The organism is Paraburkholderia caffeinitolerans (assembly GCF_902859945.1).
Classification (GTDB): Bacteria; Pseudomonadota; Gammaproteobacteria; order Burkholderiales; family Burkholderiaceae; genus Paraburkholderia; species Paraburkholderia caffeinitolerans.
In genome coordinates this window covers 1-113,438 of record NZ_CADIKL010000011.1, presented here as the reverse complement: position 1 = coordinate 113,438, position 113,438 = coordinate 1, and the positions used below count along the sequence as shown (strand labels likewise).

The window sequence follows — 113,438 nt, the reverse complement described above, 5'->3', positions numbered from 1 at the left end:
GCGGCCAGCACGGGTCGATCGGAGTAGCTGAACAGCACGCTGTCCGCTTCGGCGTCGAGTCGCACGGGCTGCCAGGAGGGTGCAACGAAAACGTCATGCGGCTCGAACGCAAATTGCGCGTCGCCGATGTGCGCGACGCCGCGTCCTTCCACCACGCAATAGACCGTCGAATCGGTGCTGCGATACGTCCTGCCCTTGAAGCCTTGCGGCAGGAACTGCATGAAAGTGGCCATCGTCGGCATCGGCCAACCGCCTGTCGCCGGATTCACGTAGCGCAATTTCACGCCGTCCCAAGCGTCGAGTTCGCCGTTGCGGTAGAGCGTGTCGAGCGCCTCGCGGCTGCGCGCATACGGGTAGCTGAAAATCGGCGAGGTTGGATCGCTGGCCGTGTGCCGCACCGGCAGCATGTTGTGGCCATAGCGCGCGAGGCTGTCGCCTTCGGGGCGCGTGAGCGGCTGGGTCGCTTCGGGATAGCTTTCGGCGAAGCCCGCATCGAGTTGCGCGAGCAGCGGAATGTCGAGCCCGTCGAGCCAGATCACCGGCTCGCCGCCTTCCTCCGTCGACGGGTTGCCGTGGTCATGCCACGTCCACGAAGGCGTGATGATGAAGTCGCCCGGATGCATCGTGGTGCGCTCGCCATCGACGGCCGTCCATGCGCTGTTGCCTTCGACGATGAAGCGCAGCGCGGACTGCGTGTGGCGATGGCTCGGCGCGATCTCGCCGGGCAGGATCAGTTGCAGTCCCGCATAGAGATTCGGCGTGACCGACGACTTGCCGGGCAGCCCCGGATTCTCCATGACGAGTACGCGGCGCACGGCTTCCTCGGCGCTGATGAGCGCGCCTGCCTGCATCACGAGATCGCGAATCTGCGCGTACTTCCAGATCGCGGGCACGGCGCGCGGCTGCGGCGATTTCGGCACGAGGTTGTGCAGCGACTCCCACAGCGGAGCAAGCTGCTCGCGCGCGATGCGCTGATAGTACGCGGCGCGGTTGGCGTCGATGGGGGACTCTGTCGACATGCTGTTCGTCTCCGGTATTGTGAATGTTGTAAGTGGACCGGCGTGGTCAGGCCGCTTACGTCGCGGCGGCGTCCACGCAGACCATGACGTCGCCGTTCTCGACGCGCACGTCGAAACGCGCGACGTCGCAAGTCAGCGGCTCGCATAACGCGGTGCCGGTGCGCACGTCAAAGCGCCCCTGATGCAGCGGACATTCGATCTCGTGACCTTCGAGGAAGCCGTCGCTGAGACGCGCGCGGCCGTGCGTGCACAGGTCGGCGGTCGCGTAGACGCAGTCGCCAACGCGGTAGAGCGCGAGTTCGGTACCGGCCGCCTCGGCGGCGCAGACGTCGTCCTGCGGTAGCGTGGCCAGTTCGGCCACCTTGATCCAGTGGGTTGTCATGGCCGCTCCTCAGATCGGGTAGATGATGGAGTTCGGGATCATCTCGCTGTCGAACACGCAGATGCGCGATTCGAACAGCAGTTGCTCGGGTTCGCAGCGAATCGTGTCGATGTAGCGGCCGACGTTGTACACGCTCGTCAACCCGTCAGGCTTGGTGCGAAACACCGCGTAGTTCGCTTCGGCCGTGATGCGCGTGCCGTCGAACGTATGCACGCGCGGCACGCCGACCACATGGCGCTGATAGTACGGGTCGTGAAAGATCGTTTCGGTCACGCCGTAAATGCGGTCCTTAAGCATTCCTCTACTTTCAAACGATAGCGTCGCGAGCGGATAGCCGCTGTCGTAGTTCTCGCGCGATTGCAGGCGGTACGTGCAGTCTTCGGTGAAGAATGCGGGCCACTTGTCGAGTGCGCCGTTGTCGAGGGCCGCGGCATAGTCCGCGTAGAGGGCGAGAAGCCGGGTATAGGTATCGAAGTCGAGCATCTCAAAGCTCCATCACGTGACGCCAGTATTCGTACATGCCGCGAATCAACGTTTCGGTAACCATATGATCGGTGTCGCCGATCTCGCGGCCGCCTAGTTCGGCGAGGGTCTGGTAGTCGGGTTTCTGATCGAAGCCTTCCTGCGAGAACTCGATCACCTCGCCGTCGTCGGCGGACACGAAGCCGGCCGGGCCGAACAGGTTTGCCTGGCGCAGGCGGCGGCGCGTCATCTCGGGCGTGTCGTCCTCGAAGCCGAAGTGCGTCCAGATGAAGTCGAACGAATCGGGCCCGTTGGGCTGGATATGGCGCGTCGAAACCGAGTTCACCTGCTGCTGGATGATGACGCTCGGAAACAGCGTCATCATGACGGCGGTCGGCTCGCCCCACCACGGCTCGTGCACTACATCGAGAAAGCGGTCGTCGTTCAGCGTCATGTTCTCGTGAAAGCTCGTCACGCCGCTCGTGACCGCGCCCTTGCCGCCGGTGCCACGCGTCGAGATCATCGCGGCGTGACGGTGGCGCGCGTCCATCTTGAGCTGCGATTTGTTGTCGGCGCGCCAGAGGCCGAACGTGACGAACCAGGTATGCAGCAGGCCCGGGTGATACGGGTCCTTGATGTTCTCCTGCATCAGCTTCCAGTTGCCCGGAATGCGCTGGCGGCTGTAGCCGAGGATGTGCAGCTTGCGGCCGTTGAACACGCGGTCGAAATAAGCGAGGATGGTCGGACCGAGGTAGTCTTCCAGCGGCTCCACGTCGTGATCGAACGACGCGAAGATCACGCCGTTGCGCACCGCGACCTTCAGCTTCGTCAGGCCGTGCTGCTTCGGATCGAAGTCGGCGGGCATGCCGCCATTGACCTTGCCGTCCTGCTTGACGCCGCGCCGGAACGGCACGCCGGTCAGGTTGCCCTTCAGGTCGTAATTCCACTGATGGTACGGGCAGGTGAAGTCGCTGCGATTGCCTGACTTCTCGCGGCAGAACTTCACGCCGCGATGCGCGCAGACGTTTTCGACGACATGAATTTCACTATCGGCCGCGCGCGTGACGATCACCGAGCGTTCGCCGACGACCGTGCGGCGGAAATCGCCCGCGTGCGGAATTTCGGCTTCGAGCCCGACGTAGCACCAGTGGCCCGAATAAAAGAGCCGCTCCAGTTCCTTGCGATAGACGTCGGGATCGGTATAGGCCCAGAACGGAATGCGGCTCGACCCGTCGTCGCGCCATGTCCGTTTGTGGAAGGTGAGGGGGGATTCGTTCATCCTCTGTCTCCTGGATGGGGATGGTGATGGCGGTGCGCGTGAGGCGCCTTCAGGCGCTCTGCGTGTGGAACGCGTCCGCGTAAATGCGTGCGGGTTCGATGCCCTTCGCTTGCAGCAGCGCGGATGCGGCGTCGGTCATCGCCGGCGATCCGGCCACGTAGGCACGCCAGCCGCCGAGGTCGGGCCAGTCGTGCGCGACGGCATCCGTGGCCGGGCCGCAGCGCCAGCCCGCGTGCGCAGTGCCGGTCGCGACTACCACATGCACGTGCAGGTCCGGGTGCTGCGCACGCAATGCTTCGAGCGTGTCGAGTCCGTAGACGTCGTTCGCCGCGCGCATCCCGACATAGACGTGCAGCGGATTGCGCATCCCGGCTTCGAGCGTGCCGCGCACGATCGAGAGGATCGGCGCGAGCCCGGTGCCGCCCGCGATGCAGAGCATCGGCCCGGTGTGCGTGCGACGCAGATACGCGGTGCCGCGCGGGCCGCTCACGCGCACCGTGTCGCCGATGCGCAGTTGCGACGCCACATACGATGTGACATGCCCGCCCGGCACGATGCGCACATGAAATTCGAGTTCGTCCGCCGGGCCGATGTTGGCCATCGAGTACGAGCGCACGTGCTGCGGCGTGAATTGCAGCGACGCGTATTGCCCCGGCGAAAACGCCAGCGGCTTGTTGAGCGCGAGGCGCAGGCGCTTGACGTCGTGCGTGAGATCGTCGAGCGCGATCACGGTGCCTTTGAGCAGCTTCGCGGGATGCGTGACGATCTCATCGACTTCGGGCAACTCGATCGTGCAGTCGCTGGACACGACGCTCCGGCACGCCAGCACGGATTCGCCCGCGCCGGCCTCGCGTACCGCGTCGCCGCTTTGCGTGCGCACCGTGCCCGCGACGACGGTGCAGCGGCAGGTCGCGCATTGCCCGGCCATGCAGCTATACGAAACCGGCACTTCGCGCGCGAGCAGCGCGTCCAGCAGGTTCGCGCCGGCTTCGAGATCGAGCCGCAGATTGTGCGGCAGCAGCGTCACGTTCATGGTCGTTGGGGGTTGCGATAGTTGGCGCCATCATGCAGTAACGCTTAACATTGATAAATAGAAAGTCGGGAATACGGCTAATCACTGTTGGTGATATTGGAGAGACCATGGACATTCACGACCTCGACCTGAATCTGCTCGTGGTCTTCGACGTGCTGCTGCGCGAGCGGCGCGTGGCGGCGGCGGCGCGCGAACTCGGCATCTCGCAGCCGGGCGTGAGCAACGCGCTCAACCGGATGCGCCGCGTATTCAGCGACGAACTGTTCTTGCGCACGCCGAACGGCATGGTGCCGACGCCGCTGGCCGAAAGCCTGGCCGAGCCGGTAAGCGACGCGCTCGGCCGCATTCGCGCGATGCTGAACAAGCCGACTGGGTTCGATCCGGCGCAGAGCGCGCGCAGCTTCACGATAGCGATGACTGATATCGGCGAGATTTACTTTCTGCCGCAACTGATGAAGTGGCTTTCCGCGACGGCGCCGGGCGTGACGGTCAGCACCGTGCGCGACACGGCGATCAATCTGCGCGAGGAGATGGAAACGGGGCGGGTGGATCTGGCGCTCGGCTTTTTACCGGACCTGCAGGCCGGATTTTTTCAGCAGCGCCTGTTCCGGCAACGCTATGTGTGCCTCTACCGCCGGGGCCATCCGGCGGCCGGCGCGGACGGCCTTACGCTCAAGGCCTTTCGCGCGGCCGAGCACATTTCGGTGGTGGCGGCGGGCACGGGCCACGGTCTTGTCGACGAGATGATCCAGCGCGCAGGCGTCACCCGCAACGTGCGGATGCGTGTGCCGCATTTTGTGGCGGTGGGCCACATCGTGCAGCAGACCGACTTGATCGCGGTGGTCCCCGAGGCCTACGCCATGCGCACGCTCGAACCGTTCGGGCTCGCTTGCGCGCCGTGTCCGGTGAAGATTCCCGACATCGTCATCAACATGCTGTGGCACGGCAAAAACCATCGCGACACCGGCAACCGGTGGCTGCGCGAGCACCTGTTCGAAGAATTTTCGCGGTAAGGGAGACGCCCGTGAATCTCAACACGATGGACCTCAATCTGCTGGTCGTGTTCGACGCGCTGCTGCGCACGCGCAGCACGACGCTCGCCGCGCAGGAATTGCACCTCACGCAATCGGCCATCAGCAATGCGCTCAAGCGGTTGCGCACGGCCTTCGACGATCCGCTGTTCGTCAAGAGCGCGCGCGGCATGGTGCCGACCGCCTACGCGCTCGACATGGCGAGGCCCGTGCTCGACGGGCTGAACCTGATTCGCTCGGCAGTCACGTCGCGCGCGAGCTTCGATCCGGCGGCGTCGGATCGCACCTTTCGCATCTATGTAAACGAACTGGGGCAGATGGTGGCGATGCCGCGCCTGCTGGCGGCGCTGGCGGAGGAGGCGCCCGGTGTCAAGCTGATGACCGTCGATCTCGCGCCCGGCGAAGCGCAGGCCGCGATGGAGGCTGGCGAACTCGACGTGGCCTTCGGCCAGTTGATCGGCTTTCGCAGCGGCTTTCAGCATCAGCATCTGTTCAGCGAGCGCTACGTGGCGCTGCTGAGCCAGTCGCATCGCCATATCCAGGGCCAGTTGACGCTCCGAGACTTCTTCGACGCGAACCACATCGTGTACCGGCCTTCGGTGGGCAGTCATGCCGTGTTCGAGGACACGGTCGATCGCCTGTTCGAAGCGCATGGCGAGCGGCGCAAGGTCGCCGTGCGCCTTGCGTATTCCCTGGGTATCGCCGCGATGATCGAGGCCACCGACCTGCTCGTGTGCGTGCCGAGCCTGCTCGCGAGCGCGCTCGCGCAGGCCGGCAATCTGCAGATTCTGCCGCTGCCGTTCGAGTCGCCGGTATTTCATATCTCGCTGCTCTGGCACGAGCGCAGCGACGCCGACGGCGGACATCAATGGTTGCGCACCCTGTTTCGCAGGCTGTTCGAAAGCGGCGTGGCGCGCGGAGCGTAAGCATCGCGGGCGCTTATTCACGGCGTAAATAACGCGGATTCACATAATTCGTTAGATTGCGCGCGGGTCATTGCTTATATTTTCGCAACCGGATGCGTCGCCCCCGATGCGGAGCCGGAGAGCGAAGGAGACACGCAATGACCCTATTCCCTACCGTGCACGGCTGCCGTGCACGCATCACGGCCCGGTGCGCGCGATGAGCGGCCCCATGGCGGGCCGCCTATCGCCCGAGGCCGTCGAACAACACGGCGACGCACTGTACGCCGCGCTGCGCCGCGCCGAAGCGGTGGAGCCGCTGACCGCGCGCGAGCCCACGATGACGATCGAAGACGCCTACCGCATCCAGCAGCGCATGATCGCGTTGCGCACGACGCGCGACGGCGAACGCGTGATCGGCAAAAAGATCGGCGTGACGAGCGAGGCGGTGATGAACATGCTCAACGTGAGGCAGCCCGACTTCGGCTGCCTGACCACGGCGATGTCGTTCAGTAACGGCTCGACGCTCGATCTGCGCACGCTGATCGCGCCGAAGGCGGAAGGCGAGATCGCGTTCCGGCTCGGCCGTGATCTGTGCGGCCCCGGTGTCACCGCCGCTGACGTGCTGGCGGCCACCGAAGCCGTGCTGCCGTGCTTCGAGATCGTCGATTCGCGGATTCGAAACTGGCAGATCCGTATCGAGGATACCGTCGCCGACAATGCGTCGTCGGGCGCATTCGTGCTTGGCGACGAAGCTGTCGATCCGCGCGGCCTCGACCTTGCGGCCGTCGAGATGAACCTCACGAAGAACGGCGCAACCGTCGTGACCGGCAATGGCGCGGCCGCACTCGGCCATCCCGCCAACGCGGTGGCGTGGCTGGCGAACACGCTCGGCCAGTTCGGCATCAAACTCGCGGCCGGCGAAGTGATCCTGTCGGGCTCGCTCGGGGCGATGGTGACGGTCCATGCAGGCGACACGCTAGGCATGACGCTGACCGGGATCGGCAGCGCGACGGTGAGCTTCGCCTGACATTGGCGTGGCCGGAATCGTGAATCATTGGCGCACCGCGCCAATCAATTAGTTATCCATATTAGATGGCGGAAATCCGGTCGCGGACACCGCGCAAACAACACTCGTAATGGCAAGGAGGCAACACCGTGGCATCGGTTTCGAACCTGGGGTATCTGGTTCTGGGCGTCAGCGATCTTGACGCATGGGAACATTTCGCGGTCGACATCATCGGCTTGCAGGCCGGTCAGCGCGTCGCGGGCGAGTCGCTGGCGCTGCGCATGGACGATTACGCACAACGCTTGCTGCTTGAAAAGAACGACGCCGATGACCTGCTCGCGGCGGGCTGGGAATTCGACACGGACGAGCAACTCGACGCCTTCGTCGCGCACGCCGCCGCGGCGGGCGTGAAAGTTGACGAGGCGGATGCGGCGTTGACGAAGCGTCGGCGCGTCGGCCGTCTTTTCACCTGCCTCGATCCCGATGGCGTCGCGCACGAGTTCTTCACGCGCGCCGAACGCGCGCCGGCGCACGACATGTTCCGCTCGAAGGTGCTGAAGAGCCGTTTCAACACGGGCCGCCTTGGCGTCGGGCATTTCGTGGCCGTGCCGAAGTCGGTGGAACGCACGGACGCGTTTTGCAAGCAGGTGCTCGGGCTGAAGGTGAGCGACTACGCGCGCGGCGAGATGGCGCCGGGCGTGGTGCTCGAAATCGCCTTCTTCCACGCGCTCACGGGCCGTCATCATTCGATGGCGACGGCGAAGGTGCCGTTTCCGTTCAAAAAGCGCATTCATCACATTCTCGTCGAAGCGATCGACCCCAATGACGTCGGGCTCGCGTATGACCGCTGCACGCGCGCGAACGTGCCGGTGGCGATGGAGCTCGGCCACCACCCGAACGACCAGATGTTCTCGTTCTATGTCCAGACGCCTTCGGGCTTCGCGCTCGAATTCGGTTCGGGCGGCGTAGTGGTCGACGACGATAACTGGGAAGTTCGTCAGTATGCCGAACTGAGCGACTGGGGGCACCGTCATCATCCGCCGGCGCGTCACGAGCCGCGCGCAGGCGAATAAGCCTCACCTCGCCGCGCGGCGAACCATGCCGCGCGGCGCTTCATGTATGCAACAAGGAGGGACATCATGTCCGAGCTGACCGAATCGTCCACTAGCCGGTTCGCCACGATCAACGCAACCGGCCTTGAAAATTTCAAGCTCCATTACAACGACGCGGGCGCGGGTGAGGCCATCGTGATGCTGCACGGCGGCGGTCCCGGCGCGAGCGGCTGGAGCAACTACTACCGCAATATCGGGCCGCTTGTCGAGGCGGGCTTTCGGGTAATCCTGATGGATTGCCCAGGTTTCAACAAGTCGGGCGAGGTCGTGCCGGACGTGCCGCGCGGGCTCGTCAACGCACGCGCCGCGCGCGGGCTGCTCGACGAGCTTGGTATCGAGCGCGCGCATCTGGTCGGCAATTCGCTGGGCGGCACGTCCGCGCTGAACTTCGCGCTCGAGTTCCCGGAGCGGCTCGACCGCATGGTGCTGATGGGGCCGGGCGGTCTCGGCCCGAGCCTCATGCAGCCGAATCCGACCGAAGGCATCAAGCGGATGTTCAAGCTCTACCACGAGCCGACCTACGAGAACTTCTCGGCGATGCTCGACGTGTTCGTGTTCAATCCCGCCGCGATCACCGAGGAACTGCGCGTCGGGCGCTGGAACAACATCGAGGCGAACCTCACGCATCTGAAGAACTTCGTCGCCGGCAATGAGAAGGCGCCGGTTTCAACGTGGGATGTGTCGGCGCGCTTCGGCGAGATCGGGCATAAAACGCTCGTGACGTGGGGCCGCGACGACCGCTTCGTGCCGATCGACCACGGGCTGAAGTTGCTGCACGGTCTGCGCGACGCGCAGTTACATGTGTTCTCGAAGTGCGGCCACTGGGCGCAATGGGAACATGCCGAAGGCTTTAACGCGCTCGTCGCGGCGTTTCTGAAGGGCGGCGCGTAAGCGCTGCGCCGGGACCGGCGTGCGCCGGTCCGGCACGCCGTTTGATCGTAAAGCAGGGCCGAGGTTCGCATAATAAGTAATCAGGATAACTATATTGTGGAGACATGCGGATGGAAGCGGCAAGGACAGCAGGATGGCTCGTCGTGGCGGCTGCCGCCACGGTGTCGGGCATGGCGCAGGCGCAGGGATCGGTGACGCTGTACGGCGTGGTCGATGCGGGATTTCAGTACGTCAGCAGGACCGCGAACGCACAAGGGCAGAATGCCGGCCGTACGTTTGCCATGACGGATGGCGGCGCGGGGCCTTCGGTGTTCGGCCTGCGCGGCGCGGAGGATCTGGGCGGCGGCCTCAAGGCGATTTTCGGCCTCGAAAGCGGCATTAGCCTCGCGAACGGCGGGTTCAACAACTCGAACGGCAACTTCTTCGGCCGTCAGGCCTGGGTCGGACTCACAGGGCCGTTCGGCAGCGTCAAGGCGGGCGAGCAGTTTTCGCCGTTCTTCCTGACGCTGTTCGATTCCGATCCGCGCGGCTTCTCGTCGTTCGGCAGCGGCATCGTGCCGTATGGCGACAACGTCTTTCTGACCGGCGCGGTCAATGCGCGCGCCGTGTCCTATAGCTCGCCGAAGATCGCGGGATTCGAAGGCAGCGTGCTGTTCGCGCCGGGCGGCGTCGCCGGGGACTTTCAGGCCGGACGGCAATGGGGCGCCTCGCTCAAGTACGACAACGGCACCGTGATGGTCAACGCGGCCGTCTACGACGGCAACCCGGACGGCCAGCCCACGCCGGTGCCGACCGGCGTGGCGTTCTGGGGCCGCACGCTCGGCTTCGCGTACCGCTTCCAGTCGCTGACCGTGAAAGCCTCGTTCGTGAACTACAAGGTCGCGGGCGCGTTCAACAGCAACGTCTATGGCGGCGGCGTCGATTACACCGGCTTCGCGCAGTTCGATCTGAACGGCGGCGTGTGGTACACGAGCGACCGCAACGACACGTCCAACCATTCGCTGATGGGCGCGGCCGGCGTGAACTATCTGTTGTCGAAGCGCACGACGCTGTATGGCCAGTTTGCCGTGGTCAATAACCACGGCGCGATGAACACCGGCTTTTCCGTGTCGATGCCGCAAATCCTGACCGGCGTATCCGGGACGACCTTCGGCGCGAATCTGGGCATTCGCCATGTGTTCTGAGTCGCCACATTAACCATTTGATTGAACCCGCACCGGCGCAAGCCGTCACGACGCGAGCGCCGCGAGGCGCCGCCGCCGGCGCACCCTATCGAGGAGTAGAAGCAATGGGCGCATCGCTGTCCAAGGTGGAAACAGAAGTGCTGATCGTCGGCGCGGGGCCGGCCGGGTCGGCCGCCGCCGCGCTGCTGGCGACCTATGGCGTCAGCACCATCATGCTGAACAAGTACGGCGGCGTCTCGAACACGCCGCGCGCGCACATCACGAATCAGCGCGCCGTGGAAGTGTTCCGGGATCTCGGGCTGGAAGCGGAGTTGCTGCAGCGCGCGACGCCGCAGCATCTGATGGGCGAGCACGTCTACGCGACGAGCCTGGCCGGGCGCGAACTCGGGCGGCTGCGCACGTGGTACACGCATCCGCATTTCAAGGCCGAGCACGATCTGGCGAGTCCTAGCCCGGTGTGCGACGTGCCGCAGGACATCCTTGAACCGATTCTTGTGAACGCGGCCGCATCGCGCGGTTCTTCGGTGCGCTTCAACACCGAGCTGCTCAGTTTCGAACAGGACGACGACGGCGTGAGCGCGCATGTGCGCGACCGTTTGAGCGGCCACGAATACGACATCCGCTGCCAGTACATGATCGGCGCGGACGGTGCGAATTCGCTCGTGATGAAACAGCTTGGCTTGCCGCTGGAAGGGCAGATGGGGCTGGGCGGATCGATCAACGTCGTGTTCGAGGCCGATCTCACGCGCTTCTGCGCGCACCGTCCCGGCGACATGTACTGGTTCGTGCAACCCGGCGTGGGCATGGGCGGCAACGGCATCGGCGTGCTGCGCATGGTGAAGCCGTGGACCCGCTGGGTTGGCGTATGGGGGTATGACGTGAACGCGGGCAAGCCGCAACTGGACCACGCCGACGGCGAGCGCATCGCGCACCAGTTGATCGGCGACGACAGCGTGCCGGTGCGGGTCGAATCGGTTTCGACGTGGACCGTCAACGACGTGTACGCCACCGACAACATGCAGGGCCGCGTCATCTGCGTTGGCGACGCGGTGCATCGCCATCCGCCGATGAACGGTCTCGGCTCGAACACTTCGATCCAGGACAGCTACAACCTTTGCTGGAAGCTGCTGCTCGTGTTGCGCGGCAAGGCCTCGCGCGCGCTGCTCGACACCTATCGCGACGAACGCGTGCCGGTGGGCCGCCAGGTGGTCAAGCGCGCGAACAAGAGCATCGGGCTCATGCCGCCGATCTTCGCCGCACTGCAACTGCCAACTACGCCCGACGAAAATTCGATGCAGGTCGTGCTCGACGCCCTCGACGCGCCAACGCCCGCAGCAGGCGAGCGCCGCCGTGCGTTCGACACCGCGCTGCAGGCGACGATCATGTGTTTCAACACGCATGGCGTGGAGCTGAACCAGCACTACGATTCGCCGGCGGTGGCGGGCGACGGGACGCCCGAGCCGGCCGCGCCGCGCGACGAGGAGGTGTACTACCACGCGACCACGCGCCCGGGCCGCCACATGCCGCACATCTGGGTCACCCGCGATCAGCAGCGTGTTTCGACCTTCGACCTCTGCGGCAAGGGCCAGTTTACGTTGCTCGTCGGCGTGCGCGGCGGCGCATGGCGCGAAGCGGCGCGGCGCGCGACGCAGCGGTTCGGCGTGCCCGTGCGGGTCCATTCGATCGGTCGCGGCTGCGACTACGAGGACAGCTACAACGACTACCGCACTCAATCGGAAGTCGAGGAGGACGGCGCGATTCTCGTGCGGCCGGATCACATGGTGGGCTGGCGGGCGGTCGATGGCTCGGGCGATCCGGGCGCGGCGCTGGAAGCGGCGCTTGCGCGGATTCTGGGGCTCGGCGAAGAGCAAAACGGCGACGGAGAACCGGGCGCGTCCGCGCAAGGCGTCGTCAGCGTTTGAGTGACATAGGGCAGCCGGTCGCGCTCATGCGCGATCGCGCGGCCTGTTATGCCCGTTGACGGGCACGAAAGCATTTACTATCATTATGCAGGAGTAAATATTGCATATTGACAGTAAATGAGGCCGGTCCTACACTGCGGTTACTGCCGGGAACGGGTGGAATCCGCCCGTGTGCCGGCTGCAATCCGTTAGAGAGGACACATGGCAACAGGGGACAAACTCAAGGCCGCCATCATCGGCTCCGGCAACATCGGCACGGACCTGATGATCAAGATCATGCGTAACAGCAAGCATCTGGAAATGGCAGCGATGGTCGGTATCGACCCGAACTCGGATGGTCTCGCGCGCGCCGCGCGCCTTGGCGTGGCGACCACGCACGAAGGCGTAGAAGGTCTGACGCGTCTGCCCGTGTTCAATGACATCGACTTCGTGTTCGACGCCACTTCGGCGGGCGCGCACATCAAGAACGACGCGCTGCTGCGCAAGCTCAATCCGTCGATCCGCGTGATCGACCTCACGCCCGCCGCGATCGGCCCATACTGCGTGCCGGTCGTGAACCTCGACGCACACATCGACGCGCCCAACGTGAACATGGTCACGTGCGGCGGCCAGGCGACGATTCCGATCGTCGCGGCCGTGTCGCGCGTCGCGAAGGTGCATTACGCGGAGATCGTCGCGTCGATCAGCAGCAAGTCGGCGGGACCGGGCACGCGTGCGAACATCGACGAATTCACCGAGACGACCTCGAAGGCCATCGAAGTGGTCGGCGGTGCGGCGAAGGGCAAGGCGATCATCGTGCTGAATCCGGCGGAGCCGCCGGTGATGATGCGCGACACCGTCTACACGCTGTCCGAACTCGCGGACCGCGAGAAGGTCGAGCAGTCGATCGAAGAAACGGTCGCGAAAGTGAACGCGTATGTGCCGGGCTATCGCCTCAAGCAGAAAGTGCAGTTCGACGAAATCCCCGCGAACGCGCCGTTGAACATTCCGGGCCTCGGCAAATTCAGCGGCCTGAAGACTTCGGTATTCCTCGAAGTAGAAGGCGCCGCGCACTATCTGCCCGCGTATGCAGGCAATCTCGACATCATGACGTCCGCGGCCCTGGCCACGGCCGAGCGTATGGCACAAACGCTTTTGAGCGTGCAAGGCGCGTAAGGAGAGCACCGACATGAGCAAGAAACTCTATATCTCCGACGTGACGCTGCGCGACGGCAGCCATGCGATCCGCCATCAGTACTCGATCCAGAACGTGCAGGACATCGCGCGCGCGCTGGACAAAGCCAGGGTCGATTCGATCGAAGTCGCGCACGGCGACGGCCTGCAAGGGTCGAGCTTCAACTACGGCTTCGGCGCGCATAGCGACCTCGAATGGATCGAGGCCGTGGCCGACGTCGTGAAGCACGCGAAGATCGCGACGCTGCTGCTGCCGGGCATCGGCACGATTCACGACCTGAAGGCGGCGTACAACGCCGGCGCGCGCATCGTGCGCGTCGCCACGCACTGCACGGAAGCCGACATCTCGAAGCAGCACATCGAATATGCGCGCGAACTGGGCATGGACACCGTGGGCTTCCTGATGATGAGCCACATGACCACGCCGGAAAATCTCGCCGTCGAAGCGAAGAAGATGGAAAGCTACGGCGCGACCTGCATCTATGTCGTGGACTCGGGCGGCGCGCTGACGATGAACGACGTGCGCGACCGGTTCCGCGCCGTCAAGGCCGTGCTCAAGCCGGAAACGCACACGGGCATGCACGCGCACCACAATCTGTCGCTGGGCGTGGCGAACTCGATCGTCGCGGTGGAAGAAGGTTGCGACCGCATCGATGCATCGCTCGCGGGCATGGGCGCGGGCGCGGGCAATGCGCCGCTCGAAGTGTTCATCGGCGCAGCGGAGCGCATGGGCTGGAACCACGGCACCGATCTCTACACGCTGATGGACGCCGCCGACGATATCGTGCGTCCGCTGCAGGATCGTCCGGTGCGCGTGGACCGCGAGACGCTCGCGCTCGGGTATGCGGGCGTGTATTCGAGCTTCCTGCGTCACTCGGAAGTGGCCGCGAAGAAGTACGACCTGAAGACGGTGGACATTCTTGTCGAACTGGGCCGTCGCCGCATGGTCGGTGGCCAGGAAGACATGATCGTGGACGTGGCGCTCGATTTGAAGAATCGCGCAACAGTAAAAGCGTAGCAACGCCTCTCGTGTGACGATCACGCCGCGCCATCTCGCGCGGCGTGATCGTTTGCGCTCCCACGGCGGTCCTCCGGGTAAAATGGCAGTCCATCAAGCCGCGCCATCCCAGTCTGACTTTAGCCATGCCGCCCCGCCTCGAACGCCAGAACGAATCCACTCGACGCCCGAATGCGAGCCAGACGCTCGTGCGCGGCCTCGAGATTGTCCAGAGCGTCGCCGCGGGCGCCGTCTCGCTGCCCGAGATCGCGCAGCGCACCGGCCTGTCGCAGAGCACCGCGCATCGGCTCGCCACCGCGCTGGTCGAAGCGCGCTATCTGCAGCACGAACCGCGCCGCGGTTATGGCCTCGGCAGCAAGCTGATCGAACTGGGCTTTCAGGCGCACCGCGAGTCGAATCTGCTGGTCACCGCGCGTCCTCACCTCGAACAGCTTGCCACGCAGACGCTCGATACGGTGCATCTCGCCGCATTCGTCGACGACGAAGTTGTCTATCTCGACAAGCTGCCGGGCCAGCGTCCAATTGAAGTGAGTTCGTTCATCGGCGGCCGCAATCCCGTTACGACGACGGGCGTGGGCAAGGCGCTGATCCTCGATCGCGGCGAGGACGAATGGTGCCGGATTCGCGCGCAGGAAGCGCAAGCGGGCCGCAACGTCCCGACGGAAGCGGCATGGCTCGAACTGATGCGGTCCTACGCCGCGCGCGGAAGCGCGTTCGATCTCGGGGAAGCTGAGCCGTCGATCCGCTGCGTGGCGGTTCCCGTGCGCGACGCGACGGCGCGCATTGTGGCGGCCATCAGCGTCACGAGCGTGGTGCAGTACATGGCGCCCGAGCGCATGGAAGCGCTTGTGCCTGTCCTGAAGGCGCAGGCGGATGCGTTCAGCGCACAACTGGGCTGGCGCCCGCGCTGAAACGACAAACCGCTTGCACGCACGGCCTTCGGCGATGGAGAAGCTCTTTCGTCGACGTAAGCACCCGTTGGGCAAGAGCTGGTGCATGGACGAAACGGACATCAAGATCAACGGCCAATGGCGATACCTGTACCGGGCCGTGGACACGGACGGCCACACGGTTGATTTCCTGCTGCGCGCCCATCGTGACATGGTCGCGGCGCGCCGGTACTTCGAGAAGGCGATCAAACGCCGGACGCGACCTATGGTGGCCTTCAAGGATTTCCGATGTGCTCGCATTCTGCTCGGAGGCATCGAGTTGAATCATTGCATCCGCAAAGGCCAATTCAATCTTGCGACGCTCGGCCTCAACGATGCCATCGCGTCCGCTGTCTGGTCTGCTGTCCTGTCTGTTTGATAGGAAACCTCCCTTTATCAACAATCCTTTTCGGATCGTCTATTTGCACCAGATCCGGTTCAGCACTTCGGTAAGTAAGAGCCAGGAAGCGTCAGCATTGCGGGTTGGGGGAGTGGTCGGGGCAGAGCTATCCGAACGCTGAACCGCTTCCGCGCTACACCGCGTCAGTGGCCGCCACGTGGCGGGGCGGAAGGGCATGAGCCGAGCCCTGCTGTTGGATGGCGTGCGAATTAGTCATGTGCACAATCGCGCGGCGCCAAAGCCGTTTTAGCACTCGCCAATCGACTGGAGGGTGTTTTCCCCTAGTCGAAATCCGTTGCAGTCGAAAATCGGCTGTTCTACGATTCGATCAAATAAATATTCAATGTGAAAATTTATTTAAAGGTGAGTTCAGGAGGGACAGACCTGCCGCGCGAGCGGGATTGCAATGCGGCACAGGCTTAGCGCCGCCGATGGAAGGTTGCGACCTCACGCGTGGCGGTTTCGTACACGCGTTCCATTTGTTCGAGGCAGGCCGTGGCGGCGGCGGCGGCTGACTGGATACCTGAAGTCGCCTCGGCCATCTTGAGCAGCACGCTGCGGCGCAGCGCTGCATAGTCTTCACATACACGCGCGCCTTCCGATGTTGTGGAGTAGTACACGCCAGTGCGCGCTGTGCCGTTTTTTTCGATCAGCCCGGACTTGATCAGCTTACGTAGTTCGTACTGCATATTAGCGACGTCTTGCCGGTTAGTCATGTGGAGCAGATCGCGAACGGTCTTGGGCCGTTCGTGCATGTAAATGACGTGCATCAGTGCGTTTTCCTGTCCGCTCAGCGCGGCACCCGTGACCGCAGCCATGCATTCGGACTGCCAGCGCGAAAATGACTGGTCGAGTCGCATGACGGCGTATTCGAGGTCGGTGATTTCGACGCTGAAATCGTCCCTGGCGAGGTGCCAACGATGTTCGGCAGTAGCGGAGTTTTTCGGGGTTATGCGTGATTTTTCGGTCATTGCGGAATCGCGCGGTTGCGGCCTGCGCCGTGGACTGGGTTTGGGAAGGCAGGGCCGCCACGAGGCAGCCCGCCGTGTAGACAAATTTTACTGTGACAGGATTGATATGAGACGAATTCTGAACACCAAAGATTTCATTCTCGGCACATTCGCGACGAACTGCTCGGGCGGGATGTCGGTGACGAAGATCGGCGAGCGTTGGGACAACTCCTGGGAGAACAACGAGAAACTCGCGGTGATGCTGGACGAAGCCGGCATCGATTTCATGCTGCCCATCGCGCGCTGGATCGGCTACGGCGGCGAGACGGACTTCCACGGCTCGGTGCTGGAAACGATGACGTGGGCGGCCGGCTTGCTCGCGAAGACACGCAACCTCACAGTCTTCGCGACCATCCACACGGCGGCCAACCACCCCGCAGTCGTGGCCAAGCAGATCGCGACGCTCGACCAGATCGGCGCGGGCCGCGCCGGCCTGAATATCGTGGCTGGCTGGAACCGCCCCGAATATGAGGCGCTCGGATTGCCGCTCGCGGCGGGCCACGACAAGCGCTATGCGTACGCGCAGGAGTGGTTCGATGTGGTGCAGAAGATCTGGACTCACGAAGGCCCGTTCAACTGGGAAGGCGAGAACTTCCAGTTGAAGAACATCTACGGCTTGCCGCGCCCGTGGAACGGCGAACGTCCGCCTATCCTGAACGCAGCGGGCTCTGGCGAGGGGCGCGATTTCGCGATCGGCAACGCGAATTTCCTGTTCACGCCGGCAATCGACCTCGAGCGCTCGTGCACGGAAGTCGCGGAACTCAAGCAGAAAGCCACCGCAGCGAACAAGGCAGTGAACGTATTGACGTTCTCGCACGTGGTCTGCCGCCCGACCGAAGTGGAGGCGCGCCAGTATCTCCAGTACTTCGCTCAGGACAATGCAGACTGGGGCGCTGTTGACAACCTCGTGGCGCTGCAGTTCGCGAATGCGCACTCGTTCCCGCACGATCTGCTCGCGCTGATCCGCGACCGCATGGCGGCCGGGCACGGCGGCTTTCCGCTCGTCGGGACGCCGCAGCAGGTTGCCGCGGGCCTGATTTCGCTTGCGGAAGCCGGATTCAAAGGCACGACGCTGTCGTTCGTCGACTATGTCAAGGAGTTCCCGTACTTCCGCGACACGGTGCTGCCGATCCTGGAGGCACACGGGTTGCGCAGCCCGCGTGAGACGCACCGTGCGGCCTGACATCGTGAACGACACTCCGGCGCTGAGCAAGCGCTTCGTGCAGGCCATGCGCGGTTTTGCGGGCGCGGTTTGCGTTGTGACAGTCGCGGACGGTCAGGAGCGCAGCGGCTTTACGGCGACCTCGGTGTCCTCGTTTTCAGCAGAACCGCCCGTGGTGGTGGCCTCGCTGAAGGCGGCCAGTTCGTCGGCGGAACTGCTTGCGCGGACGCGACGCTTCGGCGTGAACCTGCTGCGCACTGAGCATCGCGCAATTGCCGAGCGCTTTACGGGCTTTCGTGGCGAGCAGGGCGCCGCGCGCTACGGCGATGACGAGTGGGTGCAGATGACACCGGACGGCGCACCGCTCCTTGCGGACAGCGTTGTCGCCATGGACTGCGAGGCAGAGGAGTTGCTCGTGCGCCACGGGCATATTCTCGTGATCGGCCGCGTGCGTGCGCTTGCGCGCGACGAGTTCGCGCCAAGCCCGCTTGTCTACTGGCAAGGGCAGTACACAGCGCTAGCCGAAACGCTCGCAGCAGCACGCTGAGGCAGCCGCCTGCACGTTGGGACGGTTGTGTCGCGATAATAGAAGTAAGGCGTGCGAACTCCAATTTGATTGGAATGGAAGGCGGCTTTGATCTGGCATCGCCAGGGTGGCGACGGACGCCTAGTCAGGTCACTTGGAGAAGTGGCGGAACCGCGATACGGTGGTATCCACGCAAACGAAAAGCAATGGAACGGTTACAGTAGGGCGATTGAGGCGTATTTTCGAGTCCCGCTCTGGCACCAAGATCTGTTCCGGCATCTTCCGCCGGAATCCTGAAACCCGCGTTGGCGTTAAGCCGCGCGGGTTTTTTGTTTCTGGGGTGGTCCGGGTTTGAACATGGATAGCCGGTATGGCTGATTTGCGACGGCGCGAACGCACCGTGGCGGGAGCGGCGCGCCTGTGGTGACGAGCGCCGCGTTGATGCATGCGGACGGCGCGGCGCCATCGCTGCCGTGGATACTGCTTGGCGTTCACTCGTCGACCGTCGACATGGGAGCACGCGATAGAGATCTCGATGAGAGCCTGGGTCTGAACCACGCGTGGTACGCCGACGTTCTGTTGACGTTAGCGCCCAATTAGTCGGGGGGAGCGCGAACCCGGTTGCACTGGCGGGCAAATCCTGTACGGGCGGGAGGGTAGGATCAGGGGCTAGCTTGCGCTACTGGACGCCAGTTTCGTATCGGCCACGAGGCGGCGTATGACGTTCGCAGCGGCTGCGCGGTTTCGTCCTTCGAGTACTTGCGCCAGTAACTCCATGAATACGGTGAGATCGTTGCTTCCGTACCGACCACAAAATTCCCTCACGACGTCGAGGACCGCGGCCCGCTCACTGGTGACGGACAGGGTGCTGGCAATGTATGAACCGCCACGCGCGAGTTCGGCCATATAAAGCTGGCGACATGCGGCGCTAGCCACCCGCCTCGAATTTCCTTTCTTCATTTCCATTGTTCGCCCCCTTTCCTCTGATCGCTGTGTCCGGGCGTGGGCGCGGACTGTGTGTGAGCGAATCGTTCATCCTGATCTTTCGGGTAGAAGGACAGGCATCAGGCCGGTACAGTGTCCCCTGCTGTCGCGATCGGCGCAGAAGTGCTCGCGTTTGGGGTGATGGCGGACGCACTCGCATCACGTCAGGCACGGTCATGCCAGGTGCCGTCCGAACGTTCAACTGGAGGGGGCGTCATGCCAGGCTTACGGTTGATTCGCTGCGCGGTACGCTTATTCCTTATCCGATCATCGGACAAGCTGTTTCGCAACGCGTACGTACCATTCATGCGGGTTATCGGGGTGAGCGATACGTTCGCGATTGTGCCGCTAGTCTTGCTGAGTGGAGCGATGAGATGAGGCGCCCCTCATGACTCTGCCAGGAGTACCCACAAGAAGCGGGTTATTTCTTTTTTTCTGGCTTGCTGGTTGCAGTGGTTTTCGACGGTGTCGGCCACGCCCCCGCTACATCAGGAGACAGCAATTTTTTGGGTTGCTTGGGCTTCTTTGCCTCGCGGTTACCACGCAGTTGACTCTTTGCCATCATATTTCTCCTGTTTATTCAGTCGCGCGAGCAGCTGCATGTCACCATTCTCGGCTTATCGGGGTGCATTGTCGCGATTTATTTTGCAAGGAGACAACGTGACTGGATTGATCCAGTACCGCCGGACACGCATCACTCCAGAGTCGATACGTGGCCTGCGCGGGAACTAGTTGCTGGTACAGACGTATCGCCACTTGCTGGCGTTGACATCGAGGCGGGCGTCATTATCACGGCGCCGCTGGGCTCGCTCGTTGTCCGCCCTCTCCAGGGCAGCGGCGCGCGCCTTCTGCGTACTGGCGAAGTCACTCGGACTGGTGGGTGAAGCTGAGTACACTTTGGTTCGTCCGCGCATGTTGACTCCATAAGAATTTAAAAAGAGAGCTCCAATTGCGAGCTTACGTCGGCACACGTTACGGCGCGCCGAATGTCGGGCCGTCCTCACGGCGCAACCCACGTTTCGTGCTCCTGAAGATCACGGAGTGTCGCCGGGTCTGATTACTCGTTGAAATCGGCACGGTCCGGCCAATTTTCGGAGAAACGTTTCAACCGTCCGGCAAGCAGAATTAATGCAGGGCGAACGCCAACTGGACGGCGCAAGATGTTAATCGCCCCAAACTGCTGTCGGGACCGTCATATTGCGCCTCGGGAAGCCGTGTTGGCTGAAGGACTCGCACGACGTCGATGCGGAGCCGCTGGCGACAAACACACCGACCGTTATGAGCGTGCGCGCTTTACTGCAGAAAAGCAAGGGCAATCGCAATCGCTAACAGGTGACTTTCTGAGGAGCACTGCTCAGCGCCTGCGTACGGGGCGTTTCGGACTGATGGCGCGGCGGCATCCTGAAAATTGTGACAAGCACCGGCTCGCCATTCTCTGATTGCGGAAATTCGGATTCTTGTGGCTCCAATCCTTTTGAACGATATCGTCGCAATCTACCTGATTGTCATCGTGCTCTTTTTCCGCAGCCGTATTCGCTGAATCAGGCCGCGGCTGTGTTGCGCGTTCAACGGCCACGAAGGTGCCTCGGGTGTGTGGTATGTGTGCCCGTCCAGGCAGTAAGCGCAATTACGATAGTTGAATATTGCGCTCCGCACGTATTGCGGTGCTGGAAGACGAACCAGGTGGTGGGTAGACGCGTGATGACCAATATGCACGGCCGCTTTCTGTGGAATATACGGAGTGCAAATCAATACAAAAAATCGATGTTCGGCCGACACGACTCTCTATGCGGTAAACGGGGCAGAGCAATGGGTTGGCGCCCGCCTTGGGGAAGGCCTGATGCCGAAATGCGATTGGCCCCGGGTGTCGATCCAGTCGTGTCCCCAATGATCTGAAAAGCCCAGGGCTTCCTTTTCGGTGGGGAAATAGCCGGGCGAATAAAACTCGTAACGCGAACGTTTTTAGCGATCGCACGCGTGTGTAAGTGTGAGGTTCGAAGAAAGGCAACCGTCAGGAAGACGGTGAGCCGAGGGCCTGACCGCGTAACCGCGGTAGCGCCTGGCTCCAGGATTTTGCACTTTGGGCTTGTTGAAGCGGCTGGAGCCAGTCATCTCGCCGGAGAGACTGGCCGAACGGGATGCGGGGCATCGACGGCGGGCGGCTGGCGGCTTCGCCAACGTGCCACGAGATGACCAGTGAATCCTGTTCGGGAGAGAGCGTCGCCTGTGCCGCCATCGTGGCGGCACAGGCGCAGATGACTTACAGCGGGGTGATGTTGGATGCCTGCATGCCCTTGGGGCCGCGCTTCGTTTCGTAGCTGACCTTCTGGCCTTCTGCGAGGGTCTTGAAGCCGTCGCCGCGAATTTCCGAGAAATGTGCGAACAGATCATCGCCACCCGCGTCGGGCGTGATAAATCCAAAACCCTTGCTGTCGTTAAACCACTTTACGGTACCGGTGTCCATGGAATTCTCCTGAAAATGAACAGATGTAGGTGCGCTCCCGAAGAACGCGGAGAGAAAGGATCAAGGAGGGAGAGGACAGCGAATACCGCAGCGTGCGGTGAATGATGAGCATCAATCGCGCTTCTTGAAGACTTCAGCGGACCACGTTACCCAGGATTGCGTTCAAAGTCAAGATATCTCCGTTTGAGGCTGCCGCCGGAGGGTCGCCCTGTCCGCATTGCCCGCTTGTGGGCCGGATGCTCGCGCACACGCAGGGTGGGACGTCGGGCGTCCGTGCTGGTGCGTCGTTTCCGCCCTTTCCCGCCCCTTCCGCCCGTGTCGCCACCTGTGCTGCCAGGTCGATATTCGTATTGCACGTTGCGTCACATGACGACGTCCGGTATTATTTAGGATTCCCCCATTCTGCGCTCCGGATCCCGCCGGGGCGTCCCAGCCTCGTTTGTCCGAGCGTCATTTCACGATTCCGTTTGCACCCCGACAGTCAACTTGATCTGCCGTCCTGCCTGCGACGATCGTCAGCCAACCTGTCGAGGAGAACGTATTGGCAAATCCAGTTCGTGACGATTTAGCATCCCCCGTGATCGCGATTGCACCAAAGGCCAGCCGCCACGCGGCAAAGGGAAAGCCCCGCGCCGTCGAAGTGCCGCGAGACATAGAGGCAATCGCACGACAGGATGAAGAGCGACAACGCCAGATGCGCGCACTGATCACGCTTGGCCGCGAGCGCGGTTATCTCACGCACGTGGACATCAACGATCACCTGGCAGACGACTTTGCGCAGACTGTCGCGATGGAAGCGATTGTCAGCACGTTCAGCGACATGGGCGTGGCGGTGTACGAGCAAGCGCCGGACGCGGCGACGCTCCTGTTGAGCGGCGCCGCGTCCGCCGTGGCATCCGACGATCAGGCGGTCGAGGAAGCGGAAGCCACACTGTCGACCATCGATTCCGAATACGGCCGCACGACAGACCCGGTGCGGATGTACATGCGAGAGATGGGAGCCAGAGAGCTGCTGACCCGAGCCGGCGAAGTCGAGATCGCGAAACGCATCGAGTGCGGCATGCAGGACATGATTCAGGCGATTGCCGCATGTCCGTTGGTCGTGGCCACCATTCTTGCCGATGTAGACCGCGTCATTGCCGGAGACCTGCGTATCGATGAACTGGTCGCTGGCGTCGGCGACGACGTGAGCGGGAACGCAAGGACGCTGGACTCCGAAGAAAATGAAGCGGAACCATCCGTATGCGGCGATGACCCGGATGGTGACGAAGCTGGAGCGGACGCCGGCGATCCCGAGGCAGCGCACGCAGCGCGTCTGGAGCAGCTCACGAACGACAGTCTCGCAGTCTTCGCTCGTGTGCGGGCACTCTTCGAGCAGATGCCGAATGCGCCTGCTAGCGGGAACCCAGGACCCGTAGTCGATGCGCGAGTGCGCGTGGAGGTCCAGCGCGAACTGACGTCGATCCGCTTTACGCCGAAAATCATTGATCGCCTGTGTGCCAGCGTGCAGGAACAGGTTACGGAGGTTCGTGCGATCGAGCGCAGTATCCTCGAGATCGCGGTTGGCCGCTGCGGTATGCCTCGCGAGTCGTTTGTCGAGTCGTTCCCGGGCCACGAGACCGACCCTCAATGGGCGAGCCGCGTGGCAGCTAATTCATGCCAGTTTGGCGCGGCGCTCGAGCGACATCTGCCTGCCATTCAGGCCGGGCAGCAGAAACTCACCGACATCGAAGCGAGGGTTTCGCTGCCGCTGCAGCAACTCAAGGAGATCAACCGCGCAATGGGCGCCGCGGAGTTGAGAATGCGGCAAGCCAGGCGGGAGATGATCGAAGCGAATCTTCGTCTCGTCATTGCAATCGCCAAGAAATATGTGAATCGCGGCTTGCCGTTCCTGGATCTCATCCAGGAAGGCAATATCGGTCTGATGAAGGCGGTGGACAAGTTCGAATACCGCCGTGGCTGGAAGTTTTCGACGTATGCCACATGGTGGGTCCGGCAGGCTGTCGGGCGTGCGATTGCCGATCAAGGGCGAACCATTCGCCTCCCGGTGCACGTGATCGAGATGATCAACAAGCTGAACCGCATGTCTCGCGAAATCAAGCAACAGACGGGACAGAGTGCGCATCCCGCTTTCCTTGCCACGCGTATGGAGATGTCTGAGGATAAAGTGCGAGGCCTCCTCAGGGCCGCGAGGCAACCCGTGTCGCTTGAAACTCCGGTGGGCGACGATGCGGACGCGACGCTCGGAGACATGATTGAAGATGTCGCCGCGGGCTCACCGGCCGAGGCAGCGATTCATGCGAACATGTGCGCCGCAATCGATGCGGCCCTGGACGGACTTCCGCCCCGGGAGGCCAAGATCCTGCGGATGCGTTTCGGGCTCGATACGACCACCGGCCACACGCTTGGCGAGGTAGGCAAGCAGTTCAACGTGACCCGGGAGCGGATCCGCCAGATCGAGAGCCAGGCGATGCGCACACTGAGGGATCCCGGTAACGCTGACAAGTTGAGGCCCTTTCTTGAGCGGTGAATCCAGTTTCATTGGTCAACCCGCTCCTGTTCAAACTTCCGTTCTCCCTCTGAGCGGGCTTCGCGTTTAGCGTAGGTTTGAATTCACGAGGGTAGGTCTACGCTCCCCCTACGCTGATCGTTTCAGGGTATAGTGAGTCGTCCCCCGTGGAGTGAGCAAAATGCCGGCACAGCAGCTTCTTCTCTACAAGGGGTATGAACTTCATCCCCTCGTCTTCGCCCGCACATTCAGTCGGTTTGACGGACATTCCCGTTACGCCGAAGGGTATGACATTGCGGTACGCATATCTCGCCCTGGGGCGATAGCAACCTCCGCCGAAAGCCGTGTTTTCAGGCTGGACCGAACCCACGCGCTCACCGACTTCGGCACGGCAAGGCGTGCCGCCTGGCAGCAGGGAAAGGACATTATCGACGGAAAGGTGAGCGGGGCTTCGGTCGCGGACATGTGAAAGTGCTGCTGGCGTGGCATCCGCTGATTTTGTCAAGTAGACGCATCGGCCGGCCGCAGCGGCGCGCGAAACTGTGCGCCTCCATTCTTCCGAACGGGTACCGCCTCCATGCAAAGTGATCGCGACGCGATTCCGCACTACCTCGTTTTACGCGCTGGCTGTGCACCGTATGTTCTGAATGCTAACCGCCATGTTCTGCGCCGTGAGGCAAGCCTTCTCCTGCGCGCGTTCGCGAGAACCCGCGGCACGCCGACCTCAATCGCGGACGACGCGTGGAACGATTTTTCGGGCCTGGAATCCGTTTCGATCGTTGAGCGCATGGACATGCGGGCCTACGCACTGGTTCAAGGGATTGAGAGCGAACATCAGCTCCGGCTACTGTCCGCTCTCTGACTGCATCAACTCGCGCATCCATTGCGGGTGGTGAGTTCATCCACTAATGCGTACGTTTGCCGGTCCACGATTCCCGGGGCGGTTCATCCTTCCACGAGTGACTTCGTTATTAAATCGGCCAGTCGAATCTACTTGCGGCTGGATACATCGGCCTGCGCGTAATGATCGTGCTGGCGCGCGATTTTTTCTTTGGCGGCCTGCAGGCTTTCCATGTAGTAGTAATCCATCGGGTTGTATCCGGCGCGCTCGAGTTCCTTGAGTTCGTTGCGAACCTGTGCGCGCGTCAGCGGTTGGGCTTCCTGAGCAAAAGCGAGGGCCGGTGCTGCGAGGGCCGATGCAATGACAATGGCTTGAATCAGGGCTTTCATGACGATCACCTCCGGAATATTGGGCAAGGCGACTTGTGTTTCAGTCGTTGAGCGAAGCTTAGGAGCGAACCGCAACGCAATAAATGCCCGCCATCCCAATTCAATATTCCGTCTTGAACAACAGTGCTTGAACGGCTGTGCCGCGCGCACTATTTCGTTCGCGACAAAAGCGCATTGTTTGCGCCCCGCTTCCTCGTCATGGCAGCGCGGCTTACAGTCGTTTCACCACAACGACGAATATGCCTTCCCACCCATGTCCGACGATCGACACACTCCCGATCCCGAATACGAGATCACGCGCGAGCGCCTGGCGCGAGGCACGTTGCTTCAAGCGTTGCGCGCGGATCCGCCGCCCGGTATGACGGTTCGAAGCGACGCGGAACTCGAACGCACCTTGGAAGCCACGCTCGAGCATCATGAACGCGGACGCGATCTCCACGTCTTCGGCTACGGTTCGTTGATGTGGAATCCGGCGCTCGATTTCGCCGGTACGTCTGTCGCGCGAATCGACGGCTGGCATCGGGCGTTCTGCCTGCGGCTAGTGGCTGCGCGTGGCACGCCCGAGCAACCCGGCGCAATGCTCGCGCTCGACCGCGGCGGCCTGTGTGATGGCGTGCTGTACCGAATCGACGCCGCCAAGGTCGAATCGGAATTGCGATTGCTATGGCGTCGCGAAATGCTGTCCGATTCGTACGAACCGGAATGGATCACGGCGAAGTCTGGCAACCAGTCGATTCGCGCGCTCACGTTCGTCGTCAACCGCTTGCATAGCCGCTACCTCGGCGGATACTCGCTTGAGCGGGTCGCGCATCTGATCCGTACAGGCCGTGGCCCGCTTGGCACTTCGCAGGACTATTTCGACTCGACCGTGCAAGCGCTAGAGCGCTTCGGTCTGTATGACGCCGGCATCGAGCGACTCCTGTGCAAGATCCGCGACGCCGAAATTAACGGCGTTTGAGATACTCGTCGCGCTCGAACAATTCGATAACCCAGTCGATGAAAACGCGCACTTTGGCACTCAGGTAGCGATTGGGCGCATAGATCACATAAATCGGATTAGGGCGGGGCTGCCATTCTTCGAGTATCGGCACGAGGGTGCCTGCTGCGACCGCGTCGCGCACCGAATAGGATGGCGCCTGAATGATGCCGAGGCTCGCGTGCCCCGCTGCGAGGTAGGCGTTCGTATCGTTCACGACAAGCCGATGATCGAGCGCGAGATCGTTTCTCTTGCCGTCGTCCGAAAACTGGAATGGCAGCGAGCGGCCGCCGCGAGACGGGATCATGCCGAGCGTCGGCAGATCGCGCAATTGCTCCGGCGAGGCGGGCGTGCCGTGCGCCGCGAGGAGTGCGGGCGTCGCGCAGGTCGTGAAGCCGAAGCTGCCGATCTGCCGCGCAACCAGCGACTGCTCGTCGACCTCTCCCGCGCGTATCGCACAGTCAATGCCTTCGGCGATCAGGTCGGTGCGCCGGTTGCCGATATCGAGTTCGATCTCGACATCGGGGTAGGCGTCGTAGAAGCCGGCGAGCGCGGGCATGAGCACCAGCGTGCCGATTGCGGCGGCCGTATCCACGCGAATCTTGCCGGACGGCTTCGCGCGGGCGTGGGTCGTCGACGATTCGATTTCGGCGAGGTCGGCGAGCAGGCGCACGACGCGTTCGTAATAGATCGCCCCTTCCGGCGTGACCGTCACCGAGCGCGTGGTGCGATGCAGCAGGCGAACCTGGAGGTCTTCTTCGAGCTTCTGGATCAGCCGCGTCAGCGTCGCATTCGGCATGTCGAGCGTATCGGCGGCCTTCGTGAAGGTGCCCGCTTCCACGACGCGGACGAAGGCGGTCATCGCAGCGATGCGGTCCATGGCGCGCCACTCCCGTAGAGAGATGAGTTGCCATTAAACCGCAATCCACCGGCCTGTGGGTCGCAGCGGGGTGACAGCGGGTAGTTAGCGCCCGTTGAAGTCCATCGCCGGGCGCGGCCGCCCTTCGTTGAGCGCATCGACCGCCGAGCGGATGCCGCGTCTTGCGTCGTCGGTTTCGAACAGCGGCATGGCGATGCCGGACATGGCTCTATCCGCGACCGCAACGCCGCCTTCCGCCCAGATGCGCAACAGTGCCTTGTGCGCCGCATAAGCGCGAGTGGGGCCGGCAGCGGCCTTACGCGCGAAGTCGGACGCTTGCGCCATGAGTTCCTCATCGGCCACGACGCGATTGACGACGCCGTAGCGTTCCATCGTCGTCGCGGGGACTTTCTCGGATGTGAGCGCCCACTCGGATGCGCGCGCGTGCCCCGCGCGTTCCGCGACCCGATAAATGCCGCCGAGCACGGTGACGATCCCGAGCGTTTGCTCCGGATGCCCGAACCGCGCGGATTCGGCCGCGAAGATCACGTCGGCCCGCAAGGCGAGCTCGAAGCCGCCGCCGAAGCACAGCCCCTGAACCGCCGCGATGACCGGTATCGGCAGATTCTCGAAGCGGTTGAACACGGACAGGTAGTGCTCGAAACGGGCCTGCAGTTCACGCAGGCTCGCGTCCGGCCAGGTCATGATGTCCCCGCCGAACGAGAAGTTTTCTCCAACGCTGCGCAAGAGCACCGCGCGCGCGTCGCTGCGCTCGATTGCGGTGACGGCGTCGGCGAGTTCGTTGATCATCTGATCGTCGATGCGGTTTTGCGGAGGGCGGTCGATGATGATCGTCGCGAGTCCGTTGTCGAAATGGACAGTAAGATGGGACATGGAAATATCCTTGTTCGTAATCCTGAGTGTTATGCGAGATGCTGACGGAACCACGCGATCGCGGCCTCGCTTGCACGCGAGAATTGCGACAAATATGGGTCGAAATGGCCGCCTTCGATCGTCACAAGTTGCTTCGGCTGCAGTGCGCGTTCGTAGGCCGCGAGTTCGAGATCGGTCAGCGTGATCGCGTCGCGCGTTGCGACCACCATCAGCAGCGGTGTCGGCGAGACGCGTGCGATCCAGTGCCCCGGTTCGTACATGCGTGCGGCGCGCGTCGAGCGCACGGTCACGTCGTTTTGCCACGCGCCTTCGGGCAGCGGTTGCAGATAGAAGTCGATCGCGTCCTTCGCGCGATACGAGGCAGGCACCGCCGGGTCGGCGCTGACGATGGCCTGGCGGCGGGGCGGTTCGCCGCGCAGTTGAGCACGTTCGTCGGCGGAGAACGCTTCCTCGATTGCAGCGACCTGATCCGGCGGAATACGGCGCAGCCCTTGTTCGTAGCCGCTGATGGTCGGCACCTGGGCCACGACGCAACGCAAGCGCCGGTCCGTCGCGCCAAGCACGATTGCATGGCCGCCCGCATAGCTCGTTCCCCACAGACCGATGCGCGCCGAATCGACGTATTCGAGACTTTCGAGGAAGCTGATCGCGCGCCGCCAATCGGCAATCTGGCGCCACGGGTCGATGTCGTGACGCGGCAAGCCCTCGCTTGCGCCGAAGCCGCGATGGTCGTGCAGCAGCACCACGAAGCCGGCTTCGGCGAACGCGCTCGCGAACGGTTCGAGCCCGTGCTGCTTGATGCCGGCGTAGCCGTGTGCCATCGTGATGGCCGGGTGGCGTCCTTCGCCGGGCGGCGTGAACAGCCAGCCGCGCAACTTGATGCCGCCATCGACTTCGAACTCCACGTCGGTGCGATTGATCATTTTCGATCTCCTGGATGGGCGCGAGTTACGCGCCCGAATAGAAAAAACTTGCGTCGATCTGCCCGTTCAGGCGACGCGCAAGCTCTGCCGAGAATTTGAGCGCGCCGCCGAGAGGGCGATGGTGGATCGCGATATGAACGATCTTGCCAGCGGGGTTTTTCGTGAGCACGGTGACGCCGCGCATGCGTTCGCCGCCGAAGGCCAGGACTTCCCACTCGAGATAATCGCGCGAGTCTTTGCGCGCTTCATGCGTGAAGGCGAGCGCCTCATAGATCTTGCTTGCCGTGGTCATGATGGCTTTCACCCGCTCGATGCCCGCGACTGGCCTTGCGAGCACGCTGGCTTCGAGCACGACTTCCGGCGCGAACGCATCGCTGAACGTGTCCTCGGACTTCTGCTCGAATGCGCGCGTCCATCCCTGTGGTGTAACCGATGTCGATTCGACGTTCGCGAGAAACGATTGGAGCGCATGCACGACCGCAACCGCTTGCTCGACATGCGGCCAGTGGCCCGCGCGTTCGATCGATACGACCTCGGGCGATGCAAAGCGCGGTGTCACGCCCGATGCAATCAGATCGGCATTGATGAACGCGTCGCCTTCGCCGCGCATGATCAGCACGGGGCCGCGATAGCGGGCGGGCTCCGGACCCTCCGGATGACCCTCGTTCCACAGATCGGCGAATGTGCCCACCGCTGCGGGAGCGACGCGGTCCCCGAGCTGGCCGAGGCGTTCGAGTTGTGCGTCGTCGAGGTTCGCCGCCAGGCTGCGGCGCAGTTCGCGCTGCGCAGCCGGATTGCCGCCGGCCGCGTGGAATGCACGGATCACGTCGGGCGGCAGGCCGGCGCCGCGTAGCGGCACGGGCGTCAGCAGCACGAGGCCGCGCACCTGCTCGCCGAGCCGCGCCGCAACAAGCTCGGCGATCTGCGCACCCATGCTGTGCCCGACGAGCACGACCGGACGCCGCGGACCCGATAGCGCGCGTACCTGAGTCGCGACATCGTCTGCGAAACGCTCGAGGCTATACGGACCGGGTTCGCTTGCGCGCGCCCCCATCCCCGGAAGATCGACGCACAGCGCGTTGCTGGCGCGCGCGCCAAGCTCGCTGACGACGTCGTCCCACGCATCGGCGCCGTCGAGAAAACCGTGGATGAATACGAGCACGGGTTGGGTCGAATGAGTCGAATTCATGCTGCTCTCCTGCTGGGTCAAATGGCTGGGCGCGTAGCGCCGGAAGCCGACCAGTTCTTCGCGTCGATGGGGGAATATCCGTCTTCGAGGCCGTCGAGTCGCCCCATGCGTTTGTTCTGCAGTTTCGCGAGCACTTGCGGATCGAGCGGTGTCGTGAACGCGTTTTGGGTGACCGTATATTCGGCGGCGAGGCGGCCGACCGCCTGCAGCGCGGCGGTGTCGATGCGGCCCCGGTCGAGATAGAGATCGTCGCGAATCTGGAAACGCAGGACTTCACCAAAGATCACGTGATCGTGGTGGTCGCCAATCGGAATGATCCGCTCGAGCCGGCATTCGAACGCGATGGGCGCAGCCTTCACGCGAGGAGGTCGGACCGTGAGCGAAGGTGCTTTTTCAAGGCCGACGGCGTCGAACTCGTCGACATCGGAAGGGAATTCGAATGCGCTGCGATGCAGCGCGTCGGCGAGTTCGAGGTTCGGAATATTGACGACGAATTCGCCGGTGTCGCGGATGTTGACGAAGGTGTCCTTGAGCGTGACGCCATCGGAGCGCGGCTGCATCGAGAGCGACACCATCGGCGGCTTGCGTCCGACCACGGTGAAGAACGAGATGGGAGCGAGATTCGCGACGCCGTCGCGGGAAACGGTGCTGACCCACGCAATCGCACGCGGCAGAATCGAGCCGATCAGTAACTTGTAATTCGCGGCGGCGTCTTGAGTGGAAGGGTCGACGATCATGACGTTGGTTCCTTGAGAGATGCCGGATAAGCGTCATCCGGGTTTGATGCAACTGTAGAAAACGTCACGCGGCGGAGTAAGAGGGCAACGACGAATGCGGCATTCATGATTGAACAATAATCGGCATTATTGATTCGAATGAAAAACCGCTTTGATCCGGCGCCGCTTGGGTAGCAACGAGCGCATTGCTAGACTGGACACAACATGAAGCGCCTGTTTGTGGCGGCTTCGCTTGAACCCCGAACGGAAACGGGCGGGAACACAAGGCGGAGGCAGGGATGAATGCGACCGGTATCGATCGGACTTCTTATCAAGGCGTTGTGCCGGATGCGCCGGCGCAAAGCATCCGTCACGTCTGGGAAGCGAACGACGGAACGTCGGTGCTCCTGCGCGCCATCGAATGCGGCGATCTGGAGATCGAACGCGGCTTCGTCAATCGGCTGTCGAAACAGAGCCGCTACATGCGGCTGATGTCGGGGCGAGTGCCGACCGAGGGCGAGTTGTATCGTTGGACCCATATCGATCGCCAGCGCGAAGGCGCGGTAATCGCAACGATTTTGGCCGATGGTTGCGAGCAGCTAATCGGCGTCGCGCGCTATGCGATGAACGAAGATGAATTCGATATTGCCGAATGCGCGATCGTGATCGACGACGCATGGCACCGGCAGGGACTGGGCTATTCGCTGATGTCGAGCCTTGTCGACCTTGCCGCGCGCTCGGGCGTGAAGCGGCTGCTCGGCACCATGTTGAGCGAGAACGGCGCGATGAGCGGTCTCGCACGCAAGCTCGGATTCAAACTGTCCCGCGATCGGGAAATGGCGTTCGTGACGAATCTGCTGCTCGATCTGGATACTCGATACCACGCGGTGCAATAGCCTTCGTGCGATTTCCTTGGGGCACCGATCAATTAGTCATGCCTGGTTGATGCGCCGCCACAATATTTGCTGCATAGCCGCATATTCTGTCGAAAGGCGCGTGTCAGGGATTTCACCAAGTTTGCGTGCGGCGGCTGCCGTGCGACTCTATGTCTCAGTGCCATTCCCTATGGAGGTAGGCATGCAAGGCGAGACGCTCAAGAATGAAAGGGCCGCTGTTTTTCTGAACCGGTCAGCGTTGTGTCTGCTGATATTGCCAGTTGCGTGCCTGGTTTGGGCGCTCCAGGCGTACCCTCCACAAGATGCGTATTGGCTTAGCTTCGTCTTTGCCACCTTCGTTTGGCCGTTCGCCGGGATTCTTTTTATCGTCTCGGCAGGTTTCCATACCGGCACGCCCGGTCAGCAGCCGAAAAAGCGTGCCGGATGGCGCGCGGCGCATGGGCATTAATTTAGGGCCTGTTATTGGTGTGAGCAGGTCCTGGCCCCTTGGGGCGCACTTTCGCGCCCCTCGAGCCAGATCCTTTCCCTCCCTGCGGGGTTGCTGAATTGCGAGCAACGCCCCGGTTTTTGCGAATGACCCGCCCCATTTCATCGGGCGGGCTTTTGCCATGCGCTTTCAGCATACGCACGTGGCAGCACTCGCAGCGCGGCGATTAGATCAACGCGAATGGGCACTTCGCGCGAAATTTTCGCCAGAGCCGTCTGCGGAGATAACGCTGCTTCGTATCGATTCCGTGCCGGTAACCGAACGCGAAAACCCATTTCACGAATGCAGGAAAGACGCAGATCGCGTACATGAGCAGCACGCTGGCGAATAGCAGAAAGTAGACAGGCTGCCCCTCTGTGATGAGGTAGATGCAGACGCCGACGACCGTGCAAAAGATCGAAGCTCCTGCTTTTGCGGACAGAATCTCAAGCAAATACATGTAACCGAGCACGCCCTTCGGCGAATTGAGCCACATGTGCGGGGGGAACGCATCGGGGATCTCGTTGGTGTCCATCGGGCGCATCATGAGCTCGATGCAATGCCGTCGTTGCGCGCGGCCGCGAATTCCCGCCGCCAGCAACGTTGCAATGACGGCGGGCGCCAGAGCGACAAGCGTCGTGATGAGCGCCACCTTGATCGAAAGCGATTCGTGTACCGCCTGGTTATTCATGCGATAGGCAATATCGAGCGGGATGAACCACGTTCCCCGGCCATCGAAATGAAGCAGCAGGGCCGTCGCGAGCGATCCTGCTCCGAGTAGGCCAAGCTTCTTTTTTCCAGGTTTCCACCAGGCTATCGTGCCCATATTCGTATGGCCTTTCTTGTTGTCGTCATAAGATGATTCTCGCAAATCGCCTGTCTTTAACGGCGGTTGCGTATCGAAATTTAGGGTTCGCCTGTATAGGCGGCGATTTTGTGTATCTTGCATCACGCCACCGGGGCCGTAGAATTCTGGGGATTTTCCACTGCTCCGAATTATCTGGAATGCATTGATGCAGGCGTTCTCCCATGACGAACCATTTGATTCACAGCGTTGAGAGCGAGGCCCGAAACCCGAAGCGGTTGCGCTTCGGCATCGTGCTGCTGCCCAATTTCACCTTGACGGCATTCTCCGGCTTTGTGGACCTCCTGCGCCTCGCAAGCGACGAGGGCGATATGAGCCGGCCCGTGCGCTGCTCGTGGACCATCGTGGGAGAAAATCTCGTGCCCGTGCGCGCGAGTTGCGGGATTCAGATCACGCCGTGGTCGACCTTCGGCGAGGCTGAGGAATTCGATTACGTGGTGATCGTGGGCGGGCTGCTGCATTCGGGACCCTCGGCCAGCGGTGCGACGCTCGCCTTTATCCGCGCCATGGCCGACACGCCGGCCACCCTCGTGGGCGTTTGCACGGGTGCGTTCGCGTTGGTGCGCGCCGGCGTGATGAGCGGCTATCGGGTTTGCGTAAGCTGGTTTCACTACTGGGATTTCGTCGAGCGCTTCCCGCATGTGGACGAGCACGAAATCGTTGCCGACCGGCTGTTCGTGATCGACCGGCGGCGCATTACGTGCTCGGGCGGCCGTGCGTCGATCGACGTGGCGGCGGCCATCCTGTTGCGCCACGTGGAGGCCACGATCGTGCGCAAGGCGCTGCGTATTCTGCTGGTGGACGATGCGCAGAAAGGCAACGCGCCCCAGCCACATCCACCGGGCCTTGAGCCTGCCACGCATCCCAAGGTCCGGCGCGCCATTTTGCTGATGGAGCAGCATATCGGCCAGCCGCTGAGCTTGCCGGATCTTGCGAGCCGGCTCGAAGTATCGGTTCGGCAACTCGAACGGCTGTTCACTACGGAGACGGGCCGCTCTCCTGGCGCCTATGCGAGGCAGATCCGCCTACGCATGGCCTCGTGGTTGTTGACGAGTTCGGACCGCACGGTGGCCGATATTGCATCGTCATGCGGATTCTCCGATGCTTCGCACCTGGGCCGCGAGTTTCGCAAAGAGTTTGGCGAATCGCCCAACGAATATCGAACCACGCGGCTGCCGGACGCGCATGACCTGTCGCCGGTGCTGCCTGAGGTACATTGATTTCGCTGGCGAGCATTGGCCGGAATAGGTCCGCTTCGGCCCGCCAAACGGAGAGACTCCCCCGCATGCCATCGTCGGCTGGAAAATACCGCAGCGTTGTGCCGGTCCGTGTGGGTCGGTGTCTAGTGGTTCTTTTCACGCTCACGTGTGCAGCATCGGCTGCTGCCCAATCCGTTCGGGACATCATCGGGGCGGCGCGTCTTGGTTCGGGCTATGCGCAAATGCTCAATCTGGTCGCGACGCCGGACATCAGCTCCGCGCATCTCGACGTTTCGGACGGCGACACTCCGCAATCGCTCAACGTCACCCGCGTTCCCTACGAGGGGAATCTGGTCACGTTTTCAGATCGGAACAGTCTGGGTTGGCGGGTTTCAGGCGGCTACTTTCGTGACAAGGGGGAACTCACTGGCGACGCGCTGAACGGGGCGGCGGGCAGCATCACAAGCAAGTGGTCGGCGTTCAGTGCGACCGGCGGCCTGTTCCTGGAAAGCAAACTGGGTTATGGGCTTACCTTCGAGCCGGGCCTGGACGTTAGTGTGGCCAGGCTGCTCAATGACACTTCGTATGCTGGCGCGGCCACCAGTCTGCAACCGGCTCTCGATGGGCCGCTCTTCAATTGGCACGAGAATGCCTGGCTGATTACGCCGAACGCGGCGCTCGAATGGTCGGCGAATCTGGCGCCGGAACGCACCTTGACCGTGCGTGGGCATGTCGCGTGGTCGTGGATTTCGAGTTTCGGCGAGTCCGATCCGCTATTGCGATTCAGGGAAACGGCCGGGTCGTGGTCGATTCAGTCGACTTATTCGGCGCCGACCGGCGCGCGGCTATTTGCGCGCCCGTTGAATTACGTGGTCAATGCCGGTTACGGTGGATTCTTCGGGCCCAATCACGACGCGCTTGGGTTCTCGACAGTGGCAAACATTGGCGGCGGATTCGAACTTCCGCTTTCGAGCAGTGACGCACAGTCGAAGCGCGTGCGCGCGGGCGCAGCCTGGCTATTCGGTCCTCATGTCCATGGGTGGACGGTGAGTCTGGGTTTGACGTATTGATACGCCCACTTCTGCGCTGTATCCCCTAAAATTCGAGGGCATGCTGCAACAAGGAGTGGACATGAACAGGGACAGAGCCGAGCACATTCTTCTCGAAGCCGATTCGGTTGCCGAACTGGTGCTGGGTGGCTTCGATATGACGATTGATTCTTCGGAAGGACGCGCGCTGTACGAGCGCGCATTTACCGCTTACGTCCGCAGCGAGATTGGCGATTTGCCGATGGCGTCGCTATATGACCTGCTGAAGGGTTCGACGGGAACCTTGCCGTCGTAGTAGTGCAGGCGCTGTCCGGCGAGCCCGCTTCCTGCGTGCTCGCCGTCCGCGTTCACACTGGCGATTTCACGCCGCCGCTTCGGACTCCATCCGCTCGAGATAGCGCAGCAGTTTGCTCACCATCATGACGACCGTGAGCGCGAGGATCACGAAGAACACCGCAAGCGGCGCGAGCACGTGCACGGAAACGAAGCCGGCCAGCCCCATCATCGCCGAAGACACGAGCAACAGCGCGCATCCGAGTATCGCGCTCGTCAAGCCCGCAATGTGCGGAAACAGCGAATTGCCCTTGGCCATCAGCGTGGGATACATCGCACCCGCGCACAAACCCATCACGAGCACCGGCGCCGCGAGCGTCCAGACCTGCAGGCCCACCGTCAGCGAGAGCAGCAGCATCGTGATCGCCGCGCCCGCCATCACGCGCGAGCCAAACCGCAGCCGCCACTCGGGGCTCGGCAGGTTCGGGCCGTGCAGCCGGTTCGACAGGCCGCCGAGGAAATACATCATGCCGATGCCGAGCGCGAGATAGCCGAAATAGGTCGGCGGCTTGTGCAGCGTGTTCAGCACCATGAACGGCCCGACGATATTGAACACCAGCAGGATGCTGTAGCACAGCCCCTGCGCGAGAAAGCAGCTCTGGAACACCGGGCTCGCGAGCACCTTCCCCGCATTCGCCATGAGCGTGCGCGGCTCCAGATGCACGGGCTGCGGCAGCGTCTCGCGATAGCGCCAAAGCACCGCCCACATGCCGAGCGAATAGAGGAGCAGGAACACGAGGCAGGCCTGCCAGCCGAACCACGTTTGCAGGTGCGCGCCTATCACCGGCGCGACAATGGGCGCGAGCCCCCACGTGATCGACATATAGGTGTACACGTGCATCAGCGCCTTGCCGCTGAACGAGTCGGTGATGATGGCCTTGGCGAGCAGGTTGGTCGTGGCGATGCCGATGCCCTGCAGGCAGCGGGCCAGCACGAAGGTCTCCAGATTGGGCGCGGCGAGCGACAGCACGCAGCCTATCGTGTAGATCACCAGCCCGAACGCGAGCACGCGCTTGCGCCCGTATGCATCGGCGATGGGCCCGAAAACGAGCTGGCCGAGCGCGTAGGCGGCCATGTAGCCGGACACGCTCGACTGGATCGCTTGCGGCGAGGTCCCGAAATAGCGCGCCATCGCGGGCAACGCGGGGACGTAGATGTCGATCGCGAGCTGGCCAGCGGATGCGTACAGGCAGATCATCGCCAACAGGAAGCGCGGCGAATTGGTTGCGCGCGCAAGCGTGGTCGCGCGGTTGGAGGAGGAGGCGGACATTAGGGAAATAATGGGTACGTAGCGGGCGTTTCGATTGAATCCCGCACGGTTCGCCATGACCAAAGCCATAGGCGGGCCATATACTAACATTCCCCCGTGGTTCGAGTTTGCCGCGCATGAATTGCAGCGCAAGGCGCGGAGTTTCTTGCGGCTGTCGCGCCGGTAGACTGGATTCGTTCGATTTTCCACCGGAAACAAGACATGACCGATGCGGAACTGGCTGATCGAAGGGATGGGGCCACGAATTCGGCCATGAATTGGACCACAAGCGCTGACGCGATCTGGGCCGACGCAATCGAGTCGCTCGACCGCTATGGCAATGCGGTGCTGCCGTCCGTGCTCCGGGCGCAACAATGCGAGCAGCTTGCCGCGCTCTATGCGCGCGACGACTGCTTTCGCACGCGTATCGTGATGGCGCGCCACAATTTCGGGCGCGGCGAATACAAGTATTTCGCCTATCCGCTGCCGCCGCTGCTCGAACGGCTGCGCCACGCGCTGTACCGCCGCCTTGCGCCGGTCGCCAATCGGTGGAACCGGCAAATGGGTCTCGACGTGCAGTATCCCGACGCGCTCGACGCATTTCTCGCGCGCTGCCACGCAGCAGGACAGACGCGGCCCACCCCGCTCATGCTCCGCTATCGCGCGGGCGACTACAACTGCCTGCATCAGGACCTTTACGGCGATCATGTGTTTCCGCTTCAGGTGGCGATACTGCTTTCGGCGCCGGGCGAGGATTTCACGGGTGGCGAATTCGTGATGACCGAAACGGGAAGCCGCGATCAGCACGCCGATGTCGTCGCGTTGGGGCAGGGCGATGCCGTGGTGTTCGCCGTCAATCAGCGGCCGGACATGACGCCGGGCGCGCAAGGGCGCGCGAGCGTGCGCCGCGTGGCGATGCGCCATGGCGTGAGCGTCGTGCGCAGCGGGACCCGCCATACGCTCGGGCTGATCTTTCACGATGCGCGTGCAGCTTCGGCATCAGCATCGGTGTTGGAGCCGGCATGAATGCGCGCGCCATGATCGAGCGTTTCGATATTGACGCCGTTACTGCGCAACTGGACGCCGAAGGTTACGCCGTGCTGCCGGGTTGTTTCGATTCGCGGGAAGCACGCGCGCTCGCGCGGTTGCTCGACGAAAGGCGTGTACCGGTTTTGCTCGTGCCGGATGAGCCTGGAAGCGGAGAACGGCTTTACTTTGACGAGGGCTTGCCCCCGCTCTTGCATGCGTGGCGCGAAGCGCTCTATCGGTGGCTGGTGCCCGTGGCGAACCGCTGGCATGCGCTGGCGGGTCTCGAAGCACGCTTTCCCGCCGAATTCGATGCGTTTCTCGATGCAAACCACCGCGCCGGGCAGCATCGGCCGCAATCGCATTTGAGCCGGCTGCGGGCAGGCGATCGTCTCGCGCTGCATCGCCACGACGAGGGCGAGTGGGTGTTTCCGTTTCAGATGGTCGCGCTGCTATGCGAGCCGCAACATGACTTTACGGGCGGCGAATTCGTCATGACCGAGCAGCGCCCGCGCATGCAGTCGCGGCCGATGGTCGTGCCGCTTGCATTCGGCGATGCGGCGATTATCGCGACCGGGCAGCGTCCGGTTGAAGGGGCGAATGGGTACTACCGGGTCAAGCTAAAGCATGCGATTAGTCGCGTGCGTAGCGGTGAGCGCGTGGGGATGGAGTGGGTTTTTCACGAGGGGGTTTGAACCTCGTCAAAGTACCGCCCAGTAAGGCTCTGGCGCTGCTACACATACCCATGTGTATACGGGTTGTGGGGCTGTCGACACTCAATCGGACGCCGCGAACATGCTCGATGTTGTGCGCTTTGATACTGGCTCAACTCGGCACGAGACTGAGGCAGTTCCGCCGTTAGAACGGGATGTCTTCGTCATCGTTCGCGGGGGATGACAAGAGTGGCGTGCCGTCGTCCAATAGAACCCCTGGATTGTCCGGGTCTGTTTCGCTTTCTAGCGCATCCGCGAACCGCTTTTGCCAGTCCGTGTTTAGCACGGTCACGGAGTTGATGAGCTTGCCACGAATTTGTTCTTCCCCGTTCTTGACCGCGTTTGCGATTGCGCGCACCGCTCGGGAAATGTGGTTCGGTTCGAGCAATACCTCATCAAGCCACGAAAAGAAGTACCTGACTACGTAGAGTCTTGCGTTCGGGTCTGAGTCCTCCAAGCGAGAAACAAGCACCCGTGCCGCCTCCTTCCGCAAAGAGAAGTGGCAGAGGAAATTGTTCGACCATGTGGCCAGCGGCGAGCTAGTTTTGCCTGACGGCTCCACCACGCCAGATTTGATGCCAGCGATCAGCTTGTTTTCAATCCGCAACCTAGGGAGTTCCTGCAAGTTCTGCCAAAACTCGGGTTTAAGCAACCGCAATGCCGTGCGGATTGCCGCATCCTCGGTAGTAGTCCGAAACTCGTCAGAGACCACGGTCAGATAGTTGTTAACTTGCGTAGGCGAAAGAGCGTCCAGCAACGCCTGAATCAAGAAGCGCAGTTTCCCCAGATCAAGCGTCCGCCGCTCCTTAAACAATGCAATGACGGCTTCCGTGAGGCGCAGGGTTGGAATCTCCGCTACTAGTAGCTCTGCGTAGCGCTGCGACTCAACGAACTCTGGGTCTTGAACCTTACCCATGAAGGTTGCAACCGTGAAAACGTCTTTCGACGCACTGAGTACATCAACGAGATGCCCAAGGAAACAAATGATCGAATCGGCTGTTTCCTGCGTATCCTGAGTCGGCTCGTGACTGCGAGGATTACGAATACCAATGTAAATCCCGCGAAGAATCTGCTCGTAGCCTTTTTGTACGTTCCGGTCCGATTCGGTTTGCAGGGCATTCAGACGGAGCTTAGGGCTTTCACCTCCGAGCGCCTGCCCTATCAACGCTGATCCATCGCCGTCCACACCGGCACGTTCTCGCAGCAAACTGCTAATGAAGTAGGTCGCCTCAAGCACCGCATGAGAATAGTTCTCAGCTTCGTAAGCCACCCGAATCGCTTCCCACAGTGCTTCCGGGATGTGTGTTTGCAAGTTCATGTATGGACAGTGATTGTTATTGCGTGCGGGAATCGTAGCAGATCAGAACCCAATTCCGCTGTATCTATTCGCGAGCACTTACGCAGCCCATCGGGTCAAGTTTAGGCAGCCCTACGGTGCAAGACGAGCGTTATTGCTGCCGTCTAGACCGGTAGCGCAGATTTACCCGGTGAATGCAATGCACAGAGGATTTAAAAGGCGGTTGTTTTACGCGGCCGTCTTTCCCACTGATAACACGCCCTCAATGCCGATAAATATCCGCCATCTCATCCATGGAATGCCGGCGTGTCATGGCGGCGTATCGCAGGCGTTCGGCGCGCGCCGTATGCCGATGGCCATTCAGGGTGGGCCGCTTCGATTCCGGTGGCATGGTGGAGACTTCGCGCACATTGTGCGCATTCGCGGGAACCCATCCGCCCTTGACAATGGCCTGCGAGAGCAGCGCTTTGGTTTCCGGCGTATTGCCGCGTTGCGCGATGGCGCCGCTGGTCGTTTCGATCACGCAATCCCATTGGGCGGCAGCCGCGCATTCGCGCGCCTGCGCGAGCAGGGTATCGTAGGCATCGGGCTGTGACGTGGGCGCTGCCGCGATGGCGGGCACGGACGCATTCGCGACCACGTAGCGATCGGGTTCGGCGGGCTCGTCGCGCGACTGCGCTGCCACGTGATACTTCACGCCAATCGCGACCATGAGCAGGAAGAAACCGAAACTTACCGCGAGGCTGAACCAGGCGCCGCCGGTCAGGCGCGCGGGCTCGTTGCTTCTTTCGGAGGCTCCGGGTTCACCCACGTTATCCGGCTCCCGTTCCTCTCGCTCCTCTTGTTCCGGCAGGGGCGGCATCGTCATGGAACGACTCTCCTTTTGCTTCGCTTCTCGAAGACCGCCACGGTCGAACACCTGTGGCGGATGCCAAAAGCATAGAAATCGGCGAAACGAAACGCAACTCTCGTGGAAAGGGCCAGTGTGCGAACGGGAAAACAAGGAAAACGTGAAAAAGGGGCAAGCGGGCAAGTTTTTCTTTCTTCAGAAGAAAGTTACCCGCAGGATTTCCGGCTGCCATTCCCGTTCAACGCCGTGCACCGGGCCGTTTCGCAATGAAGCAAAAATAGCTCCCGCCAGGCATTCATGACGCTTACGTTCTGTCATGATGCCGCTCGCCTTCTATGGCGCCGGATTTTGTTCACGTCTACTGAAGCGAATGGCTGTGCCACGTCCTGTGACACAGCCTTTTTCATCAGAGGACGCCATGCGCAAAGCTTCCGTTTCTTCGTCGCCCAAATCGCGTGCGACTGCCGCCGCACGGCTCGAACGCTTGCCGTTTTCCGGCTATCACAAGCTGATTTTTCTGATCATCGCGCTCGCGTTTTTCTTCGATTCGGTCGATCTCGGCACCATGACATTCGTGCTCGGCTCGATCAAGAAGGAGTTTGGACTGTCGAGCGCGCAAGCCGGGCTCGTGGCCAGCGCGAGTTTTGTCGGCATGACGATTGGCGCTGCGGTGGCGGGGTTGCTCGCGGACCGTTTCGGCCGCCGTCCGGTCTTTCAGTGGAGCATGGTGCTGTGGGGCGTCGCGTCGTATCTGTGCTCGACCGCGCACGATGTGAACTCGCTAATCGTTTACCGGATCCTGCTTGGCTTTGGCATGGGCATGGAGTTTCCGATTGCGCAGGCCTTGCTTTCCGAATTCGTGCCCTCCGCGCAGCGCGGTCGCATGGTCGCGCTGATGGACGGCTTCTGGCCGCTCGGCTTCATTACTGCCGGCATCGTCGCGTACTTCGTGCTGCCGACGCTGGGGTGGCGCACCGTGTTCGCGCTGCTCGCGATTCCCGCGGTGTTTGTGCTCGTCGTGCGCCGGATCGTGCCGGAGTCGCCGCGCTGGCTCGAGCATCGCGGTCGTCTCGTCGACGCCGATCGCGTGGTCTCGGACATCGAAAAGCGCGTGATGCGTTCCATGGAGCTCACGAGCTTGCCCGCGCCGCAGCCGCTCGCGCAGCCCGCATCTTCGCGCGGACGCAGCGCGTTGCGCGAGATCTGGAGCCCTGCCTACCGCCGCCGCACGACGATGGTGTGGCTGCTCTGGTTCTTCGCACTGCTCGGCTTTTACGGGCTTACTTCGTGGCTTGGCGCGCTGCTGCAGCAGGCCGGCTTCGCCGTCACGCAATCGGTGTTCTATACCGTGCTGATCTCGCTGGGCGGGATTCCGGGCTTCCTCTGCGCGGCGTGGCTCGTCGAGCGCTGGGGCCGCAAGCCCACCTGTATTGCATCGCTCGTGGGCGGCGGCGTGATGGCGTTCGTCTACGGGCAAACGGCGTTGCATGGCGCAAGTATCGTATTGCTGGTCGGCACGGGACTCGTGATGCAGTTCTTCCTGTTCGCGATGTGGGCCGCGCTCTACACCTATACGCCCGAGCTCTACGGCACCGGCGCGCGCGCGACGGGCTCGGGGTTCGCCTCGGCGATCGGGCGGGTCGGCTCGCTGATCGGTCCGTATGTGGTGGGCGTCGTGCTGCCGTTGTTCGGCCAGGGCGGCGTGTTCACGCTCGGCGCGCTGTCGTTCGTGGTTGCGGCGCTGGCCGTGTGGGTGCTCGGCATCGAGACGAAGAATGCTTCGCTCGAGGCGCTGGAATCGTTGGAGGCGGGGGCTGGAATGGCATCGGCTGCTCGCGAAAAGACCTGGGGGAATCAGCTGAATTAAAGCCGTTGAATTAAAGCATCGAGCGGATTAATCCGCGAGAAAGTGGGGCGGTGCGTTTTCGGCGTGCGTAGACGTATTCAAACGCACCCGAAAAGCATCGCCCCAATTGCCATAACGGCGATTTGGGTGTTTGATGGGCATGCGCCGTATCGCGCACCAGGAGGCAGACATGGGAGACTCCTCATCGGCCACGCCCGCGGCCGGCCCCTCGCACGACGAGCACGATGCGCACCACGAGCATCCGCAGGCGCTCGGCGGTCTCGCGCTCGCGGCGCTCGGCGTGGTCTATGGCGACATCGGCACGAGCCCGCTCTACACGCTCTCCACGGTGTTCGATCCCGGCAATGGCCTCGCGCTCGATGCTTTCAACATTGTCAGCATCGTCTCGCTGATCTTCTGGTCGCTGATGATCGTCGTCTCGCTCAAATACGTCGCGCTGATCCTGCGCGCGAATAATCACGGCGAAGGCGGGATCATGGCACTGCTGGCGCTGGCCGCTTCGTCGGTCTCGCACCGGCCGCGGCTGCGCCATGCGCTGCTGATCGTGGGCGTGATGGGCGCTGCGCTCTTCTTCGGTGACAGCGTGATTACGCCGGCCATCTCCGTGCTGAGCGCGGTGGAGGGGCTGGAAGTCGCGGCGCCCGAACTCAAGACCTTTGTGATTCCGGTGACGCTCGCCGCGATAATCGTGCTCTTCGTCGCGCAAAAGCACGGCACGGGGGGCATCGGCGCGGTGTTCGGGCCGGTGATGGTGCTCTGGTTCGTGGTGATCGGCGTGGCGGGCGTCGCCAATATCGCCCGCGCGCCGGTCGTGCTGGTGGCGCTCAATCCGTGGCGCGGGATCGCTTTCTGCCTGCATCATCACTGGGTGGCGTTCGTCGCGCTCGGCGCGGTCGTGCTCTCGCTCACAGGCGCGGAGGCGCTGTATGCCGACATGGGCCATTTCGGCAAGCGTCCCATCCGGCTCACGTGGTTCGGTGTCGTGTTTCCGGCGCTCGCGCTTAATTACCTTGGGCAAGGCGCATTGCTGCTGGCCAATCCCGGCGCGGTGCAGAATCCGTTTTATCGGCTCTTTCCGCAGTGGTCGATCTTTCCGATGATCGTGCTCGCCACGCTCGCGACCGTGATCGCTTCGCAGGCCGTGATTTCCGGCACGTACTCAATGGCGATGCAGGCCATGCATCTCTCGTTCCTGCCGCGCATGAACATCGTGCACACGTCCGAGCGCGAGTTCGGCCAGATCTACGTGCCGGGGATCAACTGGATCCTGCTGGTTGCGGTGATTGCCGCCGTGGTCGGATTCGGTTCGTCCACGGCGCTTGGGTCCGCCTACGGTATCGCGGTCACGGGCACGATGCTGATCACTACCTGCCTCACGTTCTTCGTCGTGCGCTACGCATGGCATTACAACTGGGCGCTATGCGTGCTCGCCACCGCGTTCTTTCTCGTGATCGACACGCTGTTCTTTTCGGCGAATCTGCTGAAGATCGTGCAGGGCGGCTGGTTCCCGCTCGTGCTTGGCGCGGCGATGTTCACGATCATGGCCACGTGGGGCCGCGGCTGGCAGATGATGATGGCCGAAGCGCGCGTGCGCGCGGGTAAGAAGCCGCTCAAGCCTTACCTCGATACGCTGCTTGCCAGTTCGCCCGTGCGCGTGGGCGGCACCGCGATCTTCCTCACGCCCGATCTCGAGTCGGTGCCGCATGCGCTCATCAACAACTTGCGCCATAACCGCGTGCTGCATGAGCGCGTCGTGTTCCTGACCGTCATGACGAAGAGCGTGCCGCAAGTGCCCGAAAGCGAGCGTGTGAAGGTGGCGCTGCTGGCTCCGGGTTGTTATCAGGTGAGTGTGATTTACGGCTTCAAGGACGACGTGAACCTGCCGCAGGCACTCGCGGCCGCGAAGTCCGTGGGGTTCGCGTTCGATCCGCAGGAGACTTCGTGGTTCCTGAGCCGCGCGCTAGTGGTGGTGGCGGCGGGTCGTGGCATGGGTTTCTGGCGTGGGCGGCTGTTTGCGGTGATGCTGCATAACGTGGGCAATATCGCGGCGTACTTCAAATTGCCGGCTAGTCGCGTGATCGAATTGGGCGCGCGTGTGGAGATCTGAACGAATCTGATCGATTTGGAAGTTTAGAAAAACTTAAGCATCGAGCATCGGCACACCTCTATTCTTTGGGTTTTTGAGTCCATATGCTTGGGCCGTCGTCGCGATTGCCATCTTGCCAACCGAAAGCGACCCTCCCGAACAGGATCTTCCATGAATGCCACGAAGAAGACGCTGGTGTGCCTCGCGCTGTCCCTTGCGGCGCTTTCTGCTCACGCCAAGGCACTGACCGAGTTGAAATTCGGTGTCGACCCGACCTACGCGCCGTTCGAATCAAAAGCGCCGGACGGCAAGCTCGTGGGCTTCGAAATTGATCTCGGCAACGAAATCTGCCGGCGGCTCCAGACAAAGTGCGTCTGGGTCGAAACCGCGTTCGACGGCATCATTCCGGCGCTGCAGGGCCGCAAGTTCGACGCGATCATGTCCGCGTTGTCGGTGACGCCGCAGCGCGAAGCGCAGGTGGCGTTCTCGACCATGCTGTTCAAGACGCCTAGCGCCTTGATCGGGCCGCGAGGCGCGAAACTCGAACCGACGGTTGCATCGCTGAAGGGCAAGAATATCGGCGTGGCGCAAGGCTCCACTCAGGAGGCTTATGCAAAGGCTTATTGGGCGCCCGCGGGCATTAACGTGATCTCGTACGCGAATCAGGAAGTGGTCTACACCGATTTGCGCGCGGGGCGACTCGACGCGACGCTGACCGACATGATTTCCGGCAGCAATGGTTTTCTGAAAACGCCCTTGGGCCGCGATTACGCGTTTCTCGGCGCGCCGGTGAATGACGCGAAGACGCTGGGCGCAGGCGCGGCAATTGGCTTTCGCAAGAGCGATAACGCGTTGCGAGAGATGATCGATCAGGCGATTGGCGAGATGATCAAGGACGGCACCTATCAAAAGATCGCGCGGCGCTATTTCGATTTCGACGTATTGGCGAGCTAAAACGAACTGAGGTCAACGAGGCCCGGCGCGAATCGGGCGGGCCTCACCTTACCGCAGACCTCAAATCAACAGATCAACCGATCTCAGAACGTTGCGCGTATCGGGAGAATCCGACTTCTGCGCATCGTGCACGGTCTCCACGAGGCATTCGATAAAGCATTCGGACGCCACGCTCAACGGATGGCCGCTGCGTGAAATGATGCTTACCTTCGCGTCTTCCAGTTGCTCGCGCACGGGCACCGCGCACAACCCTTCGCGAGACGCACTCACCTCCACGAGCGGCCACGGAAAGATGCTCGCCATATCGCTTTGCCTCAACAGTGCGAGCGAGATGGCAAACGAATGCGCAAGATGAATCTTGCGTGGCATCGGCAGCTTGTTCCGCTCGAACATATTCTGCGCACTTGGGCCATCGTTCGCGGGGTCCCATGTCAGCAGCCAGTCCAGATCGCAGAGGTCGGCGAGCGAGCGGCAATTGGCGCGCGGATGATCCTGCCGCACGACCACGGCGCACGACGAAGAAAACAGCGGCCGGTATTGAAACTCCACGCCGAGGTCGCCGGGCGTGGGTCGGCCGAGAAAAAAGTCGAGGCTGCCGTCGCGCAACCGCGGGTTCGCAATGGGCAGCAAGCCTTCGAAAAGCTCCAGCCGAATCTCGGGCATGCGCTCGGTAAAGCGCTTCATGGTCTCCGGCAGAAACGTCATCGCGAGCCACGGCGTAATCGCGACCGAAAGTTTGCCGCTGGCCGTGCCGCGCATGGCGTCGACGGCTTCCTGCGCGCGCGCCATCTGGCCGATCATCAGCCGGGCGTGGACGAGCAGGGTCTGCCCGAATTCCGTCAACGTGACGCCCGATGAGGTGCGCAGCACGAGCGGTATTTGAACGGATTCTTCGAGTTGGCGCAGGCTCTTGGTGATGGCGGCGGGCGAGGCGTCGAGCGCGCGCGCCGCGCCGCGAATACCGCCGGCATCCGCGATGGCGACGAAGGTTCTGAGTTGATGGAGTTTCATGCGCGCTTGAGGCGTGTTTCAGGCCTGAACAGACCCCGGTATTGCTGTGGGGTGTTAGCCAAAGGTTGTCACGTTCACGATTCTAGCTCTCCCTATGGCTTTTCTGTCGGGATACGTTAGTGGCAACTGTTCACCTTATCCAAACACGAAAGACGCGCGCCATGACCGATTTGTCCGATATTCACGCCAGCAGCCGCGAAATGATCGAGCTGCGCCAGCACATTCACGCGCATCCCGAGCTTGGCTATGAAGAATTCGCCACCAGCGATCTGGTCGCGGCGCGTCTTGCCGAATGGGGCTATGAGGTGCATCGCGGGCTGGCGGGCACGGGCGTCGTGGGGACGCTGAAATGCGGCAGCGGCGCGCGTAGCATCGGCTTGCGCGCCGACATGGACGCCCTGCCCGTGCACGAGCAGACCGGCCTGCCGTATGCGAGCCGCCACGCGGGCAAGATGCATGCGTGCGGTCACGATGGCCACACGGCCATGCTGCTTTCCGCCGCCAAGCAGCTTGCGCAAACGCGCCACTTCAACGGCACGCTCAACCTGATTTTCCAGCCCGCCGAAGAAGGCCTTGCAGGCGCGCGGCGCATGCTCGCGGAAGGCGTGCTCGAACGCTTTCCCTGCGATGGCGTGTTCGCGATGCACAACATGCCCGGCTATCCGGCCGGCAAGCTCGGCTTTCGCGCGGGCCCGTTCATGGCTTCGGCGGACCAGGTCACGGTGCGCGTGACCGGCGTGGGCGGCCACGGCGCCATGCCGCACAAGACGGTCGACCCCGTGGTCGTGTGCGCGGCCATCGTGTTCGCGCTGCAAACCGTGGTCTCGCGCAACGTCGCGCCGCTCGATATGGCCGTGATCACGGTGGGCGCGATTCACGCGGGCGAGGCGTCCAACGTGATTCCCGACGAGGCGCGCATGGCGATCTCGGTGCGCGCGCTGCGCCCCGAAGTGCGCGACGAACTCGAGCGTCGCATCAAGGAGATCATCGCGGCGCAGGCCGCCGTGTATGGCGCGCGCGTGGAGATCCTCTACGACGCGAGCTACCCGGTGCTCGTCAACGATGCACAGATGACCGCCTTCGCGGAACAGGTCGCGCGCGACTGGGTGGGCGATGCAGGCATGATCGAAGACCTCGCGCCGTTCACCGGCAGCGAAGATTTCGCGTGGTTCCTGCAACGCTGCCCGGGCTGCTATCTGCTGATCGGCAACGGCGATGGCGAAGGGAGTTGCATGGTCCACAATCCAGGCTACGACTTCAACGACGACATTCTTGCGACGGGCGCGGGCTATTGGGTGCGTCTCGTCGAAAGCTTTCTGGCCTGAGCCGATTCGCGTGCTCGCGCTGTGACATGTTTGTGTCATGTGCGGGCCGCTCAACCCTTGCGAAGGAACGTTTATGAAACGGACAGTGCTCTCGTGCTTGCTCACGCTGGCCGCAGTGGCGTCGGCCTTGCCGCTCGGCGCGGCCGCGCAGGATCCGCAGGTGATTCGCTTCGGCGTGGACCCGAGTTATCCGCCGATGGAATCGAAGGCGCCGGACGGCAGCCTGCAAGGCTTCGACATCGAACTGGGCAATGCGATCTGCGCGACGCTGCACCAGAAATGCGTGTGGGTCGAGCAGAACTTCGACGGCATGATTCCCGCGCTCAAGGCCCGCAAGTTCGACGCGATTCTTTCCGCGATGTCGGCCACCGAGTCGCGCCGCCAGCAGATCGATTTCACGAACCGCGTGTACAACAGCCCCTCGGCGCTGATCGCGCGCGCGGGATCGAAGCTCAAGCCTACGGCGCAGGACTTGCAGGGCAAGAGCGTGGGCGTCGTGCAGGGCTCGACCCAGGAGGCTTATGCAAGAGCCGAGTGGGCGCCGCACGGCGTGGCTATCGTCGCTTATCAAACGCAGGACCAGATTTACCAGGACCTGGGCACCGGCCGGCTCGACGCCGCGTTTCAGGCAGCGATGCAGGCCGACTATGGCTTTCTGAAGACGCCGCGCGGCAAGGGTTACGCCGTGGCCGGCGAAACCGTGAAGGATGCGCGGCTCACGGGCAACGGCGTGGCGATCGGCATTCGCAAGGGCGATGCGGCGCTCGAAGCGCGCATCAACGACGCCATTGGCACGATGCGCAAGAACGGCACCTACCAGCAGATCGCCGCGAAGTATTTCCAGTTCGATATTTACGGCGATTGACGCTTCACGCGAGCCTCAGGCGATTACGCTCAGCAGGCTCTCGTTGCGCTGCTGCTGCTCCTTGCCCCGCGTGACGAGCCAGCGGTGAAACTGGCGGCAATGCGGCCTGTCGAATGCGTTCGGCTTCCACTTGAGGAAGTAGGGCGAAGGCAACGCGAGCCCGATCGCGAACGGCATGACGAGGCGACCGGCGGCCAGGTCGTCGCCAATCATGGAGCCTTGCGCGAGCGTGAAGCCGTAGCCGTCGATGGCCGCCTGAATCGCCACGCTCGAAAGCGAGAACACCAGACGGTTCTCGTCGAATTCCTCGCAATCGACGTCGTTGGCGGCAAACCATTCGCGCCACGAAGGCGGCGAGGCGAACTTCGGCAGCCAGTCCACCGTTATTAACGGGTAGGCGAGAAGATCGGCGGGAGTCTTCAGCGGTGCGCCCGATTCCAGCAGACGCGGGCTGCACACGGGCACCACGCAATCACGGAACAGTTCGACCGCGTTCTCGACATTCAGACCCCGCTCGCCGTAGCTGATGCGAAAGTCGATTTCATAACCGTCCGGTGACGGCTCCGTGTGCGTGCCATCGAGATACACACTGAGTTCGGGATGCTGGCGCTGCCATTCGAGCACGCGCGGCGCGAGCCACTTCGAGACTAGCGAAGGCAGCGCGCTGACGCTCAGATTGCGCGTGTTCTTCGCGCGCTCTATTTCGGCGTGCGCCACGCGCAGGCTTTCGAAGGCCGCTGCGCAACTCTCGTGATACTGCCGCCCAATCGTGGTCAGGCGCAGCCGCTTGCCGTCCTTTTGCGTGAGGTGCAGGCCCAGCGTGTCTTCGAGCAGCTTGATCTGCTGGCTGACCGCGCCCGCGGAAATGCCGAGCCGCCGGGCCGCCTCAGTGATGCCGCCGCATCGGCCGACTGCTTCGAAGACCTGCAGCGCACGCAATGGAGGAAAGCTGTTCGTCGTCATTTCGCTGTCGTTGAGTTATCGGCTGAATCTTTGGCGGATATTCACGGTTTAGAAACTCTAAACGAACAGGCAGGTTTTTACATCTATTCTTTTGTTTTCTGGCTTTTTATCCTTGGAAACAAGTAAGCGAAACCGCCAATGTGGAGGCAACGGAATGTTTCTGAGGAATGCGTGGTACGTCGCGGCATGGGACGCGGAAGTGACGCGAGAACTCGCGCCAGTGACCCTGCTGGGCGAGTCCGTGGTGTTGTACCGGCGCGAGGATGGCACGCCCGTCGCGCTTGAAAACGCGTGTCCGCACCGCAAGCTGCCGCTCTCGATGGGCCGGCTCATTGGCGATCATGTCGAGTGCGGTTATCACGGTCTCACGTTCGATTGCGAAGGGGCTTGCGTGCGTGCGCCGGGCAGCGCGCGGATCCCCTCCGGCGCGAAAGTGCGCAGCTATCCGCTGGCCGAACGTTACGGCTTGCTCTGGATCTGGATGGGCGAGCCCGAACAGGCCGATCCCGCGACGATCGTGCAGATCGACGAATGGGGCGACCCGGCGTGGGGCATGAATCGCGGCGATGCAATGACGGTGGACTGCCACTACCTCTACGTCACCGACAATCTGCTGGACCCCTCGCACGTTGCATGGGTGCATCGCTCGTCGTTCGGCAACGCGGCCTGCGAAGCCGAGCCGCTGAAGACCGAGGTGGCGGCGCACGGCGTGACCGTGTCGCGCTGGATGCGCGATGTGGAGGTGGCGCCGTTCTACGCGCAGTTCGTGCGCTTCGCAGGGCGTTGCGATCGCAAGCAGCATTACGAGGTGCGGTTTCCTTCGCACGCGATCATCAAGGCTGTTTTCACGCCGGCAGGCACGGGCGGCGACGATGCAACGCCTCATGCCGATGTGTTCCTGATGAACTCCTATAACTTCATGACGCCGGTGGACGCATCGCATACGCGCTACTACTGGTTCCAGACGCGCAATTTCTCCCCCGACGATGAACAGGTGTCGCGCCAGTTCGACGAGGATGTGCGGCACGCATTCGAAGAAGACCGCGCGGTGTTGACGGCCGTGCACGCGGGCATGCAGAACGCGCGCACGCCGAACATCGACCTCGCCATCGACGCGGGACCGCTGCGCTTCCGGCGCGCGCTTGCGCAGATGATCGAGCGCGAACAGCAGACAGAAAAGCCCGCGCTTTCTCCGATTCACGTCGTGCAACGCGAGCGCGTGGAGCCCTGAAATGAGTGACGCTGGCAAGACGGCAACGGAATTGGCGAGTCGTGGGGCAACGGGCTTTCGTCGCTTGCGCGTGAGCGCGCGCACGCGCGAAAGCGCCACGATCGTCTCGTTCGAACTCGTGCCCGCCGATGGCGAGGCCTTGCCGCTGTTCATGGCGGGGCAGTTCGTGGCACTGCGTTTGCCCCTGCCGGGCGGCGAGCGGTTGTTGCGCACGTACAGCCTCTCGGGCGACCCAGCCGACACGGCGCGCTGGCGGATTTCCGTCAAGCGCGAACCGGCTCCGGCGGGGCGCGAGGACATCGAGCCAGGGCGCGGCTCGTCGTATCTGCACGATGCGGTGCAGGTTGGCGACGACACCACGCGGCCCGTCGTGCTGATGAGCGGCGGGGTGGGTTTGACGCCGCTTGTCAGCATGCTGCATCGGCTTCGGGCGATGGAGGGCGCGCGCGACCGGCGCGTGTATTTCATTCACGCGTGCGAGAACGGCGCAGTGCATGCGTTCGGCAACGAAGTGGCCGCACTGGCGGCCGAATGTCCGAACGTGCGCGTGCACGTCTGCTACCGGCAGCCTGATGCGCAAGACCGGCAGGCGCAGGCCTTCGACAGCGAGGGACTCATCACGCGTGAAACGCTGCAAGGCTTGCTGCCGCTCGACGACTATGAAGTGTATCTATGCGGGCCGCCCGCGTTCATGCAGGCCAACTGGCGGCTGCTGCGCAGTCTCGGCGTGGCGCGCGAGCGCATCCACTATGAGTTCTTCGGCCCTGCAACGGTGCTTGAGGCCGATGCAGAACCCGCGCGAGAAGTATCGTCTGATGTAACTTCGCGTGCGGAGATAAAGCAGGAAATCGATGCGCACGCAACTACAGTGCGCTTTCATCCGGAGGCTGCTCCCGTGGCATGGGATGATCGCTGCGAGTCGCTGCTCGAACTGGCGGAGCAGCATGGCTATGCCGTGCCGTTCAGTTGCCGTATCGGCATCTGCAATACTTGCGTGACGCCGCTGGCGCAAGGCAACATCGAGTACGCTACCGAGCCGCTCGACCCACCCGCTGAAGGCACCGTGCTGCTCTGCTGTGCAAAGCCCGCAGGCCACGTTACGCTGGCGTTGAGCGAGGCGACCGCGCGAAGCGGCGCGGCGCGCTCCCCACAACCCGCTTGATGACCCGCAGAGGAATTCATGAAGATCGGCTTTCCCGTCGAACCCGATTTCGCCGCCCAGCGCCAGCATTTTCTGCACGCCGCACAACTGGCGGGCGCAACGGTTACTAGCTACGCGCATCCGCTCAAGGGTCCCAAAGGCGAGGCGCTCGCGACTGACGTCGCCTGGCTCGGCAATGCCGCCGCACGCCGCGTGCTAGTGGCCGTTTCGGGCACGCACGGGGTGGAAGGCTACTACGGCTCGACGTGCCAGGCGCAATGGCTGCATGAACTGGCCGCGCGAAGCCTGCCCGACGATGTCGCGGTGATGATGGTGCACCTGATCAATCCGTGGGGCACCGCGTGGGTCAGGCGCGTGAACGAAGACAATGTCGATCTGAATCGCAACTACGTCGACTTTGGCGCGCCGTTGCCGCTCAATCCGCGCTACGAGGAACTGCACGAAATCTACGCGTGCCCCGATATCGACGGCCCGCAGCGGCACTACGCCGATACGTTGCTGGAGCGGCAAGTGGAATCGCTCGGCTGGTCGGGCGTGCAGGCGATCGTGGGCGCGGGCCAGTATCGCCACGCGGACGGACTCTTCTACGGCGGCCAGGCCGCCACCTGGTCCAACCGGACCCTGCACGAAATTGCGCAGCGCTTTCTCAAGCCAGCCCAGGTGGCCATTTCGTTCGATCTGCACACGGGGGCGGGCGCGTTCGGCCACCCGATGCTGATGGCGATTGCGCAATCGGCCTATCCTGCGCTGGCCGACGCGCAGCACCTTTACGGCCCCTGGCTCTACACGCTGCTCACGCATGCGGATGCTGCCATCAGCGAAACCGGCGTGGTCGCAAGGGCGACGGGTTATGCCTCGCAGGCGCTGCTGGATGCGTTGCCGGACACGCACCTGATGCAGCTTGTGATCGAATGCGGCACGTACCCGGAAGCGCCCATGCACACGGCCTTGCGCGACGACCACTGGTTGCACCTCTATGGCGATCCGCGCGACGCGCGAGGCCGCGCGATCAGCCGCGCGCTGTTCGAATCGTTCCTGCCCGCCGACGCCGATTGGCGCGAACTCGTGTGGCTGCGCACACGGCAGATCTGGGAGCGCGCGCTGGCCGCGCTGCCGGGCATCGCGCCTGCTGGAGCGCCATGAAACGCGGTGTGATCTGCTAGTATCGCCGCGTGAACGTCCATGCCCGCTCTATTCGCTACTTCGACATGATTTGCCGCTGCGGCTCCATTCGTGAGGCCGCGCGGCGCTTGCATGTGGACGGCTCGGCCGTCAACCGCCAACTGCTCAATCTGGAAGAAGAGGTGGGCGCGACACTGTTCGAGCGCCTGCCCGGCGGCCTGCGTCTCACCGAGGCGGGCCGGCTGTTCGCGCAGCACGTGGTCACCGTGCTTCAGGACGAGCAGCGCGTGCTGGCGGAAATCGAACGGCTCCAGGGGCTCGAACGCGGCGAGGTGTATCTGGCCGCCGCCGAAAGCCTTAGCGCGGGCTTGCTGCCCGCCGTGCTCGACCGCATGGCGAACCAGCACCCCAACGTGGCGCTGCATGTTTCCATGCTCGGCTCCGGGTCCATCGCGCAGCGCGTGGCGTCGGGCGACGTCGATATTGGCGCGGCATTCGCCATGAGCGAGCATCCCGATCTGACCTGTGTGGCGAGCGGCGAATTCAGGCTGGGCGCGGTGATGGCGCCGGACCATCCACTCGCATCGCGCCGGCGTGTGAGGTTCGATGAATGCGCCGAGTACGGTCTCATCATGCCGAACCCGGATGTGGCCGTGCACGCGATCCTCGCGCCGCTCGTGGCGCGCGCGCGGCGGCCGCTGCGCGCCGTGGTCCATAGCGGCACCATCGAATTGATGCGCCAGCTCGCCGTGCGCGGGACCGGCATCGGCTTCCAGACGCGCATCGGCCTGGACGAGGTGTGCGCGGCTGGGCGGCTCGCTTTCGTGCCGCTCGACGAGACCGAGCAGGCGGTTGCGCGCCTCGGTTTTTATGTGCGCGCGACGCGCGCGCTGCCGCCGGCCGTGAGCGCCATGCTCGCGATGCTCGGCGAGTCGCTCGACAATCTGCTCGAAGCGGAAGCGCGCACGGCCTGATACGGGCTGCGCTGGCGTGCGCGCTGCAAATAATGCAGCGGGGCGCTGTTTAATCGCCGCTACGCGCACGCGAAGGATCTTCCTATACTCAGTTCCAGAACAACGATCTGGGACACACCCGAGCCGCTTCAATACCGCAACGCCGAATTTGCATTCATTTCGCGCTGATGCCGTATTGATGTTGCATTGACGTCCTTCGGCCCGTAGTCCCCAACCCACCGGATGCCTGTTCGCACGGCGGCGCGCCTCGCGCCTCGCCGGGGGCACGCTCGCGTCCGCATCAGGAGAGCACGAGATGACTCACACGCAGCATTCCCCCCCTGACGCGCGCTGGCCGCTCGAACTCGAAGTCGTCGCGAGCGAGCCGCTTACGAACGCGATTCGCGGCCTGACATTCAAGTCCGCTGGCGGCGGCGCGTTGCCTGGTTTTACGGCCGGCGCGCATATCCGTATCCAGACAGCCGCCTCGCCCGATGACGAACGCAGCTACTCGCTGATCAATAGCGCCAATCAGTCGGGGCACTACGAAATCGCCGTCAAGCTGGAGCCGAACGGGCGTGGCGGGTCGCGCCGCATGCATGCGCTGCAGCCCGGCGAGCGCTTGCGTGCGAGCCTGCCGAAAAACGATTTCCCGCTACACGGCGTACCGCACGAGGCCGTGCTGATCGCGGGCGGCATCGGCATCACGCCGATTCTCTCGATGGCGCGCACGCTTGCGGCCTCCGGCGCGCGCTTCCAGTTGCACTACGCGTGCCGCACGCCCGGGGACGCCGCGTTTCGCGAAGAGGTCGCACAATCGTGCGGCGCGCATGCGCATCTGTACTTCGATCATGGCGATCCGTCGCGCGGCATGCCGCTCGCGCAGGTGATCGGCGGGTACTACGCCTCCGGCGCGAAACGGCACTTGTATGTTTGCGGGCCGCGTCCGCTCATCGACGCCGTGATCGCCACGGCGCGCGCGCTGCACTGGCCCGCCGATCACGTGCACTTCGAGTTGTTCGGCGCGCCTTCCGCTGCACCCGGCGACCGCGCATGCCGCGTCGAACTGCGGCGCAGCGGGCGCACGCTCGACGTCGGGCCGCAGCAGTCCATCCTCGACGCGATGATCGACGCGGGCCTGGACCCGCTCTTCGATTGCCGGCGCGGCGAGTGCGGCGTGTGCGCACTGCGCGTGCTCGAAGGCACGCCCGAGCACCGCGATTACGCGCTGGGCGACGAGGAACGCGAACAGCAGATGTGCATCTGCGTTTCGCGCGCGCGCAGCGAATCGCTCGTGCTCGATGCCTGAATAAACACTTTGCATTCCTGCCGATTGAAAATGCCGATTAAAAACGGAGACACCATGAGCACATTCGTCAAAAACGCGTGGTACGTGGCGGCCTGGAGCCGCGAGGTGGGCCGCACGCTGCTCTCGCGCACGCTGCTGGGCGAGCAGGTATTGCTGTATCGCCGCGAGGACGGCACGCCCGTCGCGCTGGTCGACCGCTGCCCGCACAAGCTCGCGCCGCTTTCGCTGGGCGAGCTCAAGGGCGACCACGTGCAATGCGGCTATCACGGCATGACGTTCGACTGCACGGGAACCTGCGTGCGCGTGCCGGGCCAGCAGAACATTCCGCCCACCGCACGCGTGACCGCATTTCCGCTCGTCGAACGCTACGGCGCGGTGTGGATCTGGATGGGCGACCCCGCGTGCGCGGACATCGGCACGATCGTCGACGTGCCGCACTACGGCGACCCGGACTGGGGCCTCGTGGACAATCAGTACCTGCACTTCCGCTCGAACTATCTGAACATCACCGACAATCTCGTCGATCCGGCCCACACGACTTACGTGCACAAGAACACCATCGGCAACGCGGCGGGCGAGGACGTTGGCGTGAAGGTCGAGCAGGGCGATGCGCACGTGCTCGCGTACCGCTGGATCCGCAATGCGCCGCCCGTGCCGCTGGTCCAGAAGATGGCCAACTTCAGCGGCATGACCGACCGCTGGCAGTATTACTACCTGCATCTGCCCTCTACGTCGTATGTCGATTTCGGCTGCATCGAGAGTGGCACGGAGCCGACCGAGGACAACAAGGACCGCGGCTTCCGCTCGTTCAGCTTCAACTTCCTGACGCCCGAAACCGAAACCACCACGCATTACTTCTGGCTGCATCTGCGCAATTACCACGCGCACGACAGCGCCGTGTCGGCCGATGTCGAGCGGCTCATGACGCTCACGTTCGAAGAAGACGCCGTGCTGCTCGCGTACGTGCAGCGCGAGCAGGAGCGCACCGGCGTGCGCGAGTACACGCGGCTTGGCATCGACAACGCGCCGGCGCGCATCCGGCGCATGGTGGAGCGGCTGATCGCGCAGGAAGCGCCGCTGGCGGACAAGCAAGGCGACGCGCGCACGACGGCCGATGCATGTGGCGCCTGACCCTCTCGTCACCCGCTTTCATGGAATTAATCAGGAGAACAGAGTCATGACGTTTTCGATCGGCTGCAATGGCCGGGGTGTACAGCACACGCGGCCCGTCTCGGTGGACGAGCAGTTCAGGATGATCAAGGAGTCACGCGTTTTCGACCATTTCGACCGCATGCCGCAGCCCGGCGAGGAACGCGAGTACCTGCGCGCCGCCGATCGCCACGGCATTCCGATTCGCACGGGACTGTGGTCGTACACGGCGGGCCGCGACGAAGCCGCGCTCGAACGCAACCTGCGCATCTGCAAGGAAGCGGGCGGCGAGTTCCACAACATCATGCTGTATCGCCAGCACGCTAGCGGCCAGGAAGTCAGCGACCAGCAGATCGTGGACTTCTACCTGCTTGCGCACGAGTTGGGGCAGAAGCTCGGCATCGAGATCGGTTTTGAAGTGCATATCTACATGTGGTCCGAAGACCTGCGCCGCATTTCGCCGGTGGCGCGGCAGGTGCGGGCGCGCGGCGTGCCGTTCAACTTCGTGCTCGATCATTCGCACGTCCTGCTGAAAGTGGAAAACCCTGAAGAACAGGACGTGAGCGGCATTCGCGAGGACGTGGAGGCAGGGCGCTTCGTGATCGACCCGTACGAGCCCGGCAACGTGATCGACGAATGGATCGGCATGAACATGACCCACTGGTTGCAGATTCGCCCGGTCTCGCCGAACGGGCCGAAGAATCCGTGGCAGTTGAAGGACGGCGGCACCTATGGACGCGCGTGCCAGTACCCGTTTTTCCGGCCCGCGCCGGGCGAGTGGCATTTGCCGTGGCATGCGTGGCGCGTGGAGCCCTGCAAGGAGATCGTGCGCCGCGTGCTGCGCCATCACCGCGATACGCTCACCAGTCCGCTGCGTTACATCACCACCGACATGATCGACATGCCCGACTACGGCGGCGGCGTGAAGTACTCGCTGTTCGAGCAGAACGTGGCGATTGCCGAGTGGTTCCGCAGCACGTGGCAGTCGATCGAAGCCGGACTCGACACGTGATTGAGGCGGCGGAGCCGATGCACGCTCCGCCGCTGGCACACTTCAATGCAACTTGATTGAAGGCCGGTTGTAACGCTGCAGAAACTGGCCCAGCGTCTGGAGCAGCGTATGGCGGGTGCCATGCACGCCCAAAAGGTGCTTGCGATACAGCAGCCGGTATAACCCCGAAGCAGCCAGTCCGTCGACGATCACGGAGCGATCGCGCACTCGCAGGTCCGCTTGGTAAAGCGCGCCGGACTCGCCGAGCGAGACCACCGTGCCGGAGTCGCGAAACACGAAGCCCGCGACCGGCTTGCCCGCAATGCGCCGTGCGAATGCCTGGCTCAGGTAGACCGCCTGCTGGTGGGCGACCTGGGCGCGCGGCGGCAGGTAACGGCTCGAACCGCCCGCCGGGCAGGCCGCGCAGTCGCCGAACGCGAACACGTGCGGATCGTCAGGCGTTTGCAAGGTATCCGTCACGATGACCTGATTCGACGCGCTCAGCGCCAGGCCTTCGATCGTACGCAGCATCGCGGGCCCGGCCACGCCAGCGGCCCAGATCGTCATATCGGCGGGCAGAACTGCACCGGTCGAAGTCACGATGGCATCTTCCTCGACGCTCGCCACGCGGGTGTCGGTCAGCACCTCGATATGCAGGCGTTCGAGCTGCGCCCGGGTGCGCGCCGAAATGCGCGGATCGAGCACCGGCAGCACACGCGCCGTGCCTTCAATCAGACGAATCTGGACGTCGCGGTCGGGATCGAGCGCCCGGAAGCGGTACGCCGCGAGTTGCCCCACCGCGTGCCGCAGCGCCGCTGCGAGCTCCACGCCGGTCGCGCCGGCGCCGATCACGTTGATGCACACCGGCCGCACCAGCGGCGCGCCAGGTGCATCGGCGAGGTGATTGATCTTCGCGCAGGCCGCGAGAAACCGCTTGCGGAAATCCTCGGCGTGCCCAACGTGCTCGAGCGGCAGCGCGTGACGCGCCGCGCCCGGCACGTTGAAGAAGTTGGTCACGCTGCCCACGGCCAGCACGAGGTCGTGATACGGCACTTCCCGTTGCGGCACGATCTGCGTGCCGTCGTTATCGAGCACCGCGCCGATGGTGGCGACACGGCGCGCGCGATCGACCGACTTCAATTCGCCCTGCACGAATTCGAAACCGTATCGCTTGGCCTGCGCCGCATATTCGATCGTGTGCGAAGCGGGATCGCGGTGGCCCGATGCCGCTTCGTGCAGAAGCGGCTTCCAGAAGTGCGTCGGCAAGCGGTCGACGAGCACGATGTGCGCCTGTCCGCGGCGGCCGAGCGTGCTGCCCAGACGCGTAGCGAGTTGCAGGCCGCCGGCGCCGCCGCCGACAATCAGGATGCGCGGCAGGCTTGCCGTGCGCGCCTTTGCGAGAATGCCAGGGATGAGTGCCATTGTTGTTTTCCAGAATGAAATCGGTTTGAATATCGCGCGACTGGATTTCACGATATCGTTTCATGAATCCAAGAACAATTTAATGTTTATAGGCGACTCATATGCTTTCACTAATAGGAAAGGCGGCCACGTTCCGGCAACTCAAGGCGCTCGACATGGTCATGCGTATGGGGAGCGTGTCGCGCGCGGCGCAGGAACTGCATCTGACGCAGCCCGCTGTCTCGCTGCAGATCCGCCTGCTGGAGGAAGCGGTGGGCGCGGCGTTGCTGCAACGGGTGGGCCGGGGCGTGGAGCTGACCACGGCCGGCGAAATCGTGGGCCGCTATGCGCGCGAGATCCTGCATCTCTGGCGAGAAGCGAGCGACGAAGTAGCGGCCTTGAAGGGGGATTTGGGCGGAACCTTGCGCATTGGCGCGATCACGACCGCCGAATATCTGATTCCGCCGCTGCTGGTCCGATTCACGGCGACGCGTCCGCATGTAAAGACCTACTTCAAGGTCGGCAATCGCGAGGAAATCATTCGCATGCTCGCCACGCATGAAATCGACCTCGCGGTCATGGGCAGCCCGCCCAAGGAACTGCGCACTCACGCCGCCGAATTCGCGAAGCATCCGATGGTGTTCGTCGCCGCGCCCGAGCATCCGCTCATGCAGCGCAAGCGCATTTCAATGAAGGATCTGGAGTCGGCGCACCTGCTGGTGCGCGAGCGCGGTGCGGGCACGAGAACGACGGTCGAAAGTCTCTTCAAGACCTCGGGTCATCGATTTCATGTGGGGTCCGAATTATCGAGCAACGAGGCCATCAAGCAGATGGCCGAAGCCGGGCTCGGCGTGGCGTTTCTATCGCGTCATGCGTGTGCGCTGGAGTTGCGCGCCGGGCTGCTGAAGGAGCTGCCGTTCGCGGGCAACCCGGTTGAACGCGAATGGTATGTGGTGACGCTGGCCGACCGGCGCATTTCGCAGGTGACTGGCTTGTTTCGCGATTTCCTGATCGAGCAGGGCGCGCCGGTGATCGATCTCGCGATGTTGGCCTCCTCCGGCGCGCGGCGGCGAAAGTAGGGATGCGCAATCGCGAGCCGGCGGCCGACGCCGCTGGCCGGCTCAAATATCGAGCTCCAGCACGGCGCTCAATGAACGGGAGCAGCACGGCGTCATCTGCTTTCCGGCCGCCCGCTCCGCTTCGGACAGGTAGACGTCGCGATGATCGGGCTGTCCGGCCAGCACGTGCGTGAGGCAGGTGCCGCAAACGCCTTGCTCACACGAGACCTCGACTTCTATGCCGTGCCGGCGCAAGGCGCCTACGATGCTTTCACCCGGGGCCACGCCGCAGCGCACGCCGCTTCGCGCGGCAATCACTTCGAAAAAGGCATCGCCGGTGGTCTCGCTCGCGGGCGCGGAAAAATGCTCGACGTGGAACTGAGTCGAGGGCAATCGATCGTCGATACAGGTTTGAACCATCGACATGAAAGGCGCCGGGCCGCACGCGTAGACGTGCGACGAAGGATCGATGCCGTGCAGCGCGGTGGAGATAGCCTGCGCCGTTCCCTCGACCGATGCGCCGGTGTGGATGTGCAAGGCGCCGGCCATCGACTCCAGCGCCTGGAGCTGCCCGGAAAACGCAATATGCTCGGGCGAGCGCGTGAAGTAATGGAGGCTGAAGGCGCGGCGCTCCTGCAAGAGCGCCTGCGCCATGGCGAGCAATGGCGTAATGCCAATGCCGGCCGCGAACAACACCGCTCGCGAGGCATCGCCATGAAGCGCGAAGTGATTCTTCGGCGAGCTGATCTGGAGCGTTTGTCCTTCGTGAACTTCCGCGTGGACCGCGCTCGACCCACCCCGCGAGTCGGGCTCGCGCTTCACGCCGAGAATGTAGCGGTCGGTTTCACCGGGCGCGTTGCACAGCGAATACTGCCGCACGAAATCTCGACCGGCTTGACGGGACGGAATATGCACATCGATATGCGCACCGGGCGTGAACGGCGGCAGTGGCTTGCCATGCGCGTCAGCGAGTTCGAGTGCAACGATATCGGCGGCAACAGGCCACTTCTTGCGCACGACAACAGGAATCGTACTCATGATCGGGTATCTCTTGATGTTATGGACAGGAACGGGTTGCGAGACGGAATCAGTGGGACGTGTTCGCGCCTTCCTTTAGCGTGGTTTCGACGGCGGCGAGCGGCTCGGCGCCGTTCGCAAAGTAATTGAGGACGATGGCGGACACGGCGCACAGCGCGATGCTGCTGTTGAGCAGCGTGCCGATATCGGCGGGGAACATGGCGAAGTACTTGTCGTCGACCATGGGAATCATGCCCACGCCGAGGCTCACCGCGACAATCATCAGGTTGTGGCGATTGCTGCGGAAGTCCACCGACTGCAGGATGCGCACGCCATTCGCGGCGACCATGCCGAACATCACGAAAGCCGCTCCACCCAGCACGAAGTGAGGGATCGAAGCCACAATGAACGCGACTTTCGGCACGAAGCCCAGTAGGATCATGAGCACGCCGGCGGCCACGCAAACGTAGCGGCTGCGTACGCCGCTCACGTGCACGAGGCCGATGTTCTGCGAGTAGCTCGTGTACGGAAAGGTGTTGAAGATGCCGCCCACGATCGCCCCGAGGCCGTCGGTTCTCAGCCCGAGAACGATATCGGCACGCGTCGGCTTTTTGTCGATGATGTCGGCGAGCGCGAAGATGCCGCCCATCGACTCGATCAGCGTGACGAGCATCACGAGCGACATGGACACGCACGCAACCAAGTCGAAGCGCGGCCAGCCGAACTGGAACGGCCGGATCATCGCGAACCACGGGGCGCTCGCCAGTCCGTCGAGCTTGACGAATCCCGCCGCCGCCGAAAGACCGAAGCCCAGCACGATGCCAAGGAGTACCGATATATTGGCGACGAACCCGCTCGCGTAGCGGCTGATGGCCACGATCGCCACGAGCACGAAAGCCGCAATGCCGATATACGCGGGCCGGCCGAAGTCGGGTATGCCGTAGCCGCCGCCAGAGTAGTGAATGCCCACGCTCATGAGCGACACGCCAATCACGAGAATGACCGAGCCGGTGACCACGGGTGGAAAGAAACGCAGCAGACGCGCCATCAACGGTGCGACCAGCAAGCCAACGATGCCCGCCACGATTACGGAGCCGAAGATGCCCTGCAAACCCAGTGAGGGATTCATGCCGATGGCGATCATCGGCCCGATGGCGACGAAGGTGACGCCCATCATCATCGGGTAGCGGATGCCGAAGATGCCGAGACCGAGCGATTGCACGATCGAAACCAGACCGCCGGCGATCAGGTCCGCGTTGATCAGCGCCACCGTGGCTTCCTTGCTTAACCCCAGGGCGCCGGCGAGCACGAGGGGGACCGTGACCGCGCCGGCGTACATCGCGAGCAGATGCTGAAGACCGAGAATACTGAGGCGCGAGAGCGGCAGCTTCTCGTCGACCGGATGAATCGTGTCGTTCATGGGAGACTCCAAAGGGCTTGACCTGTGATGGAAGCGGGACCGGCATGGCGCTCGCGACGCGGGCGACAGCGTGCCCGCGTGCGGCGATGGGCACGCTGGAAGTCAGCGGGACGCGATCAGTTCAGGGGCGCGGGACAGCGGTGGGCGTCGACCCATTCCTGCGCGGACGAGGCCAGGCGACGCGACTCGAAGATGGCCGCGCGCTCGGCATAAAGCGTGCGAACCGCGCGCGCCACCGCGCAACTATCGGCGAACATGTCGTATTTCCAGCCGACGCCATAGGCGGACAGATTGATGTTGTCGATGGTCATGATCCGCATGGCGTCGTCGTCGGTGCTCAGGTAGTGGTCGATGACCTTGCGCACGACTTCCATGGTGCAGGCGAGCTTGTGCGCATGCCACATGTCGGTATGCCATTCGCCCGGCGCGGGGCGCCTGAACGGATACTGGATGCCGCGTCCGGGCCGCTCGCAGGCCATGCCGTCGAATGGGCCGCTCTCGAAGGCCCACCAGTTGCGGGGGCCATTGGGCGCGGCGGGGCGCACCTGGGTCCAGCGGACCATGTTGCGTTCGAGCCAGCGGTCGCAGTAGCTATCCGGATCGAACGGATCGAGCCGCTGAATCTCGCCGGGATTGCCGCGAATGCCCGAGACGGCCTGCTCCACTTCGTTCTCGATCTTGAAGATGCAATGGCTATAGTCCATGCAGAAGCGAAACGGCACGCCGCGAGACTCGACCGCGTCGGCCACTTCCTCGACGCGCGGAAATTGTTCGGACCACATATCGACGTGCACCTCATAGGTGATGTCGATTCCGAATTTATCGGCGAGATCGAATGCGCGCAGGTACGAATCCACGACTTCGTCGTTGGTGATCAGATGCCCGTCGTGATGGCGGGCCCAGACCATCAGGTTGTGATACTTCGCACCAATGCGCTGGCTGCGCCTGAGATTCGCTTCGATCACCGGCTCGTCGCGGCCCAGTTGATAAGTCCAGCTGCCGGAGAGCACGGGAATACCGTATTTCTCGATCGCGCGTTCATAGTCGGCGAACTGATGATCCTCGGGAATGCGATCGAAGAAGTCCCACAATCCCGATTCGGCCACGAGCCGAAACTGCTCCATGATGGGCAATTCCTGCTCGCTCACAGGAGCGCTCATCGACGAGGGCTGAACGCCTCGTCCGGCGCAGGCGAGGGGAAACATTTTCTTCATTGGGCCTGCTCCTGTGCATTCAGCCGAAGGTCGGCGTGCGCCACGGGCGCGGGGCGACGGTCGATCACGTCGGTGTGCAGGCAGGCATCGAACGAGGCAGCGCCCGTTTGCGCCGCCGACGCCAGCTCGCGCAGCCACTTGCGGTACTGGATCGAGACCTTGTCGGTCACCACCGACACCTCTTCGGCGATAGGGCCGGCCGGCGTCTGGGATTCGATGACTGGCTGGTCTTCGCCAAGCACCTGCTTCTGGAACGCCAGATGCACGGCATCTTCCGCTTCCGGGTCGGCTTCGTCCGCGCTCGAGCGCGCGACGATCATGAAGTTGCGGCAGGTGGCGTCGTCGACGGGACACGACGTGGTCCACAGGACGTAGCGCCCAGGGCGTCGGTAGAGTTCGATTTCGAGGTTGATTGTGAACGGCATCGTGCAGCGATAAACGAATGTGCCGAGCGGGGAATTATCGGGCAGGCTCGCGAGCATTTCGCGTGCGGGCTCGATTTCGAAGCACAACTCACCATTGCTGCGGTCGACCGGCACAACAGGCGGGCGCGCATAGGCGGCGTCGTACAGCGTGCCTGGATGCACGAATGCGAAGTGGGAGAAGTCGGTGAAATTTTCCCAGCGGCGCTCGGCCGAGGTCTGCCAGACGTAGGAGTCGGCCACGATCACGCGCATGCCCTCACGCTCCCAGTCGGAAAAGCGCGGGATTTCCGTGCAGCCATAACTGCTGTCGAGCCGGACCCAGACCATCCCATACCTGACTTCGCATTCGAACGCGGGCGTGCGCGCCTTGCCTGGAATCGGCAGATCCGGACACGCCGGGATATGCCGGCAAGCCCCCGATGCATCGTACGACCAGCCGTGATAAGGGCAGGTCAGACGATCGTGCTCCACCTTGCCCTTCGACAGTTTGGCGCAGCGATGTGCGCAGCGGTCGGCCATCGCCGTCACGCGTTCGCCAAGACGCGCTACCACGAGATCTTCACCGAGCAGGCGCACCGCCATCGGACCGTTGCCCGAAGGGTCGGCGGCCGCGAGCTCGCGCTCGGTGCAGACGGGGTGCCAGAAATGCCTGAGATAAGTCCTGTCGCGAGTAATCGGGGTTTCTGTCATCGTGCCTCCTGTGAAATTGTCAGATTCGCATGCGATGACGAATTATTGTATGCAATCTATTGAAATAGGAAACATGGTATACCCCTACGTATGCCATGGGTGCTAATATGCGAACCATCTTGGTAGAGATGGCGCATGGGAGAGGGCTGCCGCAATGAAGGAAACGTCGACACAGGCCGTGATTGACGCGATCACGGACGCGATCTTGCTGCAGCGTCTTTCGCCGGGCACGCGACTAGGCGAGACCGAACTGGCTGCAATCTTTGGTGTGGGCAGAACGGTGATCCGCCAGGCGTTGATCCGTCTCTCGCAAAGCAAGCTCGTGCGCATCGAGCACAATCGCGGCGCGTCGGTTGCGCAGCCCACCGAGTTCGAGATTCACGAGACGTTCGAAGCGCTGGCGATGATCGAATGCGCGGCCATGGAGAAGTTCGCCGGCACGATGACGGCGGCGGATGTGCAGCGTTTGCGGCAGCATGTGAGCGAGCAACGCGTCGCGCACCAGCGCGAGAACGTGGACCTCGAATACCGCCTGGGGCCCGATTTCCATCTGCTGATCGTGCAGATGGCCGGCAACCGGACCCTCGAAGGCATCCATGCCAGCCTGATCGCCCAGGAGCGCCTGTTCACCTCGTTTCATTACGATGGTTTCGATCATGGCCATCTGTGCCGCGATCACGAGGAAATCATCGACTTGATGCAGGCGGGCGCGGTGCAGCGGGCGCAGGCACTCATGAAAGGCCATTACCGCACGCTGGAAGGTTTCTGTCTTGGCAACAGGGAGCGCCGCCAGGGGCTTGCGCTGCGCGAGGCGCTGCAGCCGCTGGCCAAGCCGGAGGCGCCGCCTCCGGCGCCCACGGGGCAGGTGGTTCGCATCAAGTAAGCGGGGGCAAGCCTCAACCCGCCTGAAACACCCCCGCTTCCCACGCAAACGGCTTCGCGAGCCGGTTCCACGTGTTGATCTGCGCAACTGCCAGCGTCAGGTTCGCGAGTTCGTTGCGGTCGAAATGTTCGTAAGTCGCCTTGACGAGTTCTTCGTCGATGGCGTTCTCGCTGATCAGCGTGAGCGCCTCGGCCCAGCGCAGCGCAGCCTGCTCTTTCGCGCTGTAGAAGTGCGGGGTCTCATGCCAGACCGGCAGCAGATTGAAGCGCAGCGGATCCTCCCCCGCATGAACCCCTTCCTTGATATGGCGGTCGAGGCAATACGCGCAGCCGTTGAGTTGCGAAACGCGCGCGCGGACCAGCTCCAGAAGCTTGAAGTCGAGGCCTGCGGTGTTCACATACTGCTCGACGCCCAGCACGGTTTCGAGCATGCGAGTAGGTAGTTGTCCAAACGAAATACGTTCCGGCATGAAGGCTCCATTTCGGAGAGTGGGTAAGGTAAAACGGTTGTGCGGCGAGGCCAGGCGCTCAAATGCCCCGTGGCTGCCTGCGTTTGAGCGCGACAATATTCGCGTCGATCCAGCGGCGCGCGCTGGCGAGCATGATGGCTTGCTGCTCGGGGCCGTTTCTGATGCCTTCGACGGTGACGAACTCGACATTGCGTATGCCGATGGTCCCGAACACCGCGCGAATGTAGCCCGTGAGATAGTCGGGCTGGCGCGCGGCGCCGCCCCAGGTGAAGAGCCCGCCCGAGGAGACCGCGACCATCACGGGGCGGTCCCTGAGCAAGCCGATCTTGCCCTGCGCGGTCATGGTGAAGGTGCGCCCGAGGCGCATGACGTGATCGAACCAGGCTTTCAGCCCCGAAGGCGCGCCGTAGTTGTGCATGGGCGTGCCCATCACGACCACGTCGGCCAATTCGAGTTCGGCGATCAATTTTTCCGAAAGCGCGAGGGCGTCGTGTTGCGCGGCGTTGCGCGCATGGGGCGCGATCAGCATGGCGTCGACGAATTCCGCGCTCAGGTGTGGCGGCGGCGCGTTGCCGAGATCGCGCCGCAGCACGCGTGCGTCGGGGTTTTCGCCCAGCAGCGACTCGACGGCGTAGCGCGTCACCTGGCTACTGACCGAGGCGTCGCCGCGCGGGCTGCACTCGATATGCAAGATCTGGTTCACGCTTCGACGGCCTCCGGTTTCATGCACCGATCCAATCCGGGAACGTTCGTAAAGATCGATGTTCGCGAGGCGAGTGCGGTTTGTGCGCTATATGCGTTAAGGACCGATCCTATCAAGCCGTGTGCGCGGCGGCACCATCGCGCCGCGCATGTCGTTCATACAACCGCGCTGATAAGCCTTGCCATCGAGCGCGGCCCGCCTGCCGGGGGCGCCGGACTTCAGGTCGCCGGTGCGCTCAGCGACGTGTTGTACGTCGTGCCGGCGATCACCACATTGGTCAGCGTGATTCCGCTCACATTGCTCGCGAAGACCGGACCCGGCGCGGCCGCCGCGGACGTTGAAGGGGTGGTCGGCACCGCGCCCGTGCATACCGGGTTGCCCAGGTTGCAGTTCGAGATCGTGACGCCGCTGATCGGACTCACGCTCGGCATTGGCTGCGGGCCGTTGTAGTCGACCGCCTCCGGGCCTTGCATGACGATGGCCTGGAAGCAGGAGTTCGATCCGGCGATGAACCCCGATGGCATCGAATACGACACCGCGCCCGACACGTTGCTTGCAGTCACGTTCGTGATGTTGATGTTGCTGATGACCGAAGGCGTCCAGCGCACCGCATCGCCGGCCGGGCTGTAGTCGCAGTCGAACGTGATCACGCCGCCCTGGCCGGTGGACGGATTTTTCGCGAGACCCGTGGTGCCCTGGCCGGTGATCGGACTGATCGCGGCGCCGAGCGCGCCGCCGCCGTACTTGCCGGCGAGGTTTACGCCGTTGGCCAGCGTCACGCCATTGATCCAGACGTTGGTGATGTATCCGCCGCGGTTCATGTTGGACTTGAACCGCAGCGCGATATTCAGCGGATTGGTCGCCCAGTTCTTGTTCTCCATGGTCAGATTGCGGGCGTAGACGTTGCGCACGCCCGCACTCATTTCGCTGCCGATCGTCAGGCCGCCGTGGCCGCTTTGCATCGTGCAGTTCTGTACGACGATGTTCTGCATCGGGCCGTACTGGGTGTCGAGGTACTTGCCCGATTTGATCGCGATGCAGTCGTCGCCGGTATTGAACTGAACGTTTTGCACCAGCACATGGTCGCACGCGTCCGGATCGAAACCGTCGTTATTCGGGCCCACGCTGTCCGCGAACACGCCGTCGATCACCACGTTTGTGCAGTTGGTGGGATGGTGCTGCCAGAACGGCGTGTTTTGCGTGTGGTAGTTCTGCATCAGCACGTTCTTGCAGCCAATGAACTCGACCATGCACGGGCGCAAGTAGTGGCCGTTGCCGAAGATGCGGTTCTCGACCGGCACGCGCAACTCGGAGAGCGCGGGCAGATAGTTCTGGTCCTGGTTCCAGCCCGTGCCCGTCAGCAGGTCCATCAGCGAAGTCGTCATGCCAGCCGGATTCGTGAAGTTCACGTTCGCCTGGGGATTCTGGATCAGGGACGCAGGGAGGCTGGTCAGTGCGACGTTGTTTGGATTCGCATAAGCCTGCGACGGCGTCGATGAACCGGCGCAGCCATACGTGTTGCTGCTGCCCTTGTAGGTCCACCAGCATGAGGTGGGGGGCTGGCTGCTCAACTGCATCGGTGTCATCGCCTGACCGTTCAGGACGCAGGTGTTGTCGTCAGCGGTCAGGGCAATGTTGGTCTGGCCGAAGGCATAGACCGGCGAACCGAAATTCAGGCAATCGTTGGCCTGCCAGCGCGTGTGATACAGATTGCCGTTCGCCGTTTTGTACGGGCCGTGTTTGGCGTAATCGGCCGGGTTCGGGCTGAAATAAATCGTACAGCCCGATTCCAGGTGGAAGTTCACATGGCTCAAGAGCACGATTGGACCGCCGCAATACCAGTTGCCCGCCGGCACCACCACACGGCCGCCGCCGGCGCGATTCGCGTCGACGATCGCGGCATTGAACGCGGCGCACGAGTCGTACTGCGTGCCCGTGTAGTCGCACGGCACCATCACGCCCGAGCCGGGACTTTGAAGGTCGCTGGTCGGGTGCGCGGCTTGCTCGGTGCCGCCGGTCACCCATGGAATCTTGCCGCCCGGCCACGCGGTCGATGCAAGCAACGCGGTGGCGGGGAGCGTGCGCGCGCCATAGCTCATGACGTGAAATTCGGCGTGGGGGAACAGCGCGCGATCGACGTGGCCCAGCCTTTTCATGATGACCGTGGCCTGGCCGCCCGGGCCCCAGATCGGGTCTTGCGCGGCAGGGTGGCCGGGGTTTGCCGAAGACAGGCCTGGCGGAGTGGACGCGATCGAAAGCATGGAGTTCGCCGCCGCCCCGCGACTGACCGCCAGGAGGCTGGCGCCCGCTGATGCGCCCGCGAAGGCCATGAATGCGCGGCGGCCGGGGGAGGCGGGCGCAGCGGTGCGGGCCATGGGGAGCGGGGTGTCCTCTTGATCGTGCGTTGCCATTGAGTTTGTACTCCTTATTGTATTGCTGGGAGGGCGGCTGGATTCCTGGCGGCCATGGACCGCGAGGCGGCGCTGGTGCGAACGGGAGGTGCGCGGTTTTGCGACGGACCGATCAGTCGATCGGTCCGTCGCGGCCGGCTCGATCGCGCTTGTTATTGTTGTCAGACGACATAGGACTCGTCAATCAGATTTATCTAGGTGATGTTCCTGGGTGGGCCGGTTTAATCACCATTCCTATCCCTTCAATAAGCTTTCGATTGAATAATTTGTTAGACGAGCGTGCGTTGCCTGCATCGTTGCAGGAGGTATCCGGACACGCGTTCTGCGGGCCGTCGCCGCGTTCTTGTCGTCGAGCAATGAGCGCGCAATGTTCGAGCGCCGGTGATCGAGTTCGTCATATCACGCAAGATCGGTTTGACTCGACGGAGCGACGCAAACATGCGAATCTGAATGCTTCGAAAGCCCCGGATCGCAACGTAGACCCCATGGATCACCTCTACACAGACGACGATACAGGTAACCTGGTACTGCTCGAGCACGTCAATCTCCGGGTTCCCGACCCGCTTCTCGCCACCGCCTTTTACGTCAGCGGACTTGGGCTCACGCGCGACCCGTTCATGATGACCGGTGTCGACAATATGTGGATCAATATCGGTCGATCGCAGATTCATTTGCCGACTGGAAAAGCGCAGCGTCTACGCGGCAGTGTCGGTATCGTGGTCGGCGAGCGGGATGCGCTCGTCGCGCGATTGCAGGCGGTTGCGCCCCTGCTCGGCAATACCCGGTTCGGCTGGACCGAACACACGGACCACGTCGAAGTGACCTGTCCGTGGGGGAATCGCTATCACTGCCTCGACCCCCAGCGCCGGCCGGCCTCGGCGCCCTGGTCGAAAATCGATCTGGGAATGGCGTTCGTCAAGCTCGACGTTCCGGTCGGCAGTGCTGCCGGGATTGCCGGCTTCTATCACGATGTTTTCGGCACGCCCGTGGACGTGAAGGACCACGGCGGACTGCCGTGCGCGGTGATCGACATCGGCACGCATCAGCAACTGCTATATGCGGAAACGCAGGACGCAATTCCGGAATACGACGGGCATCACATCGCTATTTATGCCGCTCGCTTTTCCGGGCCGTATGCGCGTCTGGCCGCGCACGGCGTGGCTTATCGCGAAGAACCGCACCAGTTCCGCTTTGCCAGCATCGTGAATCCGGAGTCCGGTGCGCGCTGTTTCGAACTCGAACACGAAGTGCGGAGTCTGCATCATCCGCTTTACGCGCGACCTCTGGTGAACCGCAATCCGCAACAGACCAACCGTCATTATCAAAAGGGCGCCGATTCGCGCAGCGGCGCGTTTTGAAGCGAGGCGGCTTCGCGGGCGTCGTGGTCTGAAAGCTTCCTGTTTGCAGGTTCACTAGAACGGCAAGGCGCCGGTAACGCTCGCTTTGCTGCGACAGCATGCGCAAGATCAGGTAGGTCCACGACGTCGCGGCCGCCGAGATCAGCGCGCCGCGCGCGCCTCACCCGAAGCGGCCGGCTCTTGCGAAGCGTCTTGCAGATCATCGAGGTCGCGGCCGCGCGTTTCCGGCGTGTGGAAGGTTGTCCACACACCGATCAGGCTGAGGACCGCCACATACGCCGCAAGCGGAATCCACGCCAGAATCGTGCCTTGCGCGCCACCCCAATGCGCGGTCGCCCAAGCGATGATCGATGCGCCGATGAGCGGCGCCACACCGCCAGCGATGACCGCCGACATTTCGCGGCCCACCGCGACGCCGGCGTAACGGTGTTGTGCGCCGAAGAGTTCCGGAAGCAGCGCACCCTGAGTCGCGAACATGCCCCAGACACCGGCCAGCGTGACGCAAAGCATCGCGATGCTTGCGGTGGCATTGCCGAGGCTCAGCACCCACCAGGTCGGGAAGGCCAGCACGAGTTGATAGACAGCGAAGGCGCGGTAGACTGGCACGCGTCCGAACCGGTCGCTCAGCATGCCGGCGAACGGAATGACGAGCGCGCCCGAAATGCCCGCGAGCAGCAGCGCCACCGGCCCGATCGGTCCTTTGAGCCCGGTTGCCGTCACCATGTAGCTGATGGCGAGCGACTGATAGATCGACGACCCGCCGTTTTCCGCCATCCGCAGGCCGATCACCTTGAGGAGCGCCGGCTTCGAATGTTTGACGAGATGCTTCAACGGGCTGTCCTTGACCTGCTTGCGCGCTTCGAGTCTCGCGAAAGACGGCGACTCCTTGAGCTTCAGGCGAATCCAGACCGCCACTGCAATGATGACGGCGCTGAGCAGAAACGGCACGCGCCAGAGCCAGCTCTGCGAAAGGTCCTCGACGCGTACCAGCGCGAAGTAGATCGCGGCCGCCATCACCGTGCCGAGCAGCACGCCCATGAACGGCAAGGCCGCGAAGTACCCGCGACGTTGCGCAGGCGCGTACTCGGCCATCAGCACCGCGGCTCCTGCTTGCTCCGCGCCCGCTCCGAGTCCCTGCAACAAGCGGCAGCCAACCAGCAGGATAGGCGCCCAGATGCCGGCGCTGGCATAGGTGGGAAGCAGGCCGATCAGCGTGCTTGCAAGACCCATCAAAAGGATCGTCGCCGTGAGGACGAACTTGCGCCCATAGCGATCCCCGAGCGCGCCGAAGATGATGCCGCCCACCGGGCGGATGGCGAAACCGAGGAAGTACGCGCCGAAGCTTGCGATCAGTCCGATGCCGGGATCGCTCGTCGGGAAGAACAGCGGCCCGAAGATCAGCGCCGAAGCGAGGTTATACAGCGCGAAGTCGTAGTACTCGAGCGCGCTGCCAAGGGATGCGGCCCATGCCGCGCGGTACAGGTCGGCGGTGCTGACCGCCTGGCGGGGCAGGTCGGCGTGCTTCTGGCCGAAGCTCGGGGCAGCGGCGATGGTATGGGGGTGCTTCATCTCGTCTCCTCCAGATTGGGTGCTGCTTCGGAGCAGGTCATGATCCGCCCTCGTCTTGATGCGAGGTGCTGGATCTCTGGCTCCGTCTTGCTGCTTCGTTACGCGACGCCCCGGCTAGCCGACCCGGGCGATTTCGTCGAGCAAGGCGGCGCTCATCGCGTCGATGGGCGCCTGCTTGCCGGTATAGAGTTCGACCTGGCCGCAGAACTGATGCAACAGCATGCGCGTTCCATCGACCACCCGGCAGCCGATGGCGGCGGCATCGCGTATCAGCTTCGTACGCACGGGGATAAAGGCCGCATCCATCACGAACAGATGCGGTGCAAGTTGTTGCGCATGCAACGGATTGACATCCGGCGCGCGAAAGCCCGCTGCAGTCGCATTGACCACGCCATCGAAGCCGGCGGGATCGAACGCGCCCAGATCGCCGCCGCAGGTCAGGCCGAAGTCCTCGGCCAGCGCGCGGGCGCGCGACACAGTGCGATTGAATACGGTCACGTGCGCGCCAGCGCGTTGCACGCCCCACGCGATCGCGCGGGCGGCTCCGCCCGCACCGAGCAGCGCGATGCGGCGGCCGGCCAGCGACGTGACTTCTTCGAGCGCGCGCACGGCGCCCTCGCAGTCCGTGTTGTAGCCGGTGAGCCGCCCGTCGCGATTGTCGATGGTGTTCACCGCGCCGATTGCGCGCGCGGTCTCGTCGAGCGCATCGAGATGGGCCATCACGGTTTGCTTATGCGGCATCGTGACGTTCAGCCCGCGAATGCCGAGCGTGCGCATCGCGTTGACCGCGCCCGCAATGTCCTCGACGCCGAAGCTGACAAACGTATAGTCCACGCCTAGCACGCGATAGGCGGCGTTGTGCACCTTGACGTTGAACGTGAATGGCTGGCCGGCAAGCGATCCGCACAGCGCTGGAATGGAATGGGGCATGGTCGGGTTAAATCGTTGAAAGGTCGAATGCGGAGATGGCCGCTTCGCCATCGAGCACGCGCAGCAGGTTCTCGGTCGCAAGCTCGGCCATCGCGCGGCGCGTTTCGTGCGTTGCCGAGCCGATGTGCGGCAACGGCGTGACTCGCGGATGCGTGCGCAGCGGCGAATCCTGCGCCAGCGGTTCGACGGCGAACACGTCGAGTCCGGCGGCGCGCAGGTGGCCGCTGTCGAGCGCGGCAAGGAGCGCGTCCTCGCGCACGATCGCGCCACGCGAGCCGTTCACGAAAATCGCGCCCCGCTTCATCGACGCAAATGCGTTGGCGTCCATCAGGCCGCGTGTTTCGTCGCAAAGCGGCAGGGTCAGCGCGACGATGTCCGCTTGCTCGAGCACGGCTTCGAACGAGGCGCGCACCGCGTGCCCCGCGAGCGCTTGCGGCACGCGCACGTCGAACGGATCGTGGAACACCACCGGCATGCCGAACCCGAGCGCGGCGCGGCGCGCCACCGCCTGACCAATGCGGCCGAAGCCGAGCACGCCGAGCGTCTTGCCGTGGACGTCCCAGCCGAACAGGTCTTCGCCGATGTTGCGGGTCCACTTGCCGTCGCGCACGTGGTTAGACAGTTCGACCAGACGCCGCGAGGTGGCCATGATCAGCGCGAAAACAGTATCCGCCGTGGTCTCAGTCAACACGCCGGGGGTATGGCACAGCGTGATGCCGCGCTGCTTGAGGCCAGTGAGGTCGTAGTTGTCGACGCCGACCGAAATGCTCGAAATCACCTGCAAACGCGGCGCGCGCGCCAGATCTTCCGCGCCCAGTTTGAAGCTCGATCCGATCAGTCCGTCCGCGTCCCGCAGCAGCTCGCGAAAGCGCGGCAACTCGTCGGCGCGCCGCGGGTCGGCAACGCTCACCTCGTGCCGCGTCTGGATGCGTTCGAGCAGGTCATCCGGAAGCTTGCGAAAAGCCACGACGTTCCTGCGTACGTTGCCCGGTGTTGCCATGTTCGTGTTCCTCGTTTCGAATGATCTGCTTGCGAATGATTTGATTGCCAGCGGGAGAAAATCGGGCGAAATCGCCACGCCCGCCGGCAGTGATGGCATCGTGAAGTGCCGGAATTGAGCGCGCGGCCAGTCTCACACCACGCTGCTCACGCCACGCTGGTCACACCACGCTGGTCAGGCCGCCGTCGACAAAGAGCGTTTGCCCGTTGACGAAGTCCGACGCGGGCGACGCCAGAAACACCGCGGCCCCACACAGTTCCTCGACCCGGCCCCAGCGGCCCGCTGGCGTGCGCTTGCAAAGCCAGTCAGAGAAGTCGGGGTCGTCGATGAGCGCGCGGTTCAGTTCGGTCTCGAAGTAGCCGGGCGCGAGCGCGTTGGCCTGAATGCCGCGGCCGCCCCAGTCCGCGCACATGCCCCTCGTGAGCATGCGGATGGCGCCCTTGGACGCCGCATACGGCGCGATGCCGGGCCGCGCCAACTCGCCCTGTACCGAACAGATGTTGATGATCTTCCCGCGCCCGCGCGGCAACATGTGGCGCGCGACCGCCTGCGAAACGTGAAACGCGCCGTCCAGATTGACGCGCAGCAGCTCGCTCCAATCGTCGGCCGCGAAGGTGTCGAGCGGAGCCCTGCGCTGGACGCCGGCATTGTTCACAAGAATATCGATCGCGCCGATGCGCTGCTCGATCGCGTCGACCGCCGCTGAAACGGCTTCGCGACTTGTCACATCAAAAACCGAGATATCGGCGTCGAGGCCTTCATCGCGCAGTTGCGCCGCGACGGTGGCGGCCTTGCGCTCGACCCGGTCATTGATGACGACAGCGGCGCCGGCGCGCGCCAGCCCGCGTGCCAGCGCCAGGCCGATGCCGCGCCCGGAGCCGGTGATCAGGGCGCGCCGTCCGTTCAGGCTGAAATGCTTCAATACTTCGCTCATGGCTTTTGGCGCGTACCGCGCGCACCTGTGTTGTCTCCGATATGCGTAGTTCACTCGAACCGCGGCAATCGCGCCAATGGTCTTTCATGACACTGTTATCATGATTCGTGATAACCGCGTTGACGCGCCCGCGGGCAGGAGAGTGGCCATGGAACTGAAGCATCTGCGAGCCTTCGTTGTGCTCGCCGAGGAACTGCATTTCGGCAGGGCGGCGCAGCGCCTGTGCATCGTGCAGTCCGCACTGAGCATGCAGATCAAGGCGCTAGAAGACGAACTCGAAGTCCGGTTGCTCGAGCGTGACCGCCACAAGGTTGCCCTGAGCGAAACCGGCAGGCTCTTTCTTCCGGAGGCCCGCGCCACGCTGCATCAAGCATTGCGTGCCGAGCAGACCGCGAGGCAGTCGGCGCGCGGGGAAATCGGCACGCTGCGGATCGCCTTCGTGTCGTCGGTGCTGCCGAAGCTTTTGCCCATGCTGGTTCGCACCATGCACGAGCGGTACCCGCTAGTGACGCTCGAACTGAAAGACATGCCGACGCCCGACCAGGTCGCCGGCCTTCACGAAAACAAGCTCGACTTCGGGCTGATACGGCTGCCCGTGGCGAGTGCGGGCCTTGAAATTCAGGTGGTTCTCGAGGAGTCCTTTGTCGTCGCATTTCCGGACGACCATCCTCTGGCGGCGCAAGCCCTGATCCAGCCGGCGGAGCTTCAAGGCTGTCCCGCTTTCGTGCTCGCGCGCCGGTATGCCCCCGGTTTTCACGACGAATTGCTCGTTGCGTTAAAGCTCGGCGGCGCCGATCTCACGGTCGTTCAGGAACTGGGCGAATTCACGACCATGCTGGCATTGGTTGCGGCGGGCATGGGTATCGGCGTGATCCCGGCCGAGGCGGCCATGGCCTTGCCGGCGAAAGTCGTGGCGCGTCCACTCGATCTGCGCGATCACCGGGCCGGCATCGGGCTCGCCTACACCGACCTCGATAATCCGGCCAAGCGCGCGCTTATCGAGGCGATGCGGGATTGCTGAACAGACGTGATGGCATAGACTACTTTCGCTCCGGCCGCCATTGCAGCAGCCGGAGCGAAACCGCGCGTCAGCGCGGCTGTTTCGGTGCAGAGGACGTGTGCTCCAGGAAGGTATGATCGGGGCCGTAAACGGAATTTGAAATTGACGCAGCTTCCTTGGGTGCTACGGGGTTACCGTTATCGTCCATGGAAACCGTTACCACTTCCACGACGGGTACACACCATGCCGCCTGATGTCGCGACGTTGGATTTCCATCCTTGTCGTAACAACGGAAGGTGAAGGATTCCGGGAGTTTCGAAGCCTCCCAATACTCAACTGAATTGTTCCAGGCAAACCTGGCTGTGATCGTGCCGGGGTGAGGGCGCGATGGATCTTGCGCACCGTGAATTTTGTTACTCATATTGCCGGCTCCAGTATTTTGAGTGTTGGTGCACGCGCCGAGTATGAAAGACAACGCTAATGCAATACGCTTTAGTCGCTTCATTTTGTTATTGAATCAAAATAAGCATATCGGGCCGGATAGCGTTTGCGGCCTTCTGCTTCGCAGGGCGTTCCTTTGCTTGACCAGTACATGTTCGATGTCTCCGCAAAGTCCTCGTTCGCATTGCTGCGCGCGTAGTCCGAAGGCGCCCGACCATCGCTCGCAATCGCGTCGAGCCATTGCTGTTTCTTTGTTTGGTCGGCCCATAATGCTTCGCTCCATAGGTGCCCGGTTTCGTGGAGCATCGTACTGTCTATGTACTGCTGGGGGATTGTGGTCCATCCCCTCCACGGATAGAAGGCTATTCCCTGATTGATGCTCGCGGTAGCGGCTGACAAAAAATCGGGCTTGTTGTAGATTTTTTGCCATAGTGCATCTTGCGGATTTGCTTCCGGATTGACGGAAACATTGCTGAGATTTTGAAGCTGTCGAGATGGAATGGTTTCCAGCGACTTGGCAATTGCCGTGCCGTCCGGAACGGAAAAACCGTCTGCGGGGCCGTGCACTGGCGTGTAGATATCGAGAGAGTGCCCGTCAACCGTCGTTTGGTACAGCGTTGCAGGACCTGCACCACCCCCAGGGAAATCGAAAGTGGTGGGCTTGCCTGCCGAAACAACTACGTTGTTGGTGTGCCTGTAAAAGTCGGCCGGCGCATCGATTCGGCCCTTGGTTCCGTCCAGATACGAACAATCGGCAGGCTGCACATTGTTGGTGGCAGCAGCTGGGTACGGAGATTCGTCTTCGTTCCCATCAAGGCGACCAGTTGGACTTGCCCGAAAAAGAGCGGCACCGTTTTGCGCCGTGGCGCTCGCAGTCCGGCTCTCGCCGTAGTTCTCTACCTCTTCATCGGTGAACGTATGCCATGCAGTGTCTTGCGACGCCAGGCATACGGGCGGCGGGTCACACTTGCAGATGCAGATATCGCCGTCCAGTGCCTGCTGCTTGCCCATCATGATTGAAGTTCGATGAGGGCCCCTCCAGCCAATCACCCCCTCAGTCTTGCAGACTGGACACCATATCCTCGCACCGATAAATGTCTTCGCTACACCTTGGTGGGAGCAACGATCAATTCCCTCAAGCACATGACCCCCGGCCGTTGTCGTGTCTCCCAGCCTCAAAATGGCTCGCTTCATTTCGACCACCGTGCGCCATATTCCTGCCTCTTCGACATTTCCATACCTCTCATGAAGTAGACGAAAACGATCAGCCCCGGTAACACGACCGGTGCAACAAAGCTGGCTAAATGCAGCCCAACCAAGCGATGCTCGGGGCGATTGGTGAGAGGAGGAACCGGAATTATCCGAAAAGCGGCGCGCCCAATGCGCAGTGCATCGGGCGTTTATATCGGTTTGACTTTCGGCAAATTGCTTCGACGTTCAGGACATCGAACACTACGGCCCACGCTGCACACACTCCGGCCGCCATTGCAGCAGCCGGAGCGAAACCGCGCGTCAGCGCGGCGGCCAGGCCTTGGCCGGCATGCCGAGCACGGGCTCGCCGAGCAGCGGCGTCGAAAGCGCATAAGCGCCGTTTTCCGTAAAGGCCCAGATGATATTGCGGTCGTACTCGGTGTAAATCGCGAAGACACCCTTGCCGAGCGTGTAGTTGGGCAGTTGCGATTCGTCCGCGAGCGCCGGCACGAAGTACCCGGCAATCTTCGGATGTGCAGGATCCTTCACGTCGAAGAGCTGCACGCCCGCGTTGTAGTACGAGTACGCCACGAGGCCCTGTCTCCAGCCGCCCGGTTGCCCGATCGCGTTGGCGCGCTTGGGCCCGAAGTTGCCGCCGCGCTGGCAGAAGTCGGTGAACGGCGCGCCTTCGGGCACTTCGGGGCGCGGCAGCGCGGTAGCCACTTTCAGGTGCGCGGGGTCGCGCGCGTCGATCACGTAGATGTCCTTGAACGGTTCGTAGCAATCGCGGTTCATCGGGTAGCCGTTGCTGAACACGTAGCCGGTGCGCGCGTACTGGCTCACGTCGGCGTTGTCGAACTCGGTGCCGGCGTAGCTCGGCGGCGTGTTCACGCTGCCAAGGATTTTCGGTTTGGCCGGGTTCGACAGATCGAACGAATAGAAGCCGAGGCCCCCCATCGCGCCGAAGCCGATCTTGCCGCCGTTTTCGAGCGGCTTGGGCAGGAAGATCGGATTGCGCGAGCCCATCCACGAGGTGCGGTTGCCCGCGCGCGGGTTCATTAGATACGCGTCTTCATCGGCCTTGTTGCCGAGCACCTGGCCCGGCACCGAGATCTGCGTGAGGAACTTGGGGCTCGCGGGATCGGACATGTCCCAGACCTGGTAGCCCGGCGAATACAGATAGTTCGGATATTCGGTGAGCGCGTAGCTGTCGTCGGGCGCCGACGACACGATCATGTATTTGCCGCCGTAGTATTCGGGCGCGTCGAGCGAGCCGGAACCCTGCTGCTGGCCGATGGGCGCATCGGGATGGCGGAAGTCGGTCGTGCGCGTGGCGATGAGCTTCCATTGGTCCGGCAGCGGGCCGTCCATCTCGAACACGCGGAAGCCCTTGAGCGAGTTGTAATGGCGTTGCGCGGCGACCTTGTCGGGCTGATCCATCTTCTCGGTCATGAGCCCGTAGCGGCCGATCTCGAACGACGCCACCAGCACCGGCTTGCCGAGCTTCTTGCTCCACGCGATGGTCGCGCCGCCGAGGTAGCCGTGGACGTTGTTGGCGTCGAAGTGTTCGCTCGACCCCTTCGGCCCCCACACGCCGCCGCGCGAGTACACGACCTTGCCATGCGCGGGATCGGTCACGTCCATGATGCGCAGATAGTCGCGGTCGTGGACGTAGAGATAGCGATGCCCGTCGAAGTCGATGATGTTATTCCACGCGTGAAAGGGCGAATCCACACCGGGATAGAACGCCAGCACTTTCATGTTCTTCGTGTAGCTGTTCTTGTCCCACGTGGTCATCTCGCCAGGGAAATGCTGACCCTGGTGCACCTCGGGCGTTGCTTTCGGCCACACGAATTTGCCGGTGGCCGGGTCCATGCCGTAGTCGACGCCGGGTTTCTGCGGCACGGGGCGGCGATCGGGCGTGAGGCGCAGCCAGCCAGCAATGTAGGGATCCTTAGCATCGGGTTCGCCGGGCGTGCGATTAGCCTGTGGCGCGCTCGCCGCCGGAGCTTCGGCGGCCGCCGTGGTTGTGGCGGTCGCGTGGCTGGCGGCGTTCGGGTTGGCGCAGGCGGCCAGCATGCCTGCGGCGAGCGTCGCGAACACGGCGGCTGCCGCGCGCGTGAGTGCGGGTCCTTTTCGATGTCGATGTTCAATACGTTGCATGAATGCTCCTTTGTTATGGGGCGCTGCGCTTGAAGCAGCGCGCTGAATCAGAATGCGTGACGAATGCCCATCTGGAAGCCGGTCGGACTCTGGCCTGCGTTCGGGTAGACCTGGAATGTGACCGGATACGGAATGGACACGTTGTGGTTGTTCCAGACGTGCGCGACCGTCGCGTACAGGTCGGTGCGCTTCGAGACGCCGTAGATGTAGCCGATCACGCCGCCCGTCGCGGTGCCGATTTTCACGTTGTTATCGTCGTGGCGGTGGACCACGCTCGCATACAGGCGGTTGCGTCCGTCGATATTCCAGCGCGCGCCCACCTGCACGTCCCAGCCCTGCGAATTGAACGCGACATACGGCGGATACGCGTAATAGCCGTTGTACGTGTGATAGATCACCGTGGGCTCGAAGCCGCCATAGCGGTAGACCGCCGAGAAGTAGTTGTCGCGCGACGAATGAATCTGCGAGGCGTGGAAGATGTCGCGCGTGTACTGCAATTCACTCACCGCGCCGAGGAAGATCGGGCCGTTGCGATAGTCCACGCCGGTGCTGAGGAAGCGGCCCGCGCGCGTGCTGTCGCCCACGCCCGTGGTGTACATGAAGCGGCCCGTGAAGCCGTAGAGCGAGGGCGTTTTGTACTGGATCGCATTGTCCACGCGATACGACGCGTAGAAGAACTCCATGTTGTTGACCATACTGAAGTCGGCGGCCCAGCTTGGGTCGGCGTAGCCCGCGATCCAGTACGAAGGCGTGAACTGGCGGCCTAGCGTGACTTCGCCCCAGTTGCCCTTGAGCCCCACGAACGACTGGCGGAACTGCGCGGACTGCACACCGGTATTCGCGGAGAACATCGGCTCGATGGTGAACACGGCCTTGTTGCCGCCGCCCAGGTCTTCCACGCCGCTCAGGTTGAAGCGCGAGTTGTTCAGGCCGCCGCTCGACATGCGCCACACGTTGCCGCCGGAACCGGAGGAAATCAAATGCTCGATGTTCAGGTCGACGTAGCCGGACAGCCAGATGGCCGACTGGGCGTACGCGCCGGCGCTGGCACAGAGTGCGACGCCCGCCACGAATACCTTCTTTTTCATTCGATCTCCAGATGATTGTCGTTTTATGTGTGTGCACCGCGGCGTTCCGGCTCGCGTCCGCTCGTGTATACACAAGCGTGGAAAAATTATACGTATAGAAAAAAAGAAATTTGTAGCGTTATTTTTTTATACAAACCGGCGATTTCGTTATAGCGGGTTCACCCTGATAAGCCGCGCACGGGCGCGTGGCTTGCGCAGTGCGCCCGCACGGCTCGCGCCGCGCTGGGCCGCAATGGCGCGCGCGTGGCGAACCGCCGGATCGTGATGGGAAAAGCCGGCATGACGCGGACGCGTCAGCCCGTTTCAACGCACGGATACCGCTCGCTCGACACGCTCGCCGCCAAAATGCTGTGCGAGGCTCGCGAGCAGCGCGTCGCGCTGCGCCAGCCACGAGGCGGGCGAACGGCCCGCCATGTGAGGCGTGACCAGCACGTCTGGATGCGCGAGCAGCGCGGGTGGCGCGTTGGGTTCGTCCTCGATGACGTCGAGGCCCGCGCCCGCAATCTCGCGCGCCTCCAATGCGTCGAGCAGCGCGGACGTATCGATCACCGAGCCGCGCGCGACGTTGATCACATAGCCGTGCGGCCCGAGCGCGCGCAGCACCGCACGGTCGACCAGATGCCGTGTGGCCGGCCCGCCGTTGCAGGCGAGCACCAAAAAGTCGCTGGCGTGGGCGAGTTCGACGAGGCTCGCGTGGTAGCGGCCTGGCGCATCGGCATGCGGCGCGCGCCCGTGATAGCCGATCGACATCTGGAAGCCCTGTGCGCGCGTAGCGATCAGCCGTCCGATCCGCCCCATCCCGACGATGCCCAGCGCCGCGCCCGTGAGCGTGGGCCGCGCGCCGCGCGAGGCCGGCCATTGCCCGCGCCGCACGGCTTCGGTGAGCGGGGCATAGCCGCGGGCGAGTGCGAGCATGAGGCCGAACGCGTGATCGGCGACGGTGGCCGCGTTGGTGCCCGGTGCATGCGTCACGACGATGCCGCGCCGCGCGGCCGCTGCGGTATCGACGTTCTCGTAGCCCGCGCCGAACGCGCAGACGATCTCCAGCGCCGGCAATGCGGCCATGCGCGCTTCGTCCAGCCCCGTCGAGCCGTTGGTCACGACCGCGCGCACGGTGCTCAACATGCTTGCCGCGTCGTCGCCATCGGGCAGGCTGCCGTCGGGGCGATAGTCGCGCGTGCAGTCAAACCCGTAGTGGTTGCGCAGCGCCTCCAGCGTCGCGTCCGGCAGCGCAATCAGCGCGAGAACCCTGGGTTGCGCGCTCACGGCTGCGCGCCGTCCGGCACGACCTCCTTGACCGCGCCCTTCCAGCCGTTCGCCGTGATGTCGAACACGGTACCGTCCGGCATGCGGTACTTCACTTCGTAGAACACGTTGGGGTCCTGCTCGTGACGGCCGGTCAGATACGTGCCGCCCGCGGCCACGACGCGCTCGGCCGTGGCCTCCACGTCGTCGACCCACATGCCGAAGTGGATCACCCCGCGCACGTCCTTGAGGCCCGCGTAGCCGGGCACCGTCTCGTCCTTGAAGTTCAGCAGCGCGACGTTCATCGTGCCGTCCGTCATGTAGATCCCGCGCATGGCGTTGCCCGCGCGGCGCATGCCGAAGGCTTGCTCGAAGAAGCGCGCGGCCGCCTCCGGATCCTCGACCGAAAGCGCGATGTGACGAAGCTTGTCCATGAAAAATCCTCGTGAAAGAAGAAGGGCGGCGCAGGCCGCCAAGGGTATTGGCGTGACTGTGGCGTAATTCGACGTAAAATTTCATTGGGTATACTACGTACGTATCGTGTATACACAAAAGAGTTTTTCTATACCAGAATGGCTTCCGTTAGCCGATCGACGGCGATGCAACGGAGGGGTCTGGGATGCGCGCAGTGCAAGAGCCGCTAGGCAATTTGTCTGGGGAGACGCGGGAACACTTCGCGCGGATCGGGCCCGTCTGGGGCAGCGATATCAATGCGCATCGCGATTTCGTGGTGCAGGCGTACACCCCGCTCGTGGCGGCGGCGAGCGCGGCGGATCCCGCGTGCGAGATCGAGCGCGACCTGGCTTACGGCTCGCACGAACGCCAGCGTCTGGACGTGTTCGTGCAACCCGAAACGCGCGCGAAAGGCGGCGCCGATGTCGTGCTGTTCGTGCATGGCGGCGCGTTTGTGCGGGGCCGCAAGAGTGTGAACGGGTTCATTTACGACAACGTGCCGCGCTGGTTCGCGCGCCAGGGCTGCGTGGCCATCAACGTGGAATACCGGCTCGCGCCCGAAGCGCCCTATCCGGCGGGCGCGGAGGACGTGGCCGCCGCGCTCGCGTGGGCGCGCGAGCACGTGGCGCGGTTCGGCGGTGACGCGCGGCGGATCTTTCTGGTCGGCCATTCGGCGGGCGGCGCGCATGTCGCCGCTGCGCTCGGCGATCCGCTGCTGGTACCGCTTTCGGCTGCGCCGTTCGCCTCTCCACTGGATGCATCGCCCGCGCCTCCCGCGGGCGCGGTGCTGATCAGCGCGCGCCTCGTGGCCGACGTCCTGCCCGACAACCCGAACGCCCCCGGCGTGCGCGCGTACTTCGGCGCGGACGAAGCGCAGTATGCGCAGCGCTCGCCGCTCGCGCACGCCGAGCGCATCGACGTGCCGCTCATGGTCGTCGTGGCCGAATTCGAGAACCCGTATCTGGACGCCTATGGCGCGGCTTTCTTTGCGCGCGTGGCCGAGGCGCGCCAGCGCGCCGCGAGCGCTGGAGAACGCACCCAGCCGCTGCGCTTCATGCAGATGGCGCGTCACAACCACACCTCGGTGGTCGCGCATTTCGACTCCGGCGAAACGTTGCTCGGCGACGCGATCCTCGCGTTCTTCCGCGCGTGAGTGGCCGGCTTTCAGGTTTCATCCTCAGGAGAACAGAATGTCCGCCTTTGCCGTGCCGCGCGTGTTCACGCCGGTTCTCACGCCGTTCAACGCCGAACTGGCCGTCGATATCCCGCAACTGCTCGCGTTCTGCCGCTGGCTGGTCGGGCAGGGCGCGGGCCTCGCGCTGTTCGGCACCAATAGCGAGGCCAATTCGCTGAGTCTCGCCGAGCGGCGCGCCGTGCTCGACCACGTGTGCGCTGCCGATATCGATCCGGCTCACTTGCTGCCGGGCACCGGCGCGTGCGCGCTGCCCGACGCGATCGAGCTCACGCGCCACGCCGCCCGCGCGGGCTGCGCGGGCGTGCTGATGCTGCCGCCGTTCTATTACCGGAACGTGAGCGACGACGGGCTCTTTGCGTACTACTCGGAAGTGATCGAGGCGGTGGGTTCGAACGATCTGCGCGTGCTGCTCTATCACATCCCGCAGCTTTCGGGCGTGCCGATCTCGTTCGCGCTGATCGAACGGCTGCGCGCCGCGTACCCGCATACGGTGGTGGGGATCAAGGACAGTTCGGGCGACTGGTCGAACACGGCGGAGCTGCTCGCGCGCTTTCCGGGCTTCAAGGTGTTTCCCGCCTCGGAGGCGCTGCTGGGCCTCGCGCTGCCGCTGGGCGCGGCGGGCTGCATCTCGGCCACGGCGAATTTGCAGCCCGCCGCCATCGCGAGCGTGCTTGCGGCGACCACGCTGGAGACGCGCAGCGCCTGCGTCGAGCGGGTGTCGACGCTCAGGCTGGCGGTGCAGTCACTGCCGATGATCCCGGCCTTGAAGGCCGTGGTGGCGCATTACGCGGGCCAGGCGGGCTGGGCGCGCGTGCGGCCGCCGCTCGTGCCGTACCGCGCGCCCGAAGCGCATGCGCTGCTGACGCAGCTGGATGCGCTCGGTTTCGCGATGCCCGGGCTCGCGCAGATGGCCGCGCGCTGAGGGAGCGATGAAGGACCTCAGGACAGCGCGCGAGGGCGCGATGCACGCGCCGTCCGCACCGCCCGCACGCGGCGCGGCGTCAGCCGCGCTCGCGCTCGCTGCGCTGGCGCTTGAGCCGCCCGAGCACGACGATCGAAAGCCGCGCGGTGTGGTCGCGCATCGCGTTATAGGCGCGCTCGGGGTTCGAATCGAGGATCGCGGCGACGATCTCGCGGTGCTCGCCGATAGCCGCCTCGAAGCGCGAGGGCGAGGCGGGCTGCGCCGCGCGAAAGCCCGCGAGCCGCTGGCGCTGCACCGCGATGATCGACGCGAGCGACTTGCTCTGCGCGCCCTTGCAGATCAGCTCGTGGAATTCGCGGTTCAACTGGAGGTAGGCGGCTTCGTCGCCGTGCGAGATGGCGGCGTTCATCTCCGTTTCCAGTTCCTCGAGCTGCTTTTTCTCCACGAGGCTCATGCGCTGCGCGCTCAGGCGGCAGCACAGCGCTTCGAGTTCGCACATGGCTTCGAGCATGTCGGCGAGCTCGTCGAGGCTGAACTGCGCCACCACCACGCCTTTGCGCGGCGTGAGCTCGACCATGCCGCGAGCGGCCAGCTCGCGCAGCGCCTCGCGGATCGGCGTGCGCGAGGCGTTCAGGCGCTCGGCAAGCACGGCTTCTTCGAGCTTCTGGCCCGGCTCGAGCGTGCCGTCGATGATTTCGTCGAACAGCAGGCGGTAAATCTTGGAAGAAAGCGTCGTCATCGTGTTGTCGTGGGTTGGGCGCGGCGGGCTTCGGGAGCCGGAACATTATGCGCCAGCCGCTGCGGCGGCTCAATCGGGCTGACCCATTAGGGCTGGTCCATGTGGGCTGGCCGCGCGGCCAGGTGTGCCGGTGCTGTCCAGTGTACGCAGCAGCGTAAATAGCCCCGATTGGTGTATACGTGAATTTATTAAAAAATACACGATGTCATGATTGTATACGAGAAGCGATAAATCAAAGAGCAGACTGAAAAAGCGAGGACACAAGTGATCTGGTACGCGATTGCAACGTATGAACGGGATGGCCGGGTGGCCGCGGGCATCGTGGTGGACGGCGCGCTGTACGACGCGCAGGCGCTGCTCGCGCACACCGGCGGCGAGCACGCGCCGCTCGATGTCGACGCGCTGGTTGCCAACTGGGACGCGGCGGGCGCGGGCACGCTCGAGGAGCTGGAGCGCGCCGCGCGCGCCGTCGCGCAGGGCGAGGCGCAAGCGGCCGGCATTGCGCCGCTGGAGGGCTACCGGCTACGCGTGCCGTTCACGCCCCGGCGCATTTTTGCGGCGGCGTCGAACTACTACGAGCACGCGCGGGAAATGGGCACGGAGCTCGCGCCGCGCGAGGAAAGCACGCCGTACATGTTCATGAAAGCCGAAACGAGCGTGGTGCCCACGCTGGCCGAAGTCGTGATGCCGGCCGAGGCGCAGCGCGTGGACTGGGAGGTGGAGCTGGCGGTGGTGATCGGCCGGGCCGGCCGCCACATCGCCGTGGCCGACGCCTTCGAGCACGTCGCGGGCTACACGGTGCTCAACGACGTGAGCGCGCGCGACCTGAACCGGCGCACCGACTATCCGTTCAAACACGACTGGTTTCGCGGCAAGAGTTTCGATACCTTCGGTCCCTTCGGCCCTTGGCTCGTGCCGCGCGCGTGCATTGCCGAGCCGCAGAACCTGCGCATGCGCCTCGCCGTGAACGGCGAGATGATGCAGGACGGCAGCACGTCGGAAATGATCTTCAGCATTGCCGAGCAGATTCACTATCTCTCGTCGATCCTGACGCTCCAGCCCGGCGACGTGATCGCAACCGGCACGCCCACGGGCGTCGGCATGGGTCGCGGCATCTATCTGCAGCCGGGCGACGTGATGGTGGCGTCGATCGACGGCATCGGCTCGATCGAGAACGCGCTCGTGCGCGCCTGAGGCGCGCACGAAAGCGCCTCAAGCGGCAGACAGAGAGCGGTTCCATGGAGGCAAGACATGTGGGTTAAGCGGTTAGGCGCGTGCCTGCGCGCGCTAACGCTGGCGGCGGCAGCGCTTGCGGGCGCGGCGGGAACGGCGGGCGCGGCGTATGCGACGGATACGGTGCGCGTGAATCTCGGCTGGCTGCCGCAGGGCAGCACGGGCGGCATCCTGCTTGCACAGGCGAAGGGTTATTACCGCGACGCCGGGCTCGACGTGAGCATCATGCGCGGCTATGGCGGCCAGCGTACCGTCAACGAAGTCGACGAAGGGCTGTTCGAGTTCGGCTACGGCGACCCCGTGAGCGTGACGCTGAACCGCGCGCAGGGCGGCCATGCGGTGCTCGTTGGCGCGGTGAACACGCGCTGGCCCGGCGCGATCTGCTATCTGGAACGGCCCGGCTTCAAGGTGGCAACGCCCAAGGATCTCGCCGGGCTCACGCTCGGCGGCGGCGGCGCCTCGGCGGTGCAGAACATCGTGCCGGCGTGGCTCAAGCAAAATGGCATGGCGCCCGGCGCCATCAAGCTCGTGCGGCTCGACCCGGCGGTGATCAACACGGCGCTGCTGCAAAAGCGCATTGACCTTTCGGAATGCTGGGAGGGCGCGAGCCTGCCCGTGCAGGCCACCATCGCGCAGCGCGCCGGCCAGCATGTCGGCAAGCTGCTGTACCGCGACTTCGGCCTCGACATGATGGGCAGCGGGCTCGTGACCACCGATGCGTACATGGCGCGCCATCCCGACGTGGTCAAGCGTTTCGTCGAGGCGACCTATCGCGGCTATGCGCTCATGCGCGACCAGCCGCAGGCTGCCGCCGACGCCATCGCCGCGCAGTATCCGATGCTCGACCGCGCGATCCTGCTGCAGCAGATTCAGGAGAGCAACGCGCTGATCGCCGACGACCCCGCGCATCACCCCATGGGCTGGCTGCGGCCCGAGCGCATGGACGCGACCGTGCGTTTCGTCTCGCAGGCGTTCGGCCTGAACGGCAAGGTCAAGGCGTCCGACCTCTACACCAACCGTTTCGTGCAGTGACCGATTTTCGGGCGCGCCTCGCGCGCCTCACAGGAGAGTAGCTATGAACAGCTTGCGCCCCCGTCGTCTCGGGCACATGGTGCTGATGGTGCGGGACATTCAGCGTTCCGCGAAGTTTTACACCGAGGTGCTCGGCCTCAAAGTGTCCGACTGGATCGGCGACCAGATGGTGTTCCTGCGCGCGGGCGCCGATCATCACGACCTCGCGCTTTCGCAACTGCCCAAGGACAGCCCCGACTTCAACGACCTGCCGCGCTACTCGCGCCCGGGCCTCGAACATTTCTCGTATCTGGTGGAAAGCTACGAGGAGATGGAGCGCTCGGTGAAGGTGCTGCAGGAGCACGGCGTGGAGATCGTGCGCGGGATCGGGCGGCACGGCCCCGGCAACAATCTGTTCCTCGTTTTCAAGGACCCCGATGGCAACAACGTCGAGATCTACTGCGAGATGACGCAGATTGGCGAGCGCGACCCGCACGAGCCGCAGGTGTGGGAGCGCACGATCGAATCGTTCGACCAGTACCGGTTCGAGCGCTTCGTGGTGCCGCCGCCGCCGCATCTCGTTGCGCAGAAGATGGGCGAAACGGCGAAAGCCGAAAAGCCGGACGCAGACCGCGACGCCGAAGACTAAACCGGAGCGCCCATGAAAAAGCTCTTTGAAACGCTGGCGTTCTGGGTCGTGCTCGGTCTCGTCTGGGAGTTCGGCGTGCGCTGGAGCGGGACGCGCGAGTATGTGCTGCCGCCGCTTTCGGCGGTGTTCGCGGCGGGCTGGGCCATGCGCGCGCAACTGCTGGCCGATACGCTCACAACCGCGTGGGAAGTGTTAGCGGGCTTCGCGCTCGCGCTCGCGGGCGGCCTCGCGCTGGGCCTGCTCGCGAGTCTCTCGACGCTCGCGCGCCGCACGCTGCTGCCGTTCGTGACCGCGCTGCAAAGCATGCCGAAGATCGCGCTCGCGCCGCTGCTGGTGGTGTGGTTCGGCTATGGCTTCGCGTCGAAGCTTGCGGCTGCCGTGCTGTTCGCGTTCTTCCCGGTCGTGATCGCCACCATGGGCGGTCTCGCGAGCGTGCCGCTGAATCTGGACGAGCATCTGCGCGCACTGGGCGCATCGCCGGCGCGTACGTTCTGGCATCTGCGCCTGCCCGCCGCACTGCCCGCGCTGATGGACGGCTTGAAGATTGCCATGCCGCTCGCGGTGATCGGCGCGATCGTGGGCGAGTTCATCGGCGCGGAAGATGGGCTTGGCCATTTGATCGTGTTCGCGACATCGAATGCACAAACGGCGCTCTCGTTCGCGGCGATTCTGGTGGTCACGGTTCTCGCGATGGCGTTTTACGGCGCTGTCGATCTCGTGTCGCGTGCAGTCTGGTGGAGAGGAGTCACGGTTTGATGGCACTCGTCAATCTGTTGCGCGCCGGCTGGCGCGCGAGCGCGGCCGAAGCCGCGAGTTCAAGCGTGCACGTTACCCAAGGCACGCACAGTGCGCACGGCGCAGGCCCTGCCGCGCTCATCGAAGTCCGCCATGCGGGCAAGCATTATTCGGCGCGCGGCGGCGCGCAGGCGTTCAGCGCGCTCGAAGATGTTTCGCTCGACGTGGGCCAGCGCGAATTCGTTTCGATCCTCGGGCCGAGCGGCTGCGGCAAGAGCACGTTGCTGCGCATGATCGCGGGCCTCGCGCCTTGCGACGCGGGCAGCATCCACGTGGGCGGGCGGCGCGTGACCAAGCCCGGCGACGATATCGGCGTGGTGTTCCAGACCAGCAACATGCTGCCGTGGCTTACCGTAGGCGCGAATATCCGGCTCGGCGCGAAGCTGCGCAATCTGCCGCGCGACCTGGTGGAAGCGCGCCTGCCCGCGCTACTCGACACGCTCGGTCTCGCGCAGTTCGTCGACCGCTATCCGCACGAGCTTTCCGGCGGCATGCGCCAGCGCGCGGCGATCGGCCAGATCCTGCTGCTCGAGCCGCGCGTGATGCTGATGGACGAGCCGTTCGGCGCGCTCGACGCGCTCACGCGCGACCGCCTGAATGTCGAGTTGCTGCGCATCTGGCAGCAAAGCACGCTCACGGTGCTGCTCGTCACGCACAGCATTCAGGAGGCCGTGTTTCTCTCGGACCGCGTGCTGGTGATGTCGGCGCGCCCGGGCCGCGTGGAGCACGACGTGAAGATCGATCTGCCGCGCCCGCGCCAACCCGACGAAACGCGCAGCGACCCGCGCTACGGCCGCTACGTGACCGAACTCTCGAAGATGATGGGCGTGTTCTGAGCGCGGTGCGCCGGCGCAATAACCGAAGTTGATGCAAGCATGCAAGCGAACCCTCTGAGCGAAATCTCCCTGATCCGCCGGCTCAAGCTGAGCCAGTTGATGGTCTTCGAGCGCGTGCTCGAAACCGGCTCGGTCGTGCGCGCCGCGAACGAGATGCGGCTCACGCAGCCCGCCGTGACGAAGGTGATTCACGAACTCGAATCGTGTTTCGACGGCGAGCTGTTCTCGCGCTCCAATCGCGGCGTCGTGCCCACCGAGCTCGGGCTGTTGCTCGGCCAGCGCGTGAAGTCGTTGATGGCCGAACTGCGCTACATGACCGACGAGCTGAACGATTTTCGTCTTGGCACGAGCGGGCATGTGATTGTCGGCACGCTGATCTCGGCTTCGGCGCGGCTGTTGCCGCAGGCCATCGCCAAGCTCAAGGCGCGCGCGCCGAACGTGCTGGTCACGGTGCGCGAGGGCACGCCCGCGCATCTGTTTCCGGCGCTGGCGACCGGCGACGTCGATATCGTGGTGGGCCGCCTGCCCGAGCGCGAACTGCCGATTGCAAGCGCATTCCCGCTCACGCACGAAGCGCTGTTCGACGAGTCGCTGTGTGCGGTGATAGGCGGCAAGGGCGGCGCGCCGGTGCCCGAGGGCGTCGTGCATCTGGACGCGCTGGTGGACCTGCCGTGGATTCTGCCCACGCCCGATTCGCCCGCGCGCCTGGCCGCCGAGCACCTGTTCCGTGCGGCGGGGCTGCCGTTGCCGACCGACATCGTCGAGTCGCTTTCGCTGCTCACGAATATCGGTCTGCTGCTGGAGACGCCGCGCATTGCGCTGATGCCGCGCGTGGCCGCGCGCCAGTTCGCGGACGCGGGCCTGCTGCGCATTCTCGATCTGCCGGAGACCGGCTCGTTCGGCACGATCGGTTTCTCGGTGCGTTCGAACAAGGTCCAGAGCGCCGCGTGCCGCGGCTTTGTGGAGTGCCTGCGCGAGGCCGCAGGAGCCGCCGGAGCAAGCTGAAACCCGCTTGGCGCGGCGCGCATGCCGGTATTCCAGTTTGGCATATCGCGCGCCGAATGTTTGATTGTCGCGAGTCGCGCGACTTCCCTAGACTGGTGTGAACACATCAATCGAGCAGGAGGCGTTGTGATTCAAGAGGCATCGCGGCTATTGCGGCACTATATCGACGGCGAATTTGTTGCCAGCGCAACGACATTCGACGACCTGAGTCCGGTGGACGGCACGCTTGTCGCGCGCGTATGCGAAGCCGACGAAGCCACCGTCGACCGCGCGGTGCAGGCGGCGCGTGCGGCGCAGCGCGCGGGCTGGGGCGAGACCACGCCCGCCGGGCGCGCAGCGTGGCTCACGCGCATCGCTGACGGCATCGAAGCGCGCTTCGAGGAGTTCGTGGCGGCGGAAGTGGCCGATACGGGCCGCCCGCTGGCGCAGGCGCGCGCGCTCGACGTCGCGCGCGGCATCGCGAACTTCCGTACCTTCGCAGAGTTGATTCGCGGCGCGCACAGCGAATGCTTCGAGACTCACACGGCGGACGGCGGCCAGTACTTGAACTACGTGACGCGCAAGCCGCTCGGCGTGGTGGGCATCATCTCTCCCTGGAATCTGCCGCTGCTGCTGTTCACGTGGAAGGTCGCGCCCGCGCTTGCAATGGGCAATTGCGTGATCGCGAAGCCTTCGGAGGAAACGCCGGGCACGGCCACGCTGCTGGCCGAGGTGATCCACGCAGCGGGCCTGCCTAAAGGCGTGTTCAACCTGATTCACGGTCACGGCCAGAATTCGGCTGGCGAATTTCTCACGCGCCATCCCGGCATTTCCGCGATCACGTTCACCGGCGAATCGCGCACGGGCAGCGCGATCATGAAAGCCGTTGCGGACGGCGTGAAAGAGGTTTCGTTCGAACTGGGCGGCAAGAACGCGGCGGTCGTGTTCGCCGATGCGGACTTCGATGCGGCCGTGGAAGGCGTGCTCAAGTCGAGCTTCACGAACGCGGGCCAGGTGTGTCTGTGCAGCGAGCGCGTGTACGTCGAGCGGCCGATCTTCGAGCGCTTCGTCGCGGCGCTCAAGGCGCGCACCGAAACGCTGCGCGTGGGCGCGCCGAGCGACCCCGCGACCACGATGGGGCCGTTGATCTCGCGCGGACACCGCGACAAGGTGCTTTCGTACTTCCGCCTCGCGCTGGAGGAGGGTGCGAACGTGGTGACGGGCGGCGGCGTGCCCGCGTTCGGCGACGCGCGCGATGCCGGCGCGTTCGTGCAGCCGACCATCTGGACCGGCCTGCCCGACACGGCGCGCTGCATGCGCGAGGAAATTTTCGGGCCAGTCTGCCATATCGCGCCATTCGATACGGAGGACGAAGTGATTGCGCGCGTGAACGACAGCGCTTATGGGCTGGCGGCCAGCGTCTGGACCACCCACCTCGCGCGCGGGCATCGCGTGGCGAAGCGCATCGAGACCGGCATCGTCTGGCTCAACGCGTGGTTCGTGCGCGACCTGCGCACGCCGTTCGGCGGCACCAAGCTCTCGGGCATCGGCCGCGAGGGCGGGCGTCATTCGCTCGACTTCTATTCGGAATTGACCAACGTGTGCGTGAGGGTGGCATGAGCACAATCGACCTGAACGCCGCGCAAGCCATCGCGCGCCGGCTGCGCGAAGCCGAGGCGTCCGGCGTGCCCTGCGCGCCCGTGCGCGGCGATATCGAAGCACTTGGCGGCGACTCGCTCGCAGCCGCGTATGCGGTGCAGCGCATCAACACCGAGCATCGGCTCGCGGCGGGCCGCCGGCTCGTGGGCCGCAAGATCGGCCTCACTTCGCCGGCCGTGCAGGCGCAGCTAGGGGTGGCGCAACCCGACTTCGGCATGTTGTTCGACGACATGGCGCTGGCCGACGGCGAACCCATCGCGCTCTCGCGCACGCAGCAGCCGAAGGTGGAGGCCGAGATCGCGCTCGTGCTCGCCCACGACCTGCCGCACGAGCGCCACACCATTGCCGATCTGCTGCGCGCGACGGCCTATGCGCTGCCCGCCATCGAAATCGTCGGCAGCCGCATCGCGGGCTGGGACATCCGCCTCACCGACACGGTGGCCGACAACGCCTCCAGCGGCTTGTTCGTGCTCGGCAACCGGCCCGTGAAGCTCGACGCCTTCGACGCCGCTTTCGACCCGATTGCGTGCGGCATGGTGCTCGAGCGACGCGGCGAGCCGGTGAGCGTGGGGGCGGGCGCGGCCTGCCTCGGCAACCCGCTCTACGCGGCGCTCTGGCTTGCCGACACCATGGTGCGCGTGGGCGCGCCGCTCGCGGCGGGCGACATCGTGCTCACGGGCGCGCTCGGCCCCATGGTGGCGGTCGCGCCCGGCGACGTGTTCAACGCGCATATCGAAGGCCTCGGCAGTGTGAGCGCTTCCTTTTCCCTGCAACCGGAATCCGCGCCATGAAAGATAACGACAAGCTCGGCGTCGCCATCATCGGCTCCGGCAATATCGGCACCGATCTGATGATCAAGGTGCTGCGCAACGCAAAGCATCTGACTATGTCCGCGATGGTGGGCATCGACCCGGACTCGGACGGCCTCGCGCGCGCCGCGCGCCTGGGCGTGCCCACCACGGCGCAAGGCATCGAAGGGCTCGTGGCGATGCCCAATTTCGGCGAGATCCGCATCGCCTTCGACGCGACCTCGGCCGGCGCGCATGCGCATCACGCGCAAGTGCTGCGCCAGCACGGCGTGCGCATGATCGATCTCACGCCCGCCGCAACTGGACCGTTCGTTGTGCCGGTGGTGAACCTGTTCGAGCATCTCGACGCGCCCGATATCAACATGGTCACGTGCGGCGGCCAGGCGACCATTCCCGTCGTGCATGCCATCTCGCGCGTGGCGCCGGTGCGCTACGCCGAGATCGTGGCGTCCATCGCGAGCCGTTCGGCGGGACCGGGCACGCGCGCCAACATCGACGAGTTCACGCAGACCACGGCGCGCGCGCTGGAGACCGTGGGCGGCGCGGCGCGCGGCAAGGCGATCATCGTGCTCAATCCGGCCGAGCCGCCGCTCATGATGCGCGACACCATCTACTGCCTCACCGACGAAGACGCCGACACCGAAGCTATCGAGCGCTCGGTGCGCACGATGGTGGCGGCGGTGGCGAGCTACGTGCCGGGATACCGGCTCAAGCAGGCCGTGCAGTTCGACCGGTACACGGCGGCGAACCCGCTCGCGATTCACGCGAACGAGCGGCGCGCGGGCCTGAAGGTAAGCGTTTTTATCGAAGTGGAGGGTTCGGCGCATTACTTGCCGAGCTATGCGGGCAATCTCGACATCATGACCTCGGCGGCGCTGGCTGCCGCCGAGCAGATCGCGGCAAGCCGCGTGGCGGCATGAAGGGGACCACGGCCATGACCGGAAACACCAAGAAAATCTATGTCTCGGACGTGACGTTGCGTGACGGCATGCATGCGATCCGCCATCAGTATTCGCTCGACCAGGCGGTTGCGATCGCGCGCGCGCTCGACGCGGCGGGTGTGGACAGCATCGAAGTCGCGCACGGCGACGGTCTTTCGGGATCGAGCTTCAACTACGGCTTTGGCGCGCATACCGATCTCGAATGGATTGAGGCCGTAGCGGGTGCGGTCGAACGCGCGAGCGTGGCCACGCTGCTCCTGCCCGGCATCGGCACGGTGCACGATTTGCGCGCCGCGTGGGATGCGGGCGCGCGCATTGTGCGCATCGCCACGCATTGCACGGAGGCCGACGTCGCGAAGCAGCATATCGAATATGCCCGCGAGCTCGGCATGGACACAGTAGGATTCCTGATGATGTCGCACATGACGACGCCCGACGCACTCGCGGCACAGGCGAAGCTCATGGAAAGCTACGGCGCGCTATGCGTGTACGTGGTCGATTCGGGCGGCGCGCTCAATATGCGCGACGTGGCCGAGCGCTTCGACGCGATGAAGGCCGTGCTCGATCCCGCCACGCTGACGGGCATGCATGCGCACAACAATCTGTCGCTCGGCGTGGCGAATTCGATCGTCGCGCTCGAACATGGTTGCGACCGCATCGATGCATCGCTCACGGGCATGGGCGCGGGCGCGGGCAACGCGCCGCTCGAAGTGTTCGTTGCAGCCGTGGATCGCATGAAGCTCAACCACGGCTGCGATGTGAAAAAACTCATCGACGCCGCGGACGACATCGTGCGCCCGTTGCAGGAGCGGCCCGTGCGCGTGGACCGAGAAACGCTCGCGCTCGGCTATGCGGGCGTCTATTCGAGCTTCCTGCGCCATGCGGAGGCGGCGGCTGCGAAGTACGGGCTCTCGGCGTTCGAGATTCTCGTCGAGCTGGGCCGCCGCCGCATGGTGGGCGGCCAGGAGGACATGATCGTCGACGTCGCGCTCGATCTCGTCAATGCGCGCGCCGCTGCGAAGGAGGCCGCATGACCGACCTCGACGTCATCGCCGGCCGTCTCGATGCCGCTGCGTGCGACGCCGCGCCGATTGCGCAACTCGCGCTCGGCGCGACGCTCTCGCTCGATGAAGCGTATGTCGTGCAGCGCGCCTCGATCGAGCGGCGCATCGATCGCGGCGAGAGCGCGGTGGGCGTGAAGCTCGGCTTCACGAGCCGCGCGAAGATGGTCCAGATGGGCGTGGACAGCCTGATCTGGGGCTGGCTCACCGACGCGATGCTCGAAGAAGACGGCGGCCATGTCGCGCTCGGGCGCTTCATCCATCCGCGCGTGGAGCCCGAAGTGTGCTTCCTCACGAGCCGCGACATCGACCGGCCGCTCACGCTGCTCGAAGCCGCGCAGTATCTGGACGCGGTTGCCCCGGCGCTGGAGATCATCGACTCGCGCTACCGCGATTTCAAGTTCTCGCTCGAAGACGTGGTGGCCGACAACTGTTCGTCGGCGGGGCTCACGATCGGGCCGTGGACGCGCCGCTTCGATGCGCTCGCCAATGCGGGCGTGGTGATGCGCATGAATGGGCGCGTCGTGCAGGCGGGCTCCACTGCCGCGATTCTCGGCCATCCGCTGCGCTCGGTCGTGCAGGCCTCGCGCCTCGTCGCGCATAGCGGGCTCGTGCTGCCGGCCGGCTCGCTGATCATGGCCGGCGCGGCGACGGCGGCGCATGCCCTGGCGCCCGACACGCATGTCCACTGCTTCGTCAACGGACTCGGCAGCACCGAATTCATCACACAACACAGCGCACAGAAACTTTCATGATGAACGAAACGACACCTCAAGCCCGCGTCGTGCCCGGCAAGGCCAAACCGCGCGGGCGCTTCCCGCACATCACGCGCGCGGGCGACTTCCTGTTCGTCTCGGGCACCAGTTCGCGGCGTCCTGACAACAGCATCGCGGGCGCATCGGCCGACGAACTCGGCGCGGTGACGCTCGACATCCGTGAGCAAACGCGCGTGGTGATCGAGAACATTCGCGACATTCTTCGCAGCGAGGGCGCGGACCTTTCGAACCTCGTCGAGGTCTCGTCGTTCCTCGTCAGCATGAACGACTTCGTTGGTTACAACGAGATCTACGGCGAGTACTTCGACGAAACCGGCCCCACGCGCACGACGGTGGCCGTGCATCAACTGCCGCATCCGCATCTGCTGATCGAGATGAAAGCGGTGGCGTACGCGCCGAAACGATAAACCCGCTGCGTGGAGCAAAAAACCATGTTGACCTATGGCCGGCCGTTCAATTTCCAGCGCTGGATCGACGAGCATGCGCACTTGCTCAAGCCGCCCGTCGGCAACCAGCAGGTCTGGCAGGACAGCGATTTCATCGTGACCGTGGTGGGCGGGCCCAATCATCGCACCGATTATCACGACGATCCGCACGAGGAATTCTTCTACCAGTTGCGTGGCAACGCGTATCTGAACTTGTGGATCGATTCGCGCAAAGAACGCGTGGACCTGCGCGAGGGCGATGTGTTCCTGCTGCCGCCGCACGTGCGCCACTCGCCGCAGCGGCCAGAGGCTGGCAGCGCCTGTCTCGTGATCGAGCGGCAGCGCGCGCCGGGCGTGGTAGACGGCTTCGAGTGGTACTGCGATCACTGTGGCCATCTCGTGCATCGCGTGGAGGTGCAGTTGAAGAGCATCGTGAACGACCTGCCGCCGCTGTTCGAAGCGTTCTACGCGAGCGAGGCGCAGCGCCGCTGCCCGCAGTGCGGCCAGACCCATCCGGGCAAGGCTGGGTGAAATGTAATCGACCATCAGACCATGACACTTCGAATCGACATGCACTCGCATTTCTTCCCGCCCGTGACGCGGGAAGAGGCCGCCGCACTAGACGCCGGGCAAGCGCCGTGGCTGCGCATCGACGCGGACGGCGAACGCGGCACCATCATGACGGGTGAGCGCGCATTTCGCCCCGTGCATCGGGCCTTGTGGGACCCGGCGGCGCGAATCGCCGAACTGGACGCGCTGGGCGTGGACCAGCAACTGATCTGCGCGACGCCCGTGATGTTCGGCTATCGCAACGACGCGACCAGCGCGCACGAGTGGGCCATGCGCATGAACGAGCGCGCGCTTGAGCAATGCGCATACGCGCCCGCGCGATTGAAGCCGCTCGCGCAAGTGCCGCTGCAAGACGTCGACCTTGCGTGCCGGGAAGCGACGCGTGCGTACCGCTCGGGCCATCACGGCGTGCAGATTGGCAATCACCTGGGGCCGCGCGATCTCGACGATGCCCACCTCGTGACCTTTCTCACGCATTGCGCGAACGAAGGGATCCCGGTGCTCGTGCATCCGTGGGACATGATGACCGACGGGCGCATGAAGAAGTGGATGCTGCCGTGGCTCGTTGCGATGCCGGCGGAGACGCAACTGAGCATCGTCTCGCTGATTCTTTCAGGCGCGTTCGAGCGCATTCCGAAGTCGCTGAAGCTGTGCTTCGCGCATGGCGGCGGCAGCTTCGCGTTCCTGCTCGGGCGCGTGCAGAACGCGTGGGAGCAGCGCGACATCGTGCGCGAAGATTGCCCACATCCGCCCATTTCCTATGTCGAGCGCTTTTATGTCGACAGCGCGGTGTTCGACCCGCGCGCGTTGCAACTGCTCGTGGACACGATGGGCGAGGACCGCGTGATGCTCGGTTCCGACTACCCGTTCCCGCTGGGCGAGCAAAGAATCGGCGACCTCGTGGCGGACCATCCCACGCTGGGCGCGAGCGCCAAGACAAAAATTCTCGGCGCCAATGCACAACGCTTTTTCGGTTTGACGGAGACAAAATGATTACACGTGAACACTGCGCCATACTCGACGCGGGCGATCCCCTCGCGCATTGCCGCGCGCGCTTCGACCTGCCGCCCGAGACGATTTATCTCGACGGCAACTCGCTCGGCGCGATGCCCGCCAACGTGCCCGCGCGCATGAAGATCGCGCTGGAGGAGGAGTGGGCGCAGGGCCTCATCCGCTCGTGGAACGACGCCGACTGGTACCCCGCGCCGCAGCGCACCGGCAACAAGATCGCGAAGCTGATTGGCGCGGGGCAGGACGAAGTCATCGTGGCCGACTCGACCTCGGTGAACCTGTTCAAGGTGCTGGTGGCCGCGACGCGCATGCGCGAGGGCCGCCGCGTGATTCTGGCCGAGCGCACCAACTTTCCCACCGATGTCTATATCGCATCGAGCGTCGCGCAGATGACGGGATGCGAGTTGCGCTGCGTCGACCCCGACGAGGTGCTCGCGAGCATCGACGAAACGGTGGCGATCGTTTCGCTCACGCACGTGAACTACAAGAGCGGCAAGCGCTACGACATGGAGGCCGTGACGCGCAAGGCGCACGAAAAGGGCGCACTGGTGGTCTGGGATCTGTGCCACTCGGCGGGCGCGATGCCCGTGCATCTGAACCGCTGCGAAGCGGACTTCGCGGTGGGCTGCGGCTATAAGTATCTGAACGGCGGCCCGGGCGCCCCCGCATTCGTGTTCGTCGCGAAGCGCCATCTGCCGGACATGCGCCAGCCGCTCACGGGCTGGCACGGCCACGCGAAGCCGTTCGAGTTCACGCACGATTACGCGCCGCACGCGGGCATCGACCGCATGCTCACGGGTACCGCGCCGCAACTGGGCGTGATCGCGCTGGAGGCGGCGCTGGAAGCGTTCGAGGGCGTCGATCTCGAAGTGCTGCGTGCGAAAAGCGTGGCGCTCGGCAACCTGATGATCGATCTGGCCGACCAGCAACTCGCGGGTCTCGGCTGCACGCTCGCCTCGCCGCGCGATGCCAGCCAGCGCGGCAGCCAGGTCTCGCTCGCGCACGAGCAGGGCTATGCGGTCATGCAGGCGCTCATCGCGCGCAACGTGATCGGCGATTTTCGGGCGCCGGACATTCTGCGTTTCGGCTTCGCGCCGCTCTACGTGCGCTATATCGACATCTGGAACACGGTTGCGGAGCTCAAGAACATTCTGGAAACGCGTGCCTGGGATAACGAAACATTTCTCACGCGCAAATCGGTAACCTGACCGACGTACGGACGGACTACGGGAAGGAATACGGCAGGACGACAGAGGAGACACATGATGACGCAACAACGCAGCTTCGACGCCATCGTCGAGCGGGAGAAAGGATTGCGGCGCGGCTTGTCGACGGCGCAGCTTTCGATGATCGCCATTGGCGGAGCAATCGGCACCGGGCTCTTTCTCGGCAGCGGTTTCGCCATCGGCTTCGCGGGCCCGAGCGTGCTCGTGAGCTACGCGATCGGCGCGCTGATCGCGCTGCTGCTGATGGGCTGCCTCGCCGAAATGACGGTGGCGCATCCCACCTCCGGCTCGTTCGGCGCATACGCCGAGCACTATATCGGGCCGCTGGCCGGCTTCCTCGTGCGCTATGCGTACTGGTCGTCGATCGTGTTCGCGGTGGGCACCGAAGTCACCGCCATCGCGGTGTACATGAAGTACTGGTTCCCGGCGATCCCGGGCTGGTACTGGATCGTGGGCTTCTCGGCGGCGCTGATCGGCGTGAACGTGGTGAGCGTGAAGGTGTTCGGCGTGGTCGAGTATGTGTTCTCGATGCTCAAGATCGCCGCCATCGTGGCGTTCATCGTGCTGGGCGCGTGGGTCGTGTTTGGTGCGCCGTCGGGCTCGGGCATCGGCTTTGCGAATTACACCTCGCACGGCGGCTTCTTTCCGAAGGGCGTGTGGGGCATGTGGGTGGCCGTGATCGTCTCCATCTTCAGCTACTTGAGCATCGAGATGATCGCGGTGGCGGCGGGCGAGGCGCACGATCCGCACAAGGCTGTTACGCGCGCGTTTCGCGCGACCATGCTGAGGCTGGTGTTCTTCTATCTGCTCACACTCGCGCTGATGCTCGCGATCGTGCCGTGGACGGCTGCCGGCACCAACGGAAGCCCGTTCGTGAAAGTCATGGCGGCGACGCACGTGCCGGGCGCGGCCGGCGTGATCAACTTCGTGATTCTGGTGGCCGCGCTGTCGGCGATGAATAGCCAGCTCTATATCACCACGCGGATGATGTTCAGCCTTTCGCGCGCGGGCTATGCGCCGAAGCGCCTCGGACAGCTCAATGCGCAGGGCGTGCCGGTGGCTGCGCTGCTGCTCTCGGCGATTGGCATTGCGCTCGCCACCGTGCTCAACGTGCTGTATCCCGATGCATCGTTCATGCTGATGATGTCGGTGTCGATGTTCGGCGCGATGTTTACGTGGCTCATGATCTTCGTGACGCATGTGTTCTTTCGTCGTCAACACGCCGGTCGCACGCTGGCGTTCCGGATGTGGGGGTATCCGGTGACTTCGCTGCTGGGGGCGGGGCTCATGACCGCCGCGCTCTTGACGACCTTTGTGACGCGCGAATTCCGCATGACCTTGCTGTGCGGCGTGCCGTTTCTGGTGGCGCTCACGCTGGCTTACTGGTTCTGGTATCGCGGACGGGCGCAGGAGGCGGGCGCCGAGGCGGTGCATGCGCCGGGGCATTGATTGGGTATGTGACGCGGGAGCCATTTTCAACCGCGAGCGTTTTGACCGGGTCGACATTTGCACAGGTGATTTCCGGCACGTCTGCGAAAGTTTTCTCGAGTGGAAGTATGAGCAGCTCATCTATCGCAAGGGACACACGATGTTTGAGGGGCGGGATGAAGTTCACAGGCTGTCGAAGCGACGCTACGAAGACGCGAGCAGGCACGCAAAGCGCTACAGAATGAATGTCGTCCAGAGGATCCGTATGCCTTGGCTGCCGAAGTGAGTGACGGCGCGAATGACATATGGATCGTGACGGCGGCTTACGAAGGATAGTTCAACGCCGAGACCCGGGACGGCTGCTTCACTGCTGAATTGCCGTGCCACAGGATCGTTCAGGCGACTGGGTTATGAGATCAATTGCAGCGGCGGCTCCGCTAGATCGGAAAGGGATGAGGCGATCGCGATCAATTCACTATGGATGGCTAAATATTGGCGTGCAATGTGCGTTTATATCCGCGCTTGTGGCATGCTCGGCCGTGCCTTTGCAACCGTCTGCCGGTCCCATGGTTTCGACGGTTGTCGTTGCAAGGCGTGGGTGGCATACCGATGTATGCGTTCGAAGCGAAGACGCGGGTCAGTTAGCGTCGTCGCTCGCAACGGAGTTCAATGGGGCACGCTATCTATGTTTTGGCTTTGGCGAACGGCAATATGTCGTCATGCGCACCCAAAACCCGTTGACGGCGCTGCGTGCGCTGTTTCCCAGCCGGGCGGCTGTGTTGATGACGGTGTTGCGCGATGCTCCGGCGGAGGCATTTGGCGTATCCAATGTGGCCGCGCTTGAGGTCACCCGCGCGGGTTTGAGCGGACTCGAAGCGTTTCTGCAACGGTCGATACAGAACGATGCCTCGGGAGGACCCATGCGGCTTGGCGAAGGTCCATATCCGGGCAGTGAATTTTTCGCCGCGACCGGGACATATGATGCCTTCTATACATGCAACAGCTGGACAGCGGATGCGTTGCGATCGGCGGGGTTGCCGGTGGATGGTGCCGTATTGTTAGCTGGCGATCTGATGCACCGAGTGAGGCGACTTGCGGATCATCAGCAACTTGCCGCCGCTCTGCGGGCGGGTCGCTCACCGTAGGGGCGGAGCACTAGTCACAGGGAGCGGGACTGCAGGTTGTTGTCGTGCCCTGCTGCGGAATCACGACCGTTGTCTTGTTCGGCGGCGGCGGATTGCTGCTGCTAAACGACAGGCAGCCAGTCAGGAGAAGTGGGAGGAGCAAGATGAGCCAGATTCGTTGCATGATGGTTTCCCCTTGCTGACAGGGTGAGCACGACAGGCACACAGAGTATCGCGTACCGTCGCAGGGCGAGGACAGGGCGACGGTTGGCTTCGGAAGCCGCCGCGATCACCCTTGAGCAAACGTCGCGCAAATTGGGTTCCTGACTCGTCTACCTAGCAAGCGGTCCTGAAAGTGTGTCTCATGGGCGCCTGCGCTCGCCACAGCGGGTTTAGCGCGTTTTTCCTCCGCCATCCAGTCCCGCGCCCTTGCGCCAGACTTCCTTGCCGCGCTCGGAGAGTTCTCCACTGCTGTGGTTGCGGTCCGGTTCGGTATCGGGCACGGCCATCTCACCTGGCGTTGCATCGCGTGTACCCGGCGCCAACGGGCATGCCCGTTGCGGAGCGTCGAGCAGAGGGCCATGGTCTCGCGGGGCGTGGCGACAAGCGACCGGCTCATCTTCACAGGCGATGCGTCGTGGACGAACTGCTGCTGGATTCCGTTGAATTCACTTTTTTCGTGATCGGGTTCGAACACGCCGAGATAGCGTATCGCGCCATGTTCATCGGGACGCTTGCCCTGCCGGTTGTCGTGATCTTCAGATCGGACGGAGGACAGTCCGCGAGGATTGCGTTCGACGTGCATCGCGACATCGCGCAAGCCAAGCACTACATCAACCATGCCGACGTGGTGCGAGACGCGATCGGCCAGGCCACGCGAGATGGTCTGTTCGACCACCCGCCGAAAGGAACGGTGTGCCTCGACGGCGATGCGCAACGATGGGCCGGGGATCTGAAGCTTTCTCAACGATGACATAACGACGGACCGCATGGAGGGCTTCAAGCTGTCGCTGGCTTGCGGGCTTCCGTTGAGGTTGTGTGGGGTTGCGCCTGGCGTGTTGCATTCAGGCATCCTATGCATGAATACGATTGATTCTGAGGTTGCCACATTGCGCGTTCCGCGATTTTTGCGGGGCGCGTGTCGACCTGCGGTGACCGAACCCGGAAGCGGTCGTTGCGCGAAAATCCACGCCGGCTGAATCCCGTGTTGCTCACGCATCGAGCGTCGGACCCAGTTTGTAGCCATTACGCGTAACGCTTGAAACGCATCATTCGGGTGTGCGAGGCACGGCGTGACGTTCGGCCGGCGTGGCGTTCGGCGCGCGCAAGCGAGTGCAAGCGCGCCGGCGCAGCGGGGTGTCTTTGAGGAACGGGCGGCACGGGTATTGCGTAGCTTGGGGCGTAACCGTGTGGAGCGCGGGTTCGCGCGCCCTGGCAGCGACTTTTGCGTTCCGGGTGTCGTGGCCCGCACCGTTCAGGAGCCGACAATGCTTTACTACTCCGTCGTGTTTTTCATCATCGCCGTGGTCGCGGCTGTCTTGGGGTTTGGCGGCATCGCTGCTGGCGCGGCGAGCATTGCCAAGGTCCTCTTTATAATCTTCGTTGTCCTGTTTATTGGCAGTCTGCTATTCGGCGCTTTGACGCGTAGATGATGCCCCGCTCTGGAAGCATCATGGATCTCAACGTCACGCAGAAGCCCATCCATTCCAACCTCGTGCACGGCCGGATGTCGCGCTGTCAGGCACGCAACGTTCAGTCAACTGTTTCGAACGTCGCAATCGCCCTTTCCGCAGCGGGAGACAGCGTACGGTGCGCAAGGTAAGCGATCGAATATTGCACGCGCAGTTCCCGAAGGTCGTCGACACGCAATTGAACCAGCTCGCCCGATTCGAGCTCGCGTGTCAGTGCGCGGTTCGGTGCGATAAGCACCACGTCGTCGTGGCTGGCGAGCTCCGCCAAAACGCGGAAATCATTGCTCTCGACGCGCGGCAGAACGTCTTCTCCGGGTCTGCATCGCAGCAACGTGCGCCAGAGTTCGTGTGCAGTGGAGGGTAGCGGTACGGTGGCCAATCTGGCGTCGCGAATCTGCGCGAGGCTGACCGGACTGCCGCACAGCGGATGGGTGGGCCGCACGAAAAGCGCAATCGGGTCGGGCTTCAATGAGCGGACTTCCATCTCGACGGTAAGCGGCATCGTTCGCTCAGCAGCCACAACGAAATCCAGTTGCTCCGCCTGCAACGCCGCGAACAGGGCCTCGCCGCTGTTGACTTCGGCACTGACGCGCAGCTTCGGCCAGTCGCGCTGCATGACCCGCAGCACCGGCGACAGGAACATCGCGCCCGCAAACGGGCCGAGCCCGAATCGCACGCTTCCCATTTCGTTTTGCTGGACGAGTTGAAGATCCCGCTCGAGACAGCTCGCCTCAAACAGAATGCGCCTTGCCCGCTCCAGCACCATCTGGCCCGTGGACGTCAGCGTGACGCCGCGCGCCGCGCGGTCGAACAGCGGAAGGCCGGCTTCGTCCTCGAGCGTCTGGATACTGCGCGTCAAGGCCGGCTGGGTGCGGTTGACGCGCCGCGCGGCGGCGGCAAAGGTGCCTTCCTCCACCAGCGCCACCAGATGTTCCAGTCGCTTCAGGTTCACGGACTAACCTTTTTTGCATGGATCGTATCAAAAGTTCTCATTTGAATTATACGGTCGTTGAGGCTGAAATAACCCTCGTTGCCCCTCTCAGCCTTGCAGGCGGCATGGCTGTTTTCGGGTATTGATCAGACTAAACGGGCTGGCACCGTTACAACGCGGTCGGAATTCAAACCATGTCGCAAATTCATCAAGATCAAGCTGTCGAACCCCGGCAGATCGAACGCGGCGCCACGCCGGCAACGGTATTGGCGCACGAACAGGCCATTCGCGGGCTGCCCCCGGAAGATCATCTCGACGAAGAGGAGGCCCGGCGGGGCTTCATCGGCACCGTGCCCGACGCGGAGGTTCGCGATGCTTACGGCAGGCTCGTATGGGGCCTCGGAGACTACGCATTCCTGAATGATCCGGTGGCGCCCGCTACGGCGCATCCCGCGCTGTGGCGCCAAGCCCGGCTGAATCTGATTCACGGCCTCTTCAAGGTGACCGAGCGCATTTACCAGGTCCGCGGCTTTGATCTGGCCAACATGACGATCATCGAAGGCGATTCGGGGCTCATCATCATCGACCCGCTGACTTGCCGCGAAACGGCGGAAGCGGCGCTGAATCTGTATTTGAGCCATCGCCCGGTAAAGCCGGTGGTCGCCGTGATCTACAGCCACAGTCATGCCGATCACTTCGGCGGCGTGAAGGGCGTCACGAGCGAAGCGGACGTGCGCGCAGGCAAGGTCAGCGTGATCGCGCCCGAAGGCTTCATGGAGGAAGCCGTTTCCGAGAACGTCATGGCGGGCGCCGTCATGTGGCGTCGTGCGCAGTTTCAGGGCGGCACCTCGCTCGCGCGCAACGCCTGTTGCCAGATCGATGCCGGGCTCGGCAAGACGGGGCCGCGCGGCACCATCACGCTGATCGAGCCGACCCAGCTGATTCGGCAAGAAACCGAAACGCACGTGATCGACGGAATCGAAATCGTCTTCCAGTTGACGCCCGAGAGCGAGGCGCCCGCTGAAATGCACTTCTTCTTTCCTCAACTTCGTGCCTTGAATCTGGCCGAGAATGGCACGCGCACGTTGCACAATCTCTGCCCGTTGCGCGGCGCGCAGGTTCGCAATGCGCGTTTGTGGTCGCGCTATCTGAATGACTCGCTGGAACGCTACGCGCCTCACGCCGACGTCGTGTTCGCTCAGCATCACTGGCCCACCTGGGGCCGCGCGCGCCTTACCGCCTTTATCGAGCAGCAACGCGACCTGTACAAGTTCCTGCATGACCAGACTGTGAGAATGATGAATCACGGCCTGAGCGGCATTGAGATTGCGGAGCGGATGCAACTGCCCGAAAGCCTCGCTTCGCAATGGCACACGCGCGGCTATTACGGAACGGTGTCGCATAACGTCAAGGCGATCTACCAGTTTTACCTCAGTTGGTACGACGGCAATCCCAGCAACCTGCATGCGCTGCCGCCGGAAATGTCGGGCCCGCGTTACGTCGAATACATGGGCGGCGCGCAGGCCATGATCGAGCGGGCGCGCCAGGACTTCGAGCGCGGCGAGTACCGTTGGGTTGCGCAGGTGATGAATCACCTCGTATTCGCCGAGCCGGGGAACACAGCGGCGCGCGAACTGGGCGCGGCGGCGCTCGAGCAGATGGGGTTTCAGACCGAATCGGCTACATGGCGCAACGCGTTTTTGCTCGGTGCGCGTGAGTTGCGCGAGGGGCGTGGGAGCACGGCCGCGGTGGGGGGGCGTAGCGCCGATATGGTCTGCGCCATCAGCGACGCATTGTTTTTCGACTATCTCGCCATACGCGTCGACGGCTTGAAGGCGCAATCCCTGCACTCGCGCTTTGCGTGGCATTTCACCGACACGGGCAAACGCTACGCACTGAATCTGCAAAACGGCGCCTTGACGTGCTCGGAGATGCCGCTTGCAACGACTCGTGCAACGCCGCCCCACGTGACGGTCTCGATGTCGCGCGCCACGCTCAACCGGATCATGCTGGCTGAAACGACCTTTCCGGAGGCCATTGAGCAAGGGCACATCGTGCTTGAAGGCGAAGCGGATCGATTCACGGCGTTGCTGCAAACGCTGGATCGCTTCACGGGGGATTTCAATGTCGTCGAACCTTGATTGACGCTCGCGGCTGACGGCAGGCGCATCACGGCCTGCCCCTCAGATTGCGCGATACCAGGCGACGCCGTCGTCGTCCTCGTGGCGGCGCGCCATGCCCCGCTTCACCAGATAATTCAGGTGCGCGATGCTTTCGCCGGTCGCGAGGCCATAGGTCGACGCATCCTCTTGTGCGATTGCGCGGCCGAACAGCGTAGTGAACGTGTCGATGGCGCGCTTCGGCTCCCGCAAGGCGGCGTGCAGGCGTTCGAGCGCGTTCCGTTGGCTGGTTTCCAGGCGCGTGAGACGGGCGTGAAGCCCTGTGAACGGTTCGTTGTGCGCGGGCAGCACCAGTACGTCGTCGGGCACGCGCCGGCGCAGTGCGTCGAGCGAATCGAGCCAGGCGGCCATGGGGTCCGCGTCGGGCTCGCTCGGCAGCACGGAGATATTCGACGAGATGCGCGGCAGCACCTGATCCCCCGAGATGAACAGCTTCAGCGACGGGCAGTAGAGGCATGCATGCTCCGGCGTGTGCCCCGCGCCGACGACCACGTGCCACTCGTGCTCGCCGATCGCGATGACTTCCCCGTCGTGCATGCGCCGGTAGCTCGCGGGCAGCGGCGAAAGGAGCCGGCCAAAGCTGCCGAAGCGCTTGCGATACGCGTCGATGGCGGGTTTGTCCCAGCCCGCGCGCCGATAAAACGCAACGGCGTCGTCCGGCGCTGCCTGGCCGGTATCGCCGGCCAGCATCCGGCATTGCAGATACTCGGTGCGCGTCATCCACAGGCGGCACCTGTGCTCGCGCGTGAGCCAGCCGGCCATGCCGACATGGTCGGGATGCAGGTGCGTGACAATCACGCGCGCGACGCCAGCCGAGAGCGGCCCCGCGAGCAGCGCGCGCCAGTTCTCGATGGTCTCCTCGTTGCCGAGGCCGGTATCGACGAGCGTGTGCCTCCCGCCGTCTTCGATGGCCCAGACGTTGATGTGCGCGAGCGACATGGGTAGCGGGAGGCGCATCCAGCGCACGCCGGGCGCGATTTCGTGCGCTTCGCCGCGCTCGGGCGGCGCGCCGCAGGGATAGGCGAGACCATGGCCTGCCGTGTCGCTGTGATTCCCATCGTTCATTGCTGCGTGCCCCCTCTGCTGGAATGGTTCGATAGTCGCGTAGTTTTTACTTGTACAACGCTTTTCCCGCGCGGTCACCGCTCGTTTGGAGGGGGGAGGGGTACCGGCAGCGTGCGCCCGCCGGTTCAGTCCGTCTTGACGTCGTGCAGCGTCGCCATGTCGATGACGAAGCGGTATTTCACGTCATTAGCCTGCATCCGGGTGAATGCCGTGTTGATCTCGTGTACATCAACGATCTCGCAGTCGGGCAGCACGTTGTGTTCGGCGCAGAAGTCGAGCAACTCCTGGGTTGCCGGCAGGCCGCCGATCAGCGAACCGGCGATCGACCGGTTGTTGATCACCAGCAGCGCGCCGTGCACGGCTTCGAGCGGTTCGAGCGCGCCCACCAGCACGAGCACGCCATTGCGGCCGAGCAGCATCAGATAGGGGTTGACGTTGTGCCTGGTCGGGATCGTGTCGAGGATGAAGTCGAAGCGATTGGCCGCGGCCTGCATCGCCTTCGGGTCTTTCGAGAGCAGGACGTCCGATGCGCCGAGCGCGCGCGCGTCGTCGGCCTTGCTGGCCGACGTGGTGATGACTGTCACCTCGGCGCCGAGCGCGACGGCGAGCTTCACGGCCATGTGTCCGAGGCCGCCGAGCCCGACGACGGCAATCTTCGAACCCTCGCCGACGCCATAACGGCGCAGCGGCGTCCAGACGGTAATGCCGGCGCACAGCAGCGGACCGGCGTAGCGTACGTCGAGAGCGTCGGGCACGCGCAGCACGAACTGCTCGCGCACGACGATGCGCTCCGAATAGCCGCCGAGCGTCGTTTCTCCGGTGTGCCGATCCTTGCCGTTGTAGGTCGCGGTGGGGCCCTTCGCGCAGTTCTGTTCCTGTCCGCCTTCGCAGGACGGGCAGGCCTGGCAGCTGTCCACCAGACATCCCACCGCGACGCGGTCACCCGGCTTGTAACGGGTGACATGGGCGCCCACCGCGCTCACGCGTCCGACGATCTCGTGGCCCGGCACGCAAGGGTAGACCGTGGTGCCCCAGTCGTTGTGGACGGCATGCGCGTCGGAATGGCAGATGCCGCAATAGTCGATGTCGATGGCGACGTCGTGCTCGCGCAGGGCACGCCGTTCGATGTGCATGGGGGTGAGGTCGGCGTGCGCCTCGCAGGCGCCAAAGGCTTTGCAGGTAGTCATGGATGATGGTGTGAAAGTTCGTGCCGCACGCCGTGAAAGTTCGGTGGCGTGCGACGGGATTGAGAAGGTGGGGCTTACGCCTCGATGGAGGGCCGCATCCACGGCGCGGCCGATGTTTCGGGCGTGGCAATCTGGTTCGAGATCCATTTGCCCATGCGGCGCAGCGGCTCGATGGCGTCTTGCGGCGCGGCCCATTTCATCGCTGCGGCGTAGCCGAGCGAGACAATGCGTTGCGCGCCGTAGAGCGGCAGCCTGTCCTTCAACTCGTCCTTGAGGCTCTCTGGGTAGATGCCGACGGTTTGCGTATAGGCGTCGACGGCGGCCATGACTTCGTCCAGCGAATCAACAGGCACGAGGTTGGCGGTGCGGTCGTCGAGCGACGCGGCAAAGGCGACAGGCTCGGGAAGCTGCGAGCAGATGATCGCGCCTTCGCCGTCTTTGCCGCCGATGACCTTGTACCAATCGTCGTCGAGTCGCAGAGCGTCAACTTCGGCCTTCAGCGCCGGGTCGTAGCGTTTGGGCGCGGTCGAAAGCGTGTTGGGCAACCCGAGCATGGCTTCGTACACGTACTGGCCGAGCCGGTTGAGCCTGGCGAGTCCCTCCGCGTCCGTGCCGCTCTGCACGTACACGACGCGCGCGCACACGCAGCCTTTCTGGTTCAGCGCGCCGATGTCGCTGGCGAGCCGCAGCGCCGCTTCGCGCATCGACGCATCGCTTTCGAACGTGTCGCGGCCGATGATGCTGGCGCTGCGCTTGGGGTCGAGCGAGATCAACTCGAGGCCGGGCTGAATATAGCGGGTGACGTGCTTCATCGACGCATAGCCGCCCCACGCAACGATCTTCTCGAGGTTTTGCGGCTGATACAGGCGCTCCTCGAACGCGGTGTCGCCGCCCTTCCAGTAGGCGACGCTCAGATGGCGCGTCAACGGGTGATCGGGCGCCATGTCGATCATCGTGCGTGCGATGGCGAGGGCAGTGAACGGGTCGTTGGAGGGCGCCTTGATGATGGCGTCGCTGCGCAGCACCATGTTGCGAATGATCGTCAGCAAAGACAGGCTCGTCGCATTGCCGGCTACGATGTGCAGCGTGCGCGCACCGAAGCAGCGCACTTCGAGTTCGGTGCCGTCGATGAGCCTCTGCTTGACCCAGCCTTCGAGGTGTTTGATGCCCACCGTGCTTTCCACGGCCTCCGTGATCGCGGCGCGGGAGAGCATGTTGCGCAGGCCCAGGTAGCTGCCCTTGACCATCGTCGGCGTGACGGGCGCGGTCCGGTACGACAGCTCGCAGGCTTGATGCAAATGCGGATTGGTCGCCAGATCCAGGCGCTCGCCGAGCGCTTCGGCATAGTCGAGGATGTCGGCGAAGCTCAGTGCGTACAGGTCGGCGAGCCGCGCCGGGTTGCCTAGCGGCAGTTTGTCGAGGTATCGATGCGCGTCGGGCGTGAGAAAGGTCAGGTCGCCGCCACGGCCGCCGACTTCGATCAGATTGTCGGTGATGACGTTGCCGCGTATGACCATCGGGGCGATGGGAAGACTCATGGTGTCAGGTCTCGATTCAGGTTTTTGATTCAAAAATTCGATCGGGTTAGCGTCATTCCACGCTGTTCAGGAAGTCCATTGCTTCGCGATGCGAACCTTCCGTGGCCGCGCAGGTGATCTTGTCGTCGCCGCCGTTTTTCTCGCTGTAGCGCTGGATCGCGCCCGTGATGTAGCGGCTTGGGCGGCCGCAAGCGCACGGCTTGTCCCATTCCACAGTGACTTCGTCGCCGGTGATGAAGCCGCCCCAGTGAACATCGGCGCCGAGGTCGTAGAAGGCGGCGCGGCCGGTTACGCGTCCCGCGCGCGGCAGCGGCCGGCTGGTCTCGGGGTCGAGTACGAACGGGATTACGGTGTGCGCGAAGTGGTAATTGCCGTGTTCGCAGCGCGGGCTCGATCCACTCACGAGTTCGGACATCGCGTAGGTCTCGTTCAATTGCTTCGCGCCCGTGAAGCGCAGCACATCCTCGCGCCATCCTTCTGGCTGCGTCACGCCTTTCGCACCACCCGTGGTGGATATATAGGAATCCGGATGGAATACGGATTCGAGGCCCCGTTCGAGCCCTGCCTTTGCCATGCCGTGCAGCAGATTCCACGTGGCGCCGATATAGACGCGCTTGCCACGCAATTTCGTCGCCATTTCCTCGAAGAAGGTCGAGAGATGGGCCGGCATGTCGGCCTGCTGCTGGTCGAAAATTTTCTTTTTGGCGAGCAGCTCGGGGCTGATCTCGAGCCGGTCCAGTGTGCCTTTCGCACGGGCGGCGCGCAGCCGCGCACCCAGATGCAGCACGTCGGTCGAAAGCGTCGCTGGGTAGGCGGCGTGAAAGTGGCCGGCGTCCGGCAGCAGCGCGCGGATGAAAAATTCGTTCGCGCGCACATGGCTCAGGTAGCCCTTGCGAAAGTAGGGGTACACCGTGTGCAGGTCCGGGTCTGCCATGTCCGGACCCGTCTGGGCCCAGACGTAGAGCTTGCGCACGTCGCAGGCCTTTTCCCATTCCCGCACGCTGTTGGGCAAGAAGGACAGCGTGCCGGAGGTTCCGGACGTATGACTCACGCGCAATTCGGGTACGGCATCGTCCATCGTGTCGAACCACTCGTCGAGGCCTTTGCAGCCGCTCACGTCCGCGGCGGCAATGCGGGCCGCCAATTCGGGCGTCACGAGCTTGCCGAGCCATCGGTTGATGTGAGCGAACTGCTTCTTTTCAAGCAATGAAGGTGGGTAGGACTTGAAGACGGTGTGTTCGAAAAGCAGCGGTACGACGTCGTTTAGTGCGTTGACATTCGTTACGCCCTCGGCATCGGCGAGTTTCGAAAGCACCGGCACGCGGTTGCGTAGCTGTGCAAAGCGATGCTTGAGTGCGTGTAGCTGAATGGCGTCGATGTCGGCGCGCGGCAAGTGCTGCCAGGCGTGGCAATTATGGCCCGCGAGCGCGGCGGGATTATTCAGTAGCAGTTCGGTCTTGTGTTCGAGGGCCAGTTCGCTGGGGGGCGTTTCGCCAGGTGTCATGGATCGACTCGCAGATAAAGATGAATAAGCAAACTTGCGTCGTTTGTCCGAGGGTCAGTATAGGCATGCGGCCTGGGGTTTCGACTCCGGATTCCAGTGCTTCGGATTGTGTTGTAAATCACTGATTTAAATGAGGAAATGCGTATTTCATGAGGCGGTGGCTCCGTCTTTTTGCGTGAAGGCTTCGCCCACGGGCAGCGGAATCCGTAAGAAAAGGGCGGTTGGGCCCGGATGCTTGCACACCCCCTCAATTGGGTGGGGGCGCATGCGTCAGTCGCGGCGTATTCTTCGCTCACAACGGGATATCGGCGCGGCTTGCGTCAACGGCGCGCCCAGACAGGAGAGTTTCGTGAAGGTACTGGTAGCAGTGAAACGAGTGACGGATGCCAACGTGAAAGTTGGCGTGAAGTCGGATGGCACGGGCGTCGATATCGCTAACGTGAAAATGTCGATGAATCCGTTCGACGAAATCGCTGTTGAAGAGGCGGTTCGTCTGAAGGAAGCCGGTGTGGCGACGGAAGTGATCGCCGTGTCCGCCGGTGTCGCGCAAGCGCAGGAAACGCTGCGCACGGCGCTGGCGATCGGCGCAGACCGCGCGATCCTCATCGAGTCGAATGAAGACCTGCAGCCGCTCGCCGTCGCGAAGCTTTTAAAGGCCCTCGTCGACAAGGAGCAGCCGCAACTGGTGATCCTCGGCAAGCAGGCCATCGACGACGATTCGAACCAGACCGGCCAGATGCTCGCCGCGCTGGCGAACCTGCCGCAA

108 protein-coding genes and 3 pseudogenes (1 of these 111 running past the window's edge) are annotated in these 113,438 nt (G+C 63.6%); 65 read left to right on the top strand and 46 right to left on the bottom strand.

Going from position 1 to position 113,438, the window contains the following annotated elements; translation table 11 throughout:
* The 5 genes in view from gtdA to HV773_RS13490 are tightly spaced (at most 55 nt apart) and all read right to left on the bottom strand, a layout consistent with a single transcriptional unit that may run on beyond the window.
* A protein-coding gene (gene gtdA / locus HV773_RS13510) for a gentisate 1,2-dioxygenase (RefSeq protein ID WP_129563638.1) crosses the window boundary here: on the bottom strand, positions 1–1,019 show its 5' portion. Its footprint begins 31 nt before the window's first position; only the first 1,019 of its 1,050 coding nucleotides appear in the window; the start codon lies at positions 1,017–1,019; the stop codon falls past the left edge of the window.
* A 55-nt stretch (positions 1,020–1,074) separates the two neighbouring features.
* Positions 1,075–1,401, bottom strand: coding sequence for a non-heme iron oxygenase ferredoxin subunit (locus HV773_RS13505; protein WP_129563637.1), 327 nt, complete (start codon positions 1,399–1,401; stop codon positions 1,075–1,077).
* A gap of 9 nt (positions 1,402–1,410) precedes the next feature.
* Positions 1,411–1,884: an aromatic-ring-hydroxylating dioxygenase subunit beta gene (locus HV773_RS13500; protein ID WP_129563636.1), complete on the bottom strand. Its 474-nt coding sequence runs from the start codon at positions 1,882–1,884 to the stop codon at positions 1,411–1,413.
* 1 nt (position 1,885) lies between these two features.
* The gene (locus tag HV773_RS13495) at positions 1,886–3,142 is read right to left on the bottom strand and encodes an aromatic ring-hydroxylating dioxygenase subunit alpha (protein ID WP_129563635.1); all 1,257 of its coding nucleotides are present in this window, start codon (positions 3,140–3,142) and stop codon (positions 1,886–1,888) included.
* Between the two features lie 49 nt (positions 3,143–3,191).
* Entirely contained in the window at positions 3,192–4,175 is a 984-nt protein-coding gene (locus HV773_RS13490; protein WP_129563634.1) for an FAD-binding oxidoreductase, read from the bottom strand.
* Between the two features lie 107 nt (positions 4,176–4,282).
* Between HV773_RS13490 and HV773_RS13485 the strand changes: the two genes are divergently transcribed.
* From HV773_RS13485 to HV773_RS13435, 11 genes and pseudogenes are all read left to right on the top strand, one after another.
* Positions 4,283–5,188, top strand: a complete 906-nt coding sequence (locus HV773_RS13485; protein WP_129563633.1) for a LysR family transcriptional regulator — start codon at positions 4,283–4,285, stop codon at positions 5,186–5,188.
* Positions 5,189–5,199: 11 nt separating this feature from the next.
* Positions 5,200–6,132, top strand: a complete 933-nt coding sequence (locus HV773_RS13480; protein WP_227875495.1) for a LysR family transcriptional regulator — start codon at positions 5,200–5,202, stop codon at positions 6,130–6,132.
* A gap of 208 nt (positions 6,133–6,340) precedes the next feature.
* Complete coding sequence (locus HV773_RS13475; RefSeq protein WP_129563632.1) at positions 6,341–7,138, top strand: fumarylacetoacetate hydrolase family protein; 798 nt, start codon at positions 6,341–6,343, stop codon at positions 7,136–7,138.
* Between the two features lie 128 nt (positions 7,139–7,266).
* Complete coding sequence (locus HV773_RS13470) at positions 7,267–8,190, top strand: VOC family protein (protein ID WP_129563631.1); 924 nt, start codon at positions 7,267–7,269, stop codon at positions 8,188–8,190.
* A gap of 66 nt (positions 8,191–8,256) precedes the next feature.
* Positions 8,257–9,120 (top strand): 2-hydroxy-6-oxo-6-phenylhexa-2,4-dienoate hydrolase, encoded by an 864-nt coding sequence (gene bphD / locus HV773_RS13465; RefSeq protein ID WP_129563630.1) that lies wholly within the window; start codon positions 8,257–8,259, stop codon positions 9,118–9,120.
* A gap of 104 nt (positions 9,121–9,224) precedes the next feature.
* Complete coding sequence (locus HV773_RS13460; protein WP_129563629.1) at positions 9,225–10,304, top strand: porin; 1,080 nt, start codon at positions 9,225–9,227, stop codon at positions 10,302–10,304.
* Positions 10,305–10,408: 104 nt separating this feature from the next.
* Positions 10,409–12,226 (top strand): FAD-dependent oxidoreductase, encoded by a 1,818-nt coding sequence (locus tag HV773_RS13455; protein WP_129563628.1) that lies wholly within the window; start codon positions 10,409–10,411, stop codon positions 12,224–12,226.
* A 201-nt stretch (positions 12,227–12,427) separates the two neighbouring features.
* Positions 12,428–13,381, top strand: coding sequence for an acetaldehyde dehydrogenase (acetylating) (locus HV773_RS13450; RefSeq protein ID WP_129563627.1), 954 nt, complete (start codon positions 12,428–12,430; stop codon positions 13,379–13,381).
* 13 nt (positions 13,382–13,394) lie between these two features.
* The gene (gene dmpG, locus HV773_RS13445; protein WP_129563626.1) at positions 13,395–14,417 is read left to right on the top strand and encodes a 4-hydroxy-2-oxovalerate aldolase; all 1,023 of its coding nucleotides are present in this window, start codon (positions 13,395–13,397) and stop codon (positions 14,415–14,417) included.
* A gap of 125 nt (positions 14,418–14,542) precedes the next feature.
* Entirely contained in the window at positions 14,543–15,328 is a 786-nt protein-coding gene (locus tag HV773_RS13440) for an IclR family transcriptional regulator (RefSeq protein ID WP_129563625.1), read from the top strand.
* 34 nt (positions 15,329–15,362) lie between these two features.
* Positions 15,363–15,725: pseudogene (locus tag HV773_RS13435) on the top strand (DDE-type integrase/transposase/recombinase); the annotation flags it as partial.
* Positions 15,726–16,165: 440 nt separating this feature from the next.
* On the opposite strand, the gene HV773_RS13430 reads toward HV773_RS13435, so the two are convergent.
* Positions 16,166–16,717 carry a winged helix DNA-binding protein gene (locus tag HV773_RS13430; protein WP_227875493.1) on the bottom strand — a complete coding sequence of 184 codons (552 nt, stop codon included), beginning with the start codon at positions 16,715–16,717 and terminating at the stop codon, positions 16,166–16,168.
* A 106-nt stretch (positions 16,718–16,823) separates the two neighbouring features.
* On the opposite strand from HV773_RS13430, the gene HV773_RS13425 reads away from it, so the two are divergent.
* The 3 genes and pseudogenes from HV773_RS13425 to HV773_RS37520 all read left to right on the top strand — a co-directional run.
* Positions 16,824–17,939: an LLM class flavin-dependent oxidoreductase gene (locus tag HV773_RS13425; protein WP_129563624.1), complete on the top strand. Its 1,116-nt coding sequence runs from the start codon at positions 16,824–16,826 to the stop codon at positions 17,937–17,939.
* Positions 17,940–17,943: 4 nt separating this feature from the next.
* Entirely contained in the window at positions 17,944–18,465 is a 522-nt protein-coding gene (locus HV773_RS13420) for a flavin reductase family protein (protein WP_227875492.1), read from the top strand.
* 366 nt (positions 18,466–18,831) lie between these two features.
* A pseudogene (locus tag HV773_RS37520) lies at positions 18,832–19,044 on the top strand (serine protease); the annotation flags it as partial.
* Positions 19,045–19,113: 69 nt separating this feature from the next.
* Here the strand turns inward: HV773_RS37520 and HV773_RS13415 are convergent.
* Positions 19,114–19,410, bottom strand: coding sequence for a hypothetical protein (locus HV773_RS13415; protein ID WP_246282279.1), 297 nt, complete (start codon positions 19,408–19,410; stop codon positions 19,114–19,116).
* A 1,453-nt stretch (positions 19,411–20,863) separates the two neighbouring features.
* On the opposite strand from HV773_RS13415, the gene HV773_RS37515 reads away from it, so the two are divergent.
* Positions 20,864–20,968 (top strand): DUF3096 domain-containing protein, encoded by a 105-nt coding sequence (locus HV773_RS37515; protein WP_129564419.1) that lies wholly within the window; start codon positions 20,864–20,866, stop codon positions 20,966–20,968.
* Between the two features lie 317 nt (positions 20,969–21,285).
* Here the strand turns inward: HV773_RS37515 and HV773_RS36830 are convergent.
* Positions 21,286–21,507: pseudogene (locus HV773_RS36830) on the bottom strand (hypothetical protein); the annotation flags it as partial.
* Positions 21,508–21,688: 181 nt separating this feature from the next.
* Complete coding sequence (locus HV773_RS13400; protein WP_028207638.1) at positions 21,689–21,892, bottom strand: cold-shock protein; 204 nt, start codon at positions 21,890–21,892, stop codon at positions 21,689–21,691.
* 541 nt (positions 21,893–22,433) lie between these two features.
* Between HV773_RS13400 and rpoD the strand changes: the two genes are divergently transcribed.
* From rpoD to HV773_RS13385, 3 genes are all read left to right on the top strand, one after another.
* Positions 22,434–24,422, top strand: coding sequence for an RNA polymerase sigma factor RpoD (rpoD, locus tag HV773_RS13395; RefSeq protein WP_129563620.1), 1,989 nt, complete (start codon positions 22,434–22,436; stop codon positions 24,420–24,422).
* Positions 24,423–24,582: 160 nt separating this feature from the next.
* Positions 24,583–24,870 (top strand): hypothetical protein, encoded by a 288-nt coding sequence (locus HV773_RS13390; protein WP_129563619.1) that lies wholly within the window; start codon positions 24,583–24,585, stop codon positions 24,868–24,870.
* 108 nt (positions 24,871–24,978) lie between these two features.
* Positions 24,979–25,263, top strand: a complete 285-nt coding sequence (locus HV773_RS13385; protein ID WP_129563618.1) for a hypothetical protein — start codon at positions 24,979–24,981, stop codon at positions 25,261–25,263.
* A 128-nt stretch (positions 25,264–25,391) separates the two neighbouring features.
* Here the strand turns inward: HV773_RS13385 and HV773_RS13380 are convergent, their stop codons facing one another.
* On the bottom strand, positions 25,392–25,631 hold the full coding sequence (locus tag HV773_RS13380) for a DUF4148 domain-containing protein (protein WP_129563617.1): 240 nt from the start codon (positions 25,629–25,631) through the stop codon (positions 25,392–25,394).
* 253 nt (positions 25,632–25,884) lie between these two features.
* On the opposite strand from HV773_RS13380, the gene HV773_RS13375 reads away from it, so the two are divergent.
* Positions 25,885–26,589 (top strand): gamma-glutamylcyclotransferase, encoded by a 705-nt coding sequence (locus tag HV773_RS13375; RefSeq protein WP_129564418.1) that lies wholly within the window; start codon positions 25,885–25,887, stop codon positions 26,587–26,589.
* On the opposite strand, the gene HV773_RS13370 is transcribed toward HV773_RS13375, so the two are convergent.
* The 5 genes from HV773_RS13370 to HV773_RS13350 all read right to left on the bottom strand — a co-directional run bounded on the left by HV773_RS13370 (position 26,576) and on the right by HV773_RS13350 (position 31,209).
* Positions 26,576–27,487, bottom strand: coding sequence for a LysR family transcriptional regulator (locus HV773_RS13370; protein WP_129563616.1), 912 nt, complete (start codon positions 27,485–27,487; stop codon positions 26,576–26,578). The genes HV773_RS13375 and HV773_RS13370 overlap by 14 nt on opposite strands.
* 84 nt (positions 27,488–27,571) lie before the next feature.
* The gene (locus HV773_RS13365) at positions 27,572–28,360 is read right to left on the bottom strand and encodes an enoyl-CoA hydratase/isomerase family protein (RefSeq protein ID WP_129563615.1); all 789 of its coding nucleotides are present in this window, start codon (positions 28,358–28,360) and stop codon (positions 27,572–27,574) included.
* 29 nt (positions 28,361–28,389) lie between these two features.
* Positions 28,390–29,283: an alpha/beta hydrolase gene (locus HV773_RS13360; RefSeq protein ID WP_129563614.1), complete on the bottom strand. Its 894-nt coding sequence runs from the start codon at positions 29,281–29,283 to the stop codon at positions 28,390–28,392.
* A gap of 25 nt (positions 29,284–29,308) precedes the next feature.
* Positions 29,309–30,472, bottom strand: a complete 1,164-nt coding sequence (locus HV773_RS13355) for an alpha/beta fold hydrolase (protein WP_129563613.1) — start codon at positions 30,470–30,472, stop codon at positions 29,309–29,311.
* 17 nt (positions 30,473–30,489) lie between these two features.
* Positions 30,490–31,209, bottom strand: coding sequence for a flavin reductase family protein (locus HV773_RS13350; protein ID WP_129563612.1), 720 nt, complete (start codon positions 31,207–31,209; stop codon positions 30,490–30,492).
* 278 nt (positions 31,210–31,487) lie between these two features.
* On the opposite strand from HV773_RS13350, the gene HV773_RS13345 reads away from it, so the two are divergent.
* Together HV773_RS13345 and HV773_RS13340 are read left to right on the top strand one after the other, a co-directional pair.
* Positions 31,488–32,084, top strand: coding sequence for a GNAT family N-acetyltransferase (locus tag HV773_RS13345; RefSeq protein WP_129563611.1), 597 nt, complete (start codon positions 31,488–31,490; stop codon positions 32,082–32,084).
* Between the two features lie 181 nt (positions 32,085–32,265).
* Positions 32,266–32,532 (top strand): hypothetical protein, encoded by a 267-nt coding sequence (locus tag HV773_RS13340; RefSeq protein WP_129563610.1) that lies wholly within the window; start codon positions 32,266–32,268, stop codon positions 32,530–32,532.
* Between the two features lie 205 nt (positions 32,533–32,737).
* Here HV773_RS13340 and HV773_RS13335 read toward each other — a convergent pair whose 3' ends face one another.
* On the bottom strand, positions 32,738–33,499 hold the full coding sequence (locus HV773_RS13335; RefSeq protein WP_129563609.1) for a hypothetical protein: 762 nt from the start codon (positions 33,497–33,499) through the stop codon (positions 32,738–32,740).
* An 80-nt stretch (positions 33,500–33,579) separates the two neighbouring features.
* On the opposite strand from HV773_RS13335, the gene HV773_RS13330 reads away from it, so the two are divergent.
* From HV773_RS13330 to HV773_RS13320, 3 genes are all read left to right on the top strand, one after another.
* Positions 33,580–34,635: a GlxA family transcriptional regulator gene (locus tag HV773_RS13330; protein ID WP_129563608.1), complete on the top strand. Its 1,056-nt coding sequence runs from the start codon at positions 33,580–33,582 to the stop codon at positions 34,633–34,635.
* Between the two features lie 221 nt (positions 34,636–34,856).
* Positions 34,857–35,684 carry a hypothetical protein gene (locus tag HV773_RS13325; protein WP_175195300.1) on the top strand — a complete coding sequence of 276 codons (828 nt, stop codon included), beginning with the start codon at positions 34,857–34,859 and terminating at the stop codon, positions 35,682–35,684.
* A 61-nt stretch (positions 35,685–35,745) separates the two neighbouring features.
* The gene (locus HV773_RS13320; protein ID WP_129563606.1) at positions 35,746–35,958 is read left to right on the top strand and encodes a hypothetical protein; all 213 of its coding nucleotides are present in this window, start codon (positions 35,746–35,748) and stop codon (positions 35,956–35,958) included.
* A 66-nt stretch (positions 35,959–36,024) separates the two neighbouring features.
* Here HV773_RS13320 and HV773_RS13315 read toward each other — a convergent pair whose 3' ends face one another.
* The gene (locus HV773_RS13315; RefSeq protein ID WP_129563605.1) at positions 36,025–37,266 is read right to left on the bottom strand and encodes a multidrug effflux MFS transporter; all 1,242 of its coding nucleotides are present in this window, start codon (positions 37,264–37,266) and stop codon (positions 36,025–36,027) included.
* Positions 37,267–37,518: 252 nt separating this feature from the next.
* On the opposite strand from HV773_RS13315, the gene HV773_RS13310 reads away from it, so the two are divergent.
* Entirely contained in the window at positions 37,519–38,271 is a 753-nt protein-coding gene (locus tag HV773_RS13310; protein WP_129563604.1) for a 2OG-Fe(II) oxygenase, read from the top strand.
* Entirely contained in the window at positions 38,268–38,966 is a 699-nt protein-coding gene (locus tag HV773_RS13305; protein WP_129563603.1) for a 2OG-Fe(II) oxygenase, read from the top strand. Before HV773_RS13310 ends, HV773_RS13305 begins: the two co-directional genes overlap by 4 nt.
* A 163-nt stretch (positions 38,967–39,129) precedes the next feature.
* Here the strand turns inward: HV773_RS13305 and HV773_RS13300 are convergent, their stop codons facing one another.
* From HV773_RS13300 to HV773_RS37255, 3 genes are all read right to left on the bottom strand, one after another.
* Positions 39,130–40,302 (bottom strand): TIGR02391 family protein, encoded by a 1,173-nt coding sequence (locus HV773_RS13300; protein ID WP_129563602.1) that lies wholly within the window; start codon positions 40,300–40,302, stop codon positions 39,130–39,132.
* Between the two features lie 241 nt (positions 40,303–40,543).
* A complete protein-coding gene (locus HV773_RS13295; protein WP_129563601.1) occupies positions 40,544–41,149 on the bottom strand; it encodes a hypothetical protein in 606 nt (201 codons plus the stop codon).
* 177 nt (positions 41,150–41,326) lie between these two features.
* Complete coding sequence (locus HV773_RS37255) at positions 41,327–41,449, bottom strand: hypothetical protein (protein WP_257791205.1); 123 nt, start codon at positions 41,447–41,449, stop codon at positions 41,327–41,329.
* Positions 41,450–41,549: 100 nt separating this feature from the next.
* Between HV773_RS37255 and HV773_RS13290 the strand changes: the two genes are divergently transcribed.
* From HV773_RS13290 to HV773_RS13280, 3 genes are all read left to right on the top strand, one after another.
* The gene (locus HV773_RS13290; RefSeq protein ID WP_129563600.1) at positions 41,550–42,998 is read left to right on the top strand and encodes an MFS transporter; all 1,449 of its coding nucleotides are present in this window, start codon (positions 41,550–41,552) and stop codon (positions 42,996–42,998) included.
* A 169-nt stretch (positions 42,999–43,167) separates the two neighbouring features.
* Complete coding sequence (locus HV773_RS13285) at positions 43,168–45,105, top strand: potassium transporter Kup (protein WP_129563599.1); 1,938 nt, start codon at positions 43,168–43,170, stop codon at positions 45,103–45,105.
* A gap of 150 nt (positions 45,106–45,255) precedes the next feature.
* Positions 45,256–46,038 carry an ABC transporter substrate-binding protein gene (locus tag HV773_RS13280; RefSeq protein WP_129563598.1) on the top strand — a complete coding sequence of 261 codons (783 nt, stop codon included), beginning with the start codon at positions 45,256–45,258 and terminating at the stop codon, positions 46,036–46,038.
* A gap of 60 nt (positions 46,039–46,098) precedes the next feature.
* On the opposite strand, the gene HV773_RS13275 is transcribed toward HV773_RS13280, so the two are convergent.
* A complete protein-coding gene (locus tag HV773_RS13275; RefSeq protein WP_129563597.1) occupies positions 46,099–47,049 on the bottom strand; it encodes a LysR substrate-binding domain-containing protein in 951 nt (316 codons plus the stop codon).
* Between the two features lie 161 nt (positions 47,050–47,210).
* Between HV773_RS13275 and HV773_RS13270 the strand changes: the two genes are divergently transcribed.
* On the top strand, positions 47,211–48,374 hold the full coding sequence (locus HV773_RS13270) for a M20 aminoacylase family protein (protein ID WP_129563596.1): 1,164 nt from the start codon (positions 47,211–47,213) through the stop codon (positions 48,372–48,374).
* Positions 48,375–48,447: 73 nt separating this feature from the next.
* Complete coding sequence (locus tag HV773_RS13265; RefSeq protein WP_129563595.1) at positions 48,448–49,239, top strand: ABC transporter substrate-binding protein; 792 nt, start codon at positions 48,448–48,450, stop codon at positions 49,237–49,239.
* Between the two features lie 15 nt (positions 49,240–49,254).
* On the opposite strand, the gene HV773_RS13260 is transcribed toward HV773_RS13265, so the two are convergent.
* The gene (locus HV773_RS13260; RefSeq protein ID WP_129563594.1) at positions 49,255–50,202 is read right to left on the bottom strand and encodes a LysR substrate-binding domain-containing protein; all 948 of its coding nucleotides are present in this window, start codon (positions 50,200–50,202) and stop codon (positions 49,255–49,257) included.
* A 154-nt stretch (positions 50,203–50,356) separates the two neighbouring features.
* Here HV773_RS13260 and HV773_RS13255 point away from each other — a divergent pair, with 154 nt between their 5' ends.
* The 7 genes from HV773_RS13255 (at position 50,357) to HV773_RS13225 (ending at position 58,140) form a co-directional block, all read left to right on the top strand.
* Positions 50,357–51,433 carry an aromatic ring-hydroxylating dioxygenase subunit alpha gene (locus HV773_RS13255; protein ID WP_129563593.1) on the top strand — a complete coding sequence of 359 codons (1,077 nt, stop codon included), beginning with the start codon at positions 50,357–50,359 and terminating at the stop codon, positions 51,431–51,433.
* Position 51,434: 1 nt separating this feature from the next.
* The gene (locus tag HV773_RS13250) at positions 51,435–52,595 is read left to right on the top strand and encodes a 2Fe-2S iron-sulfur cluster-binding protein (RefSeq protein WP_129563592.1); all 1,161 of its coding nucleotides are present in this window, start codon (positions 51,435–51,437) and stop codon (positions 52,593–52,595) included.
* An 18-nt stretch (positions 52,596–52,613) separates the two neighbouring features.
* Entirely contained in the window at positions 52,614–53,738 is a 1,125-nt protein-coding gene (locus HV773_RS13245; protein ID WP_129563591.1) for a DUF2817 domain-containing protein, read from the top strand.
* A gap of 29 nt (positions 53,739–53,767) precedes the next feature.
* On the top strand, positions 53,768–54,691 hold the full coding sequence (locus tag HV773_RS13240; RefSeq protein WP_129563590.1) for a LysR family transcriptional regulator: 924 nt from the start codon (positions 53,768–53,770) through the stop codon (positions 54,689–54,691).
* 295 nt (positions 54,692–54,986) lie between these two features.
* A complete protein-coding gene (locus HV773_RS13235) occupies positions 54,987–55,979 on the top strand; it encodes a PDR/VanB family oxidoreductase (protein ID WP_129563589.1) in 993 nt (330 codons plus the stop codon).
* A gap of 54 nt (positions 55,980–56,033) precedes the next feature.
* Positions 56,034–57,110 carry an aromatic ring-hydroxylating dioxygenase subunit alpha gene (locus HV773_RS13230; protein ID WP_160113477.1) on the top strand — a complete coding sequence of 359 codons (1,077 nt, stop codon included), beginning with the start codon at positions 56,034–56,036 and terminating at the stop codon, positions 57,108–57,110.
* Between the two features lie 46 nt (positions 57,111–57,156).
* Positions 57,157–58,140 carry a xylose isomerase gene (locus HV773_RS13225; protein ID WP_129563587.1) on the top strand — a complete coding sequence of 328 codons (984 nt, stop codon included), beginning with the start codon at positions 57,157–57,159 and terminating at the stop codon, positions 58,138–58,140.
* Positions 58,141–58,182: 42 nt separating this feature from the next.
* Here HV773_RS13225 and HV773_RS13220 read toward each other — a convergent pair whose 3' ends face one another.
* Positions 58,183–59,541, bottom strand: a complete 1,359-nt coding sequence (locus HV773_RS13220) for an NAD(P)/FAD-dependent oxidoreductase (protein ID WP_129563586.1) — start codon at positions 59,539–59,541, stop codon at positions 58,183–58,185.
* A gap of 101 nt (positions 59,542–59,642) precedes the next feature.
* Here HV773_RS13220 and HV773_RS13215 point away from each other — a divergent pair, with 101 nt between their 5' ends.
* Positions 59,643–60,599, top strand: coding sequence for a LysR family transcriptional regulator (locus HV773_RS13215; RefSeq protein ID WP_175195298.1), 957 nt, complete (start codon positions 59,643–59,645; stop codon positions 60,597–60,599).
* 42 nt (positions 60,600–60,641) lie between these two features.
* On the opposite strand, the gene HV773_RS13210 is transcribed toward HV773_RS13215, so the two are convergent.
* The 4 genes from HV773_RS13210 to HV773_RS13195 form a co-directional block, all read right to left on the bottom strand.
* Complete coding sequence (locus tag HV773_RS13210; RefSeq protein ID WP_129563584.1) at positions 60,642–61,616, bottom strand: PDR/VanB family oxidoreductase; 975 nt, start codon at positions 61,614–61,616, stop codon at positions 60,642–60,644.
* 49 nt (positions 61,617–61,665) lie between these two features.
* Positions 61,666–63,015, bottom strand: coding sequence for a nucleobase:cation symporter-2 family protein (locus HV773_RS13205; RefSeq protein WP_129563583.1), 1,350 nt, complete (start codon positions 63,013–63,015; stop codon positions 61,666–61,668).
* A 116-nt stretch (positions 63,016–63,131) separates the two neighbouring features.
* Positions 63,132–64,229: a sugar phosphate isomerase/epimerase family protein gene (locus HV773_RS13200; protein WP_129563582.1), complete on the bottom strand. Its 1,098-nt coding sequence runs from the start codon at positions 64,227–64,229 to the stop codon at positions 63,132–63,134.
* Complete coding sequence (locus tag HV773_RS13195; protein ID WP_129563581.1) at positions 64,226–65,344, bottom strand: aromatic ring-hydroxylating oxygenase subunit alpha; 1,119 nt, start codon at positions 65,342–65,344, stop codon at positions 64,226–64,228. Before HV773_RS13195 ends, HV773_RS13200 begins: the two co-directional genes overlap by 4 nt.
* 154 nt (positions 65,345–65,498) lie before the next feature.
* Here HV773_RS13195 and HV773_RS13190 point away from each other — a divergent pair, with 154 nt between their 5' ends.
* Positions 65,499–66,227, top strand: coding sequence for a GntR family transcriptional regulator (locus HV773_RS13190; protein ID WP_129563580.1), 729 nt, complete (start codon positions 65,499–65,501; stop codon positions 66,225–66,227).
* 13 nt (positions 66,228–66,240) lie between these two features.
* On the opposite strand, the gene HV773_RS13185 is transcribed toward HV773_RS13190, so the two are convergent.
* The 3 genes from HV773_RS13185 to HV773_RS13175 form a co-directional block, all read right to left on the bottom strand.
* Positions 66,241–66,696, bottom strand: a complete 456-nt coding sequence (locus tag HV773_RS13185; protein ID WP_160113476.1) for a carboxymuconolactone decarboxylase family protein — start codon at positions 66,694–66,696, stop codon at positions 66,241–66,243.
* Positions 66,697–66,754: 58 nt separating this feature from the next.
* The gene (locus HV773_RS13180; RefSeq protein WP_160113475.1) at positions 66,755–67,399 is read right to left on the bottom strand and encodes an FMN-dependent NADH-azoreductase; all 645 of its coding nucleotides are present in this window, start codon (positions 67,397–67,399) and stop codon (positions 66,755–66,757) included.
* 218 nt (positions 67,400–67,617) lie between these two features.
* A complete protein-coding gene (locus HV773_RS13175; protein ID WP_246282278.1) occupies positions 67,618–69,810 on the bottom strand; it encodes a glycoside hydrolase family 28 protein in 2,193 nt (730 codons plus the stop codon).
* 266 nt (positions 69,811–70,076) lie between these two features.
* On the opposite strand from HV773_RS13175, the gene HV773_RS13170 reads away from it, so the two are divergent.
* A complete protein-coding gene (locus HV773_RS13170; protein ID WP_246282277.1) occupies positions 70,077–71,168 on the top strand; it encodes a VOC family protein in 1,092 nt (363 codons plus the stop codon).
* A gap of 141 nt (positions 71,169–71,309) precedes the next feature.
* Here HV773_RS13170 and HV773_RS13165 read toward each other — a convergent pair whose 3' ends face one another.
* The 4 genes from HV773_RS13165 to HV773_RS13150 all read right to left on the bottom strand — a co-directional run bounded on the left by HV773_RS13165 (position 71,310) and on the right by HV773_RS13150 (position 75,601).
* Positions 71,310–72,737 carry an MFS transporter gene (locus tag HV773_RS13165; RefSeq protein WP_129563576.1) on the bottom strand — a complete coding sequence of 476 codons (1,428 nt, stop codon included), beginning with the start codon at positions 72,735–72,737 and terminating at the stop codon, positions 71,310–71,312.
* Between the two features lie 114 nt (positions 72,738–72,851).
* Positions 72,852–73,667, bottom strand: a complete 816-nt coding sequence (gene aroE, locus HV773_RS13160; protein WP_129563575.1) for a shikimate dehydrogenase — start codon at positions 73,665–73,667, stop codon at positions 72,852–72,854.
* 7 nt (positions 73,668–73,674) lie between these two features.
* Positions 73,675–74,667 carry a 2-hydroxyacid dehydrogenase gene (locus HV773_RS13155; protein WP_129564416.1) on the bottom strand — a complete coding sequence of 331 codons (993 nt, stop codon included), beginning with the start codon at positions 74,665–74,667 and terminating at the stop codon, positions 73,675–73,677.
* Between the two features lie 160 nt (positions 74,668–74,827).
* Entirely contained in the window at positions 74,828–75,601 is a 774-nt protein-coding gene (locus HV773_RS13150; protein WP_129563574.1) for a glucose 1-dehydrogenase, read from the bottom strand.
* Positions 75,602–75,749: 148 nt separating this feature from the next.
* On the opposite strand from HV773_RS13150, the gene HV773_RS13145 reads away from it, so the two are divergent.
* Positions 75,750–76,622, top strand: a complete 873-nt coding sequence (locus HV773_RS13145; protein ID WP_129563573.1) for a LysR family transcriptional regulator — start codon at positions 75,750–75,752, stop codon at positions 76,620–76,622.
* 67 nt (positions 76,623–76,689) lie between these two features.
* Here the strand turns inward: HV773_RS13145 and HV773_RS13140 are convergent, their stop codons facing one another.
* The 6 genes from HV773_RS13140 to HV773_RS13115 all read right to left on the bottom strand — a co-directional run bounded on the left by HV773_RS13140 (position 76,690) and on the right by HV773_RS13115 (position 83,163).
* Positions 76,690–77,022 carry a hypothetical protein gene (locus HV773_RS13140; RefSeq protein WP_129563572.1) on the bottom strand — a complete coding sequence of 111 codons (333 nt, stop codon included), beginning with the start codon at positions 77,020–77,022 and terminating at the stop codon, positions 76,690–76,692.
* A gap of 80 nt (positions 77,023–77,102) precedes the next feature.
* Complete coding sequence (locus HV773_RS13135) at positions 77,103–78,236, bottom strand: PAAR domain-containing protein (protein WP_129563571.1); 1,134 nt, start codon at positions 78,234–78,236, stop codon at positions 77,103–77,105.
* A 318-nt stretch (positions 78,237–78,554) separates the two neighbouring features.
* Positions 78,555–80,396, bottom strand: a complete 1,842-nt coding sequence (locus tag HV773_RS13130) for an LVIVD repeat-containing protein (protein WP_227875488.1) — start codon at positions 80,394–80,396, stop codon at positions 78,555–78,557.
* A 47-nt stretch (positions 80,397–80,443) separates the two neighbouring features.
* Entirely contained in the window at positions 80,444–81,484 is a 1,041-nt protein-coding gene (locus HV773_RS13125) for a porin (RefSeq protein WP_129563570.1), read from the bottom strand.
* 303 nt (positions 81,485–81,787) lie between these two features.
* On the bottom strand, positions 81,788–82,750 hold the full coding sequence (locus HV773_RS13120; RefSeq protein ID WP_129563569.1) for a 2-hydroxyacid dehydrogenase: 963 nt from the start codon (positions 82,748–82,750) through the stop codon (positions 81,788–81,790).
* Entirely contained in the window at positions 82,747–83,163 is a 417-nt protein-coding gene (locus HV773_RS13115; RefSeq protein ID WP_129563568.1) for a VOC family protein, read from the bottom strand. Before HV773_RS13115 ends, HV773_RS13120 begins: the two co-directional genes overlap by 4 nt.
* Positions 83,164–83,348: 185 nt before the next feature.
* On the opposite strand from HV773_RS13115, the gene HV773_RS13110 reads away from it, so the two are divergent.
* Both HV773_RS13110 and HV773_RS13105 read left to right on the top strand, forming a co-directional pair.
* Positions 83,349–84,335, top strand: a complete 987-nt coding sequence (locus HV773_RS13110; protein WP_129563567.1) for an alpha/beta hydrolase — start codon at positions 83,349–83,351, stop codon at positions 84,333–84,335.
* A 37-nt stretch (positions 84,336–84,372) separates the two neighbouring features.
* The gene (locus HV773_RS13105; protein ID WP_129563566.1) at positions 84,373–85,299 is read left to right on the top strand and encodes a dihydrodipicolinate synthase family protein; all 927 of its coding nucleotides are present in this window, start codon (positions 84,373–84,375) and stop codon (positions 85,297–85,299) included.
* Between the two features lie 79 nt (positions 85,300–85,378).
* On the opposite strand, the gene HV773_RS13100 is transcribed toward HV773_RS13105, so the two are convergent.
* Positions 85,379–86,038: a GntR family transcriptional regulator gene (locus tag HV773_RS13100; RefSeq protein ID WP_129563565.1), complete on the bottom strand. Its 660-nt coding sequence runs from the start codon at positions 86,036–86,038 to the stop codon at positions 85,379–85,381.
* A gap of 264 nt (positions 86,039–86,302) precedes the next feature.
* On the opposite strand from HV773_RS13100, the gene HV773_RS13095 reads away from it, so the two are divergent.
* From HV773_RS13095 to HV773_RS13005, 19 genes are all read left to right on the top strand, one after another.
* Positions 86,303–87,232: a fumarylacetoacetate hydrolase family protein gene (locus tag HV773_RS13095; protein ID WP_129563564.1), complete on the top strand. Its 930-nt coding sequence runs from the start codon at positions 86,303–86,305 to the stop codon at positions 87,230–87,232.
* A 57-nt stretch (positions 87,233–87,289) separates the two neighbouring features.
* Positions 87,290–88,303 carry an ABC transporter substrate-binding protein gene (locus HV773_RS13090; RefSeq protein ID WP_129563563.1) on the top strand — a complete coding sequence of 338 codons (1,014 nt, stop codon included), beginning with the start codon at positions 87,290–87,292 and terminating at the stop codon, positions 88,301–88,303.
* 43 nt (positions 88,304–88,346) lie between these two features.
* Positions 88,347–88,931 (top strand): VOC family protein, encoded by a 585-nt coding sequence (locus HV773_RS13085; protein ID WP_129563562.1) that lies wholly within the window; start codon positions 88,347–88,349, stop codon positions 88,929–88,931.
* A 12-nt stretch (positions 88,932–88,943) separates the two neighbouring features.
* Positions 88,944–89,687: an ABC transporter permease gene (locus HV773_RS13080; protein WP_129563561.1), complete on the top strand. Its 744-nt coding sequence runs from the start codon at positions 88,944–88,946 to the stop codon at positions 89,685–89,687.
* On the top strand, positions 89,687–90,562 hold the full coding sequence (locus HV773_RS13075; RefSeq protein WP_129563560.1) for an ABC transporter ATP-binding protein: 876 nt from the start codon (positions 89,687–89,689) through the stop codon (positions 90,560–90,562). Before HV773_RS13080 ends, HV773_RS13075 begins: the two co-directional genes overlap by 1 nt.
* A gap of 39 nt (positions 90,563–90,601) precedes the next feature.
* Positions 90,602–91,567, top strand: a complete 966-nt coding sequence (locus HV773_RS13070) for a LysR family transcriptional regulator (RefSeq protein WP_129563559.1) — start codon at positions 90,602–90,604, stop codon at positions 91,565–91,567.
* A gap of 126 nt (positions 91,568–91,693) precedes the next feature.
* The gene (locus HV773_RS13065) at positions 91,694–93,166 is read left to right on the top strand and encodes a 2-hydroxymuconic semialdehyde dehydrogenase (protein WP_227875487.1); all 1,473 of its coding nucleotides are present in this window, start codon (positions 91,694–91,696) and stop codon (positions 93,164–93,166) included.
* Positions 93,163–93,996: a 2-keto-4-pentenoate hydratase gene (locus HV773_RS13060; protein ID WP_129563557.1), complete on the top strand. Its 834-nt coding sequence runs from the start codon at positions 93,163–93,165 to the stop codon at positions 93,994–93,996. The genes HV773_RS13065 and HV773_RS13060 overlap by 4 nt, the downstream gene beginning before the upstream one ends.
* Complete coding sequence (locus tag HV773_RS13055) at positions 93,993–94,934, top strand: acetaldehyde dehydrogenase (acetylating) (protein WP_129563556.1); 942 nt, start codon at positions 93,993–93,995, stop codon at positions 94,932–94,934. The genes HV773_RS13060 and HV773_RS13055 overlap by 4 nt, the downstream gene beginning before the upstream one ends.
* Positions 94,935–94,948: 14 nt before the next feature.
* Positions 94,949–95,989: a 4-hydroxy-2-oxovalerate aldolase gene (gene dmpG / locus HV773_RS13050; RefSeq protein ID WP_129563555.1), complete on the top strand. Its 1,041-nt coding sequence runs from the start codon at positions 94,949–94,951 to the stop codon at positions 95,987–95,989.
* On the top strand, positions 95,986–96,771 hold the full coding sequence (locus tag HV773_RS13045; RefSeq protein WP_129563554.1) for a 2-keto-4-pentenoate hydratase: 786 nt from the start codon (positions 95,986–95,988) through the stop codon (positions 96,769–96,771). The genes dmpG (HV773_RS13050) and HV773_RS13045 overlap by 4 nt, the downstream gene beginning before the upstream one ends.
* Positions 96,771–97,199, top strand: coding sequence for a RidA family protein (locus tag HV773_RS13040; protein WP_129564414.1), 429 nt, complete (start codon positions 96,771–96,773; stop codon positions 97,197–97,199). Before HV773_RS13045 ends, HV773_RS13040 begins: the two co-directional genes overlap by 1 nt.
* A gap of 24 nt (positions 97,200–97,223) precedes the next feature.
* The gene (locus HV773_RS13035) at positions 97,224–97,748 is read left to right on the top strand and encodes a 3-hydroxyanthranilate 3,4-dioxygenase (RefSeq protein ID WP_129563553.1); all 525 of its coding nucleotides are present in this window, start codon (positions 97,224–97,226) and stop codon (positions 97,746–97,748) included.
* Positions 97,749–97,769: 21 nt separating this feature from the next.
* Positions 97,770–98,780, top strand: a complete 1,011-nt coding sequence (locus tag HV773_RS13030; protein ID WP_129563552.1) for an amidohydrolase family protein — start codon at positions 97,770–97,772, stop codon at positions 98,778–98,780.
* A complete protein-coding gene (gene kynU / locus HV773_RS13025; RefSeq protein ID WP_129563551.1) occupies positions 98,777–100,006 on the top strand; it encodes a kynureninase in 1,230 nt (409 codons plus the stop codon). The genes HV773_RS13030 and kynU overlap by 4 nt, the downstream gene beginning before the upstream one ends.
* A gap of 54 nt (positions 100,007–100,060) precedes the next feature.
* Positions 100,061–101,473, top strand: a complete 1,413-nt coding sequence (locus tag HV773_RS13020; protein WP_162497827.1) for an amino acid permease — start codon at positions 100,061–100,063, stop codon at positions 101,471–101,473.
* Between the two features lie 545 nt (positions 101,474–102,018).
* Complete coding sequence (locus HV773_RS13015; protein ID WP_160113473.1) at positions 102,019–102,597, top strand: DUF2459 domain-containing protein; 579 nt, start codon at positions 102,019–102,021, stop codon at positions 102,595–102,597.
* A 616-nt stretch (positions 102,598–103,213) separates the two neighbouring features.
* Complete coding sequence (locus HV773_RS13010; RefSeq protein ID WP_129563549.1) at positions 103,214–103,549, top strand: hypothetical protein; 336 nt, start codon at positions 103,214–103,216, stop codon at positions 103,547–103,549.
* Between the two features lie 514 nt (positions 103,550–104,063).
* On the top strand, positions 104,064–104,228 hold the full coding sequence (locus HV773_RS13005) for a DUF1328 domain-containing protein (RefSeq protein ID WP_129563548.1): 165 nt from the start codon (positions 104,064–104,066) through the stop codon (positions 104,226–104,228).
* Between the two features lie 100 nt (positions 104,229–104,328).
* Here HV773_RS13005 and HV773_RS13000 read toward each other — a convergent pair whose 3' ends face one another.
* Positions 104,329–105,219, bottom strand: a complete 891-nt coding sequence (locus HV773_RS13000; RefSeq protein WP_129563547.1) for a LysR family transcriptional regulator — start codon at positions 105,217–105,219, stop codon at positions 104,329–104,331.
* 173 nt (positions 105,220–105,392) lie between these two features.
* Between HV773_RS13000 and HV773_RS12995 the strand changes: the two genes are divergently transcribed.
* Positions 105,393–107,339, top strand: coding sequence for an alkyl/aryl-sulfatase (locus HV773_RS12995; RefSeq protein ID WP_129563546.1), 1,947 nt, complete (start codon positions 105,393–105,395; stop codon positions 107,337–107,339).
* Positions 107,340–107,381: 42 nt separating this feature from the next.
* Here HV773_RS12995 and HV773_RS12990 read toward each other — a convergent pair whose 3' ends face one another.
* From HV773_RS12990 to HV773_RS12975, 4 genes are all read right to left on the bottom strand, one after another.
* On the bottom strand, positions 107,382–108,443 hold the full coding sequence (locus HV773_RS12990) for an MBL fold metallo-hydrolase (RefSeq protein WP_129563545.1): 1,062 nt from the start codon (positions 108,441–108,443) through the stop codon (positions 107,382–107,384).
* Between the two features lie 125 nt (positions 108,444–108,568).
* Entirely contained in the window at positions 108,569–109,630 is a 1,062-nt protein-coding gene (locus tag HV773_RS12985; protein WP_129563544.1) for an NAD(P)-dependent alcohol dehydrogenase, read from the bottom strand.
* Positions 109,631–109,704: 74 nt separating this feature from the next.
* On the bottom strand, positions 109,705–111,168 hold the full coding sequence (locus HV773_RS12980) for an acyl-CoA reductase (RefSeq protein ID WP_129563543.1): 1,464 nt from the start codon (positions 111,166–111,168) through the stop codon (positions 109,705–109,707).
* A gap of 52 nt (positions 111,169–111,220) precedes the next feature.
* Positions 111,221–112,672 (bottom strand): phenylacetate--CoA ligase family protein, encoded by a 1,452-nt coding sequence (locus tag HV773_RS12975; RefSeq protein WP_129563542.1) that lies wholly within the window; start codon positions 112,670–112,672, stop codon positions 111,221–111,223.
* A gap of 349 nt (positions 112,673–113,021) precedes the next feature.
* On the opposite strand from HV773_RS12975, the gene HV773_RS12970 reads away from it, so the two are divergent.
* Positions 113,022–113,438, top strand: a 417-nt coding sequence (locus tag HV773_RS12970; protein ID WP_175195296.1) for an electron transfer flavoprotein subunit beta/FixA family protein, incomplete at its 3' end; no start/stop codon positions are given.

Coding starts and splice junctions, on each gene's coding strand:
- HV773_RS13225 (WP_129563587.1), top strand. CDS start 57,157: ATGACGTTTTCGATCGGCTGCAATGGCCGGGGTGTACAGCACACGCGG.
- HV773_RS13400 (WP_028207638.1), bottom strand. CDS start 21,892: ATGGACACCGGTACCGTAAAGTGGTTTAACGACAGCAAGGGTTTTGGA.
- HV773_RS13145 (WP_129563573.1), top strand. CDS start 75,750: ATGGAACTGAAGCATCTGCGAGCCTTCGTTGTGCTCGCCGAGGAACTG.
- aroE (WP_129563575.1), bottom strand. CDS start 73,667: ATGCCCCATTCCATTCCAGCGCTGTGCGGATCGCTTGCCGGCCAGCCA.
- HV773_RS13375 (WP_129564418.1), top strand. CDS start 25,885: ATGTCCGACGATCGACACACTCCCGATCCCGAATACGAGATCACGCGC.
- HV773_RS13320 (WP_129563606.1), top strand. CDS start 35,746: ATGAACAGGGACAGAGCCGAGCACATTCTTCTCGAAGCCGATTCGGTT.
- HV773_RS13355 (WP_129563613.1), bottom strand. CDS start 30,472: ATGAATTCGACTCATTCGACCCAACCCGTGCTCGTATTCATCCACGGT.
- HV773_RS13070 (WP_129563559.1), top strand. CDS start 90,602: ATGCAAGCGAACCCTCTGAGCGAAATCTCCCTGATCCGCCGGCTCAAG.
- HV773_RS13110 (WP_129563567.1), top strand. CDS start 83,349: ATGCGCGCAGTGCAAGAGCCGCTAGGCAATTTGTCTGGGGAGACGCGG.
- HV773_RS13005 (WP_129563548.1), top strand. CDS start 104,064: ATGCTTTACTACTCCGTCGTGTTTTTCATCATCGCCGTGGTCGCGGCT.
- HV773_RS13230 (WP_160113477.1), top strand. CDS start 56,034: ATGAGCACATTCGTCAAAAACGCGTGGTACGTGGCGGCCTGGAGCCGC.
- HV773_RS13460 (WP_129563629.1), top strand. CDS start 9,225: ATGCGGATGGAAGCGGCAAGGACAGCAGGATGGCTCGTCGTGGCGGCT.
- HV773_RS13455 (WP_129563628.1), top strand. CDS start 10,409: ATGGGCGCATCGCTGTCCAAGGTGGAAACAGAAGTGCTGATCGTCGGC.
- HV773_RS13150 (WP_129563574.1), bottom strand. CDS start 75,601: ATGAGCGAAGTATTGAAGCATTTCAGCCTGAACGGACGGCGCGCCCTG.
- HV773_RS13380 (WP_129563617.1), bottom strand. CDS start 25,631: ATGAAAGCCCTGATTCAAGCCATTGTCATTGCATCGGCCCTCGCAGCA.
- HV773_RS13105 (WP_129563566.1), top strand. CDS start 84,373: ATGTCCGCCTTTGCCGTGCCGCGCGTGTTCACGCCGGTTCTCACGCCG.
- HV773_RS12990 (WP_129563545.1), bottom strand. CDS start 108,443: ATGAACGATGGGAATCACAGCGACACGGCAGGCCATGGTCTCGCCTAT.
- HV773_RS13300 (WP_129563602.1), bottom strand. CDS start 40,302: ATGAACTTGCAAACACACATCCCGGAAGCACTGTGGGAAGCGATTCGG.
- HV773_RS12985 (WP_129563544.1), bottom strand. CDS start 109,630: ATGACTACCTGCAAAGCCTTTGGCGCCTGCGAGGCGCACGCCGACCTC.
- HV773_RS13255 (WP_129563593.1), top strand. CDS start 50,357: ATGTTTCTGAGGAATGCGTGGTACGTCGCGGCATGGGACGCGGAAGTG.
- HV773_RS13345 (WP_129563611.1), top strand. CDS start 31,488: ATGAATGCGACCGGTATCGATCGGACTTCTTATCAAGGCGTTGTGCCG.
- HV773_RS13450 (WP_129563627.1), top strand. CDS start 12,428: ATGGCAACAGGGGACAAACTCAAGGCCGCCATCATCGGCTCCGGCAAC.
- HV773_RS13030 (WP_129563552.1), top strand. CDS start 97,770: ATGACACTTCGAATCGACATGCACTCGCATTTCTTCCCGCCCGTGACG.
- HV773_RS13495 (WP_129563635.1), bottom strand. CDS start 3,142: ATGAACGAATCCCCCCTCACCTTCCACAAACGGACATGGCGCGACGAC.
- HV773_RS13475 (WP_129563632.1), top strand. CDS start 6,341: ATGGCGGGCCGCCTATCGCCCGAGGCCGTCGAACAACACGGCGACGCA.
- HV773_RS13305 (WP_129563603.1), top strand. CDS start 38,268: ATGAATGCGCGCGCCATGATCGAGCGTTTCGATATTGACGCCGTTACT.
- HV773_RS13045 (WP_129563554.1), top strand. CDS start 95,986: ATGACCGACCTCGACGTCATCGCCGGCCGTCTCGATGCCGCTGCGTGC.
- HV773_RS13280 (WP_129563598.1), top strand. CDS start 45,256: ATGAATGCCACGAAGAAGACGCTGGTGTGCCTCGCGCTGTCCCTTGCG.
- HV773_RS13115 (WP_129563568.1), bottom strand. CDS start 83,163: ATGGACAAGCTTCGTCACATCGCGCTTTCGGTCGAGGATCCGGAGGCG.
- HV773_RS12995 (WP_129563546.1), top strand. CDS start 105,393: ATGTCGCAAATTCATCAAGATCAAGCTGTCGAACCCCGGCAGATCGAA.
- HV773_RS13235 (WP_129563589.1), top strand. CDS start 54,987: ATGACTCACACGCAGCATTCCCCCCCTGACGCGCGCTGGCCGCTCGAA.
- HV773_RS13265 (WP_129563595.1), top strand. CDS start 48,448: ATGAAACGGACAGTGCTCTCGTGCTTGCTCACGCTGGCCGCAGTGGCG.
- HV773_RS37255 (WP_257791205.1), bottom strand. CDS start 41,449: ATGACAGAACGTAAGCGTCATGAATGCCTGGCGGGAGCTATTTTTGCT.
- HV773_RS13175 (WP_246282278.1), bottom strand. CDS start 69,810: ATGGCAACGCACGATCAAGAGGACACCCCGCTCCCCATGGCCCGCACC.
- HV773_RS13385 (WP_129563618.1), top strand. CDS start 24,979: ATGCAAAGTGATCGCGACGCGATTCCGCACTACCTCGTTTTACGCGCT.
- HV773_RS13220 (WP_129563586.1), bottom strand. CDS start 59,541: ATGGCACTCATCCCTGGCATTCTCGCAAAGGCGCGCACGGCAAGCCTG.
- HV773_RS13215 (WP_175195298.1), top strand. CDS start 59,643: ATGCTTTCACTAATAGGAAAGGCGGCCACGTTCCGGCAACTCAAGGCG.
- HV773_RS13430 (WP_227875493.1), bottom strand. CDS start 16,717: ATGACCGAAAAATCACGCATAACCCCGAAAAACTCCGCTACTGCCGAA.
- HV773_RS13415 (WP_246282279.1), bottom strand. CDS start 19,410: ATGGAAATGAAGAAAGGAAATTCGAGGCGGGTGGCTAGCGCCGCATGT.
- HV773_RS13185 (WP_160113476.1), bottom strand. CDS start 66,696: ATGCCGGAACGTATTTCGTTTGGACAACTACCTACTCGCATGCTCGAA.
- HV773_RS13330 (WP_129563608.1), top strand. CDS start 33,580: ATGACGAACCATTTGATTCACAGCGTTGAGAGCGAGGCCCGAAACCCG.
- HV773_RS13335 (WP_129563609.1), bottom strand. CDS start 33,499: ATGCAAGATACACAAAATCGCCGCCTATACAGGCGAACCCTAAATTTC.
- HV773_RS13085 (WP_129563562.1), top strand. CDS start 88,347: ATGAACAGCTTGCGCCCCCGTCGTCTCGGGCACATGGTGCTGATGGTG.
- HV773_RS13015 (WP_160113473.1), top strand. CDS start 102,019: ATGGTTTCGACGGTTGTCGTTGCAAGGCGTGGGTGGCATACCGATGTA.
- HV773_RS13090 (WP_129563563.1), top strand. CDS start 87,290: ATGTGGGTTAAGCGGTTAGGCGCGTGCCTGCGCGCGCTAACGCTGGCG.
- HV773_RS13210 (WP_129563584.1), bottom strand. CDS start 61,616: ATGAGTACGATTCCTGTTGTCGTGCGCAAGAAGTGGCCTGTTGCCGCC.
- HV773_RS13040 (WP_129564414.1), top strand. CDS start 96,771: ATGAACGAAACGACACCTCAAGCCCGCGTCGTGCCCGGCAAGGCCAAA.
- bphD (WP_129563630.1), top strand. CDS start 8,257: ATGTCCGAGCTGACCGAATCGTCCACTAGCCGGTTCGCCACGATCAAC.
- HV773_RS13100 (WP_129563565.1), bottom strand. CDS start 86,038: ATGACGACGCTTTCTTCCAAGATTTACCGCCTGCTGTTCGACGAAATC.
- HV773_RS12975 (WP_129563542.1), bottom strand. CDS start 112,672: ATGACACCTGGCGAAACGCCCCCCAGCGAACTGGCCCTCGAACACAAG.
- HV773_RS13195 (WP_129563581.1), bottom strand. CDS start 65,344: ATGACAGAAACCCCGATTACTCGCGACAGGACTTATCTCAGGCATTTC.
- dmpG (WP_129563626.1), top strand. CDS start 13,395: ATGAGCAAGAAACTCTATATCTCCGACGTGACGCTGCGCGACGGCAGC.
- HV773_RS13190 (WP_129563580.1), top strand. CDS start 65,499: ATGAAGGAAACGTCGACACAGGCCGTGATTGACGCGATCACGGACGCG.
- HV773_RS13360 (WP_129563614.1), bottom strand. CDS start 29,283: ATGATCAATCGCACCGACGTGGAGTTCGAAGTCGATGGCGGCATCAAG.
- HV773_RS13205 (WP_129563583.1), bottom strand. CDS start 63,015: ATGAACGACACGATTCATCCGGTCGACGAGAAGCTGCCGCTCTCGCGC.
- kynU (WP_129563551.1), top strand. CDS start 98,777: ATGATTACACGTGAACACTGCGCCATACTCGACGCGGGCGATCCCCTC.
- HV773_RS13125 (WP_129563570.1), bottom strand. CDS start 81,484: ATGAAAAAGAAGGTATTCGTGGCGGGCGTCGCACTCTGTGCCAGCGCC.
- HV773_RS13275 (WP_129563597.1), bottom strand. CDS start 47,049: ATGAAACTCCATCAACTCAGAACCTTCGTCGCCATCGCGGATGCCGGC.
- HV773_RS13020 (WP_162497827.1), top strand. CDS start 100,061: ATGATGACGCAACAACGCAGCTTCGACGCCATCGTCGAGCGGGAGAAA.
- HV773_RS13075 (WP_129563560.1), top strand. CDS start 89,687: ATGGCACTCGTCAATCTGTTGCGCGCCGGCTGGCGCGCGAGCGCGGCC.
- HV773_RS13490 (WP_129563634.1), bottom strand. CDS start 4,175: ATGAACGTGACGCTGCTGCCGCACAATCTGCGGCTCGATCTCGAAGCC.
- HV773_RS13270 (WP_129563596.1), top strand. CDS start 47,211: ATGACCGATTTGTCCGATATTCACGCCAGCAGCCGCGAAATGATCGAG.
- HV773_RS12980 (WP_129563543.1), bottom strand. CDS start 111,168: ATGAGTCTTCCCATCGCCCCGATGGTCATACGCGGCAACGTCATCACC.
- HV773_RS13245 (WP_129563591.1), top strand. CDS start 52,614: ATGAAGATCGGCTTTCCCGTCGAACCCGATTTCGCCGCCCAGCGCCAG.
- HV773_RS13390 (WP_129563619.1), top strand. CDS start 24,583: ATGCCGGCACAGCAGCTTCTTCTCTACAAGGGGTATGAACTTCATCCC.
- HV773_RS13200 (WP_129563582.1), bottom strand. CDS start 64,229: ATGAAGAAAATGTTTCCCCTCGCCTGCGCCGGACGAGGCGTTCAGCCC.
- HV773_RS13350 (WP_129563612.1), bottom strand. CDS start 31,209: ATGATCGTCGACCCTTCCACTCAAGACGCCGCCGCGAATTACAAGTTA.
- HV773_RS13155 (WP_129564416.1), bottom strand. CDS start 74,667: ATGGCAACACCGGGCAACGTACGCAGGAACGTCGTGGCTTTTCGCAAG.
- HV773_RS13315 (WP_129563605.1), bottom strand. CDS start 37,266: ATGTCCGCCTCCTCCTCCAACCGCGCGACCACGCTTGCGCGCGCAACC.
- HV773_RS13060 (WP_129563557.1), top strand. CDS start 93,163: ATGAGCACAATCGACCTGAACGCCGCGCAAGCCATCGCGCGCCGGCTG.
- HV773_RS13130 (WP_227875488.1), bottom strand. CDS start 80,396: ATGCAACGTATTGAACATCGACATCGAAAAGGACCCGCACTCACGCGC.
- HV773_RS13500 (WP_129563636.1), bottom strand. CDS start 1,884: ATGCTCGACTTCGATACCTATACCCGGCTTCTCGCCCTCTACGCGGAC.
- HV773_RS13055 (WP_129563556.1), top strand. CDS start 93,993: ATGAAAGATAACGACAAGCTCGGCGTCGCCATCATCGGCTCCGGCAAT.
- HV773_RS13425 (WP_129563624.1), top strand. CDS start 16,824: ATGAGACGAATTCTGAACACCAAAGATTTCATTCTCGGCACATTCGCG.
- HV773_RS13325 (WP_175195300.1), top strand. CDS start 34,857: ATGCTCAATCTGGTCGCGACGCCGGACATCAGCTCCGCGCATCTCGAC.
- HV773_RS13295 (WP_129563601.1), bottom strand. CDS start 41,149: ATGACGATGCCGCCCCTGCCGGAACAAGAGGAGCGAGAGGAACGGGAG.
- HV773_RS13260 (WP_129563594.1), bottom strand. CDS start 50,202: ATGACGACGAACAGCTTTCCTCCATTGCGTGCGCTGCAGGTCTTCGAA.
- HV773_RS13370 (WP_129563616.1), bottom strand. CDS start 27,487: ATGGACCGCATCGCTGCGATGACCGCCTTCGTCCGCGTCGTGGAAGCG.
- dmpG (WP_129563555.1), top strand. CDS start 94,949: ATGACCGGAAACACCAAGAAAATCTATGTCTCGGACGTGACGTTGCGT.
- HV773_RS13285 (WP_129563599.1), top strand. CDS start 43,168: ATGGGAGACTCCTCATCGGCCACGCCCGCGGCCGGCCCCTCGCACGAC.
- HV773_RS13290 (WP_129563600.1), top strand. CDS start 41,550: ATGCGCAAAGCTTCCGTTTCTTCGTCGCCCAAATCGCGTGCGACTGCC.
- HV773_RS13080 (WP_129563561.1), top strand. CDS start 88,944: ATGAAAAAGCTCTTTGAAACGCTGGCGTTCTGGGTCGTGCTCGGTCTC.
- HV773_RS13440 (WP_129563625.1), top strand. CDS start 14,543: ATGCCGCCCCGCCTCGAACGCCAGAACGAATCCACTCGACGCCCGAAT.
- HV773_RS13310 (WP_129563604.1), top strand. CDS start 37,519: ATGAATTGGACCACAAGCGCTGACGCGATCTGGGCCGACGCAATCGAG.
- HV773_RS13140 (WP_129563572.1), bottom strand. CDS start 77,022: ATGAGTAACAAAATTCACGGTGCGCAAGATCCATCGCGCCCTCACCCC.
- HV773_RS13340 (WP_129563610.1), top strand. CDS start 32,266: ATGCAAGGCGAGACGCTCAAGAATGAAAGGGCCGCTGTTTTTCTGAAC.
- HV773_RS13485 (WP_129563633.1), top strand. CDS start 4,283: ATGGACATTCACGACCTCGACCTGAATCTGCTCGTGGTCTTCGACGTG.
- HV773_RS13505 (WP_129563637.1), bottom strand. CDS start 1,401: ATGACAACCCACTGGATCAAGGTGGCCGAACTGGCCACGCTACCGCAG.
- HV773_RS13135 (WP_129563571.1), bottom strand. CDS start 78,236: ATGAAGCGAGCCATTTTGAGGCTGGGAGACACGACAACGGCCGGGGGT.
- HV773_RS13250 (WP_129563592.1), top strand. CDS start 51,435: ATGAGTGACGCTGGCAAGACGGCAACGGAATTGGCGAGTCGTGGGGCA.
- HV773_RS13165 (WP_129563576.1), bottom strand. CDS start 72,737: ATGAAGCACCCCCATACCATCGCCGCTGCCCCGAGCTTCGGCCAGAAG.
- HV773_RS13365 (WP_129563615.1), bottom strand. CDS start 28,360: ATGTCCCATCTTACTGTCCATTTCGACAACGGACTCGCGACGATCATC.
- HV773_RS13035 (WP_129563553.1), top strand. CDS start 97,224: ATGTTGACCTATGGCCGGCCGTTCAATTTCCAGCGCTGGATCGACGAG.